Source organism: Enterococcus termitis, from assembly GCF_001730305.1.
Lineage (GTDB): Bacteria > Bacillota > Bacilli > Lactobacillales > Enterococcaceae > Enterococcus_L > Enterococcus_L termitis.
Map to the genome: position 1 here is coordinate 115,343 of NZ_MIJY01000045.1, position 115,343 is coordinate 230,685.

General features: G+C 36.1%; 108 protein-coding genes, 1 pseudogene and 1 other annotated feature (2 of these 110 running past the window's edge). Of the genes and pseudogenes, 84 read left to right on the forward strand and 25 right to left on the reverse strand.

All coding sequences use genetic code 11. The features are described 5' to 3' along the window. From cobA to BCR25_RS17200, 5 genes are all read left to right on the forward strand, one after another. On the forward strand, window positions 1-300 hold the end of the coding sequence (gene cobA / locus BCR25_RS17180; RefSeq protein ID WP_069664838.1) for a uroporphyrinogen-III C-methyltransferase. It extends 681 nt beyond the left edge of the window; only the last 300 of its 981 coding nucleotides appear in the window; its start codon lies beyond the left edge, outside the window; the stop codon is at window positions 298-300. A gap of 157 nt (window positions 301-457) precedes the next feature. Next, window positions 458-1,243: a formate/nitrite transporter family protein gene (locus tag BCR25_RS17185; protein ID WP_069664839.1), complete on the forward strand. Its 786-nt coding sequence runs from the start codon at window positions 458-460 to the stop codon at window positions 1,241-1,243. A 47-nt stretch (window positions 1,244-1,290) separates the two neighbouring features. Then, window positions 1,291-2,199 carry a hydroxymethylbilane synthase gene (gene hemC / locus BCR25_RS17190; protein ID WP_069664840.1) on the forward strand — a complete coding sequence of 303 codons (909 nt, stop codon included), beginning with the start codon at window positions 1,291-1,293 and terminating at the stop codon, window positions 2,197-2,199. After that, window positions 2,196-2,879: a uroporphyrinogen-III synthase gene (locus tag BCR25_RS17195; RefSeq protein ID WP_069664841.1), complete on the forward strand. Its 684-nt coding sequence runs from the start codon at window positions 2,196-2,198 to the stop codon at window positions 2,877-2,879. Before hemC ends, BCR25_RS17195 begins: the two co-directional genes overlap by 4 nt. A gap of 129 nt (window positions 2,880-3,008) precedes the next feature. Further along, entirely contained in the window at window positions 3,009-3,539 is a 531-nt protein-coding gene (locus tag BCR25_RS17200) for a dihydrofolate reductase family protein (RefSeq protein WP_069664842.1), read from the forward strand. Window positions 3,540-3,606: 67 nt separating this feature from the next. Here the strand turns inward: BCR25_RS17200 and BCR25_RS17205 are convergent, their stop codons facing one another. Next, window positions 3,607-4,224, reverse strand: coding sequence for a CPBP family intramembrane glutamic endopeptidase (locus BCR25_RS17205; protein WP_069664843.1), 618 nt, complete (start codon window positions 4,222-4,224; stop codon window positions 3,607-3,609). A gap of 275 nt (window positions 4,225-4,499) precedes the next feature. Here BCR25_RS17205 and BCR25_RS17210 point away from each other — a divergent pair, with 275 nt between their 5' ends. Then, complete coding sequence (locus BCR25_RS17210; protein WP_069664844.1) at window positions 4,500-4,946, forward strand: CopY/TcrY family copper transport repressor; 447 nt, start codon at window positions 4,500-4,502, stop codon at window positions 4,944-4,946. A gap of 35 nt (window positions 4,947-4,981) precedes the next feature. Beyond that, window positions 4,982-5,182: a heavy-metal-associated domain-containing protein gene (locus tag BCR25_RS17215; RefSeq protein ID WP_069664845.1), complete on the forward strand. Its 201-nt coding sequence runs from the start codon at window positions 4,982-4,984 to the stop codon at window positions 5,180-5,182. A 210-nt stretch (window positions 5,183-5,392) separates the two neighbouring features. Here the strand turns inward: BCR25_RS17215 and BCR25_RS17220 are convergent, their stop codons facing one another. The 3 genes from BCR25_RS17220 to BCR25_RS17230 all read right to left on the reverse strand — a co-directional run bounded on the left by BCR25_RS17220 (window position 5,393) and on the right by BCR25_RS17230 (window position 7,916). Then, the gene (locus BCR25_RS17220; RefSeq protein ID WP_069664846.1) at window positions 5,393-5,875 is read right to left on the reverse strand and encodes a GNAT family N-acetyltransferase; all 483 of its coding nucleotides are present in this window, start codon (window positions 5,873-5,875) and stop codon (window positions 5,393-5,395) included. Between the two features lie 270 nt (window positions 5,876-6,145). Continuing rightward, window positions 6,146-7,528, reverse strand: a complete 1,383-nt coding sequence (locus BCR25_RS17225; protein WP_069664847.1) for a PH domain-containing protein — start codon at window positions 7,526-7,528, stop codon at window positions 6,146-6,148. 13 nt (window positions 7,529-7,541) lie between these two features. After that, the gene (locus tag BCR25_RS17230) at window positions 7,542-7,916 is read right to left on the reverse strand and encodes a GntR family transcriptional regulator (protein WP_069664848.1); all 375 of its coding nucleotides are present in this window, start codon (window positions 7,914-7,916) and stop codon (window positions 7,542-7,544) included. Between the two features lie 145 nt (window positions 7,917-8,061). On the opposite strand from BCR25_RS17230, the gene BCR25_RS17235 reads away from it, so the two are divergent. From BCR25_RS17235 to BCR25_RS17245, 3 genes are all read left to right on the forward strand, one after another. Continuing rightward, window positions 8,062-9,390 (forward strand): C1 family peptidase, encoded by a 1,329-nt coding sequence (locus BCR25_RS17235; protein WP_069664849.1) that lies wholly within the window; start codon window positions 8,062-8,064, stop codon window positions 9,388-9,390. A 739-nt stretch (window positions 9,391-10,129) separates the two neighbouring features. After that, window positions 10,130-10,459, forward strand: a complete 330-nt coding sequence (locus BCR25_RS17240; RefSeq protein WP_069664850.1) for a DMT family transporter — start codon at window positions 10,130-10,132, stop codon at window positions 10,457-10,459. Between the two features lies 1 nt (window position 10,460). Further along, entirely contained in the window at window positions 10,461-10,775 is a 315-nt protein-coding gene (locus BCR25_RS17245) for a DMT family transporter (RefSeq protein WP_069664851.1), read from the forward strand. 170 nt (window positions 10,776-10,945) lie between these two features. Here BCR25_RS17245 and BCR25_RS17250 read toward each other — a convergent pair whose 3' ends face one another. Continuing rightward, complete coding sequence (locus tag BCR25_RS17250) at window positions 10,946-11,515, reverse strand: recombinase family protein (protein ID WP_069664852.1); 570 nt, start codon at window positions 11,513-11,515, stop codon at window positions 10,946-10,948. A 600-nt stretch (window positions 11,516-12,115) separates the two neighbouring features. On the opposite strand from BCR25_RS17250, the gene BCR25_RS17255 reads away from it, so the two are divergent. From BCR25_RS17255 to BCR25_RS17280, 6 genes are all read left to right on the forward strand, one after another. Beyond that, complete coding sequence (locus tag BCR25_RS17255) at window positions 12,116-12,859, forward strand: signal peptidase I (protein WP_069664853.1); 744 nt, start codon at window positions 12,116-12,118, stop codon at window positions 12,857-12,859. A gap of 90 nt (window positions 12,860-12,949) precedes the next feature. Beyond that, window positions 12,950-13,996, forward strand: a complete 1,047-nt coding sequence (locus BCR25_RS17260; RefSeq protein ID WP_069664854.1) for a BsaA family SipW-dependent biofilm matrix protein — start codon at window positions 12,950-12,952, stop codon at window positions 13,994-13,996. A gap of 37 nt (window positions 13,997-14,033) precedes the next feature. After that, the gene (locus tag BCR25_RS17265) at window positions 14,034-14,786 is read left to right on the forward strand and encodes a hypothetical protein (protein WP_069664855.1); all 753 of its coding nucleotides are present in this window, start codon (window positions 14,034-14,036) and stop codon (window positions 14,784-14,786) included. Window positions 14,787-14,824: 38 nt separating this feature from the next. Beyond that, complete coding sequence (locus BCR25_RS17270; protein ID WP_069664856.1) at window positions 14,825-15,682, forward strand: BsaA family SipW-dependent biofilm matrix protein; 858 nt, start codon at window positions 14,825-14,827, stop codon at window positions 15,680-15,682. Window positions 15,683-15,697: 15 nt separating this feature from the next. Continuing rightward, window positions 15,698-16,357 (forward strand): hypothetical protein, encoded by a 660-nt coding sequence (locus BCR25_RS17275; protein WP_069664857.1) that lies wholly within the window; start codon window positions 15,698-15,700, stop codon window positions 16,355-16,357. A gap of 32 nt (window positions 16,358-16,389) precedes the next feature. Continuing rightward, on the forward strand, window positions 16,390-18,639 hold the full coding sequence (locus BCR25_RS17280) for a vWA domain-containing protein (protein WP_069664858.1): 2,250 nt from the start codon (window positions 16,390-16,392) through the stop codon (window positions 18,637-18,639). Window positions 18,640-18,665: 26 nt separating this feature from the next. Here BCR25_RS17280 and BCR25_RS17285 read toward each other — a convergent pair whose 3' ends face one another. Further along, entirely contained in the window at window positions 18,666-19,538 is an 873-nt protein-coding gene (locus tag BCR25_RS17285) for a helix-turn-helix domain-containing protein (protein WP_069664859.1), read from the reverse strand. Window positions 19,539-19,777: 239 nt separating this feature from the next. On the opposite strand from BCR25_RS17285, the gene BCR25_RS17290 reads away from it, so the two are divergent. The 5 genes from BCR25_RS17290 (at window position 19,778) to BCR25_RS17305 (ending at window position 28,928) form a co-directional block, all read left to right on the forward strand. Then, a complete protein-coding gene (locus BCR25_RS17290; RefSeq protein ID WP_069664860.1) occupies window positions 19,778-22,510 on the forward strand; it encodes an MSCRAMM family protein in 2,733 nt (910 codons plus the stop codon). Window positions 22,511-22,642: 132 nt separating this feature from the next. Further along, window positions 22,643-22,834: a serine-rich class II lanthipeptide gene (locus BCR25_RS20500; RefSeq protein ID WP_139243109.1), complete on the forward strand. Its 192-nt coding sequence runs from the start codon at window positions 22,643-22,645 to the stop codon at window positions 22,832-22,834. Window positions 22,835-22,955: 121 nt separating this feature from the next. Then, a complete protein-coding gene (gene lanM, locus BCR25_RS17295) occupies window positions 22,956-26,069 on the forward strand; it encodes a type 2 lanthipeptide synthetase LanM (RefSeq protein WP_069664861.1) in 3,114 nt (1,037 codons plus the stop codon). Window positions 26,070-26,086: 17 nt separating this feature from the next. After that, entirely contained in the window at window positions 26,087-28,228 is a 2,142-nt protein-coding gene (locus tag BCR25_RS17300; RefSeq protein ID WP_069664862.1) for a peptidase domain-containing ABC transporter, read from the forward strand. A gap of 70 nt (window positions 28,229-28,298) precedes the next feature. After that, entirely contained in the window at window positions 28,299-28,928 is a 630-nt protein-coding gene (locus BCR25_RS17305; protein WP_069664863.1) for a recombinase family protein, read from the forward strand. Window positions 28,929-29,191: 263 nt separating this feature from the next. Here the strand turns inward: BCR25_RS17305 and BCR25_RS17310 are convergent, their stop codons facing one another. From BCR25_RS17310 to BCR25_RS17320, 3 genes are all read right to left on the reverse strand, one after another. Next, a complete protein-coding gene (locus tag BCR25_RS17310; RefSeq protein WP_069664864.1) occupies window positions 29,192-30,241 on the reverse strand; it encodes a chitinase in 1,050 nt (349 codons plus the stop codon). 32 nt (window positions 30,242-30,273) lie between these two features. Beyond that, a complete protein-coding gene (locus BCR25_RS17315; protein ID WP_069664865.1) occupies window positions 30,274-30,858 on the reverse strand; it encodes a lytic polysaccharide monooxygenase in 585 nt (194 codons plus the stop codon). Window positions 30,859-31,047: 189 nt separating this feature from the next. Next, complete coding sequence (locus BCR25_RS17320; protein ID WP_069664866.1) at window positions 31,048-31,893, reverse strand: helix-turn-helix domain-containing protein; 846 nt, start codon at window positions 31,891-31,893, stop codon at window positions 31,048-31,050. 421 nt (window positions 31,894-32,314) lie between these two features. On the opposite strand from BCR25_RS17320, the gene BCR25_RS17325 reads away from it, so the two are divergent. Both BCR25_RS17325 and BCR25_RS17330 read left to right on the forward strand, forming a co-directional pair. Further along, the gene (locus BCR25_RS17325) at window positions 32,315-33,643 is read left to right on the forward strand and encodes a PTS sugar transporter subunit IIC (protein WP_069664867.1); all 1,329 of its coding nucleotides are present in this window, start codon (window positions 32,315-32,317) and stop codon (window positions 33,641-33,643) included. Continuing rightward, entirely contained in the window at window positions 33,609-35,045 is a 1,437-nt protein-coding gene (locus BCR25_RS17330; RefSeq protein WP_069664868.1) for a glycoside hydrolase family 1 protein, read from the forward strand. Before BCR25_RS17325 ends, BCR25_RS17330 begins: the two co-directional genes overlap by 35 nt. A gap of 153 nt (window positions 35,046-35,198) precedes the next feature. Here BCR25_RS17330 and BCR25_RS17335 read toward each other — a convergent pair whose 3' ends face one another. Beyond that, window positions 35,199-35,999: a MurR/RpiR family transcriptional regulator gene (locus BCR25_RS17335; RefSeq protein WP_069664869.1), complete on the reverse strand. Its 801-nt coding sequence runs from the start codon at window positions 35,997-35,999 to the stop codon at window positions 35,199-35,201. Window positions 36,000-36,152: 153 nt separating this feature from the next. On the opposite strand from BCR25_RS17335, the gene BCR25_RS17340 reads away from it, so the two are divergent. The 4 genes from BCR25_RS17340 (at window position 36,153) to BCR25_RS17355 (ending at window position 39,480) form a co-directional block, all read left to right on the forward strand. Beyond that, a complete protein-coding gene (locus tag BCR25_RS17340) occupies window positions 36,153-36,893 on the forward strand; it encodes an acyl-ACP thioesterase domain-containing protein (protein ID WP_069664870.1) in 741 nt (246 codons plus the stop codon). 183 nt (window positions 36,894-37,076) lie between these two features. Then, window positions 37,077-37,910, forward strand: coding sequence for a DUF72 domain-containing protein (locus BCR25_RS17345; protein WP_069664964.1), 834 nt, complete (start codon window positions 37,077-37,079; stop codon window positions 37,908-37,910). Between the two features lie 35 nt (window positions 37,911-37,945). Further along, window positions 37,946-38,803, forward strand: a complete 858-nt coding sequence (locus tag BCR25_RS17350; RefSeq protein ID WP_069664871.1) for a Cof-type HAD-IIB family hydrolase — start codon at window positions 37,946-37,948, stop codon at window positions 38,801-38,803. A 146-nt stretch (window positions 38,804-38,949) separates the two neighbouring features. Beyond that, entirely contained in the window at window positions 38,950-39,480 is a 531-nt protein-coding gene (locus BCR25_RS17355; protein ID WP_069664872.1) for a pyrophosphohydrolase domain-containing protein, read from the forward strand. A 57-nt stretch (window positions 39,481-39,537) separates the two neighbouring features. On the opposite strand, the gene BCR25_RS17360 is transcribed toward BCR25_RS17355, so the two are convergent. The 3 genes from BCR25_RS17360 to BCR25_RS17370 form a co-directional block, all read right to left on the reverse strand. Beyond that, window positions 39,538-41,121 carry an ABC transporter gene (locus BCR25_RS17360; RefSeq protein WP_069664873.1) on the reverse strand — a complete coding sequence of 528 codons (1,584 nt, stop codon included), beginning with the start codon at window positions 41,119-41,121 and terminating at the stop codon, window positions 39,538-39,540. Further along, entirely contained in the window at window positions 41,114-41,878 is a 765-nt protein-coding gene (locus tag BCR25_RS17365) for an ABC transporter ATP-binding protein (RefSeq protein ID WP_069664874.1), read from the reverse strand. Before BCR25_RS17365 ends, BCR25_RS17360 begins: the two co-directional genes overlap by 8 nt. A gap of 187 nt (window positions 41,879-42,065) precedes the next feature. After that, window positions 42,066-43,427, reverse strand: coding sequence for an aspartate kinase (locus tag BCR25_RS17370; protein WP_069664875.1), 1,362 nt, complete (start codon window positions 43,425-43,427; stop codon window positions 42,066-42,068). Window positions 43,428-43,619: 192 nt separating this feature from the next. Between BCR25_RS17370 and BCR25_RS17375 the strand changes: the two genes are divergently transcribed. The 15 genes from BCR25_RS17375 (at window position 43,620) to BCR25_RS17435 (ending at window position 58,971) form a co-directional block, all read left to right on the forward strand. After that, the gene (locus tag BCR25_RS17375) at window positions 43,620-44,294 is read left to right on the forward strand and encodes an HAD family hydrolase (RefSeq protein ID WP_069664876.1); all 675 of its coding nucleotides are present in this window, start codon (window positions 43,620-43,622) and stop codon (window positions 44,292-44,294) included. A 220-nt stretch (window positions 44,295-44,514) separates the two neighbouring features. After that, on the forward strand, window positions 44,515-46,236 hold the full coding sequence (gene ezrA, locus BCR25_RS17380; protein ID WP_069664877.1) for a septation ring formation regulator EzrA: 1,722 nt from the start codon (window positions 44,515-44,517) through the stop codon (window positions 46,234-46,236). Between the two features lie 157 nt (window positions 46,237-46,393). Further along, window positions 46,394-47,539: a cysteine desulfurase family protein gene (locus tag BCR25_RS17385; protein WP_069664878.1), complete on the forward strand. Its 1,146-nt coding sequence runs from the start codon at window positions 46,394-46,396 to the stop codon at window positions 47,537-47,539. A gap of 217 nt (window positions 47,540-47,756) precedes the next feature. After that, window positions 47,757-47,897, forward strand: coding sequence for a hypothetical protein (locus BCR25_RS20505; RefSeq protein WP_169819036.1), 141 nt, complete (start codon window positions 47,757-47,759; stop codon window positions 47,895-47,897). Window positions 47,898-48,057: 160 nt separating this feature from the next. Then, window positions 48,058-49,263, forward strand: coding sequence for a tRNA uracil 4-sulfurtransferase ThiI (gene thiI, locus BCR25_RS17390; RefSeq protein ID WP_069664879.1), 1,206 nt, complete (start codon window positions 48,058-48,060; stop codon window positions 49,261-49,263). A gap of 154 nt (window positions 49,264-49,417) precedes the next feature. Continuing rightward, window positions 49,418-50,071, forward strand: a complete 654-nt coding sequence (locus BCR25_RS17395; RefSeq protein ID WP_069664880.1) for a redox-sensing transcriptional repressor Rex — start codon at window positions 49,418-49,420, stop codon at window positions 50,069-50,071. Window positions 50,072-50,181: 110 nt separating this feature from the next. Further along, window positions 50,182-50,673, forward strand: a complete 492-nt coding sequence (tpx, locus tag BCR25_RS17400) for a thiol peroxidase (RefSeq protein WP_069664881.1) — start codon at window positions 50,182-50,184, stop codon at window positions 50,671-50,673. A 544-nt stretch (window positions 50,674-51,217) separates the two neighbouring features. Further along, on the forward strand, window positions 51,218-51,721 hold the full coding sequence (locus tag BCR25_RS17405) for a hypothetical protein (protein WP_139124616.1): 504 nt from the start codon (window positions 51,218-51,220) through the stop codon (window positions 51,719-51,721). A 311-nt stretch (window positions 51,722-52,032) separates the two neighbouring features. After that, the gene (locus BCR25_RS17410) at window positions 52,033-52,506 is read left to right on the forward strand and encodes a hypothetical protein (protein WP_139124617.1); all 474 of its coding nucleotides are present in this window, start codon (window positions 52,033-52,035) and stop codon (window positions 52,504-52,506) included. Next, the gene (locus BCR25_RS17415) at window positions 52,488-52,760 is read left to right on the forward strand and encodes a hypothetical protein (protein WP_083242744.1); all 273 of its coding nucleotides are present in this window, start codon (window positions 52,488-52,490) and stop codon (window positions 52,758-52,760) included. The genes BCR25_RS17410 and BCR25_RS17415 overlap by 19 nt, the downstream gene beginning before the upstream one ends. Window positions 52,761-52,763: 3 nt before the next feature. Further along, entirely contained in the window at window positions 52,764-53,309 is a 546-nt protein-coding gene (locus BCR25_RS17420) for a hypothetical protein (RefSeq protein ID WP_069664884.1), read from the forward strand. Window position 53,310: 1 nt separating this feature from the next. After that, complete coding sequence (locus BCR25_RS17425; RefSeq protein WP_083242745.1) at window positions 53,311-54,522, forward strand: hypothetical protein; 1,212 nt, start codon at window positions 53,311-53,313, stop codon at window positions 54,520-54,522. Between the two features lie 129 nt (window positions 54,523-54,651). Continuing rightward, window positions 54,652-55,185: a DUF1307 domain-containing protein gene (locus tag BCR25_RS17430; RefSeq protein WP_069664885.1), complete on the forward strand. Its 534-nt coding sequence runs from the start codon at window positions 54,652-54,654 to the stop codon at window positions 55,183-55,185. Window positions 55,186-55,346: 161 nt separating this feature from the next. Further along, the gene (locus BCR25_RS21015) at window positions 55,347-55,472 is read left to right on the forward strand and encodes a S26 family signal peptidase (protein ID WP_379975169.1); all 126 of its coding nucleotides are present in this window, start codon (window positions 55,347-55,349) and stop codon (window positions 55,470-55,472) included. A gap of 537 nt (window positions 55,473-56,009) precedes the next feature. Further along, window positions 56,010-56,234 (forward strand) — a binding site (T-box leader). A 91-nt stretch (window positions 56,235-56,325) separates the two neighbouring features. Next, window positions 56,326-58,971, forward strand: a complete 2,646-nt coding sequence (locus tag BCR25_RS17435) for a valine--tRNA ligase (RefSeq protein WP_069664886.1) — start codon at window positions 56,326-56,328, stop codon at window positions 58,969-58,971. 87 nt (window positions 58,972-59,058) lie between these two features. Here BCR25_RS17435 and BCR25_RS17440 read toward each other — a convergent pair whose 3' ends face one another. Continuing rightward, a complete protein-coding gene (locus tag BCR25_RS17440; protein WP_069664887.1) occupies window positions 59,059-59,652 on the reverse strand; it encodes a TVP38/TMEM64 family protein in 594 nt (197 codons plus the stop codon). Window positions 59,653-59,672: 20 nt separating this feature from the next. Continuing rightward, complete coding sequence (locus BCR25_RS17445) at window positions 59,673-62,240, reverse strand: YfhO family protein (protein WP_069664888.1); 2,568 nt, start codon at window positions 62,238-62,240, stop codon at window positions 59,673-59,675. A gap of 357 nt (window positions 62,241-62,597) precedes the next feature. Between BCR25_RS17445 and BCR25_RS17450 the strand changes: the two genes are divergently transcribed. The 4 genes from BCR25_RS17450 to BCR25_RS17465 all read left to right on the forward strand — a co-directional run bounded on the left by BCR25_RS17450 (window position 62,598) and on the right by BCR25_RS17465 (window position 65,721). Beyond that, entirely contained in the window at window positions 62,598-63,899 is a 1,302-nt protein-coding gene (locus BCR25_RS17450; RefSeq protein WP_069664889.1) for a bifunctional folylpolyglutamate synthase/dihydrofolate synthase, read from the forward strand. Window positions 63,900-63,955: 56 nt separating this feature from the next. Then, window positions 63,956-64,618: an HAD family hydrolase gene (locus tag BCR25_RS17455; RefSeq protein ID WP_069664890.1), complete on the forward strand. Its 663-nt coding sequence runs from the start codon at window positions 63,956-63,958 to the stop codon at window positions 64,616-64,618. 86 nt (window positions 64,619-64,704) lie between these two features. Continuing rightward, window positions 64,705-65,373 carry a RadC family protein gene (radC, locus tag BCR25_RS17460; RefSeq protein WP_069664967.1) on the forward strand — a complete coding sequence of 223 codons (669 nt, stop codon included), beginning with the start codon at window positions 64,705-64,707 and terminating at the stop codon, window positions 65,371-65,373. Between the two features lie 147 nt (window positions 65,374-65,520). After that, window positions 65,521-65,721 (forward strand): cold-shock protein, encoded by a 201-nt coding sequence (locus tag BCR25_RS17465; RefSeq protein WP_069636133.1) that lies wholly within the window; start codon window positions 65,521-65,523, stop codon window positions 65,719-65,721. Window positions 65,722-66,189: 468 nt separating this feature from the next. Here the strand turns inward: BCR25_RS17465 and BCR25_RS20510 are convergent, their stop codons facing one another. Beyond that, window positions 66,190-66,339, reverse strand: coding sequence for a hypothetical protein (locus BCR25_RS20510; protein WP_169819037.1), 150 nt, complete (start codon window positions 66,337-66,339; stop codon window positions 66,190-66,192). A gap of 166 nt (window positions 66,340-66,505) precedes the next feature. On the opposite strand from BCR25_RS20510, the gene BCR25_RS17470 reads away from it, so the two are divergent. After that, the gene (locus BCR25_RS17470) at window positions 66,506-66,955 is read left to right on the forward strand and encodes a universal stress protein (RefSeq protein ID WP_069664891.1); all 450 of its coding nucleotides are present in this window, start codon (window positions 66,506-66,508) and stop codon (window positions 66,953-66,955) included. 95 nt (window positions 66,956-67,050) lie between these two features. Here BCR25_RS17470 and rnjA read toward each other — a convergent pair whose 3' ends face one another. After that, a complete protein-coding gene (gene rnjA / locus BCR25_RS17475) occupies window positions 67,051-68,721 on the reverse strand; it encodes a ribonuclease J1 (RefSeq protein WP_069664892.1) in 1,671 nt (556 codons plus the stop codon). 1 nt (window position 68,722) lies between these two features. Next, entirely contained in the window at window positions 68,723-68,935 is a 213-nt protein-coding gene (locus BCR25_RS17480; RefSeq protein WP_069664893.1) for a DNA-directed RNA polymerase subunit epsilon, read from the reverse strand. A gap of 570 nt (window positions 68,936-69,505) precedes the next feature. On the opposite strand from BCR25_RS17480, the gene BCR25_RS17485 reads away from it, so the two are divergent. From BCR25_RS17485 to BCR25_RS17505, 5 genes are all read left to right on the forward strand, one after another. Further along, the gene (locus BCR25_RS17485) at window positions 69,506-71,236 is read left to right on the forward strand and encodes an ABC transporter ATP-binding protein (protein WP_069664894.1); all 1,731 of its coding nucleotides are present in this window, start codon (window positions 69,506-69,508) and stop codon (window positions 71,234-71,236) included. Next, window positions 71,233-72,999, forward strand: a complete 1,767-nt coding sequence (efrB, locus tag BCR25_RS17490) for a multidrug efflux ABC transporter subunit EfrB (RefSeq protein WP_069664895.1) — start codon at window positions 71,233-71,235, stop codon at window positions 72,997-72,999. The genes BCR25_RS17485 and efrB overlap by 4 nt, the downstream gene beginning before the upstream one ends. A 115-nt stretch (window positions 73,000-73,114) precedes the next feature. Next, on the forward strand, window positions 73,115-73,606 hold the full coding sequence (locus BCR25_RS17495; protein ID WP_069664896.1) for a gamma carbonic anhydrase family protein: 492 nt from the start codon (window positions 73,115-73,117) through the stop codon (window positions 73,604-73,606). A gap of 15 nt (window positions 73,607-73,621) precedes the next feature. Further along, the gene (gene wecB, locus BCR25_RS17500) at window positions 73,622-74,767 is read left to right on the forward strand and encodes a non-hydrolyzing UDP-N-acetylglucosamine 2-epimerase (protein WP_069664897.1); all 1,146 of its coding nucleotides are present in this window, start codon (window positions 73,622-73,624) and stop codon (window positions 74,765-74,767) included. Window positions 74,768-74,806: 39 nt separating this feature from the next. Further along, window positions 74,807-75,160: an iron-sulfur cluster biosynthesis family protein gene (locus BCR25_RS17505; RefSeq protein ID WP_069664898.1), complete on the forward strand. Its 354-nt coding sequence runs from the start codon at window positions 74,807-74,809 to the stop codon at window positions 75,158-75,160. Window positions 75,161-75,358: 198 nt separating this feature from the next. Here the strand turns inward: BCR25_RS17505 and BCR25_RS17510 are convergent, their stop codons facing one another. Beyond that, the gene (locus BCR25_RS17510) at window positions 75,359-75,979 is read right to left on the reverse strand and encodes a flavin reductase family protein (protein ID WP_069664899.1); all 621 of its coding nucleotides are present in this window, start codon (window positions 75,977-75,979) and stop codon (window positions 75,359-75,361) included. A gap of 22 nt (window positions 75,980-76,001) precedes the next feature. Next, window positions 76,002-76,973, reverse strand: a complete 972-nt coding sequence (locus BCR25_RS17515) for a ring-cleaving dioxygenase (protein ID WP_069664900.1) — start codon at window positions 76,971-76,973, stop codon at window positions 76,002-76,004. A 156-nt stretch (window positions 76,974-77,129) separates the two neighbouring features. Here BCR25_RS17515 and BCR25_RS17520 point away from each other — a divergent pair, with 156 nt between their 5' ends. After that, complete coding sequence (locus tag BCR25_RS17520) at window positions 77,130-77,999, forward strand: SPFH domain-containing protein (protein WP_069664968.1); 870 nt, start codon at window positions 77,130-77,132, stop codon at window positions 77,997-77,999. Between the two features lie 17 nt (window positions 78,000-78,016). Further along, the gene (locus BCR25_RS17525) at window positions 78,017-78,670 is read left to right on the forward strand and encodes an HAD family hydrolase (protein WP_069664901.1); all 654 of its coding nucleotides are present in this window, start codon (window positions 78,017-78,019) and stop codon (window positions 78,668-78,670) included. A gap of 133 nt (window positions 78,671-78,803) precedes the next feature. On the opposite strand, the gene BCR25_RS17530 is transcribed toward BCR25_RS17525, so the two are convergent. Next, window positions 78,804-79,310, reverse strand: coding sequence for a cupin domain-containing protein (locus BCR25_RS17530; protein WP_069664902.1), 507 nt, complete (start codon window positions 79,308-79,310; stop codon window positions 78,804-78,806). 254 nt (window positions 79,311-79,564) lie between these two features. On the opposite strand from BCR25_RS17530, the gene nox reads away from it, so the two are divergent. The 8 genes from nox to BCR25_RS17570 all read left to right on the forward strand — a co-directional run bounded on the left by nox (window position 79,565) and on the right by BCR25_RS17570 (window position 87,189). Further along, window positions 79,565-80,902 (forward strand): H2O-forming NADH oxidase, encoded by a 1,338-nt coding sequence (gene nox / locus BCR25_RS17535; RefSeq protein WP_069664903.1) that lies wholly within the window; start codon window positions 79,565-79,567, stop codon window positions 80,900-80,902. A gap of 477 nt (window positions 80,903-81,379) precedes the next feature. Next, window positions 81,380-82,552 carry an endolytic transglycosylase MltG gene (mltG, locus tag BCR25_RS17540; protein ID WP_379975171.1) on the forward strand — a complete coding sequence of 391 codons (1,173 nt, stop codon included), beginning with the start codon at window positions 81,380-81,382 and terminating at the stop codon, window positions 82,550-82,552. Window positions 82,553-82,787: 235 nt separating this feature from the next. Beyond that, window positions 82,788-83,261 (forward strand): transcription elongation factor GreA, encoded by a 474-nt coding sequence (greA, locus tag BCR25_RS17545; RefSeq protein ID WP_069664905.1) that lies wholly within the window; start codon window positions 82,788-82,790, stop codon window positions 83,259-83,261. Between the two features lie 150 nt (window positions 83,262-83,411). Then, window positions 83,412-84,143 carry a cell wall-active antibiotics response protein LiaF gene (liaF, locus tag BCR25_RS17550; protein WP_069664906.1) on the forward strand — a complete coding sequence of 244 codons (732 nt, stop codon included), beginning with the start codon at window positions 83,412-83,414 and terminating at the stop codon, window positions 84,141-84,143. After that, complete coding sequence (locus tag BCR25_RS17555; RefSeq protein WP_069664907.1) at window positions 84,140-85,204, forward strand: sensor histidine kinase; 1,065 nt, start codon at window positions 84,140-84,142, stop codon at window positions 85,202-85,204. Before liaF ends, BCR25_RS17555 begins: the two co-directional genes overlap by 4 nt. Window positions 85,205-85,336: 132 nt before the next feature. Continuing rightward, entirely contained in the window at window positions 85,337-85,969 is a 633-nt protein-coding gene (locus BCR25_RS17560) for a response regulator (RefSeq protein ID WP_069664908.1), read from the forward strand. Window positions 85,970-86,137: 168 nt separating this feature from the next. Continuing rightward, entirely contained in the window at window positions 86,138-86,803 is a 666-nt protein-coding gene (locus BCR25_RS17565) for a potassium channel family protein (RefSeq protein ID WP_069664909.1), read from the forward strand. Between the two features lie 74 nt (window positions 86,804-86,877). Continuing rightward, window positions 86,878-87,189, forward strand: a complete 312-nt coding sequence (locus tag BCR25_RS17570) for a HesB/YadR/YfhF family protein (protein ID WP_069664910.1) — start codon at window positions 86,878-86,880, stop codon at window positions 87,187-87,189. Between the two features lie 191 nt (window positions 87,190-87,380). On the opposite strand, the gene BCR25_RS17575 is transcribed toward BCR25_RS17570, so the two are convergent. After that, window positions 87,381-88,868, reverse strand: a complete 1,488-nt coding sequence (locus BCR25_RS17575) for a helix-turn-helix domain-containing protein (protein ID WP_069664911.1) — start codon at window positions 88,866-88,868, stop codon at window positions 87,381-87,383. A 408-nt stretch (window positions 88,869-89,276) separates the two neighbouring features. On the opposite strand from BCR25_RS17575, the gene BCR25_RS17580 reads away from it, so the two are divergent. Further along, window positions 89,277-90,215 (forward strand): glycosyltransferase family 2 protein, encoded by a 939-nt coding sequence (locus BCR25_RS17580; protein ID WP_069664912.1) that lies wholly within the window; start codon window positions 89,277-89,279, stop codon window positions 90,213-90,215. An 82-nt stretch (window positions 90,216-90,297) separates the two neighbouring features. On the opposite strand, the gene BCR25_RS17585 is transcribed toward BCR25_RS17580, so the two are convergent. The 3 genes from BCR25_RS17585 to BCR25_RS17595 form a co-directional block, all read right to left on the reverse strand. Beyond that, a complete protein-coding gene (locus BCR25_RS17585; protein ID WP_069664913.1) occupies window positions 90,298-91,260 on the reverse strand; it encodes a phosphoglycerate dehydrogenase in 963 nt (320 codons plus the stop codon). Window positions 91,261-91,363: 103 nt separating this feature from the next. Further along, complete coding sequence (ispG, locus tag BCR25_RS17590) at window positions 91,364-92,455, reverse strand: flavodoxin-dependent (E)-4-hydroxy-3-methylbut-2-enyl-diphosphate synthase (RefSeq protein WP_069664914.1); 1,092 nt, start codon at window positions 92,453-92,455, stop codon at window positions 91,364-91,366. 144 nt (window positions 92,456-92,599) lie between these two features. Beyond that, window positions 92,600-93,412: a DUF1189 domain-containing protein gene (locus BCR25_RS17595; RefSeq protein WP_069664915.1), complete on the reverse strand. Its 813-nt coding sequence runs from the start codon at window positions 93,410-93,412 to the stop codon at window positions 92,600-92,602. Between the two features lie 167 nt (window positions 93,413-93,579). Between BCR25_RS17595 and BCR25_RS17600 the strand changes: the two genes are divergently transcribed. The 21 genes and pseudogenes from BCR25_RS17600 to BCR25_RS17700 all read left to right on the forward strand — a co-directional run. Further along, entirely contained in the window at window positions 93,580-94,188 is a 609-nt protein-coding gene (locus BCR25_RS17600; protein WP_069664916.1) for a superoxide dismutase, read from the forward strand. 118 nt (window positions 94,189-94,306) lie between these two features. Continuing rightward, window positions 94,307-95,287, forward strand: a complete 981-nt coding sequence (gene dapF, locus BCR25_RS17605) for a diaminopimelate epimerase (protein ID WP_069664917.1) — start codon at window positions 94,307-94,309, stop codon at window positions 95,285-95,287. Window positions 95,288-95,355: 68 nt separating this feature from the next. Beyond that, the gene (locus BCR25_RS17610) at window positions 95,356-96,174 is read left to right on the forward strand and encodes a hypothetical protein (protein WP_069664918.1); all 819 of its coding nucleotides are present in this window, start codon (window positions 95,356-95,358) and stop codon (window positions 96,172-96,174) included. 169 nt (window positions 96,175-96,343) lie between these two features. Then, on the forward strand, window positions 96,344-97,171 hold the full coding sequence (locus tag BCR25_RS17615; protein ID WP_069664919.1) for a YveK family protein: 828 nt from the start codon (window positions 96,344-96,346) through the stop codon (window positions 97,169-97,171). A gap of 11 nt (window positions 97,172-97,182) precedes the next feature. Then, the gene (locus tag BCR25_RS17620) at window positions 97,183-97,884 is read left to right on the forward strand and encodes a CpsD/CapB family tyrosine-protein kinase (RefSeq protein WP_069664920.1); all 702 of its coding nucleotides are present in this window, start codon (window positions 97,183-97,185) and stop codon (window positions 97,882-97,884) included. Window positions 97,885-97,908: 24 nt separating this feature from the next. Beyond that, entirely contained in the window at window positions 97,909-98,673 is a 765-nt protein-coding gene (locus tag BCR25_RS17625) for a tyrosine-protein phosphatase (protein ID WP_069664921.1), read from the forward strand. Window positions 98,674-98,852: 179 nt separating this feature from the next. Next, window positions 98,853-99,487 (forward strand): annotated as a pseudogene (locus BCR25_RS17630) (sugar transferase). Beyond that, entirely contained in the window at window positions 99,487-100,680 is a 1,194-nt protein-coding gene (gene cps2T, locus BCR25_RS17635) for a beta 1-4 rhamnosyltransferase Cps2T (protein WP_069664922.1), read from the forward strand. The pseudogene BCR25_RS17630 and the gene cps2T overlap by 1 nt, the downstream one beginning before the upstream one ends. After that, window positions 100,677-101,789 (forward strand): glycosyltransferase family 4 protein, encoded by a 1,113-nt coding sequence (locus BCR25_RS17640; protein WP_069664923.1) that lies wholly within the window; start codon window positions 100,677-100,679, stop codon window positions 101,787-101,789. The genes cps2T and BCR25_RS17640 overlap by 4 nt, the downstream gene beginning before the upstream one ends. 69 nt (window positions 101,790-101,858) lie before the next feature. After that, on the forward strand, window positions 101,859-102,809 hold the full coding sequence (locus BCR25_RS17645) for a glycosyltransferase family A protein (protein WP_069664924.1): 951 nt from the start codon (window positions 101,859-101,861) through the stop codon (window positions 102,807-102,809). A gap of 55 nt (window positions 102,810-102,864) precedes the next feature. Continuing rightward, the gene (locus tag BCR25_RS17650) at window positions 102,865-104,280 is read left to right on the forward strand and encodes an O-antigen ligase family protein (RefSeq protein WP_069664925.1); all 1,416 of its coding nucleotides are present in this window, start codon (window positions 102,865-102,867) and stop codon (window positions 104,278-104,280) included. After that, window positions 104,252-105,271 carry a glycosyltransferase gene (locus BCR25_RS17655; RefSeq protein ID WP_069664926.1) on the forward strand — a complete coding sequence of 340 codons (1,020 nt, stop codon included), beginning with the start codon at window positions 104,252-104,254 and terminating at the stop codon, window positions 105,269-105,271. Before BCR25_RS17650 ends, BCR25_RS17655 begins: the two co-directional genes overlap by 29 nt. A gap of 41 nt (window positions 105,272-105,312) precedes the next feature. Further along, entirely contained in the window at window positions 105,313-106,407 is a 1,095-nt protein-coding gene (locus tag BCR25_RS17660) for a polysaccharide pyruvyl transferase family protein (RefSeq protein ID WP_069664927.1), read from the forward strand. A 19-nt stretch (window positions 106,408-106,426) separates the two neighbouring features. After that, window positions 106,427-107,440, forward strand: a complete 1,014-nt coding sequence (locus BCR25_RS17665; RefSeq protein WP_069664928.1) for a nitroreductase family protein — start codon at window positions 106,427-106,429, stop codon at window positions 107,438-107,440. Beyond that, a complete protein-coding gene (locus BCR25_RS17670; protein ID WP_069664929.1) occupies window positions 107,437-108,852 on the forward strand; it encodes a lipopolysaccharide biosynthesis protein in 1,416 nt (471 codons plus the stop codon). Before BCR25_RS17665 ends, BCR25_RS17670 begins: the two co-directional genes overlap by 4 nt. 31 nt (window positions 108,853-108,883) lie before the next feature. Continuing rightward, a complete protein-coding gene (locus BCR25_RS17675; RefSeq protein ID WP_069664930.1) occupies window positions 108,884-110,143 on the forward strand; it encodes a sugar phosphate nucleotidyltransferase in 1,260 nt (419 codons plus the stop codon). Window positions 110,144-110,166: 23 nt separating this feature from the next. Next, entirely contained in the window at window positions 110,167-111,846 is a 1,680-nt protein-coding gene (locus BCR25_RS17680; protein WP_069664931.1) for a phospho-sugar mutase, read from the forward strand. A 2-nt stretch (window positions 111,847-111,848) separates the two neighbouring features. After that, window positions 111,849-113,015: a nucleotide sugar dehydrogenase gene (locus BCR25_RS17685; protein ID WP_069664932.1), complete on the forward strand. Its 1,167-nt coding sequence runs from the start codon at window positions 111,849-111,851 to the stop codon at window positions 113,013-113,015. A 138-nt stretch (window positions 113,016-113,153) separates the two neighbouring features. Then, window positions 113,154-114,266 carry an LCP family glycopolymer transferase gene (locus tag BCR25_RS17690; protein ID WP_069664933.1) on the forward strand — a complete coding sequence of 371 codons (1,113 nt, stop codon included), beginning with the start codon at window positions 113,154-113,156 and terminating at the stop codon, window positions 114,264-114,266. Between the two features lie 148 nt (window positions 114,267-114,414). Beyond that, window positions 114,415-115,116, forward strand: a complete 702-nt coding sequence (gene nagB, locus BCR25_RS17695; RefSeq protein WP_069664934.1) for a glucosamine-6-phosphate deaminase — start codon at window positions 114,415-114,417, stop codon at window positions 115,114-115,116. 136 nt (window positions 115,117-115,252) lie between these two features. Next, window positions 115,253-115,343, forward strand: partial view of an MgtC/SapB family protein gene (locus BCR25_RS17700; RefSeq protein ID WP_069664935.1) — the beginning only. The gene runs 614 nt beyond the window's last position; only the first 91 of its 705 coding nucleotides appear in the window; it begins with the start codon at window positions 115,253-115,255; its stop codon lies off the right edge, out of view.

Sequence of the window (115,343 nt, forward strand, 5' to 3'; positions counted from 1 at the left end):
CTTGGCGAGGTCGTTTCTTGTCGTAACGGATCTGATTGGTTTGAGCAACTGCCATTATTTGGACGGAAGATTTTATTGATCGATACGGAAAAAATTGATTTTGAAACCATTCTTTCTTATACCCAGCAAGGAGCAGATGTCTACGCGATTCAAGTTGGGGAAAGCCGTGATCGACGTTTTGACATGATTCATCAGCAATATCTGAAGGATCATTATTTTGATGAAGTGGTATATTTGAATGAACGATTGACAACTATGTATAAAAAGCAATGGGATATTTTAAATAAACAGTTTATTTAGTTACATGACTTAGACTTGAAAAAATCAAATAGGATTGTGACATGGAAAGCCGCATAACGTGGCTGAATAAACGGTGGAGGCAGAAGCGACCCCTTTCTCGGAGTTAAGCCCTTCTGTCCCATCGTTGTTACACTTTTATAATAAAGGAGAGAATGATATGGGGGCATTTCAACCGCCAGAAATAGTGGATGTTACAATTGAAAAAGGAGTTCAAAAAGCTCGAGCTAGTTTTTTGACGTTAGCTGTATTAGGATTTTTAGCAGGAATGTTTATTGCTGTTGCAGGTGTTGCGATGATTCGGGCAATGGGGACGATGCCTAAAGAATGGGGAACGCTGGTCAATGTGATCGGTGCAGCAGTTTTTCCGTTTGGCTTGATTTGTTTATTGTTAGCCGGAGGAGAATTAGTTACAGGAAATATGATGGTCGTATCTATGGCTTTGTTTGCTAAAAAAATCAGTGGTAAACAGTGGGTGCGAAATATTGTGATTGTAACGATATTTAATTTACTAGGGTCATTATTTGTTGCCTATTTCTTTGGCTACTTAAGCGGTGCTTTACAAGGTGATTTTGCTGAGCGGGCGATTCAAGTTTCCTTAGGGCGAACGAAAGACACCTTTTTACAAGGCTTTCTTTCTGGAATTGCCTGTAACTTTTTAGTGAGTACAGCTGTTTATTTGAACTTTGCTGCAAAAGATTTTATTGGAAAAATCGTTGGGATCTTTTTACCGATCATGGGATTTGTGATCTGTGGGTATCAGCACGTAGTTGCGAACATGTTTTTGATTCCAATGGGGATTTTGTTAGGTGGGAATACATGGGCTGCTTTTGGGCAAAATATGGTTAGCGTGTACTTGGGAAATATTATCGGCGGCGGCTTTTTCGTTGCGGGACTTTATTTCTTAGCGTATAAAGTCGGCACGCGGCAGTTGCCAAATCAATAAAATTTAGTATGATTATAGGATAAGAAAAAATAAAGGAAGTTAGAAAAATGAAAACCGTCCGGGTCGGTACTAGAAATAGTCCTTTAGCTATGAAGCAAACAATGATCGTATTAGAGTTATTACAAGCAGTTCATGGGGAGTTTGCTTTTGAAATTGTGCCTATGACTACCAAAGGAGACCAATTACTTTCCGTCAGTTTATCTAAAATTGGCGGCAAGGGTTTATTTATCAATGAGGTTGAGCAAGCTTTGTTAGCTGGATCGATCGATTTTGCGGTTCATAGTTTAAAAGACATGCCTGCAAAAATCGCTGATGGTTTGACATTAGCTGCATTGCCTGAAAGAAGTGATCCAACGGATTGTTTGATTTTTCGTGAGGCAACTTCTTTACAAACGTTACCTTATCAAGCAAGAATCGGAACAAGCAGCTTACGAAGAGAATTTCAGATGAAAAATCTGCGTGACGATTTCCAAGTAGAATCAATCCGAGGAAATGTCGGTACTCGTTTGAAACGCATGGAAGAAAAACAGCTAGATGCTATTGTGTTGGCAACAGCTGGATTAAAACGTCTAAACTGGTTTGAAGAGCCAGCGTATCCATATATTCATCTAAGCAGTGAACAGTGCATACCAGCTGTTGGTCAAGGCGCACTGGCAGTGGAATGTCGCAGTGACGATCTAGAGATGAACGAATTTTTGAAACTTGTTGATGATTCGCTGACCCGAAAATTAGTGCTGGAGGAACGGGCGTTTTTAGCTGAATTAAATGGAAATTGTGATATTCCTATCGGGGCATATGCGGCTAAGCTTGACACTGGTTATCAATTTTCTGGTTTCTTGGGAGATAAAGCATTGCAACGATCGTTTACTGAAACAATCAGTGTGCAGGAAATAGAAGGTATAGGTCAAGTTGTTGCCAAAAGACTCTTGAACAGAATGGATCAGGCAGCACTATGAAAAAAATTCTCTTAACACGTATGCTGGAAGACAATGCGGACGATCGAGAATATTTTGAGGGCAAAGGCTTTGAAGTGCTTGAAATCCCATTGATTGGATTAAAGCCAAGACAAAAGAATGTACCATTTGAATTTGAGTTAAATGAGTGTGATTGGCTCTTTTTGACCAGTCAGCATGCGGCAACCTTTTTGCTTGAACAGGCGTTGAATCATGGATTGATCGAGCAATTAGAATCAAAAAAAATAGCGGTCATTGGAACGAAAACAGAGCAGGTCTTGTTAGCGAATCATCTGACAGCAGCATTTTCAGCACCAAGCGCAACTAAAAAAAGTCTGTTTCACTCGTGGTCTCAATGTTATTCAGATCCTGTGGTCATTTTCTATCCTAAAAGTAATCTGGCTGACACTGCTGGTGAATCACTTTTAAAAGCACAAGGACATATTCTTTACACACCGATTCTTTATGACAATTTTTTTCCAAAAGACAGCAAACAAACGCTATATAATTGCTTGAACAAAGAAACGATTGCTGCGGTTTATTTCGCTAGTCCGTCTTTGTGGCGGCGTTTCTACTCTGTTTTTTCTGAACTAAAATTAGCAAAAGTACCCACATTCTATTGTCTTGGGGAAACAACACGACAGGCCATTAGACAAGACGGTTATGACGCTGTCATCAAATAGCGCACTGAATTCTTTGAGGATCGACAAAGAATTCAGTGCGTTTTCGTGTTCAAAACAAACAGATTGACTAATAATCAGAAAACGGTACAATGAATAGACTAAAGTGATTCAAGCAGGGGAGGTATTTTAGTGAGTAGAGAAATTATTTTATATATTGCGGTTAGTTTGGATGGATTTATTGCTGAATTAGACGGCAGTATCGATTTTTTAGGCGGTGGAGAAGAGTTACTTGAAGATGAGACAAGTTATCAAGAATTGATGGAAAAAATCGATACAGTGGTCATGGGAAGAACAACCTACGATCAAGTCATCAATGAGTTGTTGCCAGATCAATATCCTTATGAAGATAAACAATCGTACATCATCACGAGTCATGTAGAGACTGATTCGGAAAACCTTATTTTTACAAGTCAGAATCCAGTTGAATTGATTCGTGGACTGAAAGAAGAAAAAGGGGAAGCAATCTGGATCGTAGGTGGCGGCAGTATCATTGCGCCTTTAGTTGAAGCTAATTTGATCGATACCTATATTATTACAACCATACCGACCATCTTAGGCAAAGGAATTCCTTTGTTCAACGAGCTTGAGGGACCTGTAAAATTAACGGTAGCAGATGTATATGTAAAAAATAATATGGTTTATACTACGTACTCAAAATAACAAAAAAGAAACAAGGTCAACGGAGACGTTACGTTTTGACTTTGTTTCTTTTTTAGTTATCTACTTGTTAAGAGCCAATCGATAAAGCAATCAAATCGATTAATAAGTGAGCAATCCATGAAGCCCAAATGCTTCTTCCGGATTTTAAGTAAACGAGATTTAAAATCAGACGAGCAACACTTTGCAATAATAGAACGTGTAAGAGTGTAGAGAAGAAAGAGCCGTCCCAATAAGCAGGAATATGAAGCAAACCAAAAACAACGGCACTTACTAGTGTACTTGCGGTTAGAGAAAGCCCTTTACTTAAACCACCTTCTAATACGCCAATCCCTAATAATTCTTCTCCCATCAACATAAAAGGAATCATAAAAATAATTGCTCCTAAGTTGCCGGATGCCGGATTGGCAACCCAATTAAATCCCAACGCTTGTGAAAGAAGACCAATCAGTATACCGATCACGAAATAGCTGATAACAGCAGCAGGAATCAACCATAATTTACGTGGTGCTTTAAATGCCTGTTTGCTACTGCTTCCAAAAGCTAAAATCCATGCGAGAGCACCACCAATAAAAAGTCCCCACCATGCCCATGAAAAAGACATCAAGCCGTAAAAGCCAAGCAGCAACAATAATGCTCCTCCAAAAAGTCTGCTGTTGGTACTGTGTAAGGTTTCATTTGTCTCCATATAGCTACCTCTTTTCCGAAAAATGATAAAAAACGTATCATGCCAAATTACACTTAAGTATACCTTTTCTACTAAAATAAGAAAAATGAACTGTTTGATCGTAAGTAAGAATATAGACCGATAAATGAAGCATTCATTGCTTAAACTCTACTAAGGAAAACGTAAACGGATTGAGGAGCAGCCTATTGACAAAGCGAAAGAAAAGAGCTAAAATTAATTCATGTTAAGACTACACACGTAGTTGTTTTGGGATAACCTTAAAAAGGAGACTTTTTATGTCAGAAAAGAAAAAAGCTCTACCGATCACCGATGCTGAATGGGAGATCATGCGCGTTGTTTGGACGACACAAGAAACGACGAGTAAAGAAGTCACAGAAATATTAAATGAAAAGATGGAGTGGAAGAGTACAACAGTCAAGACGCTATTGAGCCGCTTAGTGGAAAAAGGAATGCTTGGTACAAAACGAAATGGCAATAAGTTTACTTACTTCCCATTAGTAGAAGAGAAAAAAAGTATCGAAGCTCTTTCAGAAGATCTGCTAGAAAAAGTCTGTAGTAAAAAAGTAGGAAAAGTACTGGAATCGATTATTACGAATAGTACGTTAAGCTTTAGTGATCTTGATCAGCTGGAAAGTCTTTTGCAGGAAAAAAGAAAAACAGCTGTTGATGTCGTTCCTTGTAATTGTATCCCTGGTCAATGCCAGTGTCACCACGTTCGTTAAGCAACCGAATCATAAAATAGAAGGAGTGTTTATAGATGGAAAAAACAGTAACAATCAATGGCATGAAATGTGACGGCTGTGTAAACATCGTCAAAGAAAATTTTGAATCAATCACAGGCGTTCAACATGCAACAGTCGATCTTGAGAAAAAAGCAGCAATTGTTACAAGTGAGCGGGAAATCTCAAATGATGAGTTACAGGCGTCACTTTCAGAAACAAAATTTACAGTTGCTTAAAACGCCAATGTACTTGAATTAAATTGCTTGAATTTTAGCTGTATAAACGTACATGATATGAAAAAGCAGCTAGAAACACTCAGTTTTAGGTAACATAGCTAGTAAGAACTGAATACTAAAAAAACCACACAAAAATAGTGTGGTTTTTTTGATTCCAATAACACGAAGCATTGGAATGGTTATCCGGTTCCTTCAAAAAAATCGAAGAATCTAGATATACTTTTCTTTTGGATAGACCATTAAGTAATTGAGTAACAAGACACCATTTCGATAGTCATTGTTTTGTTTTACAACACGGAATCCAAGTTTTTCGAAAAACGACTTCGCTGTAAGCGAAGAATGAACAGTAATTTCTTTTGCCCCGGAATCAAATGCGTGATCGATTAAATCGTTTGCCAGTAATTTTCCAGCACCATAACCGATCCATTCTTTACTTACATACAAATGGTCAAGGTAGCCTTCTTTAGAAATATTACCGAAGCCAATGATTTTTGTGCCAACTAATACGATACGTGTGTAAGTCGAAGCTAAAACAGCATCCCATTTGTCGTAGTCAGGTGCAGGCTGCACCAATTGCTCAATTTGTTGTTCTGTGTAATCTTTTTTATTGATTGCTTGAACTGTGGCATTAAATAACGCAACCAATTCCTCTAAGTCAGAACGTTGGTAGTTCCTTAAATTGAATACAGTCATTTGTTCATCACTCCTCTTCGTTAAAACTAGTTTAATCATACAGAGCGCATATGTCAAAAAATAATTAAAGAAAAGAGAGAATTTTTATCAGAAAACTGCAAAATTCTTCTTTAATTAAGGTCGAGAAGATCAAAAAGAAACAAATAGCGAACGATTATGACCGCAAACACAATCAATCAAAAGAAGACAACTAAGTAAAAAAACAGTTGAGAACAGAAGCAGAAGTCTCTTTTAAAAATAACCTCTTTCTGCTTCTGTCTCGAGCTATTCTTATTTCCCGCGAATCGATTGAATATCTTGATAGTATTTTTCTGTTCGTTTACTGTCTTTATTTGTATAGTAGTAAAGTTTATTGGCTGTTTCTATTTTTAGAATCGGTTTTTCGTGACGATATACGAGCAGATAAGCAGGTTCATCAGCGATTTGAAATTCGCCGGTTAGATAATTTTCCGTTGCTGTTCCGTAGACTCGGATCGATTCTTTAGGGACTTCGTTCACTAGCTCTACAGAGGTGATATCTTGCCAATCGATTCTTCTGGTTTTAGAAAAGGGCGCCGATAAGTGAATGCCATTATGAGACGTACTAAGTTGAAAAGGATCCGTTGTAAAGTCGCTGATCATCATGGGTACACTAGCAGCGATCAGTATAACAAAAAGCAAAATTCCAGTAATACCCATAATGATTTTGCCAGCAGGGCGACCCAAGTTCGTGGAAAGATTCATACCAATTCGATCTGGGACAAGAAGCCTTTTGTCATTTGGATTCATATAGATGCCATATTTCCAATACTGATCCTCATCACTATAACGGTATTCTTTCGCTAAAGAAATCAATTGATCCTGCTTTTTCCGTAATGAAAATAAAAAGTAAAACGTAAATAGGACAAAGAGAAGAATCACTAAGAAAAAGGCAAAGCTGACCACCATCATTTGTTCGTAGGGTAATGCAATAGAGAGACCTGCTGCAAAAGGAAGAAAGCTAATGACTAAAGCTGAAACGGCCATTAGAACAGACCAATGATAGCGCATCAAATCATTGACTTTTTGATTAACTTCTTCATCACTCGTTAGTGGCTTGACGGGCATTCGACTGATAGAATAATAAAATAGCAAGAAAAGTCCAAACAACAATAAACCAATCAGTAAAAATAGCCAGAAGCCATTTTTTTCACCAGCGATTCTATATGAATAGGCAGCTCCTAAAATAGTCAACAATAAACTAGGTAAAAACCACCAAATGCTGATCAATTTCCGATTCTTATTAGCGACAAGTTTTGTATCGACTAAAATCGGTTGTGTTGGCAAAAACCAATTATTTTTAACCTTCAAAGCGGTCATCTTGCGAATATAAATAATTTCCAAATAAAAGCCGATGCCAATAAAGCTAAAAAGGATAACGAAAAAATAAAGAAGCGTCAATGAATCATAAGGAATCATAAGGACTGGGAATGCAAGAAATAGAAAAACAAACGCCCATTGCAACAGTCTTTTCTTATATAAGTTACTGATTGCTAGAACGTGAGGATCTTGAAGTTTTTCTTTTGGCAAAGTTGTTTCTAAGATAACATTTTTATGTGGCTTTGCAGGGATTCTGCCTGTGAAAGCTAGTAAGAAACTAGTACTAACGAGAGCCACGTATAGTATAATATTCATTTTCAACACACCTTTAGTATTCAAATTTTTGATAGATTTGCTTCACTTTTTTTTGAACGTCTTCTTCTGAAACTTGATGAATAGCCGCTTCAGCCAATAACAAATCCAATTTATTTGAAAAATACTCTTGGAATTGTGGTGTAGCAGGCTGGTTGTCTGCGACAAGGGTACCGTTACGACGATCTGTCAAAATATAACCATCCACCTTTAATGATGTATAGGCTTTTGAAACAGTCATCATATTAACGCCAATCTCGTCAGCCATTTGACGTACAGATGGCAGCTGTTCGCCAGCTTGGAGTTCATTTGTAGCAATACCCATGATTAATTGGTTACAGATTTGTTGATAAATCGGCATTGGACTATGTGTATCTATTTCTAGTAACATGTTTTCACCTCTTTTGTATCCTTTGTATTATATATGTTAATACAGGTGGTGCAAAAAATCAATCATTTTTTATTAAAAACTTGTGAGAATGAAAAAACAGGCATATAATAAATAGGTATGATGGTAAGTGAAAGGAAGAATGGATATGTCAGCAATCAACCCGGAAGTAACTCAAAAATTCCACGATACATTTGTGGAAAATAACAAACAACAGGCCTTACAACGAAGTGTTGTGAAAAATGGTATTAGTGCGTCGGCGGAAAGTCAGCAAGCACAAATCAATAATGTTCCTGTGTTTTCTATAGACCTTGCTACAGGAAAAGTAGCGAATCAAAAGCAAAGCGGCCGCTGCTGGATGTTTGCAGCGCTCAATACATTTAGACACAAAATGATCAACAGTTTTAAGTTAAAAGATTTTGAACTTTCTCAAAATTATACTTTTTTCTGGGATAAATATGAGAAATCAAACTATTTTTACGAAAATATCATTGCAACTGCTGATCAAGAACTCGATAGCCGCAAAGTCGCTTTTCTTTTAACGACACCTCAACAAGACGGCGGGCAATGGGATATGATTGTTTCGCTTTTCCAAAAATATGGGGTAGTACCTAAAACAGCTATGCCGGAAAGTAGTAATAGCTCTAATTCTCGTGATCTGAATAACTACTTAAATAAAAAACTAAGAAAAGATGCAACGCTTCTTCGTGGATTGATTCATGATGGAAAGACGGCAGCAGAAGTTCAAGCTGCTAAAGAAGCAATGCTGGAAGAAGTTTATACCTTTTTAGCGGTGTCATTAGGAACACCTCCAACCAGCTTTGATTTTGAATACCGTGATGAGGAAAAGAATTATCATTTGGATCAAGCGTTGACGCCACAATCCTTTTACGAAAAATATGTAGGAGTTAATCTTGATGAGTATGTAAGTGTGATCAATGCACCAACGGCAGATAAGCCCTACAATCAAACATATACTGTTGAAATGTTGGGAAATGTTGTTGGAGGTAAAGAGGTTAAGTATATTAATGTCGATATGACGACATTTAAAAAATTGGCAATCGCTCAGTTAGAACAAGGTGAATCAGTTTGGTTTGGCTGTGATGTGGGGCAATCTTCTACGCGAGACAGTGGGATCATGTCTTTAGATGCCTATGATGTGAACGACCTCTTTGACATCGATTTTACTATGACCAAAGCAGAACGCTTGGATTTTGGAGAAAGCTTGATGACCCACGCAATGGTTTTAACTGGAGTTGATTTGATCGAAGGCGTTTCTACAAAATGGAAAGTTGAAAATAGCTGGGGCGAGAAAGTCGGAGAGAAAGGCTTCTTCGTCATGAGTGATGCTTGGATGGATGAATATACCTACCAAATCGTGATTCGTAAAGAATTACTATCGACAGAATTACAAGAAGCGTGGAAAAAAGAGCCCGTCGTTTTAGCTCCTTGGGATCCAATGGGGGCATTAGCCTAATAAAATAGGGCTAAATCCACCTTTAAGACAAGAAAAAATCCAAATTATTAACAATTTGGATTTTTTTGTTACCAAAGGTCTATGTATATTTTCAAAAAGCTTTTGGTGTGTTATAATTTGTAGAGACAAAGAAAGACGTTGATATTACTACCGCCTAAAGTAAGTAATATCAACGTTAACCGATTCACTTAGAATCTTTTTTTGATGTGATAAGTGTATCATATGTTCTTTGTATTTACAAAATCGTAATCTATAATTTTTAAGAATTTTTAATGTTAAAATGAGCTTTTTTACAGAACGAAAAGATTTTCATCATAATAGTAAAATAGGTATTATGAATGATTTGGTTGTATTTTTTCCAAGAATTCTAACCTGTGAAAATAGTTTCACAGAAAATCGATGATTCGTTTCATTAGAAATTAATCTAACAAAAGAAAATGTCTATTGTCAAAAGTACAAATGTAGCGTAAAATGAGAATCAGTTTTAAACAATTGAATAAAAACTTTACATACACTGCGCCGGCAGTGTGTGAGTCAAAGTGTGGATCGACAATTCTTAGGCCGTAGATAGAATTGTTGATTGACGCTTTTTTATTTGTTTAAAAAAATCAAAAGCCGGATATATAATAATCGGCTGAAAACAGTCTCTTAGAAAAAATACAATGATTGAATGAGTATAGCAAGCGTTCAATCGAGACTGAACAAAATCCATTATGTCTACAAATTGAGGAGGATTTACATGAGTAAGGATTGGTTAAAATTAATGATTGGCGCTTTCTTTGAGGTATTGTGGGTCATCGGTATGAAACACAGTTCGACGTGGTGGCACTTTTTGCTGACAGGATTGTTTATATTGATCAGCTTTTATGCCTTGATCAAAGCAGGAGAAACGTTACCTGTCGGAACGGCTTATGCCGTATTTGTTGGGTTAGGTACAGCAGGAACAGTGATTGCGGGAATTTTATTTTTCGGAGAAGCATTCAATGTGAGTAAAATTCTGTTGATTATTGTTTTACTAGCTGGTGTAATGGGATTGAAATTTGTAACAGGTGACAAGGGAGTGAAATAAGATGAGTTGGATTTTTTTGATTATTGCAGGAATTTTTGAAATGCTAGGCGTTGGCTCGATCAACCGATTTAATCAAATGAAGGATAAAAAATCTTTAGCGTTATTGATTTTAGCGTTTGCAGGAAGCTTTTTGTTTTTATATTTAGCAATGAAGCAGCTACCTATGGGAGTTTCTTATGCAATTTGGACAGGGATCGGCGCTGCCGGCGGTGCGATTTTAGGCATGATTTTTTATGGTGAATCGAGAGATTGGCGGAGAATTTTATTTATTGGAGTCATCTTATTATCCGTCATCGGGTTAAAATTGATTGGTTAGTGCTCAGCGTTAAATATGAAAAAAGTCAGCTTAGACTATTTGAGAGAAACGATCAAGTAGGGATAAGCTGACTTTTTTATGCCGAATATTTTTACGCTTTTGGTGGCGTATGTATATATTTTTTATTCTGAAAGACTGAAGCTTTTTAGGGTTTATTGGTTGTAAAAAGCTTAGTGGACTTTTCTGCGTAGATTCTGCTTTCTTATGTGGTTATAAATAGTTGGGACAGAAATATCACATTTTTCAGCAATTTCAGGAACAGTTAGTTCTGATTCCGTATACAACTTTAATGCTTTTTGTACTTCTCTTGTGCGGGGAGGACGTCCGAGTTGTTTTCCATTTTCACGGGCGGCATCTAGGCCAGCGATCACTCGTTCTCGAATCAATTCAGCTTCCATTTCTGCAAAAGCGCCCATAATCGTAAAAAAGAAACGCCCCATTGGTGTGGAAGTATCAATATTATTTTGAATACTCACAAAGTGGATGTTTTTCCGATCAAACTCTTCCAACAAATTCAATAATTGTTTGGTTCCTCTTGATAAACGATCCAGCTTGAAAATAACTAAGGTATCTCCAGATTTTAATCGATCAAGTGCCTTATTCAATTCACTTCTAGAAGTTTTTCGACCACTTTCTCTTTCTTTATAGATCAGATCAACACCATATCTTTCAAGAGCTTGTTGTTGGGAATCGAATTTCTGCTGTTGTGTACTGACGCGCATATAGCCGATAACCGTCATTTCTAAACACCCCTATTTAATTATAATGAAATATACTATAAATCTAATTTTTTTAATCGAAGGTCAAGATATTATGTTATATAAAATTATAAAAAGAAAAATTGATTTATCGCTTGGGTTCTTCAGACATACCTATTAAAATGCTCTTTTAGAGTAGTACGTATCATGGAAATAACATTGGATAGTCACCACCTGCTTCTTTGAAATATTTCTGTTATTTAAAATTGTAAAGATAAAAAAAGTGAAAAAAGGTTTAAAATAATATTGACTTTCGATTTCCTCTATAATAAACTAATGTTTTTTATAAAAATGAAATGCCAACATCTTCTTTCAGAGGAAACACTCGAGAAATACAGTTTGACGGGCTTTGTGTCCGTGACTGTATTTCTTTTTTGCGTTTTAGTTGATTTTCTCAATATCATTAGTTTTTTGGAGGCTTTCTTTAGTAAAAAAACTGCTTAAAGAAAGTTCTTCTTCTTTTGAAAATGAAAAGCTGGTATGATTCTGATTTTCTTAACATGTAGTGTGAGCGTCCGATAAGCATGAATGGAACTATACAAAAGAAGCAAGATGATCTTGGATAAAGTGAGGGTTTGGTAGATGGAGGATAGGCAACGAAAAAAAAAGAAAACACAAACACAAGAAACACGCATAAAATCATCAAAACAAGCAACAAAGAAAAAAAGACCTAGAAATCAAAAGCCAAACATGAACAATAAAGCCCAAAAAACATCCTTTGAAGGTAAGAAAAGAGAACATAAAGGGTCGCACAAAGAAAGAAAACCGATTCCAACAAAAAAAAGAAACCCTGTGTATACCTATATATTTAATCTTTTTTTCTACAGCTTCATTTCATTCATGGTTATAGGATCGATTTTATTTGCTACAAGTAAAAGTTCAGATAGAAGTCTTTTAGGCTATCGTTTCTTTGGCGTTTTGACTGATTCGATGGTTGCAAGAGACCCTAAGACACAAAAAGGCGGATTTCGCTCAGGAGATATCATCATCGTGAAAAATATCGCTGGAGATAAAGCGGAAGTTGGAGATATTATCACATTTAAACCTAGCGTCAATAGCTCAGCTTACTTGACTCATAGAGTGAAGAAAAAAATGGATCATTTAGGTGAGACCAAAGGAACCTACTATATTACGCAAGGAGATGCAAACAAGGCAGAAGATGTTCCAGTAAGTGAAAAGCAAGTAATTGGTAAAAAAGTTTTTGCTATTCCGAAAATTGGCAGCATTTTGAACTTTGTAAGTGATAATTTGATTGTTTCGATTGTCTTCTTAGTTTCAGTTTTTGGGTTTATCACGATTATACGGTATTACATTTTAAACAAGTAACGGTAGTTTCTTTTTGATTAAGGCGAAAGAGCAGTTGATTTGACTTAATCAAAAGGTGAATTATATAAAAATTGGGGAGGAAGTAAAAAGATGCAAAAAAACAAGAAGAAAAAAATATTGGCTTTAGCAAGTGGTTTTGCGCTTGTTGCTGTATTAGCGGCAACATTTGCCTGGTTCACGAGTGAGGACAACAAAACCAACCACTTTGAAGGTCAAATCGCTACAGGAAAAGATATTGAAGTAGTGGAAACATTTGAGCCGCCGACCGATTGGGAACCAGGTTCAGAAGTAAACAAGGATGTGGCGATTGCCAATATCGGTAAATTCGATTCCTTGATTCGGGTATCCTTATCAGAAACGCTGAAATTGTTGAAAGACCACAATCCAAAGCAAACAACAGGTGCCGAGCTTGAAAATCAAACAAGCGCTACTGTTTATGTTTTGCCAGGAACAGATGCTCCAGCTGGTTTCACAGATTCATCATTTGATGGTGCCGCACCGTCATTGACTATTGATGCAGGTGAGTTTAAAGGAACATACAAGTTAAAAGTAAAAGAAAAAGCTGAAACTGTGGGTTCTAAAACAACGTATACGTACCGCTATTTCTTTGAAAAAGATGGTGTTCTTTACCATGCTAGCGGTGTTGATGGGTTTGAGCGTAATGCATCAAATGCAATCAAAGTTAAATCTGGTACGCCTTCATTAAGTTATGTGTCATTAGAATATGCTACTCCGGCAGAGGAAAAGGATTGGACAAATCCGATTTATGCACCAATATTCACTGCAGATGGCACATTGATTTGGACAGCACCTGCGGCAGCTGGCGCTAATAATATCCAAATTTCATTCAACAATCTTACAACAGATCCAAAAGTAGCAGACAAATGGTATTTCAATACGGCTGATGGTTATTTCTACTACACAAGCGTTGTAAAACCAGGAGTGAACACGACTCAATTGATCGATGCCGTGAAATTACTTGGTACAGCTGATAATAAATACAGCAAATTGAGCTATGACTTAAATGTTAAAGGTCAAGGAATCTCAGCGTATAAAGATGCTGTAGATGCATGGGTACCATCTGGTCTTAACGATGAGTTAGCAACAGCACTAAAAGCTTTAGTACCAGCTAAATAATGAAAAAAGCTATCTATTTTGAGAAGGGGGAGGAAGGATGAACATTCGAAGCAGGAGAAACCGAAAGCTTTTAGTGGCATTCATTTTAATGATTAGCCTATTGATTGCTTTCAAACCTGTTGAAGTCAGAGGTGAGTCCGCTCTTCCTTCTGGAATGATAGTTGGAGATGACCAAGGGATCAAAGTGAAAAGTGATGGAAACTATTTAGTAGACATCCGTGATGTTGCTCCCGGGAAAAAATGGTCTATCAACATTACGATCATCAACATAGAAAGAGATATCCCTTATCAATTAACGATGGTCAGTAGTAAACCAACATTGATCGAAGGAAGTTTGGACTTATCCAAAGCTATTCAAATGAGCCTGCTTTTTGATGGAAAAGAAATATACAGCGGTCCACTGTCAGGTATAAGTAAGACCGTGAATCTGCAAGACAAAACCAATCCTTTAGATTTAGGAATTTTTAAGGGTGGAGATACTCATCAACTAGAAGCAAAATTTGAACTGGACGGCCAAACGTACACAAACAAAGACTTTTTCAAAAAAAATATTGTGGAAAATATCTGGCATTTTAAAGCGGTAAAAACAGAACTGCCTGTTACAAAGGATCCAGATAAACCTCAAAAAATTAGTGATGTGCTGAAAGAGAAACTGTCATTTCCCAGAACCGGGGAGCAATGGCGTGAAGCATTATTATTTACTTGTATAGGGCTATTTTTGATATTAATTATTTTATTGATTTTAAAATACAAAAAGAATGAAAAGAGTAAAAAAAGCAAGAAAAATTGAATTTCTTAGAACGATCAAGGAATAGGGGGAAAACGCGTGTGAAGAAGAATGCAGTGAAACAGAAAAACAGCACTCGCAGAAAAAAAGTAAAGATACCTGCCAAATTGATCATCACAGTTTGCGCGTTTCTTTTTTCTAGTTTGATGGTTCTAGGAAGTACATATGCCTGGTTTGTTTCTGAAGATGAAGAAACAAATCATTTTGTCGGAGCAAGATTGGCAGCTGAAATTGTTGAGGAGTTTGAGCCAAACTTTGAATGGCAGTCAGGTGCGACTGTCAAAAAAGTCGTTCAAGTAAAAAACACTGGAAATGTACCAGCATTTGTTCGAATCAGCTTATATGAATATTTATTGATGTTCAAAATAGATGTTTCAGATCAAACCGGTAACGGCAATTTAGCTGTAGCGCCAAATGCAGTTCAACCAGTCGTTGATCGAGAAAATCCAGCAGGCTGGTCAAGTGCAGCACAAAGCGGCGGAACCTATTTTTATGATGGACGGTATTATATTGCTAAAAATACAGTGGTGCCCAGCAGCCAGGCGGATATGTACAAATTTAAAGATAGTCAGCGTGACCAAACCGACTTAGGTTGGTTTCAATTAAATTTTCCTCTATCTGTCTATGATTATTTGCCTGCAAAGGGAACAAAAAATTTCTGGTTGTATCAAGAAGGATATTTTTATTATTCTGAATTGCTTCAGCCAAATGAATTGACAGATCCAGTCATAAGCAGTGTTTCATTGAATCAAAGTGCACCAAACAAAGTCAAAGGAGCTCTTTATAAATTAGAACCAGTGATGGATGCGCATGATGCAACGCAAATGTTATTAAGTAATTGGGCGATCGATCCTTCCAGCAGTGCATATAATTTGTATCGAGATAAGCTGAGTGATTAAAAAGGAGGGGCAATTTTGAAGCAAAGAAAATCTAAAAAGAAAATCAAAATAGCGAAACATCTCTTCCTGTTTACCAGCTCAGTAATTATTTTAGTGATGGTATCACTAGGTATATATCAAACGTATGCGGCACTGACAGATCGTGATAAGGTACAAAATGATTTTAGGGTAGGAAATATTCAAACCGAAATCGAGGAAGAGTTTACTCCGCCAAATACGTTTGTACCCGATAAAGTATACGAAAAAAAAGTTGTGGTGAAAAATACAGGTGAGCAAGATATTTTTGTTAGAGTCTTAGCGCTGCCAAGTATTATCAAAAAGCAGGACAATGGATCAGTTCTCTTATTGCCTGCAACCTCAGAAGGAACAAACCCCATTCTATCGATCGATTACAACTTGACTGATTGGATAGATGGCAAAGACGGTTACTTTTATTATAAAAAGAAAGTGGCTAAAGCCGGTCAGACTACGGTTCTATTTACAAAAGTTCAAATGAATCAAGCGAATATCACAGAAGATTATACAGATGCTTCATTAACATTTGAAATCAAAGCTGAAGCGATCGGCATTACTAAATTTGCGTACCGAGATGCTTGGTGGAATGCACAAATCCCTAGCAAAGTACCGCTTTTAGATGTCGATAATCTATTAAAAGGACAAACAAGTAATTCATAGCAGTGAAAAATTCAAGGAAAGAAGGTGCGCTCGTGAAAAAAAAGAGGAACATACAGTTACGATTGTTTCGTTGGCTGGCACTTATTGTTAGTTTAGTCGGAACACTCTATTTTACCCAATCTGCCCTTTTATACACAAATGCGCCTATAAAAGCTGCGTTGAAAACAGAACTCGGACCAGGTGGCGTAAAGACGATTAAAACAGCAAAACCGGTTGAAGGAATGGTAAATCAATGGGATATCACCGTCAGAGTCGAAGGGCGGAATCAATTTCCACCGCCAGCGACGGATATTGTACTGATTATTGATACATCAGGAAGTATGGAAGAAAATGATCGGATGATCAAAGCGAAAAGCGCAGCTGAAAAATTCGTGAATATGATTTTACATAAAGATTATGTCAATCGAATCGCTTTAGTAACCTATAATTCAGACGTTACCAACTATACCTTTCAAGAGGCTGGCTGGACAGGGCAATTTGTTGATTATGCGCATAAAAATTTATTGATCGATAAAATCAAGGAACTAGAACCCGTTTATAATGGCGGTACTTTTACACAGGCAGGGATCAAATCGGCCACAGAAGTGATGGAAAAAGCAACAGGTGTAAAAAGGAATATTGTACTGATTTCTGATGGTGTTCCTACCTATAGCTATCCGCCAACCGCACCGTACAATCAATTGAAGCAGATGACGCGTTTTGATTATCCAGATGGGGCTGCCGGATATAACTACTATGAAACAGTCAAAACAATTCCAGAGGCAAATTTTGATTATAGCAAGACCTATGGAAATGGAGCAAGATATCGAATCGGTGCATTTGCACCTGAGTATGAACAGATGCCGCCAGGCTCGAAAAATCGCTTGATGGCCAATCATGCCCATAGCTCGATTGCTCAAGCAACTATTACAAAAAATCAAAAGATGTCGAATGGTGAAAAGCTGGTTTCGGATTTTTATACGATTGGTGTAGATTTAGATTTAACCTCGCAAGATGATGAAATAATGACAGGAAACCAGACATTAAAAGAAATCGCTTCATCAGAGGATAAATGTCTTGCTGCAACTGCTGATAATTTAGAGGATATTTTGAGCGGAATTGCTGGAGAAATTGTCGGTGCGATAAAATCCGCCCACATTGTCGATCCCATGGGAACAGGATTTTCCATGGAAGGCGGTGTAACTGAAAGTCAAGGGACTTTAGATGTGAAAGATATCTTGGGGGTGCGCACGATCAATTGGAATATCGGAGCACTTAAGAATCCTGTTTCAAATGATCCAGATGAAGACGTGATGTATGCCGAAATGACCTATCGGGTCAGTGCCACAAATGATGTGCTGAAGCCAAAAGTAATCGATGCTAATGGATTTGCATTGACAAATGGAAAAACAACTATCGTGTATAAAGACTACAACGATGTTGTTCAACCACCGGAAACCTTTGATGTGCCTAAAGTAAAACCGATCATCGTCAGCCTTCAAAAGAAGTTGTTTGATGAAGTGGGAACAGAAGTAACGGATAAATCAGAGTCCTTTGATTTTAAATACGGGAATGATCAATATACAAGCAATGATAATTTCACACTGTATCCAACAGAGGTGAAAAAAATCGTTCACCCCTGGAAAGCAAATCAAGCGTACAGCGTAGAAGAGGTACTAAAAGAACCAGAAGACTATGAAACACAGATTGAAATCAATGGTCAAGTAACAGCTGGAACGAAAGAAAATTTCAAGTTTACCTTGACGAACGATCAGTATACACATCAGCAAATTATTGTGACGAACAAAAAGATCGCTAAAATAAAAAATGTCTTTTTAAATATCCGCCAAGCCGTAATTGATCCCAATGAAGGGTTAGTCATACCTTCAAAAGGCTATTTTACATCGACGATTGACGCTTCAGGACAAATCAGTAATATTGTTTCCCAAAGTTCAACCAAAGATACGGCTGCCGAGATAACACAATCCTTATTTTCAAACTATCAAATCCATCTAAAGCGGGAAGAAACGAAGGTAGCGATTAGTGATTTGATTCCTGAATATTATACTTTTTTAGGGTACATCGTCACTTCGACAAACGAAGATTTAGGGAAAAAACATATTTCTAGCAACAGTAGTGAATTAGTCGATCAAAATAAAGTAGAGCTGGACTACCAAGTGAATGAAGAATATTGGGTAACGATGTTCATAAAACCAAAACTTGGTACTAAAACAAACGGCGTTCCAGAAGAATCTCCAAGACCGTACAGTTGGTCATATAAAGTAAATCAGTTTGGTAAATAAAATGAACCAACGATAAAAGAGTGAATCTAAGTGATGTTGTTTGCACGTAAAATTTTCTGGTAATCTTCTACAATTTTGCAATAGCCCAGTGTCTCTAAAATATCTAGGTATTTTAGAATGTTAGTGCTCTTTTCTTTAGCTGTAATAGCAGATTGTGCGATAGCGAAATTCAACTGAGCAATAAGCTGTTCAAAAATCCGATAGTCAGATTTAGCATGGTCTATAGCTTGCTGGGAAAAACGCATGACGTGTGTATAATCTTTATTGTTTAAACACAAAGAGGATAGGTTTAAGTAGATTCTTAATTTCGCATCTTGGAGTTCTTCCTTCTGATTTAAAGGATCTATCTTTTGTGTCACTAATGTTCCTAAAGCGATTGCTTCAGAGGGAGTAAAACAATAAAGTGAGTTATTTAGTAATTTTAGTTCATATAAATACCATTTCTCGACGCCTAGTAAATACTGCTTGATCGGCAACATCAATTGATCTAATGGAGCAGATTCGTTCAATACATGTTCTTCGAAAGTAATGTGAAGCATCGCCCGGGTGATCAAGGACAAATGATAATATTTTTCATTTTTGGTCGTCTCATAGCGATGATTGGTGAGTTGTAGCAGTAGTTCAAGCTGTTTACGGTCTTTTTTAAAGACCGCATGACTCAATTCGTAATATAGCTGATTTTCAGCGGGAAAATACTCAGGATCAAGTAAGTTTAGAAACTCTTCCGCAGATAAGAAAAGTTTCTCCAGAATCAATAAAAATTTATCAAATGAAGGCATGCTAACATTTGATTCGATTAAGTAATACGTTTGCCTAGTCATGATCCCTGAGTAGACATTTTTTTGACTTAGCCCTTTTTCAATTCTGATTTTTTTTAGTAATGTTCCATAATTATTCAAAAAAAATCTCCTTCCTCGGTATAAATTACTTTACCAGTTGAAAAAATTTACTTCCTGTGTGTTATTATAACAAAAAAATAAATAATAAATAAATCAAAATTTGAGTTCATATTTTGTGAAGTGAGGAGTTGACAAGAAGATGGTGTTATTGTTGGTATGGTTCATTACATTCTAGTCATTTAGAGTATTTTTTTATTGTAATTTTTATTAAATAATAGTTAGGAGCGTTTATTAAGGATATGAAGCAGAAATTTAGTTATTTACTCATACCGTTCATCATGTTTTTGATTGCAATGGGTTTGTTCAATGGACAAGCAGCAGAAGCAGCCAGCACCAATTCAACATGGGCAACCTCAACAAGTGCTAATGGTGGAGGGATTCAGAGCCTAGACGAAATACAAAACAATATTTTAACAACAAACCAGCCGACTGCCAGATTTTTAGGCATTTCAGGTCGTGCGGGGATACAAGTAATCAAATATGATTCAAAAACAAATGCAAGACTGGCAGGAGCCCAATTCACGATTTATGACTCGTATGGACGTGCAGTCCAAGTCATTCAATCCAATACCTATGGCGTTGCTCAAACAACGACATTGCCTTTAGGTAATTACTCAATTAAAGAAACAAAAGCACCAAGCGGCTATCAGTTAGAATCAAGCCCGATGTATTTCTCTTTGATGCGAAATGGTCAACTGGTTTGTTTAACGAAATGCAATGTAGCACTTCCAAATGAAAAAGGTGGATTGCAGGTAGTCAAGACAAATGAAAACAATCAAGCATTAGCAGGAGCGGTTTTCGATGTTTATAACTCAAATAATCAGCTTGTAGGAAGAATCGTAACAGGAATGAACGGTGTAGCTTCACTAAGTAATCTGCCTTATGGGACGTATAAATTAGTAGAAGTTCAAGCACCAAATGGATATGAGCTAGATAGTACGCCAAGATATGTAACGATTTCATCAATTAATAAAACAGTTACGATTTATGTTACAAACAAAAAATCGGCAGGCAGCTTACAAGTAATCAAGAAAGACCAAGATGGAAAATTACTGGCTAACGCCTATTTCCAAGTCTACAATTCAAGCAACCAATTAGTTGGAACGATCGTAACGAATGCCAATGGAATTGCGACAATGAACAATTTACCTTATGGCACATATAAGATTTTGGAAATTCAAGCACCAAACGGATATGAATTGGACTTCACACCGCATTATGTGACCATCTCCAAAGATAATCCAAATGGTGTAGCTAGTATTACTATAATTAATAAGAAAAAAGTAACGACAGGTGATCTTGAGGTTATTAAAAAAGACGAAGCAGGCAAGCTATTAGCAGGTGCAGAGTTTAATGTATATAACGCAAGCAATCAATTAGTTGGAACGGTTACCACAGATGCGAATGGAATCGCAACATTGAAAGACCTACCATATGGCACATACAAATTAATCGAAACAAAAGCACCGTCAGGACATGAATTAGATCAAACGCCGCACTATGTGACCGTATCGAAAAATGATCCGAATGGAAAAGTTAGTATTACAGTAATAAACAAAAAAGAACAAACAACGGGTGATCTTGAGATCATCAAAAAAGATGAAGCAGGCACACTTTTAGCAGGTGCAGAGTTTGATGTCTACAATAGTACAAATCAATTGGTCGGTAAGGTTACGACAGATGCCAATGGAGTAGCAACATTGACTAACCTACCATATGGCGTATACAAATTGATTGAAACAAAAGCACCGGCAGGACATGAATTAGATCAAACACCACATTATGTGACCGTATCGAAAAATGATCCGAATGGAAAAGTTAGTATTACAGTAATAAACAAAAAAGAACAAACAACGGGTGATCTTGAGGTCATCAAAAAAGATGAAGCAGGCACACGTTTAGCAGGTGCGGAATTTGAAGTTTATGACAGTACAGATCAATTAGTCGGTAAAGTTACGACGGATGCGAATGGAGTAGCAACATTGACTGATTTGCCATACGGCACCTACAAATTGATTGAAACAAAAGCACCAGAAGGCTATGAACTGGATACAACACCAAAATATGTCACACTATCTAAAACCGATCCGAATGGTAAAGCAACAATAGAAGTTTTAAATAAAAAAGAAGTGGTACCTGAAACAGGCTCATTAAAAATAGTGAAGTATGTCAAAGGTTCGGACCCAATCGAATATTTAGCTGATGCAGTTTTTGAAGTTTATGACAGCGATGCTCAGTTATTAGGCACATATACAACCGATCAAAACGGAGAAATCCTGTTAAATGATTTGGCGCCTGGTAAATATTACGCAGTTGAGGTCAAAGCACCTCCTGGATTTGAAGAGGATACAACCTTCTACGAAATCAATGTTGAAGCGGGCAAAGTAACTGAAATCAGACATGCCAATGTGAAAAAAGAAAATCTTGGCGGATTGAAAATCACAAAATACGCTAAAGATAAAGATGGCTACGAAACAGACAATGTTTTAGCAAATGCTGAATTTACTGTGACTGACGCTAATGGAAATACCCATACTGGCACAACAGATGCTAATGGAGAACTCTTCTTCCCAGCTTTACCAGCAGGAGAAGTCGTGATTACTGAAACAAATGCGCCAGACGGATATGAAATAGATACCGCAGAGCAAAAACAGACGATCGAAGTTGGAAAGATTGCAGAAAGTATCTTTTACAATAAACCAAAACAAACGCCTGGTCGTGCATTGATCTATGTTTCAAGTACCGATGCTAAGCAAGTGATCAATGGCTTAGAATATACGATCACCTGTACAAAAGGTGCAGCGTTAGAAACGACTGTTATGACAAATAGCTTTGGTCAAATCAGTGTTTACTTACCACCAGGTGAATATGAAATCGCACCGTTAATCAAAGGTAAGACAACAGCTACAACTAAATCGGCGAACTTTAAAATCGAAGCCAGCAAATTTACGATTGTAAAATTATCAATCTGATTGAACGATCGTAAACCAGCAAATTTGTTTTAAGTTGGACGATTTGCTATAAGCAAACGTCCAGTTTAAATAGATCAATAATAAATGTGCACACTTTATTATTAGTAAAACTTAAAAGGGAGGAAACACACTATGAACAAAACAGCAGAAAAAAAAGTTGGAAAATCTTTTGAGGAATTAACAACAGAAGAAATGAACAAAGTACAAGGGAGCTTCGGCGGATGGAGCTGGTCTTCATCATCTTCGTCATCATCATCATCTAGAAGCTGTTACTCTTCAAGATGTAGCTATAGCTGCTACTCTTCAAGATGTTGCGGTTGGTAATATGAAATAATTCGATTGCTAGATAGATTGCTTCTTACGAAGTAATCTATCTAGCACTTATTTTATAGGAAAACTATTCAGGAGAATTTACATAAATAAATGATTTAAAGGAGGCTGAAATATGAGTCTTAATAATTTAGCTAAAGCAACATCTATTCGTCAACGATATGATCTTTTAAAAGAATATTATACAAAAAAAGAAAACCAAACGAACGAGTCACCAATAGAAAACTATAAAAAGTGGCGCAGTCGGCCGACGACTGTGACCGATGAACGATTTGAAGAGATTCTTCAAGCTGCGCAATTAACCAAAGAAGAGTTTGGTTTAGCGATCAAAGAACTCGATGAAGCAGAAAAAGACTACATTTTCTCTGCGATCCAAACAGATGATTGGTTTAAAGTGACACAAGCAATCTTTGCGCAGGAGGATCATTTAGTCGCGGATATTTTTGATGAAAGTAAAGCTAATTTCACTTATGCCTTACGTCTGCACATCGATTATTTTGAAAATCGGTTGAAAGAATTGCGAAATGAGTTCCCAGCACTAAAAGTACAGGACAGTGCCATGATGGATTACGTCGGTGAAGTGATCAATCGCTTTATGGATATCGGGCTTAGAACCTTTGTTTATGATTTGCATGTGACAAAAGAAAAACTGGAGTTAGAAGCAGATCTTGATGAAAAAGCAGCGTTTCAGAATTATTTGATGATCCGTTTTGATTCGCGGGAGAAAGTAGCAGATTTTTTTGCTCAATATCCTGTATTAACACGATTATATGCTGAAATGATTGGGTTTCAACTTGTCAATTTTGAAGAGCTTTTGCAGGCACTTGATGAAAGCCAGCAGGAATTAAATGAGGTGTTCAAAGTAGCGTTGCCATTATCTTTAACTGGCTTGAAAATGGGTGCAGGTGATTCTCATGACCGCGGTAAATCAGTCGCGATATTGACTTTTAATGAGCAAACTGAGCTTGTCTACAAACCTAAAAATTTAATGATCAGTGAGCGCTTTGATCAATTTGTACGAGAAATTCAAAAGCTGGATGCCTCATTTGATTTCTACTTAACAACAAAAATCGTCAAAGAAAACTATTCATTTGAAGAACGCCTGCTTTATTTGGAATGTCCGACAGAAGAAGATGTCCGTCATTATTATCGTCAGTTCGGTCAAACGATCGCTTTAGTTTATTTACTTAATGGAAATGACTTTCATTTGGAAAATGTGTTGGCTTTTGAAAAATATCCTGTGTTGATCGATTTAGAGACGATCATTCAAAATCATTTTCCAATGCCTGATAATCAAAATGCCATCGTCAAAGTGATGCAGGAAAATGGTGAGTCTGTTGTGATGAGTGGCTTAGTACCAATCTATCTGTTTGAAGAACGAGCAGAAGAAGATGTTGAAGGTGCTTCTAAAGGAATCCAGCTGAGTGCCTTAAGCGGCGGAGAACAAAAGCTGCCTTATAAAGTGCTGAAACTTGTGAATTTTGATTCTGTCAATATGCAGTTTTTATATCAGGAACATATTACGGATGCAGCGGAAAATATTCCAATGTACAACGGAGAAAAAGTTGATTTTGTCCCTTATATCGATACGATTATTGAAGGTCTGCAGGAATTTTCAACCTTTGCATTGAATAATAAAGAGACGCTGGCAGCATTGGTTGAAACCATTTTTTCTAACTGTCTTGTGCGTAATGTTATCAAGACAACTCAAAGCTATGGGGACCTACTTGATTATTCAACTCATCCAAGTTGTATGGTCGATTATATCGAGCGGGAAAAATTATTCGAAAATCTTTGGATGCATGGTTATTCAAATGCCAAACCGGTACCTTACGAGGTGAGAGACATGCTTCAACACGATGTGCCGATTTTCTTTAATCCTACGAATAGTAAAGATCTTGTGGCTAGTCAAGGAGAAGTCATTAAGGACATGTACCTAGATAAAGCAATTGATTTGGAAGTTGCGAAAATCAAAGAGTATTCCAAACAGGAAGAAACAGAACAATTAGATTATTTAAAAACTTCTTTTGGTTTATATCATTCAACAGATTTACAAGAAAAAAGAGTTCCTTTAAATGAACGTGCAGGTCAGTCTTTATTGAAAAATGGCGCCAGCGGAATCGGAGAAGCGATTCTGGAAGCAGCATTTTTAGGAGAAGATTCAATTGCCTGGAAAGATATTGAAGAGTCTTCACCAGACAATTATGTGGTAAATGTCATGAATGAGAACTTTTATGATGGAATTACGGGTATGTATTTTTATTTTAGTGAATTGTATCACACGTTAAAAGAACCGAAATTCAAGGAAGCTTATGACTTATCTGAGAAATTAGTATTGAAGTTGGAAGAAGATTATGTGGATAGTATCTCCGCTTTTTATGGCTCATTTGCTGCTGTCTATCCATTGCTTTATACGTATAAACAAACACAAAATACGGACTTATTAAAAACAGCGGAATCACTGGCAGAGAAATATATAGCTAATTATGATCCTGCGACTATTGAAAGTTATGATTGGAATGGCGGTACGGCTTCGATCATCAAGATCTTTGTTCTTTTATATCATGAAACGAATCAGACACGTTATTATGAATTTGCGAAGCAGCTATTATTCGATTTAGATCTTACTCAAATTACGCAAGGCGGCTTTGCTCACGGGTATTCAGGTGTTATTCATGCAGCCAATAGCCTGTTGAAAATAACTTATGATGCGGAAATTGAATTGCTCATTAAGCAATGTTTGATGAAAGAACGGACGACCTACGATCCAATTCAAAAGGGTTGGCTGGACCTAAGACCTACTCCGCCTATGGTCAATGATCTTTGGTGCTACGGCTCTACTGGTATTGGTTTGGCTTATTTAGATCTTTTAGATAGCGGATTTAATGATCCTAAGCTACAAGAGGAAGTTCAAATTGCTGCTGAGCGTCTGCTAGCCCAAGAAAAAAGAGATGATTGCCTTTGCCACGGAAATCTAAGTGATTTAGCTTTTCTGTCTGCGTATGGCAAAACGGAGTTTGCAACGTGTGAACAAAAAGAGCAAATCGAAGAGAAGCATCGTAAGATCGAGGAAAAAATCATGCATCAAACTTATACATTTGAAGGCTTACCAACGATCCCTAAATATGGTCTATTCACTGGTTTATCGGGCATTGGACATCAAATTTTACGTTTCCATGATCCTAAAAATACAGCGGATGTATTAACGTTATCATTACCGAGTAAATAAGAGAGGGGGGAGCTGTATTGGTAAAAAAAATTCCGTTTATTGAACAAAGTGAGCATAGCGAGTGTGGCTTGGCTTGTACTACGATGGTCTTGAATTATTATGATGACCAAGTCACATTAAGTCATTTACGCGATGTCTATGGCGTACCTAAAGGCGGCAATACCTTAACAAATCTGTACCAAATTTTATTGGATCGAGGCATTGAAACGAAAGCGATTCGCGTATTAGAAATGGATATTTTAGAAGAGCAGACAACGCCTACGATTTGCTTTTGGGAAGAACGACACTATGTTGTTTTGGAAAAGCTAACGGAAAAAGAGGCAACTATACTTGATCCGTCCACTGGGCGAAAAAAAATCAAGCGTGAAGAATTTTTGGCAAGCTTTTCAAATATAGCCTTGATTTTAGAAGATGTGGATGTCACCATTTCGCAAAGAAAAAAAGCTGAGAATGCTACATGGAGTGTTTTAAAAGGGATTTTAAAGAGTAAAAAAGCGCGTGTCGGATTTTTTATTGCCTTAACGCTGTTGATCCAAGTCGTAACGATCATCATTCCTAGAATCACACAAATGATTATTGATGGTGCAGCTGTAGCAGCTGGAAACGGACTTCAAATCGGACTAACGATTGTTGTACTCTTTGTCGCCTATTACTTTTTACAGGTGGCTAGGGGCTTAGTGCTGATCGTGTTAGAAAATCTTTTTGATTTAACCTTAATGAAGCAGTTCATGCAAAAAATCATTCGTTTACCGTTGCGTTTTTTTATTAATCGTTCAACTGGAGATTTGATCTTTAGAGCAAACTTAAGTGTGATTATTCAACAGATCATGAGCCAGCGGATGCTAACGATATTTGTGGATTTCTTATTTGTGTTTATTTATTTGATTCTGATGATCAATATGTCTGTTCAGTTAACATTGATCGCTATCTTCGGTGCATTGCTGATGGGTTTGATTTCTGTTGTTAATTCAAGACGTGTTCAAAGCATCACCAACAAAGAATTGATTGCACAATCAAAGGTTCAACGTATTTTAGTTGAACTATTCGAAGGAATGGAAACAATTAAGTCATCTGGGTCTGAGAATGAGTTTTATACAAAATGGCGTAATGAGTTTAAAAATCAAATTAGCTTGCGGGCTGAAAAAAGCCGCTTTTCTACTTGGGTCAGAACCATTCAAACTTCGATTCAATTTATCCTGCCGATTACATTGATTTATATTGGCTTGATGCAAGTAGTCAACGGTCAAGTAACCTTAGGTGAGCTAATCAGTTTCAATGCATTAGCAGGCGCCTTCATCACGCCGATCGTCACAGTGTTTGATTCATACACCGAAGTACTTTTACTACGTTCTTATTTTGGCAAGTTAAATGAAATTTTAGATGCAAAAGATAATTCCCGCTTGACTACGGCTGACGAAAAAATCGAGCAGATTGATGAAATTACGGCAAAAGATATTTCTTTTAAATACAGCCATTTTGAAGAAGAGATTTTAAGTGGTATCTCTTTTAACATTGCTGCAGGAGAGAAAGTAGCCATTGTCGGGAAAAGCGGTTCAGGGAAAAGTACTTTATTGAAGCTACTTGCTGGACTATATGATGTTAGTACTGGTGAGATTCGTTTCAACGATGTTGATATAAGTAAAATCGATGATGTTTCTTTAAAAAACTGTGTTAGTATCGTTAATCAAAAACCAACGATTTTTAACTCCTCTCTTTATGAGAATATTGTTTTAAATCAGAATGATATTGCTCCTGACCGAGTAGAACAGGCGATTTTCGATTCTAAGGTAGATGAAATTATTATGAATTTGCCATTAGGCTTAGAAACACAAATTTCTGAAGGTGGGATGAATCTGTCTGGTGGTCAAATGCAGCGGATTTCGATTGCTCGTGCGTTAGTGAAAGAAACCAGCTTGTTGCTGATGGATGAACCGACTAGTTCATTAGACAATATTTCAGAGAACTTTATCATGAACAGGCTGAAAACCTATGAGTTTACTTGTGTCATTGTGGCACATCGTTTAAATACGATTCGGCATTTCGATCGTATCCTAGTCATGGATCAAGGTAGGATCGTAGAAGAAGGGACCCATGAAGCCTTGTTAGCGCAGAAAGGATATTACTATTCTATTTATGTTGAACCACAAGGCACCAGCTAATCTAGTGAAAAGCTAAAGGTCTCAAAAAAAGGTAGTAGAGCACTCATTGAAAGTAAGGGAGGAAAGAAATATGGCAGTTATTGGTTATATGCGTGTTAGTACTCATTTTCAAAAATTCGATTCACAGCAACAGGCATTGGAAGATTACGGAGTCGATATGATTTTTAAAGAGCATGAGAGTGGTCGGAAAAGTTTTCGCAGTGAGCTGAATAAAGCGCTGAATGTTCTTGAACCAGGAGATACATTTGTTATTTTCAAATTGGATCGTTTGGCGAGAGGCACAAAACAGTTGCTGGTTTTACTGGAAAAATTTAATGAACAAAATATCAATTTTGTTAGTATTGAAAATAATATTGACACTTCCACACCAATGGGGCGTTTCTTTTTTACGATCATGAGTGCCTTTGCAGAAATGGAAGCAGAACTGATTCGAGAACGTGTACTGGCGGGGTTAGATGCTGCGAGAAAAAAGGGCGTCGTTTTAGGCCGTCCACCTCTTGTAGAGCAAGTCAGTGAAGCACTAGATTTGTATCACAATACAAAAATGTCTGCAGAACAAATCTCAAAACATTGTGGGATAGCTACTTCAACATTGTATCATCATTTAAGAAAAGAAGGTGTCTATCGAACGAAGACAACACTCGACTTCATTGAAATGAGTGAACGTTTGGTAAGCAGTGGAGAAAAGAAGTTTAAATGAATTGTTGAAATAAGGGGTTAAGGCAAACGGGTCTTTTTAAAAGAGTATTTCTGTTTTTGAACAGAGACTATGATAGCCTGCTCCTTAAAAAATAGGGACAAAAAAAGTAGCTCCTTCGGAAAAAGCCGAAGGAGCTAAATGCTTTTATCCCAACCTTATCAATGGGATCGGAATAAAAGGCAGTAGTTGTTTTTTTACACCACTGTTTTGAAGACTTGCAACATAGAACTACTGTCACTTTAATCTTAAGCTGTCGATCACTATTATTGTAGGATTCGAGCATATCTTGTGGCGAATTCATTGTTGTAGGAGACGCCATTGACATTTGTACCCACATCCCAATTAGCTGACCAAGTCATCAAGCCTTTGATTGGATTACCGTCTTTTGCTAATTGGTCTAACGCTTTATAAACAGCGTTTGGATCAATGACATAGCCGCTTCCTGCACCGTCAACGTTTGCTGGTAAGCCTAACACTAATTTGTCATTTGGAATCTTCAAGAATGTTCGAGTTCCGTGGATCATTGAATCGGACATATAATAAAGGAATTCATATTTCAGCGCATCATTACTTTGCGGGATCCAGGTCATAATTTCATCTACCCACACACCATCGCCGCCTTGATTGTATAATTGTGGAGCAATGTAGTCATAGTAACCATCTAAAGAGGTGATATATTTCTCATAGGCACCGCCTGGTTTTAGATATGGAAATTCTGGCGCCATAGTAATGATAAAGTTCTTTCCTTGTGCTTTGTAATAGTTTTTGACCGTTTTTAGTGCGGCTGGAATGACGGTTTGATTCGCACCAGCAGTGATAGCTGATTGCTCTAGATCAATGTCTAAACCATCGAAGCCATAAGTTTCCACCTGACGAATGATTTCATTAGCAAAGGCTTGCTCGTCGCCAGCTTGTAGTTGAATATGGGCATCAGCCCCTCCTAAAGCAAGTAAAACTGCTCGTCCTTGACTATTTAAGGTGGCTACTTCTTGACGAAAAGCCGCATCAGTTTTGTTATAAGGCGCAAAAGTTGGAATTCGATTGACGCCGTCACTTTTCATGAATGAAACTGGTACGACATTATAGGCTTTGTTTACCTCGGATAAGGAGATATTGGCTGAAGTTCCTTGTTTGTAGCCGTCTTTCCCTTTAGAGGCCCAGTTATGCCAATATCCAACAAGAACTTTTTTATTCGTCACGCTGACCATCTCGCTTGCCGCATCAGCTGCCTCGACAGGTGATCCTGTGAAAAGACTTCCAGCGAAGACGCTTGAAATCAATAAGAATGCAGGGATAAGTTGTTTGAGTTTCATCTATTTTCTCCTTTGCCTATCAGTGTGTTAGACTATTTTACATTTACATCAATTGCTTGATAGAAAGCATTGGTTGTGTCATAAACATTCCAGACAGCGTAAATCACATGATAGCCTTTACGGTCACTTGGAACAGTTACTGTGTGTTTTACACTCGCTTCTGGGATTGCTGCATTGTCATCGACTGTTGCGATCAAATCAAAATTCTTGATGTCTAAAGGTTGATTAGGATTCCAGCCTTGTTTTGTCATATAGTAATTCCAAGTAGAAGTTCTATGACGTGCAGTCAACGTCCAGTTGATTGCAAGAGGGCCAGTTGTAATATCTGATTTAAACCAGCGGTCAGCAGTTTGTTCATCCAGTGGATCGAAACCACTAACGCCTGCGCTAGCTAATTTTCCTGTAATAAATGTATTTTTTGTCGCTTCAATACTTTGAGGTTCCCATTCGGCACGACCAACATTTTTATTGACTTTTCCGCCTGCAGCACTACCAAAGTAGGCCCGGCTTCCAGGTGAAGAAACATATCCATGAGCGTGAGTGACAGTAGACGAAAAGAACAATCCACCCGCTAACAAACTAAGAGACAATACTGCTTTTAATACTGTTTTTTTCATTCCAATTCCTCCTAAAAATGTTTTTTGTAGCGCTTACAAGAAAGATCATAACATTCTTATCTATATTATACAAATGATATATATAATATTTTTTAAATATTATTAATGAAGTAAATAAACACCAAAAAAAGGTCGATAGATAAAGGAAATCTCCCTTTATTCTATCGACCTTTTTCCCATATTATACTGTTAACGAGCTAATTTTTCTTCATCATTAGCGATCACGCTTAAAAGACTTTGGTTGTCATTAAATGCAGCGAAAGCTTTAGCACTGCTGTAATCTGGTATCTTCTGATCAGCCGACCGCATAAAATCATTAAAGGCTGTTTCATAAGCTAAAAGATCTAGCATGTAAAGAGATTGGTAACGCTTGTTTAGTTCCATTCCTTTTGTAGCCAGCTCAAAAGCTGTATCATAATCTTTGATTAGCGAATAGAATTTCGCTGTATTGAAATATATTTTTGTTGCTTTGATCGGCATGTCAACGGTCATTTTTTTCAACAGCTCAATCGATTTTTCGTAATAAACGTTTGCTTTGTCTAACTCATCAGCCATTTCGTAGACAATACCTAGACTATTAACAGAGAGAATCGCATAAATAGAATTTGCATCCCCAAGCTCATCGGCACGGTAAAAATAAAACAGACTGTCTGTAGTATTGTTGTATCCTAAGAGGTTTGTGATCCCCATGTAGTAGAGCCAACGAATTTCAAGTTCCTTATTTTGAAAATCAGCAACATCGACCGTTAATTCTTTCAAAAGTGTATAGGCTTCTTTATGTTTAAATGTGTTACACAAGTCTTCGACCGTGTTAAGTAAATTGGTTACTTTCTTTTCATCGTTGTCATCTAGTACGCTTTCTAAACTAAGGTTCAATCGCTTGCAGATCGCATCGAGGATTTCGAGGCTATCACAGACATTCTTCTTTTCTATATTACTGATTGTACCTTGCGTACAGATCCCAGCAGCCAAAGTGACTTGTGACAATTTTTTTTGCTTTCTTACGGAACGGATAATGTCTCCTTTGATTCTCATAAAATTCCCCTCTATGTTATGCATTATAGTTCTAGTTTTATATTATATTATGGTATTATTCTTTTGGAATCAACTAATTTTTTGGAGGGATAGAGATGGAAACACTGTTCGAGTTACTGACATTAGTGTCCCCGTACGGTAATACAGGGCACGTATAGTGTGAAAAAATTAGTTAATAGGGGTTTTTATGTGACAAATAGATAAGGGTGGAAGCTTTTCGAAACGAGGATATTTATTCCTTGTTTTGAAAAGTTTTTTTATTTAAAAATGAAAAAATTCTAATATATTTTATTTATTCTATTTTCAATAAATGTAAAAGATACAATATGTGTAAATCATACAAATATTGTGAGCGTGGATACCGTTTAATCATGGTAAACTATTTCGTGTAATCGGTTACAAAAAAAGAAGGAGAAAAATGATGAATAAAATTGAAAAAATAATCAATCTTCACTTAATGCCTTTAGCAATGAAAATTCAAAATAATCGGTACATGAGCGCTATTTCTGATGGCTTTTCAATGATTCTACCTATTACGATGCTAGGAGCGATTTTTACGTTACTATCGAGTATGCAGATTGAACTTTATCAAAAATTTCTTGAAATCACACGTTTAGCGACTATTTTAAGTTATGCATCAAAAGTTACAACGGATATGATTGCTATCTATGTTGTTTGTGCGATCGCCTATAATTTGACGATCCGCTTAGAATTTAAAAAAGATGCCTTTTTTGCAGCGCTGATATCCTTGGTTTCATTTTTACTTTTATTGCCAAATGGTGTAGAGCATCAATTGGAATCAGGTGAAGTTATCGCAGTGCCAAATGTGTTAGCAACAGAGTACCTTGGCGCTAAAGGAATGTTTATGGGCATTATTTTAGGAATCATCATTCCCATCATTTATTGCGGAATCATCAAACGAGGAATCATCATTAAAATGCCGGAAAGTGTTCCGCCAACGATTGCTAAATCCTTTGCCTCTATCGCTCCTGCGTTTATTTTAACAGGACTATTTTCTCTTGTGCGGTTTGGTTTTGAAATGACTGCGTATGGCGATGCGAATAATTTCATTTATTCTATTTTAGGAGGACCTTTGCAAAAGCTGGGCAACAATCCTCTCTCATTTATCGTATTGATTATCGTCGCACAATTGCTTTGGTTCTTTGGTATTCATGGTTATATGATCATCCGACCAGTCTTGCAAACAGTTTTTATTCCGTTGAGTTTAATGAATCTAACTGCCTTTGAGGCTGGTAAGCCCTTGCCTAATGCAATTACTTATCAACATTATGGGACGTATGCAAGTTTAGGTGGTTCAGGTGCTTTACTAGGATTAGCGTTGCTGATGGCTTTCACTGCTAAGAGTGATCAATATAAAAAATTAGGTAAAATGGCTTTGCCAGCAACGATTTTTGGTATCAATGAACCAGTGATATTTGGTGTCCCTATGGTTCTAAATACAGTGTTTTTTATTCCTTTCTTAGTGGGGCCGATCCTTATGTTTGTTATTCCTTATCTGCTTCAAGTTTTTCATGTGATTGATACTTTAAGAGGGATTCAGCTGCCGCTCGGAACGCCAGCTTTGGTTTACGGTTGGCTGGAAGGCGGCTTGCCTATTTTGCTTGTTCAATTTTTGCTGATCATTGTTCAAATACTGCTTTGGTTGCCATTTTTTAAAGCCGCTGATAAACAAGCAACTTTTGAGGAAAAATTGAATGAAGAAAAGGAGAATTCAATTGCAGAAATTTAAAGCAGATTTTTTATGGGGCGGAGCCCTTGCAGCCAACCAGGCAGAAGGTGCGTATCTAGCAGACGGAAAAGGACAATCGATCATCGACATTTTACCTGTTGGACAGAAACGAAAACGTAGTTTGAAAGATCCGCAATATGCTTTCGAACAAACCTTTGATTATTATCCTAGCCATCAGGCAATCGACTTTTATCATCGATATAAAGAGGATATTCAGTTATTGGCAGAGCTGGGATTAAAATGTTTACGCCTTTCTATTAGTTGGGCGAGAATTTTCCCGAAAGGTGATGAACAAGAACCGAATGAAGCAGGGTTAAAGTTTTATGATGCTCTTTTTGATGAACTATTGTTATACGATATTGAACCAATTGTCACCATTAATCATTTTGATACGCCTTTGCATTTAGCCGAAGCCTATGGCGGCTGGCAAGATAAAAAGCTGATTGAATGTTATCAAAGATATTGTGAAGTCATTTTTCTAAGATATCATACGAAGGTAACCCACTGGATCACTTTCAATGAAATCAATATGATTTTACGGAATCCGTTTCTGGCGGGTGGACTACCAAAAACAGACACAGATAGATCCACTATTTTTCAAGCTGCCCACCATCAATTAGTGGCTTCTGCTTTAGCAACGAAAGCGGCTAGAAAGATCGATCCAACGATGAAAATCGGCTGTATGCTGGCGGCTGGAAGTGTTTATCCGTATACTTGTAATCCTAAAGACATTCAGGCTGCTTTGGAAAAAAGTCGAGAACAATATTTTTTCATTGATGTCCAGGTAAAGGGAACGTATCCTTATTTTGCTGAGCGTTATTTTGAAGAGCAAGATATTCATTTGACGATCACTGATGAAGAGGCGGCGATCTTAGCTGAAAATACCGTTGATTTTGTGGCTTTTAGCTATTATACTAGTCGTTTGGAGACGGTGGATCATGAGTTGAAAAAAAATCTAATTGAAGGAAATGCGATGGCAAGCGTCCGAAATCCTTACTTAAAAGATGCTGGTTGGGGCAGACAAATCGATCCATTAGGCTTCAGAATCACGATCAATGAAATATATCAACGCTATCAATTACCGCTTTTTATCGTTGAAAATGGATTAGGTGCTGAGGATGAATTTACAGCTGGACAGATCCATGATGAGTATCGAATCGCTTACTTCCGTCAACACATCGAGCAAATGGCAGAGGCAGTAAAAGATGGAGTGGATTTGATTGGATATACGACCTGGGGCTGTATCGATTTGATCAGTGCTGGAACAGGCGAGATGGCCAAACGTTATGGATTTGTTTACGTAGACCTCGATAATGATGGGCGAGGAAGTATGGAACGCTATAAAAAAGATAGTTTTGCGTGGTATCAAAAAGTCATTGAAACGAATGGAAAAGAGATCTGACTGGAGTGAAACGTGAAGTATGATGTTCCCCGGTCGCACAATCCAGCGCTCCTTTCCAAAAGGATCAGGAGTTCACAATAGTTCATAGAAAAAGCACTTATTAGGGAATGGGTCTGAGGTATCACTTTTGTTATATCCTAGACCCAGCCCTTTTTAAGCATAGAGCTGGTAATACCTTGAATATAGAATATCGATTAAAAGCTGTGCCTGATAAGGCGCTGCTTTTTTGATTGGACTATTTCCAAGAAGTAACACTTCATCAAAAATGTTGGCTATTTTTAGTTCCTCGTTTTGAGTAATCAGTAAGGTATAGCTTGCGTTTGAGGATAGGTCGAATAAAAGATCACTAAACTTTAAAAAGTAATTTCCTTCAGTAGAAAGTATGATAACCAAGCTATTTTGCGGGATTTGTCGAAAGGCTTTACGCTGGTTCATTCGACCATTAAAATATGTAACATATTTTCCACAAGAAAAAAGAAGATATTGAAGTTGCTCTAAAAGCAAACCTGAGCTATGTGTACCAAAAAAATAAACATTTTCAGTATCATGGATTCGTTGACATAACTGATCGATTTGCGCTAAATCGAGCCTTTTTTGGACGGATTGAAAAGCAAGCGTAATATGATGGATATATTTTTCTAAGGCTTGATCGACGGTGGCTTCGCTGATCGCTAACTCAAAATTATTTTTATTGATAAATTTTTTTGTCTCAGACTGATACTCAATAAACGCCTGTTTCATATCTGAAAACTTCGAATAACCAAGCTTTTTTGAGAACCGACTCACACTGGCAGTCGAGGTGAAACATTCTTCAGCTAAGGATTCAATAGTGATTTCAGCAGCATTATGTCCTACTTTTTTTAAGAGTATTTGTGCAATGGTGGTGTTGATGCTCTCATCAGTCGTAGAAATAACAAGGTCCTGAAGTTTACCTACAATGCTCGTTTTTTCCATAGTTCCCTCCTAAAAGATATGATAAATCAAGTATAACAGAAAAGAATCTAAGGAAGAGGCTGGATCAAAGAAAAATCAGTTTAATAGTAATTTTTTATTATCAGCTGCTATGATATACTTTAAATAGAAAATGAGAAAAAGGAGCGTAATTAGATGGCAAAAAAATTTACAACGCCATATGAAGTAGCCTATTATGACGGAGATATCACAAGAAAAATGACGATTCCTGCCATGCTGGCAGTAGTGATCAAAACATCAGAAGAACAAAGTGACGCATTGGCTAGAGGAGCGGATTTTGTAGCGTCATTTGGATTAGGCTGGGTCATTACGAATTATGAAATCCACATCACGCGGTTGCCTAAAGTCGGTGAAAAATTAGCGGTGACGACCCAAGCGATGGCTTATAATAAATATTTTTGCTATAGAAACTTTTGGATTCACGATGAACAAGGCAATGAATGTGTCTTGATCAAGTCGACGTTTGTCTTGATGGACAAAGAAAACCGTAAGATGAGTAGTGTTTTACCTGAGATTATTGAACCTTATGAAAGCGAGAAAATCACAAAAATCTATCGCGGAGAAAAAATCGAAAAAGTCGAAGCGGGTGAGTTTCTGCCCTATCGTGTCCGTTATTTTGATATCGACGGCAATCAGCATGTGAATAATGCCATCTACTTTAACTGGTTGCTTGATGTTTTAGGATATGATTTTTTGAGTACCTATGAACCGACCTTTATCAATGTCAAATTCGATAAGGAAGTCGAGTATGGTCAAGAGGTGGAAAGTCATTATGAAATACTTGATGACGCAGATGGTAAACGGACACGTCACGAAATCCAAATTGCAGGTCAAGTCTATTGTGAAGCAAATATGACGTGGAAAAAAAGTAAATAAGTGTTTTTTCTACCCTTTTGAATGAATGTTTATTAAGTGAGTGGGACATAACTCTTCGAGACATCTCCAACTCACGTGGAATCCTTATAAATGGTGGAAACAGAAGTACCCCCTTCGAAAATAGGCACTTCTGTTCCATCCTCTGTTTATAATAATTTAAAAGTAGAAAGGATAGATGTTTTTTTGATTCGATTAGGTTTGACTTCCTTTAATGAGCATGTTAAATTAACCGGGAAAAAGCGCTCTACACTTTATGAATACGCTGGCTGCTTACCTTTAGTTGAGATGGATACAGCTTATTACGGCATTCCAAAACAGGAATCAGTCAGAGAATGGACAAAATCAGTTCCAGAGAGATTTCGTTTCATTATGAAAGTGTATAGTGGCATCAGTTGCCAGGGCGAATGGACACAATATTATCAAGATGAACAAGAAATGGTAACGGCATTTTTAACCAGTATGCAGCCAATGATCGAAAGCGGGAAATTATATGCTTTTTTGATCCAATTTTCAGGTACATTCAGTTGCACAAAGGAAAATGTTCAATATCTAGAAAAAATCCGTCAGTGGTTTACTGGCTATCCAATCGCAATCGAATTGCGGAATGGGTCATGGTATGTGGAGAAGTATATTAAACAAACCTTATCCTTTATGAAAAGCCATGAGTTTTCGCTGGTAATCGTTGATGAGCCGCAGATCCCAACTAATCCAGTGCCGTTTTATCCATTTGTTACGAATGAGCAGTTTTCCTTATTTCGATTTCATGGGCGTAATGCAGCAGGCTGGATGGCCAACGATAAGGACTGGCGAAAAAAAAGAACACTGTATCGATATAACGCAGAGGAGCTTGCAGATTTAAGTGCAGCCGTAAAGAAAATTGCCAGTGAGACAAAAGAAGTCGGCGTGATTTTTAATAATAATTCCGGCGGAGATGCCGCAGGTAATTTACTGGAAATGAAAGCAATGCTGGGCTTAGAGTATGAGCAGCTGAATCCAAAGCAAATAGATTTATTTTAGCAGTAAAAATGAGTGGAATGAGGAAAGGGAATCCTATGATAAAAGCTATTTTCTTCGATATCGACGGCACGCTTGTAAACAAGCAGGGAAAGGCATTAGAATCGACCAAACGAGCAATCGCTTTAGCGCAAGAACAGGGAATCATTTGCGGGATCGCAACTGGAAGAGGACCGATCCACTTAAGCCAGAAGATCGATGAGTTAAATTTGGATGTGTTTGTTACATACAATGGCCAATTGGTGTTTAGTGAGGAAAAAACGATCCGCTCGGCACATTTTCCAGAAGAGACCTTAAAGAGAATTGTTGCTTTTTCTGACCGATACCACCGCCAGATCATGTTTGGTAGTAGACGAAGCATGGAAGGCAGTTCTTTGATGCGTTTTGGTCAAAATAAATGGGCGAAGAGGCTTTCATATTTTATTCCCAAACGTCTACCGATGACTGTGACTAAAAATCTGATTAGTCGTCTTTCGATCCATCGAAAAGAGCAGCGCTATTTTGAACTTGATATATTAAAAGAGCCGATTTATCAATGTGTACTTTTAAGTCCGCCGTCTGAGCTGGACACGCTAAAGGAGCAATTACCAGATTGTCATTTGACTCGTTCTAATCCTTATACAATAGATATTATTCCAGCTGGCGGCTCAAAAATGATCGGCATTCAAAAATGCGTGGAGTTCTTTGGCATTAGCACGGAAGAGATAATGGCTTTTGGCGATAGCTGGAATGACTTGGAAATGCTGACAGGAGTAGGAATCGGTGTTGCTATGGGCAATGCAGAGGAGGACGTGAAGAAGGTTGCAGATTTTGTCACACAATCAAATGAAGCAGATGGGATTTATCAGGCTTTACGTCATTATGGGATTATTTCCGAGGATACACTAGAAAAGTAATGGATCAACTATGCGGACTAGTTTTTCTAGAAGCGTGATAGCACCATAAGCTTTCGAAAAAAAGGAGATCAAACTATTTCAGTCAAGTTTGTCCGATTCGCTCAAGTTAAAATGATTTATTCCGCTTATTTTATAGGAGGTAAAGTATGAAAATTGATGATCCATTTGAAAAAACAGAAGCGTTTCATCAACAATTTGATAATAGAAGACCTAAAGTACCGACGGCGTTTTCAGCTGATAGAGCGTTGGCACGTGCAGGCTTCAAGGTAGAGGAGCTTGTAGAATTTTTGTATGGGGCAGCGGACAATGATCCAAAGCTATTCAAACAATTACTCAATCAATTAAAAGAGTCTGTCGATCAGGCAGAAGCGAAGGTACTAAGTAAAGAAAAAATAGTTAGTGATCCTTTGGTAGAACAGGTGGATGCATTGATTGACTTGCTGTATTTTACCTACGGTTCTTTTTCATTACTTGGAGTAAACCCAACAGAAATTTTTTCGATCGTTCATGAAGCAAACATGGGAAAATTATTTCCAGACGGTAAACCACGTTATCATCCAGTTACCCATAAAGTACTGAAACCAGAGAATTGGGAAACGGATTTTGCTCCAGAACCAAAAATCAAAGCAGAATTAGAGAGACAACGACACGCAAGAGAAAATGAAAGATCGTCCTAATATAAAAGCTGGATTAGAAGCTCTTTTTTGAAGAAGCAGCTCCTAGTCCAGCTTTTTTTAATCGAATCGATTCCAGAAAGTTTTTTGATAATGATGAATACTCAGCGCACTAATCAGTATAACAATCATCAGTACAGTGATATTTAATGGCAAAAACGGCAAAGAGACAGCTGCAAAGCCATAAAGAAGTAAAAGGATAATACTTCCAAAAATACCAAGCATCATCGTTAAAACCAGACCGCTATTACCATTTCCGCGACTAAAAAGCTGAGTGATATTTGTCCAATCTAATAATAACAAGCGATGATCTCTGGCAAAATATCGTAAACAAAGTAAGTAGCTTCCTAAACTAGCTCCGATAAGGAGACTAATCAGAAAAGGAATAGGAAGATGAAATAAAAGTCCGCCGATCAATGCGATTGCATCAGTCAGAATCGCTTGGGTTATAAGTCCGACAATAAATTTTTGTTTCATGTAATTACGCATCGAAACAGGTAATGTGCGCATAAAATGGAAGTTCTCTTGATCTAATGAAATCAGATTACTAATAAAAGAAGTTTGATTCGTTGTCAAAACCGCCAGCGCTACCCCAGCCAAAAAGACCACTCCGATAAAGCGCATGTCCAATCGACTTAAATCCAAGGCTCCGCTAAAAGCAAACGTTACGATGAAAATCACCGGCATTAGCAATGAACTGGAGAGAACCTGCATAATCAAATTTGGTTCTTTTAGCAGTTGTTTATTATAATTGATAAGTAATTGGTTCAAGGTTTGATTCTTTTTATGCTTACGACGGCTGATACCAGTGGCAGCAGAAGCATCCGCTAACTGTTCATAAAGTTTTGGTAAAATCAATACTTTGATGATGCCTAATAATAAGGCAAGTAGTAGTAGTAATCCAGCAAAACTAATGAGACCAGCAGTTGAAAAGGGCTTGGAAGCAATAGTGAAAATCGGCAGTAGCAGGCGAATCGGCTGGCGATCAATCTGACCACTCTCAATTGAGGGAGATTGGGCATTCATTGCCAAAATCCCGATGATAGCAATAGCCATTGAAATACCCAACAATAGACTGGTTACGACCTTCTTATGTTTTTTAAAAAAGGCCGTTCTAGTCAAACCAAAGACGATCAAACAACAAATCGAAAACGTAACTGCTATGATCAAAGTAAAAAGAATAACCGAAAGAATCAACGTCACAGGCGGGAAAATTCCAGAACGCCAGCCTGTCAATAAAAAGACGACAAACATCGGAAAGACAAACGGAATGACTGTTAAAACCACGACTAGAATTTTAGCAGAAAAAATAGTACTTTGACGAAAAGGTAAAGGTAAATAAGCGGGTAAGTCCTGACTTTCAAAAAAAACATTATAAATCACTGAAATCCCTTGAGAAAAAGCTAAGATACCAAACAAAGCCACATAATAGGTAAAAAGACCAGGCATTGTTGAAAAATCAATGATAAACATCGACATACCGTAAATGAACAAAAATAAAACACCTGAGAGCAAGTATTGATTGATCAACGATCGGGTCAGCGCTTTTCCGCTTTTTCCCTTTTTACGCGCACGGTCTGTCACTTGAGGATTGGCATACCTCAAATTGACTCTCGTTAATTCAAACAGCTGTTTCTTATTCATACATTTCACCTGCACTATCGCTATCCACTTGTGCATCAGATTGACGTCCAACCATTTTTAAATAGATGGCTTCCAAAGATTCATTAGGAGATTCTTCCAGTAAATTTGCTACAGAGCCATTGTAAATCAACTCACCTTTTTTTAAGATTGCCAGCTCATCACACAACTGTTCTGCGGTATCTAGAGCATGAGTAGAAAAGATAACTGTCTTTCCCTTAGCGGCATGGGCTTTCATCATTTCTTTTAAGTCAAAAGCGGCTTGCGGATCTAACCCTTGTAGGGGTTCATCCAAGATCCAAATATCCGGATCAGGTAACAACGCACCAATAATAATTGTTTTTTGACGCATACCATGAGAAAAGCTGGCTAGTGTTTCCTCTTGATGACTGGCCATATCAAATAACGCGATCAACTCATTTAAACGCTGTTGTTGTTTTGAAGAGTCAAGCTCATATGCTGCACCAATCAAGTCCCAGTATTCACCAGCGGTTAATTGCAAAAAGATATCTGGTGTATCTGGTACGTAGGCAATTTTTTTCTTGATCGCTTCTCGATGTTCCGCTAAAAGTAAGCCATCAACTGTGATTGAACCGCTGGACGGCTGGATGATGCTCACAAGACTTTTGATCGTTGTTGATTTTCCTGCACCATTATGTCCTAAAAAACCAAAAATTTCTCCCTGTTTAATGGTTAAATTTAATTCTTTTAATGCCTGCTTTGTTCCATAATTTTTAGTAACGTTAACCAATTCAATCATAAATCTCCCACCTTTTCTTAATCATTTCATTGTTATTATTGTACTCCTATCGTTCTTCGAATAAAACATGATTTGTAGAAAAAAGCATACTGATTGGGCTTAACGAGATAAAACTTGCCAGCTTTCAGTACGCTTTTTATAGGTAATCTAACGGATTATGTTGTAGCTTATTTTTAGACAGCCTTCATCAAGAATGAACATCTGCAAAGAAAGTCTGATACAATGCTTGGATCGCTTTTTTCTCCTGATCTTCACGAATACCAAACATGATACTGACCTCTGAAGAACCTTGGTTGATCATTTCCAAGTTGATTCTATTTTGTGCTAAGGCCGCTGTACTGTCAGCCATGACCCCGATCCGCTGACGCATTCCTTCACCCACGATCATCAACATTGACAGACCATGTGTGATGCGCAACTCATCTGGCTCAAGTTCAAGCTCTAAACGTTTCATCAACTGTTCCTCGATCTCGATCGACAGTTGTCGTTCTCTTAAAATGATAGAAATATCATCGATCCCAGACGGCATATGCTCATAACTTAGTCCTAATTCCTCTAAAATCTGTAATAGACGGCGCCCAAATCCTAACTCTCTATTCATTAAATATTTACTAATATAAATGCTGGCAAAACCTTGATCGCTGGCGATTCCAACGACCGGATCATGTTTGACCATCCGAGAAGTGGTAATCAAAGTACCTGGGTGTGTTGGATTATTGGTATTTTTGATTACTACTGGAATATTAGCACGGTATGCGGGCATCAGAGCTTCATCGTGAAGGACTGCAAATCCTGCATAAGCTAATTCACGCATTTCCCGATAGGTCAATTCATTGATGGTTTTCGGCTCACGAACGATACCTGGGTGTGCGACAAAAATCCCATCAACATCGGTAAAGTTTTCATAGATATTCGCCTCGACACCAGCAGCCACAATTGATCCAGTAATGTCTGACCCGCCTCTGGAAAATGTACAAATGTCACCTGTCTCAGTAAAGCCGAAAAATCCTGGGATAACTAAGATTTCTTCGGTTGCTTTAAACGCGTTGATTTTGTTTAAAGAAGAAGGTAAAATTCGAGCATTTCCCGGTTCGTCTGTTACAATTAGCCCAAGCTCTAAAGGACTTATGTAACGAGCATTCAAGCCGCGTTGTTGGAAGAAGGCAGCGACTAATTTTGCATTATTATCTTCACCACTCGCTAAAAAGGCATCTGCAAGATGCGGGTTATTTTCTTTGGGCAACGTTGCTAATTGCTGAATTGCCTGTGTGATATCTGATAAAATTTCTTTACTTAGGTTTAGTTCATCTAAAATTGCTTCGTAACGGGCAACTATTTTTTCGACAAGCTCTGTCGTAGATTCACTGTTTAAATAAGCATTATAGTAAGCGATCAATAGATCTGTTACTTTAATATCTTCCGAAGAACGCTTGCCAGGAGCTGAAACAACAACGAGCTTTCGTGAAGCGTCTTCTTTTACAATAGTTAAGACTTTTTCTAGCTGAGTAGCAGAAGCAAGAGAGCTGCCACCGAATTTTATGACTTTCACTTTTTTCACTCCTAATTTTAATAAATTTTTCATTAATAGTAAAAGAATACCGAAATATCTATGGAAAAGCAACTACTAAAAGACTAAAAAATGTTAGTTTTCTGTTATTTTTCAACAAATTTCTTCATTTTTGTTCAATCTTTTGTTAGACTAGTAAAGTTGGACAAGAATGGAAGTAGAGGGAGCGCAAAAATGACGCAGAAATATGAAGGAATCATTTTCGATATGGATGGTGTATTAGTCGACAGTGAAACATTTTACTATCAGCGTCGCAAAGCTTTTCTTGAAGAATATGACTTATCTATAGAAGGGTTACCGATTCAGCAATTTGTTGGCGCAGACATGCGCAGCTTATGGCGACCGATCCTCGAGGTAAATGAGACTCATTATGACGAAGCCTTTTTGACGGAAAAATATCATCACTATAAAATCAAACATCCGATCGACTACAGCGATTCGATTGAACCAAATGCAAAACGTGTTTTACAGTTTTTGAAAAGAAAAGGGTACAAGATCGGTTTAGCCTCATCTTCAAAAATGGATGTGATTCAAGAAGTCTTGAAACTTGGACAATTAACGAGCTTTTTTGATGTAATTGTGACAGGATCCGAATTAGAGAAAAGTAAACCTGATCCCAAGATTTACGAATTTACAGCACAAGAACTAGGGCTAGCGCCAGAAAAATGTTTAGCAATCGAAGATTCCGAAAAAGGTATTCGATCCGCACATGATGCAGGTGCAACTGTTTGGGCTTTGAAAGATACCCAATTTGGCATGGATCAGACATTAGCAGATGAGCGGTTGGACTCTTTAAGTGATGTGTGTAAAAAGTTGCAAGAGATGGAGCAAATAGGTTACACTTGCTAATAGTTGATCAAAAAACGAATGAATATTACAAACTAAAAACATTTCTTAAAAAAATAGAATTAATTAGTGCTTGAAAGAACGGTTTGTGATATAATTTTCTGTAGGTGTTTTTAAGGAAATTTTAGTAGATAAGAGAATTGTATGGTCATAGAAATCAGAAGATTTCCTTTTTGATGATGAGCATATATCATATATGGACTAATAAACGGAGGTTCCCTGAATGAAGAATAATCTGATCATTATCGTAGTTTTAGCTATAATAATTATCGCAGCTGTTTTGTATTTAGTTGGTTTTTTTATGAGAAAGAAAAATCAAATGAAACTCGATAATCTGGAAAAGAGGAAAGAAGAACTATTTGACTTACCGGTTATTGAAGAAGTAGACGATGTCAAAAAGATGCACATGGTCGGTCAAAGTCAAAATACGTTTAGAGAATGGAATCAACGTTGGACAGAGATTTCTACTCGCTCTTTTGCAGAATTAGAAAGTCAGATATTTGAAGTTGAAAATCTAAACGAAACCTTCCGTTTTATGAAAGCAAAAAAAGCAGTTGCTGAAGCTGAAGAAACGATGAATGAGATGGAATCAGAAGTTGAGATCATTCGTAACGGACTGAAAGAATTACGTGAAAGTGAAGAGCGTAATTCACTTGAAGTTCAAAAAGCTTTGGATGTTTACGAAGAATTAAGCAAACTGCTTCATGATGAAAAAGCTGAATTCGGTTCTGCTTATCCAGAACTGCAAAAACAAATCAAAAATATCGAGATTGAATTTACTCAGTTTGTTACTTTAAATACATCTGGAGATCCGATCGAAGCGCGTGAAGTTTTAGAAAATGCAGAACGTCATACGTATGAGTTAGATGATGTCATGAAACGCATTCCGCCACTTTATGATGAGCTTACGAGAACCTTCCCAGATCAGTTGAAAGAAATTGAAGAAGGCTACAAACGTCTGCTTGCAGATCATTATGTCTTCCCAGAAAAGAACTTTACTGAAGAATTGAGACGCGTTCAAAAACGTGTGAAAAATTCAACAGTCGATCTAGAAAAAACTGAAGTTGACGCAGTAGAAGTTGCTAACCGTGACACAGCCAATGCCATCGATGCATTATATGAAATCATGGAACGTGAGATCAATGCGAAAAAATACGTGGTTACAAATCACAAAGTTGTGGGAGATTATATCGCTCATGCATTGAAAAACAATCGCCAGTTGATGATCGAATTGGATCATACGTCTCAAAGCTATACATTGAATCATAATGAATTAGGACGATCAAGAGGATTCCAATCAGAGATCGAAGAATTGATTCGCCGCTATGAAGATTTTGAACCAAAACTAAACGAACACACGATTCCTTATTCAGAAGTTCAAGCATTCTTTAAAGATTGCTATAAAATTCTTGATGATATCGAAAATCAACAAGTTGAGATCGATGATTCATTAAAAGAACTACGTAAAGGTGAAAAAATCGCACAAGAAAAAGTGGATCAATATGATTTCCGTTTACGCAACATCAAACGTTATGTTGAAAAACAACGTTTACCAGGCTTACCAGCTGATTATTTAGAATTTTTCTTTGTAGCGACAGATCGTATCGAAGAGCTAAGTAAAGCACTGAATCGAATCCGTATCAATATGGAAGAGATCAAGAAGCTTTCTGATCTTTGTAATGAAGATTTGGAGTTATTAGACAAAAAAACCAACGATTTGGTCAATTCAGCAGCCTTGACAGAACAAATGATGCAGTATGCTAATCGTTATCGTCACACACATGAAGCAATTCGTGTGGCAATGGAAAATAGCTTAGAATTATTCTCAAAAGAATACAGATATCAAGATGCATTGGATGAAATTGGAACAGCTCTTGAAAGAGTAGAACCAGGTGCATTTAGAAGAATTGAAGATTTCTATTTCAATAATCTTGACGCAATATAAAAAACGAGATTAAAAAAGCGTTTATTCGGATTTTAGGAGGCTAAGATGTAACTCGCAGAGTTATGTCATAGCCCCTTTTCTTTTGATGATTTAGTTGAACTGCTAAATTGAAAAGTATATAATGGGAAAGAATTTCAAAGAGAAGAAGGTTAATAAAATGATCTATTTTGATAATAGTGCAACAACTCCAATTTATCCACAAGCATTAGATACCTATATAAAAACTAGTCAACGCATCATCGGCAATCCTTCAAGTCTTCATGATTTAGGCACACAAGCTGGACGATTGTTGGAACAGGCACGTAAGCAAATTGCAGAATTGATGCAAGTAAAAACAAATGAAATCTTCTTCACTAGCAGCGGTACTGAAGGAGACAACTGGGTATTGAAAGGAACGGCTTTAGAGAAGAAAAAGTTCGGTCGGCATATTATTATTTCAGGAGTAGAACATCCTGCTGTAGCAGAAACTGCTGCACAATTAGCGGAAAATGGGTTTGACTTGTCGATCGCACCAGTCGATGACAATGGACGTGTTCAGGTAGATGAGTTAAACAAACTGATTCGCAAAGATACAATACTTGTTTCGATCATGGCAGTGAATAATGAGGTTGGCACTATTCAACCAATTCAAGAAATCAGTCACTGTTTAGCAGCGTATCCAACAATTCATTTTCATGTGGATGCGGTTCAGGCAATTGGAAAAGTACCAAAAGAACAATGGTTGACAGATAGAGTCGATTTTGCAACTTTTTCAGCACACAAATTTCATGGTCCCAGAGGTGTAGGCTTTATCTATTGGAAGCATGGTCGCAAGTTAGCGCCTCTTTTGAATGGCGGCGGACAAGAAAATAATCAGCGTAGTGGAACAGAAAATGTTGCCGGCATCGTTTCAATGGCAAAAGCGCTTCGCTTGTACATGGATAAAAAGCAGGAAAAACCAGAACACACAGCGATTATTCGCCGTTATCTGATCGAAGCTCTACAGGAATATAAGAATGTCACAGTCTTTTCAAAAGCAACGGCTGATTTTGCTCCTCATATTTTATGCTTTGCACTAAAAGGAGTTCGTGGGGAAGTCCTTGTTCATGCCTTGGAAGAAAAACAAATCTATACATCAACAACCAGTGCCTGCTCTAGTCGAAAAAAAATGGCAAGCAGCACCTTGCATGCAATGAAGGTACCAGATTCACTAGCAACCTCTGCTATTCGTGTGAGCTTAGATGAGAGCAATACGATTGCAGAAGCTGAACAGTTCATGGTCATCTTTAACCAGCTATATATAAAATTTGCAGTATTAAATTAGAGAAACGCAAAGACAATGATTGTTAGGTAAGACTGATAATCATTGTTTTTCCATTACTTGACTTATTACAGAAAATTGCGCACTCGTTTCGAAGGAAGAATAGGGATAGGTAAAAATGCAGTGTTCTGATGCTGCTAAAGGACATGTACACGATTTAGGTTGATAAGCTTGGCAAAGTGATGCTTACTATATTGAAATTGTTGGAGAAAGTAAACTTATGGGACAAGAAGAGTACAATCAACTCATAAACGCATTATCCGACGGCGCTACACTTGTCAGTCATGCTGACGTACTAGCGGATGTAGTCAGAGACAAAGGTCATGATCCCAAAGCTCCGAATTTCAAAGATTCTAAATAAGGATAGGGTACTAGTGTTTTGGAATTAGATATTTAAAAATGTAAAACTCTATGTTATAGTAATTCAAGCAAACATCTATTGTTAGTATTTTAAGATAATTAAAGATAGTTGCTTTAGAAACGTTGATAAATCAAGCTTTATAAAGAAGGAATGAATAATTTTGAACTATACAGAAGTCATGGTTCGTTACGGCGAACTTTCAACAAAGGGTAAAAATAGAAAAACCTTTATCTCTCAACTTGCGCAAAATGTGAAGCGTACGCTAGGCGATTTTCCTGCAGTTAAAATCCATGCTGATCGTGATCGAATGCACCTATTGCTCAATGGAGAAGACAGTAGCTTAATTATTCCGAAGCTGGAAAAAGTCTTTGGCATTCAAAACTTTTCCCCAAGTATTCGTGTGGAGAAAACATTACCTGCTATTCGAGAGATGGTACAAACAATCATTAAGGAAGTTTATCAGCCAGGACAATCTTTTAAAATCACTTCAAAACGTTCAGACCATGATTTTGAATTAGACTCAAATGAACTGAATCGTGAACTTGGCGGCGCCGTTTTTGAGGTTTTTCCTGAGATTGCTGTACAGATGAAAAAGCCAGATATCAATATTCGAATCGAGATTCGCAAGGAGGGTGCTTACCTTTCCTATGAAACCATTCGAGGGGCTGGCGGTTTACCAGTAGGTACAGGCGGTCGCGGTATGTTGATGCTATCAGGTGGCATTGATTCTCCTGTCGCAGGCTACTTAGCAATGAAGCGTGGTGTGGAAGTTGAAGCGGTCCATTTTGCCAGCCCGCCATACACTAGTGAACAAGCTTTGCAAAAAGCCAAGGACTTAGCTGCAAAAATCGCTCCATATGGTGGCAGTATGCAATTTATTGAGGTGCCTTTTACAGAGATCCAAGAAGAGATCAAACGAGTAGTACCAGAAGGCTATCTAATGACGGTTACACGTCGAATGATGCTGCGCCTGACAGATGCGATTCGAGAAGAACGAAAAGGATTAGTGATTATCAATGGCGAATCTTTAGGTCAAGTAGCCTCTCAAACACTCCAAAGTATGGTAGCAATCAATGAGGTAACGACAACCCCGATCATTAGACCTGTAGTTTCAATGGACAAAGGTGAGATCATTGAGATTGCTGAAAAGATTGATACATTTGAATTGGCCATCCAGCCATTTGAAGATTGTTGTACGATTTTCGCACCACCACAGCCAAAAACGAGACCAAAATTAGAAAAAGCCCAATCTTTTGAAGCACGTTTAGATATAGAAGGATTGATGGCTCGAGCAATGGCTGGGTTAAAAGTTAGTGAAATTACAGAAATTAGTGAGCAGGAAGAAGAATTTTCTGACTTATTATAAAAGTTGAAAGAATGGACTTGATAACGCTATCGAGTCTATTCTTTTTGTTTATTAAGTTTTTCTCATATCTGCTCTCTTTTTCACAAACAAGTTGCTCCATTCTTGGAAGCATGCTAAACTATATATGTGAAATAAGTAACAAGGAGAGCTGAAAATGAAAGAATTACATAAAGAAAAAAAGATGCCAAAAGCAACAGCAAAGCGACTGCCGCTTTATTTGCGCTACTTAAAAATGCTGGGAGATTCAGGAGTTACTAGAATAAAATCAAAAGAATTCAGTGATGTGATTCAAGTTCCGCCAGCAACGATCCGTCGTGACTTTTCTCACTTAGGTGAGCTGGGACGAAGTGGCTATGGATATGACGTACCGTATTTGATCGATGTATTTAGTCATATCTTAAACACACAGGAAGAAAAAAGAATTGCTCTGATCGGTTGCGGGAATTTAGGAAAGGCCCTAGTCAAAAATAATTTCCGCCGCAACGAGAATTTGAATATTGTCTGTGCATTTGATACCTCTGAGGCAATTATTGGCTTATCGATCGATGATATTGTGATTCAACCAATGGAAAAATTAAAAGAAGAAGTTGAAAAAACAGGAGTGACTGTTGCGATTTCAACCGTACCAAGTCAGTATGCCCAAGAAGCGATCGACAAAATTGTTGAAGCAGGAATCACAGCTGTTTTAAATTTTGCCCCCGATCGAGTGATTGTGCCTCATAATGTGAATGTTCAATATATTGATTTGACTACAGAGCTGCAAACCTTGATTTATTTTGATGAAACGTTCACCAGCAACAAGGTTTAAAAGCAAGAACATTGTTATCTGCATTTCCTTCCACTATACTGAATAGAGAGAATAGAATGTATTTTGTCGAGTATTACAAGCTCAAATGACTTTAAGGGAGGAAATAGTTAATGAAAGTAACAAAAAAAGGTGAAGAAGTAGAAATCATAGGTGTACAACCAGAAGTAGGAACTAAGGCGCCAAATTTTTCGTTAAAAAATTTAACAGATGAAGTCGTCAATCTATCCGACTTTTCAGGTACGCCAGTTTTGATCAGTGTTGTACCAGATATCGATACTAGAGTATGCTCATTACAAACAAAGCGTTTTAATGAGGAAGCAGCTAAGATCGAGGGCGTAAAATTTATTACGATTTCTAATAACACGAAAGAGGAACAAGCAAATTGGTGTGCTGCTGAAGGTGTAGATATGGAAATCTTACATGACACAGACGGAACATTTGGTGAAGCTTATGGACTATTTATTCCAGCAATGGGTCGCCTAGCCCGCGTGATTTTCGTGATTGATAAAGAGGGAAAAATCATTTATGAAGCAATTTCGACTGAAATTTCAGAAGAACCAGACTACAATGCTGCTTTAGAAAAAGCAAAAAATGCTCGTTGATTCCAACTTGAATTAAATGGATACAAAAGGTTTCGAGAAGGGACAGAAGTGTTTGATCCCAAGAAGCTGTATGCGTTAGCTGATGTGATTGACGTGAAGCATAGTGATTGCTTCGGCTATCTTTTATCCTGATACCACATGAGTGGGATATGACCTAAAAAGTCATGTCCTACTCATTTTTTGTTGTCACCATTACTAAATAATCAAAGACTTTTCAATTATAGATATCGTACTTCGGAGAAAATAAAAGAAAGGATGAAAGTAATAAGTATGGTTTTAGTAAGATAGAAGCTTAAGCAGAATTTTAATCGATTTTATGCGTTAGCTCGAAAAGATTTATATGAGAAAAATTATACGTTTTTTCATTTAAACAAGATTAAAAAAAAAATTACGTTAGGATAAAAAATAAAAATAGCATTTTTATATAAAAAAGTTAAATAAATCCTTAAGACTAGAGAGATAATAGATAATTATTTTAAGTAATTAGCTATAATTACTTCTGTTTGAACACGACAAATAATTAAGGGAAAGGGAGTATGTGAATTTGAAAAGAATAATTAAGATGTTGATGGTGGTGTTTCTTTTGATGCTCACTGGTTGCTCAAATAACAGTGTCAGTACCTCAAAAAAAGAAGTGATGAAAACTGATAATGGTAATTTTGAAATAGAAGTTGCCAAAGGGTTTAAGGCCGGAACAGACGATGCAGACTTGAGTTTTTATGCGGAAAGTAAAGACAGTTACTTGGCTGTACAAAGTGAAGACAAGGCAGATTTTGAGTCATGGGAAACATATTACGAGCAAAGAAAAAGTAATATTATTGAAAGTTACAATGATCCTGACATGAAAGAAAGTTCCTTAAAAGATAGTAAAGGTAGTCGTTTTCAATTTCCCTATTCAGAAGACGGAGTAAATTTAGAACTTATTTGTGAGATTGTAGAATCTGATAATTATTATGTAACAAAAATTGGAACGGTACCAAAAAGCAAAAAACAAAAAGAAGAACAAAGAGTGATCCAAATGATGGAAAGTATCAAAGAAGTTGACTAGATGGTAAAAATAGGTCAAAAATCCAGAGGATATAAATGTGTGGGTGTTCAGTAAGTAGCTCTTCAAAATTGAAACGTGAAGTAAGTGATAGTTACACGAATAGTAGCGATTTCTGTTTCACATAAATGAAGAAGCTCTGCTTGTCTGTATTGATTTGGAGTATTTTTTTGTATACGTAAAAAAGAGCGTTTTCTATTTGCGTGTTCTTCGAGACTTATTTTTAAAGATAAAAATTTGAGTACAAACGATTACTAAAGGAGAAAAATGGGAAAGAAAGGACTTTATTTGTGGGAATTATTTGGGGATGTGTGATGTTTGTAGTGGCTTTGTTGCTATTCATAGTGTCTAAAGAAGGGGCAAATCAAAATAAAATCAATCAATTAGTATTGAAAAAGAGCAAAAAAATAGCCTATATTCGAGCGAAACCAACCGTGATTATTCATGAAATCAATGGTAAAAATTGGATAAATAAACTAGCTGAATATACTCACAATGTTGGACAAGAGGCTGTTGTAAAAACGGGGAAAGTAAACTTTGTGTTATCCTATCGTAAGACAAGCGGTATTCCAGGGATGATAAAGATCCATAAATATGCAAAAGCGGTTCCTTTAACTGTACAAGTAAGAATAGCACAAATGTATGAAATTTATTTCAATCGCAAAAAGAAGGAATTTTGTGTAAAAGAAGTAAAAAAAATGATATGGACAACTCCTTTGTACAAACGATTTAAGAAAAAAATGGAGGTCACAAATAAGGAGAATGAAACATGGAACAAAAGGAATTGAATGAAGAAATAACTGAAATTCAGACAAAGAGAACAGTGAGATTAGCACAATTATTTATTTCTACGATTTGGTTTTGTCTAACGGGATTCATTTTAATATCCTACCTGACAAATTCGTTGGATGAATTCTATGTGCCGCAAATTATTGGCTGGCTTTATGATTTAGTTGGAATTTTGCCAGCTTCAATTATTCAATTGACCATAACGTTGGTAGGAATTTGTACTAGTTTCCCTAAAAAGAAAGTAGAGAACTAGCCAATGGTTTTTTTTTATGAAAAAACAGATATGCTAAGAAAAAATCGATCTCGTATTGTGATGGCAATACTATTAGTGATAATAGCGCTTCTGGGGAAATTTAATTCTATGATTAACAGCTTTTTGAAAAAATATTTGGTAGAACAAGGTTATCATTTTTTCAATGATTTCTTTTGGTTGATTCTCATTGTACTAGGACTGGGTATATTAGTCAGCCTAGTTGTTTTAAGAGGTAAGTATAAGTCATTTAAAATAGGTGTACATGCTTTGCGTGTCGAGACAAGTAAGCAAGAAAAGTTACAATGGCCTTATAGCGAAATGAGACTAGAAATTGACAAAAGAGCTGGGGCATTACACATAGGTTTAAAAACAACAAAAGAGATTACATTGTACCCCAATGATATCAAAGAGCTATCTCTAATGAGCCATCTGTTGATAAAAAAGGTGATGGAAGCTGGAGGAGTATTAGAATATAATGCTTTGGATTATGTCAAAGCACGTAAAATAAGACAAAAAGAAAAAGGTATAGGTAATAAAAAGGAGAAATAACGTGAAAAAAATTGGTTTGTATATTTCAATGGGGATCTTGCTGTTTTTAGTAACTGCTTGTGGATCAGATCCAAGAGAACAGTTTATAAATGAACTTTCAAATGTGTGGAGTAAAGAATATAATGCTGCTGCTTTTGAGATCAAAATAAAAGAGTTGAGTTACGAGGGGAATAAAGATGACTTACGTATGAAGATGCTTATGAATCAGTTAAAAATGCTAAGTATTGAAGGAAAATATGCAATCGATGCAGTAGATGATACCTTCGAAATGGAAGTAACCGCTAATATACTTGATGAGAAGTTACCGCTAAAATATATAGGGAATAAGAATGACTATTACGTATCAACAAGCTTTGTTTCTGGTGCGATCAATCTTGCCAAATCCTTTGATTATCCGCTGGAACTTAGAGAAAACCAAGCGAAAAAAATAGAAGGAAAGTATATTGAAATTGGAAAAGTGGAAGAAGCTTTGGGTTTTGAAGACTCAAATGAAACAGTCAATCCATTTAAAGACGCTGCTTCGCTTAAGAAAAAAGAAGAGAAAATAGCAAGAGAAATGAAAAAAGTAATAGAAAACTTTGATCAAAAGACTTTTAAAAAAGAGAACGATATGCTGAAACATACATTTACAAAAGCAGAAATAATTAAGCTTTTAGAAAAAATAAATGCAATTGCAGCGCAAGAAGATAATTATAAAGAATCAGAGTATAAAAAAGACAGCGACGAGTTTATAAAGGAATTAAAAAGCAATTCGCAAAAGCTGGACGTAGCAGTCAAAATCAATCAAAAAACAAAAAAAATGGACATGGAGATCACTGTTCCGCTAAGCGTAGAAGAGAATAATAAATCTATTCTTACGGTTATGTATTCAATCACACCACAAAAAAAGACAAAGAAAATCAAAATGCCAAGCGAGAAAGAAATACTTTCTAAGGAAGAGTTACAGGAAATTTTGTTTACGGCAACTTTAGATGATGATAGCTATTTAGATGAAGCAGTAGAATCAGGAGAATATGAAAATGATCCAGAAGTTCAGCAGTTACTGAATGAAAAAATCGATGAAATAATTCAAGATATCGAAGAAAATCCAGAAATGATTACCGAAGAATCAGCAAAAGAAATTAAAGAAAGTGTTGCAGAGATTTTTACTGAAGAACAAATGGATAAATTAAATACAGCACTGGATAACACATTAGCTTCAAAACTGCTCTGATTTGAGGTAGTCAATGCTTACATTTACATGATGAAGACGATAAACTAATCGATCACTGGTATTAAAAATGAATCTTTTGATTGATAGAATAAAAGAGCAGATTTTAATAAAGATAAGGAGAGTTTTAAGATGAAAAAATATTTATTTGGCACATCACTGGTTATTTTGGCAACGATTTTAGCTGCTTGTGGAGGTAATGAGTCAGCTACATCTACCTCACAATCGACTTCTACAAAAGGTACTGTAGTAGAGTCAAGCAAAGATACTTCAGTCGAAGAAAAGTCAGATGAAACAATAAAAAAATATGAAATGACGAAAGATGAAAAAACATCTTTCGTTGAATTAACGATAAAAGGTGATGGGCTTCTTAAAGAAAAGGTCACAATTGAAGGACCATTTTCTCTTGTTGATGCAGAAACAGTAGAAGAAGCGCAAGCAGCTGTAGATGAAATGGAAGAAGAGCAGGATTCAACTGAAGGTGTAACAGTTAGGTTTAGTGTCAACAATGATTCAGTTCGTTTAATAACTGAAACTGACTATCAAAAGGTTGATATAGATAGCTTAGGAATTACAGAAGATATGCTGACGAGTGATGGAAAACTTCCTTTAGCAGAAGTACGTATCCAAGATTATGAAGCAATGGGGTATGAAGAAGTGGAATAGGTAAAAAGAGAGTTTACAGAGACTATTATTCAGCAACTACAAAATTTTTTAAGTGATGAAGAATGGCGAAGTGCTTTGAGAGTACTAAACATTAATAAAGAACTATTTGATTATTATACAGAGATGATTCAATCAGATTATTTAATGAATAATTTTTGATTGTGAAATCAGAAAAAATAAATCGGTTTGATATCATTGTATACAAACATGAAAGTGAAAATTATGTTCACAGAGTAATTGGTGTGCCGGGGAATGTATTGAGTATAAAGATGATCAACTATATGTAAATGGCAGGGAAATTGAGGAACTATATTTAGACAGTAACGATGGTATAGAAAGTGCACTATCAGTATTATTATTTGGTCTAATCGAGCCCATATATATATTATGTATTATAGGGCTTAAGCTAACAACAACAGAAGAAGAGATTATTTGTGGAAATCAAAAATTTAATAAACAGGCTCACTATATCATCTTAAATGATTCTGTATACAAAAGCATAAGTAAAGATTTCTGGTGTGAATTGTTGGTCATGGATATGAATCATAAAGAAGTGTTAAAAATAAAATGTAGGTGTACAAGAAAGCAGTTTGACCGAATAATTGATGATCTAAAAGTATTGGAAGTGAAAAATCAGATAGTGCTAGTAGATCCATTTTTGGATTAGTAGCAAACAAGAATCAGCTCTTAAAATTGTTTATTGAAAAATGGAGAAAATGTGATTTAAGTTTATAGATAATTCGATTGATCAATGATAGAGCTTTTTATACATGATATAGAAATTAGGCAAATTGACGAATCACTCACTTCAATGTTAAAATGAATCAAAGACGTTGAACAAGAGGAGTATTACTGGCATCGTTTTAGAGAGAAAATCATTTGGTGGAAGATTTTCACATAACCAGTAAGAAGGTAGCTTGGGAGTCAATGATTTGAAATTTAGTAAAATGATTCGAGTCGTGATCGTTATCTCACCAATGAAGTGGTGTTTGCATAGACAGACACAATTTAGGTGGTACCACGTATAAAAGAGATTATACGCCCTAAAATGCGCAAGTATTTTAGGGCGTATTTATTTGTCTTTTATTGAATCGATCGTTGCTGAAAGAATAAATCAAAAAATAGAAAGAAGGAAATGGCATGACTGAAGAAAAAAATTTACCAACCAAATATCAGCCGACTGAAATTGAACAAGGACGTTATCAAAAATGGCTGGATCAAGACTTGTTTAAACCAAGTGGGAATAAAGAAGCAAAACCTTATTCGATCGTTATTCCACCGCCCAATGTCACTGGCAAACTTCATTTAGGTCATGCATGGGATACAACTTTACAAGACATGATCATCCGGCAAAAGCGAATGCAGGGATTTGATACGTTGTGGTTGCCAGGAATGGATCACGCAGGGATAGCCACACAAGCAAAGGTTGAAGAAAAATTAGCAGAGCAAGGAATTTCCCGTTATGATTTAGGTCGTGAAAAATTTGTCGGACAGGTTTGGGATTGGAAAGAAGAGTACGCCTCTCATATCCGCGAACAATGGGCAAAAATGGGCTTGTCTTTAGATTACAGTCGTGAACGTTTTACATTAGATGAAGGCTTGTCTGAAGCTGTTCGCAAGGTTTTCGTTTCTCTTTACGAAAAAGATCTGATTTATCGTGGAGAATATATCATCAACTGGGATCCTAAAGCGAAAACAGCCCTATCAGATATTGAAGTTATCCACAAAGATATCGAAGGCGCATTTTATCATATGAGTTATCCATTAACTGATGGAACAGGCGTTGTAGAAATTGCAACAACACGTCCAGAGACTATGTTGGGGGATACAGCCATAGCAGTTCATCCAGAAGATGAGCGCTATCAAGCGTTGATTGGTAAGACCGTTACGTTGCCATTAGTTGACAAGGAAATACCGATTATTGCGGATGAATATGTAGACATGGAATTTGGAACAGGCGTCGTAAAAATTACGCCAGCACATGATCCGAATGACTTTGAGGTTGGTAATCGTCATGATCTACCTCGGGTAAATGTAATGAATGAAGATGGTTCTATGAACGAACTTGCTGGGAAATATGAAGGAATGGATCGTTTTGCAGCTCGTAAGATGATTGTTTCTGATTTAAAAGAATTAGGTCGTTTGATCAAAATCGAAACGATGAATCACAGCGTTGGGCATTCAGAGCGGACAGGTGTCGTAGTTGAGCCGAGATTATCTACACAATGGTTCGTTAAAATGGCGCCATTAGCTGAAAAAGCAATCGAAAATCAAAAAACAGACAATGCAGTTGAATTTTTCCCGCCGCGCTTTGACCAAACGTTCTTGCGCTGGATGGACAATGTTCATGATTGGGTTATTTCACGTCAATTATGGTGGGGTCATCAAATTCCTGCATGGTACCATAAGGAAACTGGTGAAATGTATGTTGGGATGGAAGCACCAGAAGATGCTGAAAACTGGATTCAAGATGCTGATGTGTTGGATACATGGTTTAGTTCGGCATTATGGCCGTTTTCAACAATGGGTTGGCCGGATACAGATGCAGAAGATTATCAACGCTATTTCCCAACAAGCACACTGATTACAGGGTATGACATCATTTTCTTCTGGGTAAGCCGCATGATCTTCCAAAGCTTGGAATTCACAGAACAGCGTCCATTTAAAAATGTCTTGATGCATGGGCTGATTCGTGCGGAAGATGGTCGCAAGATGAGTAAATCTTTAGGCAATGGGATCGATCCGATGGAAGTGATCGAAAAATATGGTGCTGATGCATTACGCTGGTTCTTATCAAACGGTTCTGCACCTGGTCAAGATATGCGTTTCAGCTATGAAAAAATGGATGCAGCTTGGAATTTCATCAATAAAATCTGGAATGCCAGCCGTTTTGTAATCATGAATATTGAAGGTATGGACTATGAAGATATCGACTTTAGCGGAGAAAAAACAGTTGCTGACCGCTGGATCTTAACTCGCTTAAATGAAACTGTTGAAAAAGTTACAGATTTGTTTGATCGTTTTGAATTTGGTGAAGCCGGTCGTCAATTATACAATTTCATCTGGGATGACTTCTGTGATTGGTATATTGAAATGAGTAAAGAAATTTTATACGGTGAAAATGAAGCAGCTAAACAAACCACACGTAGCATTTTAGTCTATACATTAGATCAAATTCTACGTTTATTACACCCAATCATGCCGTTTGTGACAGAAGAAATCTGGGAAAATATTCCTCATCAAGGAGAGTCTTTAGTAATTGCTGAATATCCAGTGGTCCATGAAGAGTTTTCAGATGAAACTGCTGCACGTGGAATGGAAGTATTAAAAGAGCTGATTCGTGCGGTACGAAATATCCGAGCAGAAGTAAATACACCTTTATCTAAACCAATTACGTTACTAATCAAAACGAATGATGAAGCAATCGATAAATTCTTGATCGAAAATACTAATTATATCGAACGTTTCTGTAATCCAGAAGAACTAACGATTGCAAGTAATATCACTGCACCAGAATTAGCAATGTCTGCTGTCTTAACAGGAGCAGAGCTATATTTACCGCTGGCTGGTCTGATCAATATTGAAGAAGAAATCGCTAGATTAGAAAAAGAATTAGATAAGTGGACACAAGAAGTAAAACGGGTACAAGGCAAATTAGCGAATGAACGATTTGTTGCCAATGCGCCAGAGGATGTTGTTCAAGCTGAGAAAGAAAAAGAGAAAGATTATTTAGAAAAACAAGTTGTGGTAAAAGAAAGAATTGCCCAATTACGAACAGTAGAATAAAGTAAAATATACTAAGATAAACGTTTAGCTCCAAGAAATAAGCTGGAATTGCGGCTTATTTCTTGGAGCTGCTTTTTTGCACCGTTTTTAACTGATCAAAAAGCGGTTGAAGAGAAATAATAGTACATAGCCATATGTTGCAACTGACCAGAATTTAAAAATCAATAAAATTTTCATATATTCTTTAAATGGTAACTCTGTTAAACCAGCAACTAGGCAGACTAAATCATCCGGAGCAAACGGAATCAACAATGTAACAATCATAAGTTTTTTGATGCCGTTTTTAGGACGGTCAACCATCTGTTCAAATTTCAAATAGCGTTTTTTAGATAAGATCAAGCGAACAAACGATTTTCCATAATAACGAGCTAACCAGTAAACAATCATTTCTCCAATGATTAACCCAATATAACTGTAAAACAAACCATGAAGACTTCCAAACATCAGCATACCAACAACTGTAGAAATTCCACCAGGCAAAATTGGTACAATGACTTGGAGAATCTGTAAAATAATGAAAATAACGATAGCATATTCACCAAATTGATCGATAAAAGCCTGCAGTGAATGAACCGAATGGAAAATCCCTTTGGAATAACCATAAATGATCAAACCTGTAAAACAAAGAACGCCTAAAATTGGCAATAGATAAATGATACGCTTTAAAATCGTTCCTTCCATGGATGGAAATGCCTCCTGTATTAAGCTAACTTACGTTTCAAAACTTTTTTGAATAGTTGATAAAAGAATACGCTAATCAACACAGAAAAGCTAATCAAAGCCCCTATAAATAAGTTTTTTTGCTGATACTTCATACGTATATGATGCTCACCAGGTGCCAATTTGATTCCTGTAAAGTTGCCTAATATGCGGTTAGTTTTAACTTTTTTGCCATCGATGATTACTTGCCAATTTTTATCATAAGGGACAGATAAATATAATAAGGAAGGTCCGGCTTCGTTAACAGTGAGTGAACCAGTCAATACGCCAGAGGTTTGTCTAGTCATTTGGAGTGCTTGATTTTTTTTATACTTAATTAACGAGTCGAAGCGATGCTGCTCTAATGTTTTTAAATCGATCGTCTCTTTGGTCAACCTTTTTTTAGTTTCAATCTGTAATTGAACGACTTCATTCTTTTTGAAATAGCCTAAATTAAAAATTTGATTGGTCGCAATGTAGATAGATGGCTGAATTTCTTCACCATTGACCTTAAAAGAATTGACTTTTTCCCAGTTAAAGTCTGGAATGTATAAATGCAAGTCACCGCTAGACGTTGTTTTTGCGGTCAATGTGTAATTATTTTTCCCTTGAACCGACCAGGCCATTTTTTCAGTTTCTTGGAAATAGTTTTGTTGATTCGGTTGAATGGATTGCAAAATTGTTTCTTGATTATTTAAGGGCTGTTCTTTAGCCAAATCGATCGAGCTGAACGTTTCTGGAACTAAAAAGCCCAGTCCAATTGCTTCAGAATTTTTATAGACATGAGTAGATGGCTCTGTCGATATATTGTTTTGTCGAGCTTTTTCATCAGGTGTGATCTGGTATGCTACATTCAATAGTAAATTGATGACACTTGATTCGTCGACATAGGCGATACGTCGATCATTTTTTTGATAAAGCCCTAGTTCCTGCAGCGTTTCTTGTGTTTTTGCTTCTAAGGTAGAGGTATAACTCGAAACGCCAGCATAACCATAGAAGAGCGGATTATTATAGCCGTTATGTTTTTCTCGGTAGCCGGCAGTTTTAGAATTAACTGACTGTTTTATCCGGAACAAATCAGGCTGCTCATTTTTTAAACCAGAGATAATATCGTTTTGGATTTTGGCTGTTTTAGCAAAGGCTTCTTGATTACCAAATGGAATATCTTTAAAACTAATCCAAAAATTGAAAACTAATTCTAGGCTGACAAGCAGACACATAGTTATGAAAAGGACATTTTTCTTTAGACCGTTCGTTTGTTGAAGTAAAATGATCAGTCCGTATAGTAGCCAAATACCAACCAAACTAATCAGGTAATAATGATCTGCAAGTAAAAAGGCTTTAGCCTCTGAAAATTTCAAAGAAATATATCCCATTATCAATAAGAAAGAGAAGATGCAAGGAACGACGAGCCTCAACTTGCTCCCTTGCTTCAATTCAAGAAAAGCTTCATATGCAAATTTTATGATCAAAAAACTAAAAATAAAGGTATTTCGATAAGGAAATCCTGCTGGACTTTGAAACATATGCCAGATCGTATTGACGACTTCCAACCAAAAACTCAGAAATATAAAACCGATCAAAGCTGCTGCTCCCAGCTTTTCCCTTTTCGGTATGCTACTAAGTTGGAAATAAGCGATGAAAAGCAAAACCATCAATAATCCTGAAAAGACTGTTGGTAAATGATCCAGCCGAGTAGCAAAATTAACATTACCTAATCCGAATTGAGAAAGTACTTCTAGTCCAAATTTTGGTTCAGGTAAAAAAGTTTGCCAGTCAAAATTAGTCTTATTGGTTAAAAGCATTCCTTCCACTGCTGGAATCAAGATAAAGCTCGTACTGATCCCAGTTAAAAAGGAAGTAAGGAAAAACAAACGTCCTTCTTTAATAAAATGCCAAAACGATTTTTTTTCAGCTACAACGACTTTTTGATAATACCAATAAAGGCTATAACAAACCGCAAAAATACAAATCATGTAGCCCATATAATAATTAGTTACAATAGAAATAAAAAGGGTAATAGAGTAGAGCCAATACTTTTTCTCACTCCATAAACGTTGTATTCCCAATAGAATCAGCGGAAGCAGAATCAGTGCATCAAGCCACATGAAATTCAAACTATAAACAGTAACAAAGCCGCATAAACTATAAGACGTTGAAAACAGCAGGGTAGCTAAGGATGGCTGTCGGTACGTCTCTTTAAGATAATAAAACATAGAAGTTCCCATCAAAGAGATCTTCAATGTGATGATCAATAAAATGGCGATTGGAAGCTGATCATAAGAAAATAACAAGACTAAAAAATTAAAAGGACTCAATAAATAATATGCGGTCAGTGGTAAAATCGTTCCACCGAGTGCATCAGAAAACGAATAAAGGGAATAAGAATCTCCTTGGAAAAATTGTTTAAAGGCACTTAAAAATGGCATATACTGGGTACCTAAATCACTGACCAATAAGTTGTTGTTTCCAAAGGGGGCCAGACCTAGAATAGACCAAAGAATGATCAGCAATAAAAATGGAAGGAAAAAACTTCCGCAGATTAAAAAACTTTTTTTCATTTTCGACATGGGTTATACTGCTCCTCTATACTAATGATTTGTCGTTACTATAGGATAAAGGTTCAATCAATCTAAAAAAATCAAACGAACTACCAGCAACAAGAAATGATTCTGTGACAAGACTATAAAGAATAAGTCTAGCATGAAAAACAATAACGATGCAACGTATTACTGTTTACTTCATACATATAGTCTTGCTTATTTTATCATAGCTGACGCTTTTTTGATGGTAAGAGCCATTTTTTTACTCTTTCTTTATTAAATGTCTGTTGATTTGGACAGATTTGACCATTTCTATGATAAAAAACATTAATTAGTGAAAAGAACGAAAGCTTTCGTTATAATAGATAGTGAGGAGCTGATAACATGTCACTAACGATAGATGAGGCAATCGAATGGATCCACAGTAGACTGCCTTTTGGTTCTCGACCAGGGCTTGATCGAGTAGAAGCATTATTAAAACGAGTTGAAAACCCAGAAGAGAAAGTCCCGACGATTCACATTGCCGGTACTAATGGAAAAGGATCGACCGTTACGTACCTACGTTGTATGCTAGAAGAGCTAGGATTAAAGGTAGGCACGTTTACTTCTCCGTATATTGAGCATTTCAATGAACGAATCGCAATCAATGGTCATGGGATTGCCGATCATCGAATCATTCAATATGTTGAAAAATACCAGCCGATTATCAAGGAGATGGATCAAGAATCTTCCATCGCAGGAATCACGGAATTTGAAACATTGACAGCGATGGCGCTTGATTATTTTTTAGATGAACAAGTGGATATTGCGATCGTAGAAGTCGGACTTGGCGGCTTATTAGATAGTACGAATGTTGTAAAACCAATGTTAACAGCGATTACGACAATTGGAAAAGACCACACTGAAATTTTAGGTGATACACTTGAAAAGATTGCTTTTCAAAAAGCAGGAATCATAAAAGAAAAGATTCCGGTGGTTACAGGAAATATTGAAGAAGAGGCTTTTGTTGTGATCGAAGCAGAAGCACGTAAAAAACACAGTCGGATTTATCGATACAATCAAGAGTACAAGGCTGAGTATCTTCACCCAGATAAAAAATGGGGCGAGATATTTCATTTTTATGGCGATGCGGGGAAATTACCAAACCTAAAAATTCCTTTATTGGGCCGACATCAAGTGGAAAATGCAGCAGTTGCGATTCAGCTATTTTATCTCTATTGTCAGTCACAGCAGATCAATTTTAAAGACCGTGATGTTTATCAGGGACTTACTCAAGCGCAATGGCCTGCCCGAATGGAAAAAATAAGTGATGAACCATTAATCATTTTAGATGGGGCACATAATGATCATGCTGTGCGGCGTTTGGCCGAAAATTTAAAAAAAGAATTTGCGGGTCAACAGATCCACATTCTATTTTCTTCGCTTTCTACTAAAAACGTAGACCAGATGATCGGATTATTGAAAAAAGTACCGAATGTCCATTTATATTTGACTACGTTCGATTATCCTAGAGCAATAGATCTAACAAAAATGGAACACTTTGAAGACGAAAATACTGAGATCGTTTCATTATGGCAATTTGGTCTAGGAGAAATTTTAGAAAAAATGTCGTCAGATGATCTAATGCTTGTCACAGGTTCGCTGTATTTTGTTTCCCAAGTTCGTGAACTACTATTAAACATATAAATTAACGATGTGGAGTAGTAAAAGCTACATCCGCTGGACTTTCAAATTAGGAGGAAATGATGAAAAAAACAGATGGTGTAATTTTTGATATGGACGGTTTGCTGTTTGATACTGAGCTGATTTATTATCAATCCACACAAAAAATTGCAGACGTAATGGATTTTCCATACACAAAAGAGCTTTACTTAAAATTTTTAGGGGTATCGGATGAAGAGGTCCAGGCTAATTATCATCAAATCTTCAAAGAATTTGGTAAAGAACGAGTAGATGAATTTATCCAGCGTTCCTATGCTGATACTATTGAAGTATTTGAGTCAGGTGAAGTCCCTTTAAAAGAAGGTGTTATAGAACTGCTTGATTATCTTGATGAACAGGAGATACCAAGAGTAGTTGCTTCAAGTAATGTCCGTCCAGCAATTGAGCTTCTACTTGATGGGGCTGGAATTAAAAACCGTTTTTCCGGTATAGTTTCAGCAGAAGACGTTACTCGGGCTAAACCAGATCCCGAAATTTTCCAAAAGGCGTTAACTTTCCTAGGAACTGCAGCTGAAAGTACACTAATTTTTGAAGATTCATTTCATGGTGTAACAGCTGCAAAAGCAGCTGGAATACCAGTCATTATGGTTCCTGATCTGTTACAGCCAACCGAAGAAATTAGAGAAAAAACAATTGAAATATTTGATAGTTTAACTCAAGTTCCGGCTTATTTGAAAAAATAAAATTATCACTTCTTTGCGTATCTTTTAATTAGGAACGTAAAAGGAGTGATTTTTTGATCAGAGAAGAAAAATTATTTATTAGAGAGATGCCGGAAGATTGTCTTCCACGAGAACGTTTAGAAATAGTCGGAGAAAAGGCACTATCAAATCAAGAATTGCTGGCGATCTTATTAAGGACAGGTTCAAAAAGTACGAATGTGATGGAAGTTGCTTCAAAATTTTTGAATTATTTCCATCATCTTTATGAATTAAAGAATGCAACAGTAACAGAAATGATGGAGATCAAAGGCATCGGAAGAATCAAAGCCATTGAATTAAGAGCTGCGATTGAATTTGGCTATCGAATCCAACAAAGCACACAAATGAAACTAGGAAGAGTATCCTCCAGCTATCAGATTGCACAAAATTTGATGTATGAATTACAAGACCTTCAACAAGAGCATCTTATTTGTTTATATCTAAATACCAAAAATGAAGTTATTAAACAAGAAACAGTTTTCAAAGGATCTTTAAATCAATCTGTTGCTCACCCGAGAGAAATCTTCCGTTGTGCTGTAAAGTATTCTGCCGCACGATTGATACTCGCACACAACCATCCATCTGGTAATCCAACACCGTCGGAAAGTGATGTACATTTTACTCAAAGAATGCAAGAATGTGGAAAAATGATGGGAATCGAAGTGCTTGATCACATCATCATCGGCGAACAAACTTACGTCAGTATGAGAGAAGAAAATTTTTTCGCTTCAGAGTAATTAGAATTCTTGCAAAAATAAGGCTTCGCATGTACAATGTATGTGTAATCTTGTTTGGGACAATATAGAAGTTTTAATTTTAAAACCCTCTATCGTACACGGGCAATGTTACAATATTTAGTGCTTAAGCACGAGGAGGAACAAAGAATGGAACAAGGAACAGTAAAATGGTTTAATGCAGAAAAAGGGTTTGGATTTATCTCTCGCGAAGATGGAAGCGATGTATTCGTACATTTCTCAGCTATCCAAGGAGACGGATTCAAAACTTTAGAAGAAGGTCAATCAGTAAGCTTCGACGTTGAAGATTCAGATCGTGGACCTCAAGCAGTTAACGTAGAAAAAAACTAATTCATCCATTCCAAAACATCTGACAACAGTCGGATGTTTTTTTGCTGTGAAACACTGCGATTGCTACGCAGAGCAGATGTTGAACAGTACTAGGCGAGCGAAGAGAGCGTAGTCACCATACTAGTGAAACACAAACATGGATAAGAAGAAGAATCAGACAGGCGATGAAAAATAGGAAGAAAATAGAAGTACGGAGCAGATGTTGAACAGTACTAGGCGAGCGAAGAGAGCGTAGTCACCATACTAGTGAAACACAAATATGGATAAGAAGAAGAATGAGACAGACGATGAAAAATAGAAAGAAAATAGAAGTACAGAGCAGATGTTAAATAGTACTAGGCGAGCGGAAAATCCATCAAATCAATTTAAAGATTTCTGAACAACAAAAAAGGCATCTGTGATTTAATATTCACTAGATACCTTTAGATCGTATTAGAACTTGAATCGCTCATTTAGGTTGATAACTCCTTAAATAGATTTTTTCAATTCTTTTACTGCTTGTGTAATTGTGATACCATAAGCGACGTTTGCTTGGTTATTAGCATCGATAGCCATAAACAAATTTCTCTTTGTATCAAGTGCTACACGGTATTTTAATACTTTATTACCAAATGTCATAGTTGATTCTCCTCTCGTATTTCTTTGAAAGGCAACGATATCTGATAACGAAATTCCACGATTACTATATCATGTTCGATCGAAAGTGTAAAGGGGAAAATATTATTTTTTGTTGAAAGCGCTTTTTAATAGTATACTATAGGTACAACCAAAGGAGGTTTTTATCATGGGTGAGTCGTATAAGAACATTTTAGTTGCTGTAGACGGGTCTGATCAGGCGGAAAAAGCGTTTGAAGAAGCAATCAAAATTGCTAAACGAAATAATGCTGCGTTGCATGTTTTGTATGTCATCGAAGAAATGGGTAATTATTTTGGCGAATTAACGATGTCAATGGGAACGATGATGGAAGAACTTCGAGCACGAGAAGAAGAGGAAATGAAAAAAAGAAAAGCGCATGCTGTAGAATCTGGGCTAACTGAGGTATTTACTTATGTTATGTACGGATATCCTAAAACATTGATTGCTGATTTTTCTGAATCGGAGGAAGCAATTGACTTAATTGTCATTGGACGAACTGGATTGAATGGTTTCCAACGAATGATGGTAGGCTCGACAACTTCTTATGTAGTCAATCATACAAAGGCAAACGTTCTGGTTGTTAATAAAGAAGTGTGATAGGTAAAAAACGTTCCGCTAAGAGCTGATCTTTTATCACTCTTTACTTAAATACAAAAAAGCCGATACAACATTGTATCGGTCTTTTTCTATTTTCATGATGTCATGATCATTGGTAAAATCATTGGATGACGTTCTGTTTTTTCAAATAAGAATGGTTGTAATGCAGCAGAAATTGCATCACATAGTTTTGCTTCGGTGCAGTTCTCATCACGAAGCGCTTCGCGAATTGCGTTGAATAATAGACGCTGACCTTCATGGATCATTTCTCCAGATTCTCTCATGTAAACAAATCCGCGTGAAAGAATATCCGGACCAGCTAAAATTTCTTTATTTTTGATGTCAACAGTGGCAACAGCAAGGACAAGTCCTTCTTCAGATAGAATTCTACGGTCACGTAAAACAACATTTCCGATATCACCCACACCATTTCCGTCCACATAAACATCATTGGCGTTGAAGTGTCCGGCGATATGTGCGTCATCAGCTGTTAGTGCGAGAACATCACCATTCTCCATAATAAAGCAGTTTTCCGCAGGTACACCGACATCTTGTGCAAGTGATGCATGGATTTTCAACATTCTAAACTCTCCATGTACGGGAACAAAGTATTTAGGTTTCATCAAACGTAACATCAATTTTTGTTCTTCTTGTCCACCGTGACCAGAAGTGTGGATATTATTGATTTTCCCATGAATGACTTCCGCACCTGCTTCTGAAAGCAAGTTGATCAAACGGTTAACACTTGTGGTATTCCCAGGAATCGGAGAACTTGAAAAGATGACAGTATCTCCAGGCTGAACAGAAATTTGACGGTGGGTTCCATTAGCGATTCGACTCAAAGCCGCCATAGGTTCGCCTTGTGATCCTGTACATAGAATCATTGTTTCTCCAGCGGGCAGTTGATTTAGCTCCGAAGCATCGACAAAGGTCCCTTTAGGAACATTTATATAGCCAAGTTGTTCGCCATTAACGATTGCGTTTTCCATACTACGGCCGAAAACAGCAATCTTACGTCCAGTCTTAACGGCAGCATCTGCTGCTTGTTGCAGCCGGAAAATATTCGATGCAAAACTGGCGAATATGATTCGACCTTCAATTTTTTCAAAAATCTTCAAAATAGAAGAACCAATCGTTTTTTCTGATTTTGTAAAAGTTGGTATTTCAGCATTAGTACTGTCTGATAAGAGGCATAGAACGCCTTCTTCACCCAATTTTGCCATACGATGCAGGTTTGCTGGTTCACCTACTGGCGTGAAGTCAAACTTGAAATCGCCTGTTGCAACAATATTACCGGAAGGCGTTTTAACAACGACTCCTAAAGCATCTGGAATACTATGAGTGGTACGGAAAAAGCTGATCGAGGTTTTACGAAAACGAATGACAGTATCTTCATTGATTTCATGTAATTCTGCATCCCGCAGCAATCCATGCTCATCCAGTTTGTTTGTGATCAATGCTAATGCTAAAGGTCCAGCATAAATCGGAATATTTGCTTGGCGTAAAAGAAACGGTACGCCGCCGATATGATCCTCGTGTCCATGTGTAATGACCAAAGCTTTGACTTTATGCAGATTTTGAACGATATAACTATAATCAGGAATCACATAGTCGATCCCAAGTAAATCATCTTCTGGAAATTTGATTCCAGCATCGATAATAATGATTTCATCTTGAAATTGAACCCCATAAGTGTTCTTTCCGATCTCGCCCAAACCGCCTATTGCAAAAACGCCGGTTTCATTATTTTTAATATTGACTTTCATATTAAAACTCCGTTAAAGAGAATTCCGCGTGTTCTTGTTCATAAGCTAAATGATTTTCATCAAGTGCTTGGATATATTCAATATTATATGGGGTATTTTCTTCTACTTGTTGACGCACGATAACATCGCTTTCAGCTTCAACATAAAGTGATTTTGTATCTTCTCTTTTTGGGTTTCTTGTCTTTGTTTCTTGGTAATAAACTTTATAAATCATAGTCTTTTCTCCTTTATCTGCTATAGCAGTTAATTATTTATTTTATTTTTTTACTGTAATTTTGAACACAACAAAACGAGGTGGCTGACCACCTTAAAAACAATCGTCATCAAAAACAGGAGTTAATGATGAAATGAAGCCTCGACTTTGCTTCACTGTACTTGTTTTGTAGAAAACCTATCTCTTTCAACCGTCCGCTGTGTTGTGTAGAACAACAATTATAAAGTATTTTATCATAGAATAATAAATAAGTATAGAAACAGACTTGATACTTTTAAGAAATCATTACTATTGTTTGAACTTTTACTCTTTCTTATTGAAGAATGGATTTAAGCGGATCCGTTGGAGGCAATAAATAAAAAAACTGAGTAGCATCAAAAAATAGCAAAATAAGAGAATCCGTAATGCAACGACAAAACGAATCATTTTACTCTATTTTTTTGCTTGGTGAACGCTATTTTTTCGTCAGCTAAATCCAGTGAAAGTTTCGCTCAAATATAATTTACCTACCCCTTATGTTTATGCTATAGTGGGAGTACTGGATTAAAAAAAGGAACAGGAGATGATTGATTGAAATTGATGTGGCGTTACACGATGAGATACAAAAAATTATTGTTTTTAGATTTCATTTGTGTTTTTGGATTTATATTAATAGAACTAGGGTTACCAACGATTTTAGCTCGTATGATCGATGTTGGAATCAAAAACAATGATTACAATTATGTGAAGCAGCAAGGTTTATTGATGATCGTGATCACCGTTATTGGAGTAGCTATGAATATCATGCTAGGATATTTTGGTGCAAGGATAACGACAAATATCGTTCGGGATATTCGAGATGACTTATTTGAAAAGGTACAGACTTTTTCCCATCGCGAATATGAAACGATCGGTGTTTCCTCGTTGATTACAAGAACAACAAATGATGCCTATCAAATCATGTTGTTTATGGGGAATATATTACGTATTGGTTTTATGACACCAATGATGTTTTTTGTTAGTTTATTTATGGTTGTGCGGACAAGTCCGTCTTTAGGCTGGTTTGTATTGGGGGCATTGCCATTTCTTTTGATCGCTGTTGTATTGATTGCCAAAGTATCCGAACCTTTATCCAATAAACAGCAGAAAAATCTAGATGGTATTAATGGAATTCTGCGGGAAAATCTTTCCGGTTTGAGAGTTATTCGCGCTTTTGTCAATGAAAAATTTGAAGAAAGTCGTTTTAGTAAAGTGAATGAAGAGTATACTAAAAGCTCTAAAAGTCTCTTTCGTTTGATGGCGGCAGCCCAACCAGGGTTCTTTTTCCTATTTAATATCGTCATGGTTTTAATTATATGGAATGGTGCCCTTCAAATCGATCACGGCAGCTTATTAGTTGGTGATTTGATCGCATTTATCGAGTATATTTTCCATGCTTTGTTTTCGTTTATGCTGTTTGCCAGTGTCTTCATGATGTATCCTCGTGCAGCGGTTTCTGCCCGTCGGATTCAAGAAGCATTTGATATGGAGCCGGTGATTCGTGAAAATGAGGCTGGTGTGACTGAAACAAAAACGAAAGGTTACTTAGAATTTAAAAATGTCACATTCGCATACCCAGGACATTCTGAAAGCCCTGTGATCCGTAATGTTAGTTTTAAAGCTTCACCAGGTGAAACGGTTGCCTTCATTGGAAGTACAGGAAGCGGAAAATCGACCTTGATCCAGCTGATCCCGCGTTTTTACGATGTATCAGAAGGTCAAGTGCTATTGGATGGTGTGGATGTTCGTGACTATCAATTAAGTGCATTACGTAATAAAATCGGTTATATTCCGCAAAAAGCTCTCCTGTTTACAGGAACGATCGCTGAAAATCTGCGCTACGGTAAAGAAGATGCGACAATCGAAGAAATGGAGCAGGCGGCAGATATCGCGCAGGCTTCAGAGTTTATTTCACAAAAGCCTGATGGCTATGATGAACTTCTTTCAGAGGGCGGAGCAAACTTTTCGGGTGGTCAAAAACAACGTCTGGCAATTGCCAGAGCAGTGATTCGTCGCCCAGAAGTATATATTTTTGATGACAGCTTTTCGGCTTTAGATTACCAAACAGATGCGAATTTAAGAGCACGTTTGAAAAAAGAAACAACAGAATCAACTGTGTTGATCGTCGCACAACGTGTAGGAACGATCATGAATGCAGATAAAATCGTCGTCTTGAATGAAGGCGATGTTGTCGGTATCGGTACCCACCGAGAATTACTTGAGAATTGCCCTATCTACTATGATATTGCTGCTTCTCAATTGTCAGAGGAGGAATTAGCATGAAAAACGCATTCTCTTCCATTAAACGTTTAGGTAGATACATTAATCCTTACAAAGGAACATTTATTTTAGTGATTATTTTTACTGTTTTAACGGTAGCCTTTAATGCAGCGATGCCGTATGTCTCTGGTTTGCCGATTACTGAAATCAGTAAAAATGTCGCAGCAGGTGAAGGGCTGAATTATCCTTACATCATTCAATGTCTGATTTGGATTTTGATTGTTGGCGTAGGTTATTGCGGCGCACAATTTTTGTCAGGTTTTTTGATGGCAACAGTCGTTCAACATTCCATGCGTGATTTACGGAAAGACATTGATGAAAAAATCAATCGTTTGCCAGTTTCTTATTTTGATAAAAATCAACAGGGAAACATTTTGTCTCGTGTCACAAATGATGTTGATGCAGTCAGTAATGCAATGCAGCAAAGTTTTATCAATATCGTTTCAGCTGTCTTAGGTATTGTGATGGCAGTAGCGATGATGTTTTATATCAATTGGCTGATGGCATTGATTTCACTCATCATGATTCCGTTATCTCTGTTCATTTCAAAAACGATCGTTGGTATTTCACAAAAATACTTTCAAGGAATGCAAAATGCTCTTGGAGATCTAAATGGATACGTTCAAGAGAATATGACTGGATTCAGCGTGTTGAAACTTTACGGACGTGAGAGCGAAACACTCAAAGGTTTTAAGAAAGTAAACCACAACTTAAACAATTTTGGATTTAAAGCCTCCTTTATTTCAGGATTGATGTTGCCGCTTGTACAGATGACTGCTTATGGAACCTATATTGGAATGGCCGTTTTAGGGAGTTACTATGTCATTACTGGTGTAATCGTTGTAGGTCAGTTGCAAGCATTCATTCAATACATCTGGCAAGTCAGTCAGCCAATGGGAAATATCACCCAATTATCTGCTGCGTTACAGAGTGCATCGGCAGCGACAACACGCGTTTTTGAAATTTTAGATGAGCAAGAAGAAGAATTGAACGAACAAGATGTACCCTTACCAAAAGAACTTCATGGTTCTGTTCAGTTTGAAAATGTCAGCTTTAGTTATGACCCTAAAAAACCGTTGATCAGAAACCTAAACTTTGAGGTAAAAGCAGGACAAACTGTGGCGATCGTTGGACCAACAGGTGCAGGGAAAACTACCTTGATCAACTTATTGATGCGTTTTTATGACGTGAATGAAGGGGCAATCAAAGTTGACGGTATCGACACGAAAAAGATGGATCGAAGCGATGTTCGTTCCGTATTTGGTATGGTCCTACAGGACGCATGGCTCTATGAAGGAACGATTGCTGATAATATTCGTTTTGGTAAACTGGATGCAACGGATTATGAAATTGTTGATGCGGCGAAAACAGCCAATGTCGATCACTTTATCCGTACAATGCCAGACGGCTATGAAATGGAGATCAATTCCGAAGGAGACAATGTTTCGCTAGGGCAAAAACAATTATTGACGATTGCTAGAGCGGTAATCTCAGATCCAAAAATTTTGATTTTAGATGAAGCGACAAGCTCAGTCGATACACGTCTGGAAGCATTGATCCAAAAAGCAATGGATCGAGTGATGGAAGGGCGGACAAGTTTTGTGATCGCTCACCGACTGTCTACGATTCGAGAAGCTGATTTGATACTGGTTATGAATCAGGGTGAAATCATTGAAAAAGGAACACATAATGAACTATTAGAACAAGGCGGTTTTTATGAAAAACTGTATAATAGTCAATTCGCTGAAGATGGCGACTATGATTAAATGAATGAAAAAAGACACTCTTTCGGGTGTCTTTTTTCTATTAGCTAATGGAACATATTGATCTCAATATTTACCTATATTTGTTATACTTAGGATATCAAAAGAGGTGGAGCAAATGACAAAAGAATACTACATTGCGCCAAGTGCTGATGTTTATGGACGTGTGGAGCTGGCGAAAGATACAAGTGTTTGGTTTCAAGCAGTAATCAGAGGAGATAATAATGTAGTCAGGATTGGTACCGGAAGTAATGTGCAGGATGGAACGATCATTCATGTCGATTCAGATGCACCAGTCAGCATCGGTGAAAACGTAACGATCGGTCATCAATGCATACTTCATGGCTGTACAGTCGAAGATGGCGCATTGATCGGCATGGGTTCAACGATTTTAAATCATGCAAAAATTGGCAAAAACAGTTTGATTGGAGCAGGTTCCTTAGTGACTGAAGGAGTAGAAATCCCCGAAAATGTTTTAGCATTTGGACGTCCGGCAAAAGTGATTCGGCCATTAACGAGAGAAGAAATCCGTAAAAACAAAGAAAATGCTCAACAGTATGTAGAACGTTCAAAAGAATTCCTTACAGAGAACTATCCAAGATTATCTTAAAATGAGGTGAGATCAATGAAAAAGATAAAAGTAATGACTGTGTTTGGCACACGACCAGAAGCGATTAAAATGGCACCACTGATTAAAGAATTAGAAAAGCATCCAGATCGATTCGACTCAGTTGTAACGGTGTCTGCACAACATCGACAAATGCTTGATCAAGTATTGACGGATTTTAAAATCAGCCCAAATCATGACTTGGATATCATGAAAGCAGGTCAAACATTGGCGGATATTACTAGTCAGGTTTTAACCCATTTACCACCTGTTTTAGAACTGGAGCAACCAGATATCGTTCTCGTTCACGGTGATACGACTACGTCTTTCGCAGCTGCATTATCCGCTTTTTACCAGCAGATTCCTATTGGTCATGTCGAAGCAGGATTGCGCACATGGGAGAAATATTCACCATTTCCAGAGGAACTGAATCGTCAACTTGTTGATGATTTGACAGATATCTATTTTGCGCCAACAGTGGAAAGTAAAGAGAATTTATTGAAAGAGAATCATCCTGAAAAACAAATCTACATCACAGGAAATACTGCGATTGACGCAATGGCTTATACGATCGATGAAGACTACCATAATGAAGTCTTGGATAAGATTGCCAAGGAACAGCGCTTGATTTTAATGACGATGCATCGAAGAGAAAATTTAGGAACACCAATGGCACAAGTTTTTAAAGCTGTTCGCCGTTTCGTTGAAGAAAATGCTGATGTCGAAGTCGTTTTTCCCATGCACAAAAATCCTAAAGTTCGAATGATTGCTGAAACGTATTTAGCTGGATTCGACCGTATTCACTTGATCGAGCCATTAGATGTGAGAGATTTTCAAAACTTTGCTGCACGAAGTTACTTGATTTTGACTGATTCAGGCGGGGTTCAAGAAGAAGCGCCATCTTTAGGTGTGCCAGTACTTGTTTTAAGAGAGACAACGGAACGTCCAGAAGGTGTGGAAGCCGGGACACTAAAATTAGTAGGAACAGATGAAACAATCGTCTATGAAGCGGTTAAAGAATTGTTGACAGACAAGAAGGCTTATAAAAAAATGTCGCATGCAGCGAATCCTTATGGAGATGGAAAAGCTAGCGGGCGGATCCTAGCAGCGATCGCTTATGCCTTCAATCAATCAGAAGAATTACCGTCGTCCTTTGAAGGCTAAAGTCGACGAGTCAAAATAATAGAAGGAGTGAAGAACAACATGTACTTGAATATAAGTGAAGAAGCAAAAGCAAAACTGATGCCTTACGTAGAAAGCCAAGCAGTTATTATTTTGGACCTAGATGATGGCGTCGGGAAATATTCAAAAATGGGTGTGTGTTCTCTGGATACAAGTTTCCGTATTTTGTTATTGGATCAGTCACAGGATAGATCTGATTTTACTGCAACGATACGTTCAGAACTTGGAACAATCTATATCAAGGATTATTCTCCTCGGTACTTGGATAAGGAGATGACATTGGATATCGACCCTCGATTACAAGTTTTGAAACTAAGCAGTTCTAGTGGTATTTTAGATGGGAATGTACCTATTGTAGATTTAAGAGGAAAATAAAGGATAAACGTATCTTGTTCTAAGAAATAAGCCGATATTCACAAAATTGATCAAACAATTTTCGTGAGTATCGGCTTATTTTTTTATTTTTTCAGATGTCAAAACTTAGTAGGAATTTGATGTGAGCAGCGTAAAACAATCATCGCTGTTGTTTATGCAGTTTTTAACCATGAACGAGTTATTTTCACCCGAACCTTTCTATTTCGGTCTTTTTAATTCGAATAGATCGCCGATATGAGCAAAGGTTGCACCAGCCAATCGAGCCAAAGGATTAAATTTTTCTGGTAAAATATATTCTTTCTCCCTGTCAAAAATCTCTTCTGCAAAATAGAAATCAGTTATTTCAACAATGAATAAATCTGTGATGATCTGCTCATCCCGATTTTTTATCGGAACATATTGATGCAGGCGAGCTTCCATTCGAATTGGCGCATCTTTAATTCCTGGTACTGCAACAGATTGACTGGCTACTGTTTCGATTTGATTCATGGTTATTTCACTTTGTTCAGACGGTAAAGAGGCTGCCGTCTGATTCATTGCTTTCACCTGTGGATCAGACACTAAGTGGATAACCAATTCGTGTGTATCGAGAATGTTTTTAGCGGTATCCTTCATTTCTTTGCCTTTTCTTAAAATCGATAACGTCGCTAATGGAATCTCAGAGGCTGCGGCATTAAAAAAACTAAAAGGGGCAGCGTTGATTCCTTGTGTAGCAGTATTCAACGAGGTTACCCAAGCAATCGGTCGAGGAATGATACTGCCGGATAAAAATTTGTAGCTTTGTTGTTCTGTCAGTTTGTTTGTTGGATAATGTAGCATTTGTTTTCTCCAATTCTTAAGTTTAGCGTTGAACGTTAGCATCAGAAGTATCAAATGGTCTAACATACGCTTCTATTTCTGCTCGTTTGCTTTCTAAAAATGGTGGTAATGACAATTTTTCTCCTGCCGCTTCATACGTTTCATCTTCTAAAAAGCCAGGACCGTCTGTAGCTAGTTCAAATAATACATGAGGCGCTGCTCTAAAATAATCTGATTTAAAATAAAAACGTTCAACAAAACCAGAATTCGGGAAACGCAGCTGATTGATTTTATCAATCCAAAAACGTAATGCTTCTTCATCTTCAACTCGTAGAGCTAAATGGTGTACATTTCCAAAACCTTCTTGTGCTTCTGGAAGATCTTCACGGTGTTCGACGATAATGCTGGCACCATTGCCGCCTTCGCCCACTTCAAACAAATGGAAGCTTCCCTCAGCATCTACTAGCTTAAACCCTAATACTTCAGACAAGACTAACTGCATATGTTCAAAATTTGTAACAGTTACAAAGACAGGTCCCAAACCGACCAACGCATGTTCAGCAGGAACATTTGTCTTTTTCCAGGGAACACCAGCAGCAACTCCAACATTTTTTTCATCAGAAATCAATTGATAACGTTGATGATCGAAGTCCTCAAATTCAAGATATTTTTTCCCGAAACGCTCTTGGATTTCTCCATGATCGATTTGATGTTCATTAAAACGGTCGACCCAATAATCTAAAGAGGCATCGCTTTTTACTCGGAAAGAGGTACGAGAAATCGTATTTGTTCCCTTCGTACCTTTTGGAAGACCTGGAAAATCAAAAAAAGTCATGTCCGTACCAGCTGATCCTTGATCATCTGCAAAAAATAGATGATAGGTTTGAATGTCATCTTGATTGACTGTCTTTTTGATTAGTCGTAAACCTAAGGTATCAGTAAAGAATTGATAAATTTTTTCTGCACTAGAAGTCATTGCAGTGACGTGATGGATTCCTTTAATTGTTTTATTCATGTTATAAACCTCCAAATGTTTTAGATATTTAACTTACTAAAAGTAAGTATATGCTAATTTGTTCTTTTTAGCAACTACTTTGACTAACTATTGATAGAAAAGTTAAAGAAGAGTAAGATAATGATTAACAGTGTAGTAAAGAAAGTAGGGAGAAAGATGGAAGAGAAAAAAACGTTTCATATCAATGGTTACCTTGCATTGATTGTATTGATCATTTTGATCGTCATCGGCGGCTATAGTTTTTATTTTGGGGTAATTGATGAAAGTCTCGTTATGATTACGATCAGTATTATTTTGTGGGTTATTTCGGGTTTATTTTTAAGTTCTCTAACGATCGTCAGTCCTAATCAAGCCAAAGCTATTTTATTTTTTGGACAATATCTAGGAACGATTAAAGATAATGGTTTATTTGTAACAACGCCATTGACGCAAAAGATCAATGTCTCTTTAAAAGTCCGAAATTTCAATAGCTCTTTGTTGAAGGTAAATGATTCTGACGGCAATCCAATTGAAATTTCTGCGGTGATCGTTTTTAAGGTAGTTGATACTGCTAAAGCATTATTTGATGTTGACCGTTATCAAGACTTTGTAGAGATCCAAAGTGAAACGGCTATTCGTCATATTGCGACTCAATACCCTTACGATACCTTCAATGAAGATGATCTTACCTTAAGAGGAAACACAAACGAAGTGTCAGAAGAATTAGCCAAAGAATTACAGGAGCGTTTATCCGTTGCAGGAGTTGAAGTCATCGAAACACGCTTGAATCACTTGGCATATGCTACTGAAATTGCTAGTGCGATGCTTCAAAGACAACAAGCTAAAGCCATTTTATCTGCTCGTCAAATTATTGTAGAAGGCGCAGTTTCAATGACTCAGATGGCTTTAGAACAAATTGAAGATGGTCAGGAAATCAATTTTACAGATGATCGTAAAGTTCAATTGATCAATAATTTGCTAGTATCGATCATTACTGATAAAGGGACACAGCCTGTAATCAATACAGGAGATGTGACTGAACGCTAGAGAAAGTGAGACTTTTTATGCACTATAAAACGATTTTATTTGATTTAGACGGGACAATTACAGACTCAGGTGAAGGAATCATAAATTCTGTCAGCTATGCGTTGAAAAAAATGAATTTACCTATCACAGACAAAAAGAAATTATATTCGTTTATCGGACCGCCATTAAATGATTCTTTCAGAACCTTTTATCAACTGGATGAAGGTTCTGTGGAGCAGGCAGTCAACTATTACCGAGAAAACTACCAGCTTAAAGGAATGTATGAAAATCATATCTATGCGGGGATTGTAGAGCTGTTGACCACATTAAAAAACGCAGGTTGTCACATGTATATCGCTACGTCTAAACCAGAAGTCTATGCAAAGCAAATTTTGGATCATTTTGATTTAAGCGGTTATTTTACTGGAATCTATGGAGCTAGTCTTGATAGCAAACGCTCTAAAAAAAGCGATGTCATCCGTTATGCATTGACCTCTGCAAATATAGTTGAGTTGAAAGAAGTAGTGATGATCGGTGATCGCAGTCATGATATTCTCGGTGCAAAAGAGAATCATCTAGCCAGTATTGGTGTGTTGTACGGCTTCGGTGATCAAGCCGAATTAGAAACGGCTGACGCTGATTATCTCGCTAAGACACCAGCAGAAATAGCAACAATTATTTTAGAAGAATAGAAAAAGGACGCAATCGACTCTTGGCTACCGTCTATTACGTTTTAGAGTGCGAAACAAAACTGATTTTTCGTTTTGTTTCGCACTTTCTTCAGGTTTCAAGTGACTAAGGTAGGGTGTTAGCTTAGTCACTATTTTATTGATCAGGTAATCGATCATAAGCGAGACGATCGATAATGTCTCTATGAGCAGGATAAGCTGAGTATAGCTGTTCTTTAGTGAATAATTCGAAATCTTGATAATCAAATCCCGGCGAAACCATACAGCTGACCAAAGCAAAGTCATTCGCCTTATCAACTGTTGACCCAAAAATCGTATTTTTTGGAACAACTGCCTGTAATACTTCTCCTCTCTCGATATCATTTCCTAAACGAATGGTTTCATAATGACCATTCGGATGAAGCAAATGAACACACAAAGAAGAGCCAGTGTGATAATACCAAACCTCATCTGATTTCAACCGATGAAAGTGTGAGGGGCTTTCATCTGTCAACAAAAAATGAATGCTTGTATAATAAGGTCTTTTTTCATTCGGAGCTGTCTGAATGATTTCTTCTGAACACAATAGTTGCTTAAAATAACCGCCTTCTGGGTGAGGCTCCAGTCCAAGTTGCTCAATCCAGTAATTTTGACTTTTTTCCATGAAATACCTCCAAAATAATTTTTTTATCTAGATGATCATAACGATTGTACAGCACTTTTTATCTATTTAAATGTAAACGAAGCCTTTAACAATAGTATATCTGTCTTTTCCTATAAAACCAATCGCATATCCTTTGATTTAGTAGAAAAAAGAGAAATTCTCAAATTTTTTAATCAAATTCGGAGAAATTGATAAAAGAAAGCCTTTTCTTCGGTTATAATTAAGTTCAATAAATCACATTAAAGGAGAGTCTTATGAGCAAAATAAAAACAGTTATTGTCGGTGCCAATCATGCAGGAATCGCTGCAGCAAACACGTTGTTGGATACGTATAAAGATCAAGAAGTTGTTATGATCGATCGAAATACGAATTTAAGTTACCTTGGTTGCGGAACTGCGCTATGGGTAGGTCGCCAAATTGAATCTTATGAAAATCTTTTTTATACGAATAAAGAAGCGTTTGAAGCAAAAGGCGCTAAAATTTATATGGAAACAACCGTTGAGCGAATCGACTTTGCCCAAAAAGTTGTTTATTGCAAAAAGCATGATGGAACTGAAATCACAGAAACCTATGACAAATTAATTTTGGCGACAGGATCAGCTCCGATCAATCCAGAAATACCTGGCCGAGAGTTAAAAAATGTTGAATTCTTAAAACTATTTCAAGATGGACAGACTGTTGATGCGGCAATGGCAAAGGCTGAAGTAAAAACTGTTGCAGTCATCGGTGCTGGTTATATCGGTGTGGAAATTGCTGAAGCTGCGAAACGTCGTGGAAAAAATGTTCTTTTATTTGATGCAGCTGAAAGATGTTTGCCGAATTACTACGACAAATGGTTTACTGATGACATGGATAACGTATTGGCAGAAAATGGAATCGAGCTTCACTATAACGAACTTGCGAAAGAATACAAAGGCAGCGAAAAAGTTGAAACACTTGTCACTGATAAAGGCGAATACGCGGTGGATTTAGTAATCAATGCAATCGGATTTAGACCAAATAATGGTTTAGGAAAAGACCATCTGGAATTATTTGCAAACGGTGCTTATCTAGTTGACCTTCATCAACAAACAAGTGATCCTGATGTTTATGCTGTAGGTGATTGTTCAACGATCTTCTCGAATGCTGTGCAGCAAACAACCTATATCGCACTAGCAACAAACGCGGTTCGTTCAGGAATTGTAGCCGCTCATAATGTTGGCGGTACGCCGTTGGAATCGATTGGTGTGCAAGGCTCTAATGGGATTTCTATTTTTGGGTATCATATGGTTTCAACAGGATTGACTGTACAAGAATCTGAAAAATTAGGTCTAAAGGTCAAACATACTGAATTTGAAGACTTACAAAAACCTGGTTTCATGAAAGAGAATAACTCAGTAAAAATCAGAATCGTTTATGAAGAAGAATCTCGTAGAATCGTGGGCGCACAAATGGCTTCTTATGAAGATATCTCAATGGGGATTCATATGTTCTCACTTGCAATCGAAGAAAAAGTAACAATCGATAAATTAAAATTATTAGATATCTTTTTCTTACCGCATTTTAATCAACCATATAATTACATTACTATGGCAGCACTCAGCGCTGAATAATAGTTGATTTAAATAAACAAATGATGTGTGTATCAGTGTTTAAAGAGGCTAAGGGGCAACTTGACGAGTTGTGTCTTAGTCTTGTTTTTTAAAGGGGAAAATTGAAGAAAATCTTACAAGTTGGTGACTTTTCTCTAAAAAAGTTTAAATTTAAAAAGCTTTCATGTATAATGGTTAAAGTTAAAGAAGATACATAGAAAGTAAGGAGGATTTGTTTTGGCAGAAGATAACCAAAATAATCAAGATCATTCCAGCTCTTCATTTAAAGATCAAGTTCTACGTTCTTTGCGCGGAGAAGAGATCGGTAATGATGATTCAGCTTCCTTTGACCCTAACGCTCAAAATGGACCACAGCATACTGAAGCAGAATATCATAAAACTGAACATACCGAGTACCAAAGACCAACAGAAGAACCTAAAGTCGCGCTTGAAAACGAAACGGTAGGTTCAAGAAGCTCAGAGCATCAGGCAAAAAAGGTGGAACAGTCAGAGACTGAAGATTCAGTAACGCCTCAAAAAGATGGGGATAAGACTAAAAAAAGAACTAGAAAAAAAGAAGATCGAATCGTCGGCCGGATTGTATTGATTGTGGCTTCTGTATTGCTGCTTGTGATTGCAATTTTCGGTTTTACTTTCTATAAATATGTCACAGACGGCTTAGAACCTTTAAATAAAAAAGATTCAAAACTTGTCCAAGTGCATATTCCTGAAGATTCATCAAACAAGAGAATCTCAAATATTTTAGAAGAAAGCAAAGTGATTAAAAGCGGATTGGTTTTCAACTACTATGCAAAATTCAAAAACCTAACGGATTTTCAAGCAGGTTATTATCAAATGTCACCAGATATGACACTAGATGAAATTGGTGCACTGTTAAGAGAAGGTGGAACAGCAGAACCGACTCAGCTTGCCGATGGTAAAGTAACGATTCCAGAAGGCTTTGATATTGATAAAATCGGCGACGCGATCGAAAAAAATACAAATTTCAAAAAAGATCAGTTTATTGAATTGATGAAAAATCAAGAATTTTTTGATACAATGAATCAAAAATATCCAGAGCTACTAGGCAGTGCGGGTGAAGCAGAAGGTGTCCGTTACCGCTTAGAGGGGTACTTGTTCCCAGCAACTTATGATTACTATAAAGATGCTAAAATAGAAGATTTTGTCGAACAAATGATTGCTAAAACCAGCAGTGTGATCGAACCATTTATTCCAATGGCTCATGCAAAAGGGATGACGATTCAACAAGTCTTGACCTTAGCCTCTTTAGTCGAAAAAGAAGGTGTAAAAGAAGAAGATCGCAAAAAGATTGCCCAAGTTTTCTTTAATAGAATCTCAGCGAACATGCCGTTGCAGTCAGATATTTCTATTCTATACGCTTTAGGTGAGCATAAAGAATTAGTGACCTACCAAGATTTAGAAGTAGATTCACCATACAATCTATATAAGAATACTGGGTATGGACCAGGACCTCTGGACAGTCCTAGTGAACAGGCAATCAATGCAGTCTTGAATCCAACAGATAACAATTACCTGTACTTTGTTGCTGATATTTCAACCGGCAATGTCTATTTTGCTGAGACATATGAACAGCATCAAGAGTACGTAGAAAAATATGTAAACAACACAGAAACTGAAAAAAGTGAATAATGTATAAAATGACGTATCTTAGTTACGAGCCAACCTATACCATAGGCGGGGCTCGTTTCGCTTTCCTGTAAAATGACACAAAATACCTGTAAAATTGAGTAAATTCTCTATAAAAAAATAAGGGAATATTATTTACAATTTGCTTAAAGCGTGGTACTCTTTTGTGGATTGAATACAGAATATCGAAAAAATGAATAAAAAAAACATAGTAGTACGTTAAGAAGGAGAAATTAACATGGCAGAAAAAGTATTTCCTATGACACTTGAAGGAAAAGAAAAATTAGAACAAGAACTAGAAGAATTAAAAACAGTTAAACGAAAAGAAATTGTTGAACGTATAAAGATTGCAAGAAGTTTTGGTGATCTATCTGAAAACTCAGAATATGAATCAGCAAAAGATGAACAAGCTTTCGTAGAAGGTCGAATCACGACCTTAGAAAATATGATTCGTTTTGCACAGATCATTGATAATGATGGTGTAGATTCAGATGAAGTTTCTATCGGAAAAACAGTGACGTTTATTGAATTACCAGATGGTGAAGAAGAAGAATACACTATCGTGGGAAGTGCGGAGGCAGATCCTTTTTCAGGTAAAATTTCTAATGATTCGCCGATTGCTCAAGCGTTGATCGGTAAACGTTTAGAGGATCAAGTGGCTATTGCTACTCCTGGTGGAGATATGCAGGTAAAAATCATTAAAGTGAACTAATTTTGATCATGCTGCGAGGATAGGACATTGCGTCCCATCCTCGTTTTGTTCGAAAATTAGGGCTAAAGTCCTATAGCCAAATAAGGCTTTAGCAACTAACATTAATACGGGTATTAAGCTATACTAGATACAACAGAAGGGGGGATCATCATGAATAATCCTTGGCGCTTTTTTATCGTAGTTGAATCATTATTGTTCATATTAGCTTTATGGCAAATTATACATAACCCGGGATTGGCAGTATTGATGGTTTTGGGTATTTTGAGTGTTGTTTATGCAATGAAAAAAGTTCATCGTAGTAATTTCAATAATTTTCAACTAGTCTTAGGAATCATTTTGATTTTGATCGGTGTGATGAATAGCCCGGCATTTTGGCTGATGTTGGTGATAGCGGTTGTATTCATTGGGTTGAAAGGCGTAGAGGTTGCAGGAGTGGATATTACTCAACGAGCACCTTGGCGTAAGAAACAGATGATCATGGTAGAGACAACAAATATCGAGCCGAAAAGCGGTCGTCGGTTCAAACGTCCTTGGTTTGCCAATGAGCGTATCGGCAGCAACGTTTACGAATGGGATGATATCAATATAGATATTCTTTCCGGAGACACGATCGTTGATTTAGGGAACACGCTACTTCCTAAAGATGACAGTATCATTATTATCCGCAAAGGCTTTGGTAGAACGAGAATTTTGGTTCCGTTAGGTGTTGCAGTAACATTGGAACACTCGACTTTCTATGGTAACGTTAGCTTTGAAGAAGAAAAATATCATTTGAAAAATGAATCGCTAAAAGTCTATAGCAATGATTTTGATTCAAATAACCGTCGTTTGAAAATCATCACAAATACCTTAGTTGGGGATGTTGAGGTGATTCGTGTATGATCGGTAGGATGTCTCGACAGATGCTTTCGCTATATGCTGCGTTTAGTACCTTTATTGTCGTACTACTTACACTGTTCTCCTATTTTTACTCAATCAAACAAAAAAATTGGATGTTGGAATTAATTCAAAGGAAAGTATTTTACATTCCTTTGATTTTCCACATGCTTTTGATTTCGTTATTAGTCGGTTTATCGACTTTTTTACTCGTTTCTATTGTTCAGAAAGCTCAATATGGTAGAATTGAAGAAAAGCTTCGTCTATTAGCAAGAGGCAGCTACGAAAATCCAGTGATTGAAAAGCCTGTTCCTCATGCCAATAATGATCAGTACATTGATGAAGTTGATCTTGATATTTTAAAAATCAGAAAAAAATTGATAGAGATGTCAAAAGAACTGCAATTATTGAATAGTCAGCCGCAGATGGTCGATGGCGAAACCAAAGAAGAAATTTTGGAAGAAGAGCGTCATCGTTTAGCTAGAGAATTACATGATTCAGTGAGTCAGCAGTTGTTTGCCGCAATGATGATGATGTCAGCATTGAATGAGCAAGCGCAAAGAAGCGAAACACCAGAAATGTTCCGTAAACAATTAGTAACAGTGACGGATATCATCAATGCTTCTCAATCTGAAATGCGGGCTTTACTGCTTCACTTGCGTCCAGTAAGCTTGGAAGGCAAAAGCTTACGTAAAGGAATCGAGCAATTATTAAAAGAACTACAGACCAAAATCAAAATCGAATTGACTTGGGATGTTGAAGATGTTCATCTGAATAGCAGTATTGAGGACCATCTTTTCAGAATCGTTCAAGAGCTATTGTCCAATACACTTCGTCATGCAAAAGCCAAAGAGCTTGAAGTATATCTGCATCAAGTGGATAAAAATGTTCTTTTACGTCTAGTTGATGATGGTGTTGGGTTTGATATGGCTGAAAATGAAAACAAAGCAGGCAGTTATGGCTTGAAAAATATCCGTGAACGCGTAGCTGGTATGGGCGGTACGGTAAAAATCATTAGTTTTAAAGGACAGGGAACCAGTGTAGAGATCAAAGTACCTGTGATTTAGTCAGCTGCACAGGCTAACTCTTCGGAAAAAAGATAAATGATGAGTGAGGTGTTTTTACCTCCTGCATCATTTCTTATTCTCCAGTCAAGGCTAAACGAGCCTATTATGTGTTTAAACGAAGGAGGAAAAAAAGTGATCAAAGTAATGTTAGTGGATGACCACGAAATGGTACGACTAGGTGTCTCCTCTTATTTATCGATTCAAGAAGATATTGAAGTTGTTGGAGAAGCTGAGAATGGCCGAATTGGCTATGAAAAAGCGTTGGAGCTAAGACCAGATGTTATTTTGATGGATTTGGTCATGGATGAGATGGATGGTATTGAGTCGACAAAAGCGATCTTAAAAGATTGGCCGGAGGCTCGAATCATTATCGTAACGAGCTTTATTGATGATGAAAAAGTTTATCCAGCCATCGAGGCAGGAGCAGCGGGCTATTTACTAAAAACGTCAACTGCGCATGAAATAGCTGATGCCATTCGAGCGATTTTTAGAGGCGAACGTGTATTAGAACCAGAAGTGACCACTAAAATGATGGAACGTTTGACGAAAAAACAAGAGCCTGTTTTGCATGAAGATTTAACGAATCGTGAGCATGAAATCTTGATGTTGATTGCTAAAGGACGTAGTAATCAGGAAATAGCAGATGAATTGTTTATTACCTTAAAAACTGTAAAAACACATGTCTCAAACATTTTAGCTAAATTAGATGTTGAGGATCGTACACAAGCTGCAATCTACGCTTTTCAGCATGGATTAGCAAAATAAAAACATTCAGACTAATTTCAATGGAACGTGGATAAAGTACCCTTTTTTGAGGTTGCTGTATTCACTTTTTTTGTAGAAAAATAGTCATAGAAGATTGATCGCTGTTCCTGTTCAATTGTCTATGGGTTTGATATACTTAAACTAAATTTAGAACTAGGAGAAATAAACATGAAGCAAAATTTTGCAATTATCGGGCTTGGAAGATTCGGTGGAAGTATTTGTCAAACCTTGATTGAATCCGGTCAGGAAGTTTTAGCCATTGATAGCAATGAAGATCGCGTAAATGAATATATGAATATCGCCACACATGCTGTAGTCGCAAACGCTCAAGATGAAACAACGTTACGTTCTTTAGGAATCCGCAACTTTGATCATGTAGTCGTAGCGATTGGAGAAGATATCCAAGCAAGTATTTTAGTCACTTTGATGGTCAAAGAAATGGGTGTACCCAATGTTTTAGCAAAGGCAGTCAATGAGTATCATGCAAGGGTTTTGGATAAAATTGGTGCAGATTTAGTTGTCCATCCAGAGCGTGATATGGGGATCAGAGTGGCGCATAAATTAGTATCTAGAAATATTTTAGACTACATTGAATTGTCCAATGAAGTCTCTTTAGCAGAAGTTCGAGTGTCGAATCCTAAATTTTATGGGAAAACCTTAGGCGATTTGAATTTCCGTCAGCGCTTTGGGTTGACTGTAGTAGCAATTCGACGCTCTAAATCAGAAGTCATTGCGTCGCCAGCAGCGGAAGAGATCGTTCGAGAAAATGACAATCTATTAGTGGTTGGAGAAACTGCAGACGTTGATTTACTTGATGACAAGATGAATCAATAAGACCAAGCACTTTATTCTATGAAGCTGTAACTTTGTGCTAAAATGACAAGTGAGGGCAAGGAGGAGACAGAAAAATGAAATTAACAATTACACCAGAAGCACAGCAATGGTTTAAAGATGAAGTAGGCGTCACTCCAGACAATGGCATCCGTTTTTTTGGTAAAATCTATGGAAAAACAGATGTCCATGATGGTTTTTCGATTGCGATGTCTGTTGAAGCACCCGACCAACCAATGGTCAAAGAAGTGATCGATGATATCACTTATTTTATTGAAGAAACGGATGACTGGTTTTTCAAAGGCTATGATCTGTTAGTAGATTATGATACCAAAAAAGATGAACCTAAATATGTATTCACTAAGAATGAAGAGGATTTACAGCAATAGTTTAAAAGACCAAAACAGGAACTTAAGCTTTTGCAAAATAACTGTTCGAATGTTATAGTGGTTGCTTATTCAGGGAAAATACTAACAAAAGAGCGTAAAGTCCTTAATGGCTTTACGCTCTCTTTTTATAGTAAGTGAGGTGAGCAAACGTATTTAACGCTAGATTCTTTTTTGTTAACATTAACAGCTAATCAAGCAACAAACATAGACAACTTTTCTGTAAACTTTTTATGTAGAGTATCAATAATAGACACTTGATAGTCCAACGCAGGAGTTAGCGGAATGATTTGGTAATTCTCTTCCTGACTAACTTTTTCGGGTAACAGAAGTTTTGAGGTTGCTATGTAAAAGTCAAAATTATCTTCCGATGTCGAAGTGACAAACGAAACAGAGATAAACGATACTTTATCAAGAAAATCAAACAGTGATTGCAGAAAAATCGCATTGGGAGACAAAATAATGCCTACCTTTAAACGATACTTTTTATTGCTTCTTTCATAGAAAGGAAACAGATAAAAAGAGCAAATATAGACTAAATCATCCAAATTATTTTTGATCCAAGAAAATTCTGGTTCCAATATAAGATTTTCTAAAAAGCCTCTGACTTTTTTTGAAAGATGAACAAATACAGGTTGTTGATCTTTGATAAACTCTTCCATAAAATTGATAGCTAATGGTAAAGAGCCTTTCACAACAGAATGATTGAGGCAAGTATTAAAAATATTGATATTCAGTAGGTCTTTTTCATTAGGTGAAAGTTTTTTTTCTGAGAATAACGGAAGGTAGAAAGCCTCAAACCGCTCGATCAAGTTGCCAAAGGGTTGTTGTTCGCTAACCATATATTCCTGTACATAACGAATTCTAGGATCATCTGCGTAAAAATAAATACTCCAATAAAACATCATAAATGATAAAAATGTTTTTTCTCTTTCTATGTAGTGAGCAGGTGTATTCAGTTGTTTTAACTCATTAACAAATGAGCTATTTACTTCTGGAAAAACCAATCCTTGGAAAGGTGGTTCTATTATGTAATGTTTTTTCTTAATTCGTAACTTAGAAATAGTTTTTAGTAAATACCATTCGCGCGGCTCTGTATATGTCATCCATTGTTGATCCTCAGGTGCAAATAAGTCCATTCCTCTCTTTGATTCACCTAACGCAATGAATAAATCTTCTCCATACGAAGCAAGCCAAAAGAGATTTAAGTACACGATGCGAATCAAATTTTCTTCTCCACTTAACTGCAATTGTGAGCAATTTAATTGGACATCAAAACTCTTTAAATAACCGATCAAGGGCTGGAGTTTTCTAATAATTGACGCTCTACTTATAAAATGATCTTTACAAAAATTATCGATCGTATAGTTACGTTCTAAAATCGTTGCTAATAAAAATTGATAGGATAAACTCTTTCGAAATAGAAATTGATGGTAAGGGATATCTCGTAAAATCGACACATCGACCTGAACTTTTCCTTGCTTATTTAATAATTCAACGTCTTGCTTTTCTAAAAGATCCTCATGAATATCAGCAAAAATTGAATTTAGACGTGCATAGGAAAAATCAGTAACCTGTTCAAAGTAATGAACACTATAAGTACCGTTAGCGGTTGCTAACAATTGATTAAAAACGATGAGCTTTCGTTGTGCATTATCATCTAATAAAATGTCTTCTAACATATTTAGTCTCCCTACTATATAAATTGATAGAACATTCACAAATTGAAATTATTTTATTTAAAAACTAGTATATATAAACATCATACCTACTTTTTGATAAAAATTCAATTATATAATAATATAGAAATGAAATTGTAATGATTAATTAAAAAATATTTCATTTCCTTGTAATGGTATTAAGCCTCATGTTATAAGGCTTATATTTAAAGTTTTTTCTTATTATAATTAAAGAAAATTCGTTATTTATTTCTGAAATATTACTTTTAAAATGGAAGGTTTTTTAATATAAGAGTTATTTTTTATAAATAGTTGTTCAAAAAGTGAATAATTAACCTATGTCTATTTTTTTGTAACTCATAGTTAGATGTGTGTTATAATCAAAAAAGAATAGTTTTTGGAGGAAATTTTATGTTGTCGATTATTGTTCCTTGTTACAACGAAGAGGATTCAATTCCATTATTTTTTGAAGAAGTGGAAAAAGTAAGTGCACAAATTGAATATAACATTGAATACATATTTATCAATGATGGTTCAAAAGATGGAACGTTGGAAGCATTGAGAAATCTATATAAAGCACATCCGGATAAAGTCCGTTATCTTTCTTTTTCTAGAAATTTCGGAAAAGAAGCTGGTTTATATGCAGGTCTTAAAGAAGCGCGCGGCAGTCTTGTCACTGTGATGGACGTTGATTTACAAGATCCACCTGAATTGCTGCCTAAAATGATACAAATGCTGGAAGCAAACAAAGAGCTGGATTGTATTGGTACAAGGCGTGGTGATCGTGAAGGAGAGCCGCCGATTCGCAGCTTTTTCGCGAGAATGTTTTATCGCTTAGTCAATAAAATTGGTGAAACAGAAATGGTCGATGGCGCAAGAGATTTCCGTTTAATGACAAGGCAGATGGTTGATGGGATTTTAGAGCTGACAGAATACAACCGTTTTTCAAAAGGGATTTTCAGCTGGGTTGGTTTCAATACTGAATATCTGTCTTACGAGAATCGTGAACGTGTAGCTGGATCTACTTCCTGGTCTTTTTGGAGCTTGTTAAGTTATTCGATCGATGGGATCGTCAACTTCTCTGAAGTGCCGTTGAATCTGGCTTCCTATGTTGGAGCACTCTCATGTGTGGGCTCCGTGATTTCTATGCTTATCATTTTCTTTAGAACGATCATTATTGGTGATCCTACTAGTGGTTGGCCGTCCATGGTTTGTATTATTCTATTTGTAGGCGGATTACAGCTTCTTTGTCTGGGAATCATTGGTAAATATATTGGAAAAATCTTTTTAGAAACAAAAAAACGCCCGATTTATCTTGTGAAGGAAACAGAACAAGATCAGAAAAATTAACTAAATTAATTCTAAAAACGACTCGCTCTGATTGTTTACACTTTCAGCGCCAGCCGTTTTTTTTTCATTGATATTTTTTTAATCAATAGCCATGCTGCAGCATGATTTGATTTTTGGCTAATGTACCATCTTTTAGAAATTGAGTAAGGTTTTGAGTAAATATAGCTAACAGCTTTGCCTTAAAGCCAGGAGTCAAACCAGAAATATGCGGAGTAATCAAGACATTGTCCATGTTCCATAGAGGACTTTCTTTAGGCAGTGGCTCTTCCTCAAAAACATCCAGCGCAGCAAAACTCACTTGGCCATCATTCAAAGCTGTAATAAGATCGTTTGTATTAACGGATGGACCACGACCGACATTCACGAAGACGGCCCCCGGTTTCATTGCTTTAAACATAGTCTCATCATACAGTTGATATGTTTCATCTGTTAAGGGAAGAATATTTACGACAATATCCATTTCTTTAATGATGCGCTGCATGTTTTTTTGCGAATAACACTCGATAAATCCTTTAGTGACGTGACCAGATGTATTGATACCATAAGTTTGAATATCTAGCCCTTGAGCAAATGCAGCAAGTTGCTGACCAATATGGCCTGTACCGACGATCAACATTTTTTGCATGGATAATTGTTTGTAAGAAATATTTTCTCTTGTCCAGATGTTAGTTGTTTGATTATTGATACTCGTCTGAATACCGCGAAATGCTGCCAATAAAACACCTAGAACATGTTCCGAAATAGAGATACTGTGTATACCGCTTGCGTTAGATAATAAGATGCCCTTTTCAGAGAAGCGATTCAAATCATATGAATCGACACCCGCTGAGATAGACTGCACCCATTTCAAACGGCTGGATTCAGAGTTTAACAAGCGCTGCCCTAGCTCTTTATCCCAGCCCAGCATGATTTCAATCGCTTCTTCATTTATCTGAGCGGTGTCTCTGCTTGCATCAACGATAATATAATCGACAGCAGTTTTCCGGATAGCTTCTACTTGTTCTTCTTTCATTGGTTCGTGAAGATAGATAATTGGTTGGCTCATTTTGATTCCCCCTTGCAAACTTCATTGTAACAAAAAAAGAGGACAAACCAAAAAAGATTGAACTATGGAACATTCAATCTTTTTGGAATAATCAATGTCTGTATTATATTTCTTCTCCGCGAGCATAAGCTTCTGCAAGAAGATCTACTTCTTTTTTTAGTTCTTCAACCATAATTTCTTCTGGTACAGTGCGGATGATTTTGCCCTTTTTGAAAAGCATTCCTTTACCGTTTCCTCCAGCGATGCCAATATCGGCTTCTCTGGCTTCACCAGGTCCATTAACAGCACAGCCTAATACAGCTACTTTGATTGGTGCTTTAATTTTTTCGATGTATTCTTCGATCTCGTTTGCAATAGGGATCAAATCGATTTCGATACGTCCGCATGTGGGACAAGAAATTAAGGTCGCAGCATTACTCGCTAAGCCAAATGCTTTTAGGACTTCTTTTGCTACTTTGATTTCTTCTACAGGATCTGCTGATAAGGATACTCGACAAGTATTTCCGATTCCACGAGAAAGCAGTGCACCGAGACCCGCTGCAGATTTCATTCCGCCTGAAAACTTCGTTCCAGCTTCAGTGATTCCTAAGTGTAAAGGATAATCAAACGTTTGAGCCGCTAATGTATAGGCTTCGATCGCTAAATTAACATCACTTGCTTTCAGTGAAACGATGATATCGTAGAACTCCAAATCTTCCAAAATCTTGATGTGTTCTACAGCGCTAGCGACCATCGCTTCTGCAGTCGGGTAGCCATATTGCTGTAAGAATTTCTTTTCTAAGGAACCAGCGTTTACACCGATTCTGATAGGTATTCCTTTGGCTTTACAAGCAGTGACCACTTTTTCTACACGATCTTTTCTACCAATATTTCCTGGATTGATCCGAATTTTATCAACCCCTTGTTCAATGGCTTTTAGTGCTAAACGATAGTCAAAGTGAATATCAGCAACTAAAGGAATTGAAATTTGGCTTTTGATAGCACCTAAAGCATCTGCGGCTGCTTCATCTGGAACTGCTACACGTACGATCTGACAGCCTGCTTCTTCTAAACGCTTGATTTGATCAACAGTTGCTTCAACATCGTGCGTTTTTGTTGTACACATACTTTGAATAAATAATTCATCGCTTCCGCCAATCGTTAAATCTCCAATTTTTACTTGGCGCGTATTCTTACGATGGGTCAATTCTCCCATAATCTATTCTCTCCTTATTTGCATTACGGTTTTTTTATCTTTGAATCCTCAATAAGTATAATTCAACGTCTATCTTAACACATAATGATAAATCTGAGAATGTAAGAAAAGTTTAAGATTTACGACAACGTTTTTTTATAAAGCTTAAATCACAGGTGGTTCTTGCCGCTGCTCATTTCGAGTCGCAAAGAAAAAGATCAGTAAGGTAACAAAAATAATCAAGAAACTATCATCAAAAGGCCGACTAAAAAATTGCAGAAAGCTACTGATGATTACAGGTAGTGTTGCAGAATAAACAACGATTTTTAAGCAATCCATGAAGCGCAATTTGTATAAACGTACTTTGCTGTAAAGATTGGCGCCGACTGTGATTAACAATAGATTGATGATTAAATTGATAAAAGCAGGGTAGAGCGTGACTAGGAAGACAACTGCTTTAAGCCAAAACGGCACGTTTGATTCATCCAGTGTTCGTTTAAGTTCTTGACTACTTAATCCGTCAAGAGTCCCTTTATTGTATGGAAATTCAAATTGACTGGTTCCGAATAACGCATCAGCAGTCCCAGAGCTTGGTAAAACGACCACAAATTCGTCATCTAAAAAGCCAACACTGACGGCATCTCCTACAGAATCAGCTTCGATATCAGTAAGCGAACGCTTTCCTTCTGGATCAAAGGTGAAAATGATTGAGTTTGTTTGATAAATAAAACCTTCCGTATCTGCAGCAGTTTCCAATTTTCCATCATTGATCTTGAAATCAGGTAACTTTTCTGCAATTTTTTGACCATCACTCTTAATATCTTGAACAATAGAAAAGACTTGTTTAGTAATCGGTAAAGCGAGGATAACACTCAAAAAAATCACATATAAAATGACTTTGCCAAAGGACATCTTTTTTGCCTGATAAAGTTCAGAAAATTGAAAAATAGCGTGTTTAAACAGTGTAAATGTATTCATAGGTTTTCTCCTAACTAGAATTTAAGTACAATCGTCATTGTAAAGGAGATATTGAGTAAAAACAAGTTAAGAACCATTTTTGTAAGCAATTACTTTGAAGGTTACCATAAAATCTGTTATGCTATAAATGTATGAAAATTTATACTTACTTAATGGAGGGATTTTTTATGACTTACACTTTACCAGATTTACCTTATGCTTATGATGCATTGGAACCATACATCGATGTAGAGACAATGCACTTACACCATGACAAACACCATAACACGTATGTGACAAACTTAAATGCTGCAATTGAAAAACATCCTGAACTTGGTTCAAAATCAGTAGAAGAATTGATTGCTGATATGGATGCGATTCCTGAAGATATTCGTACAGCTGTACGTAATAACGGTGGCGGACATGCCAATCACTCATTCTTCTGGGAAATTATGGCACCGAATGCTGGCGGCGAGCCAACAGGTGATATCAAAGCAGCCATCGATGATGCATTTGGCAGTTTTGATAAATTAAAAGAAGAATTTAAAACAGCAGCAACTGGACGCTTCGGTTCTGGTTGGGCATGGTTAGTCTTAAACAATGGCAAATTAGAAGTAACATCAACTGCTAACCAAGATTCTCCATTAATGGAAGGTAAAACACCAGTCTTAGGCTTAGATGTTTGGGAACATGCATATTATTTAAACTACAAAAACGTACGTCCAGAATACATTGATGCATTTTGGAATGTTGTTAATTGGGATGAAGTAAACAAACGTTTTGCAGCAGCAAAATAACCCCATAAAATAGAAAATTTATTTTTTTAGAGGAAAACAGTAAAATACACTGTTTTCCTCTTTTTATTTGTGGCATACTTAATAGTATAAAAACGAAAATTGAGGGAGCTTACCTATAATGAATCTAAACATACAAAAAGTTCATGGCTCAGAAAATGATTTTTTCTTAATTGATCAATTGCAATTAGAGCGCCCTTTTACAGAAAAAGAGCTCGATGATCTACGTATTCGTTTGTGTGATAGAGAAGCAGGCTTACTTGGCGGAGCAGATGGATTACTGCTCATTGAAGAAAACAGACAGGGAGATTCAATAGCTAAGATGCGTGTCATCAATTCAGACGGTAGTGAAGCGAGTATGTGTGGAAACGGATTGCGGACTGTTGCCAGATATTTGTCAGAGAAATACGACAAACAATTTTTTACAGTCGAAACGATGTTTGCCGATCTTAAAGTACGACGGGCAGGAGCGTTTGCTGAAGGAGTAGCAGCATACCAAGTAGAGATTTCGCCAGTTCGTTTTGAAGCAGAAGCCATTCCGATGGTGACTAATAGAAATCGAATCATCGACGAATCTATTCCGGAATTATCTGATACGCTAAAATTTTCAGTTGTTGCAGTGCCTAATCCGCATTTAATTGCTTTTGTAGAGCATCAAATGCTTGATAGTCAAGAATTTGAACGAATTGCCACCTATGTCAATGGAGATAATCCGATGTTTCCTGATGGGATCAATGTTAGTTTTGTAGAGATCTTAGCGGATAATCAGTTATTTGTTCGCACGTATGAACGTGGGGTTGGTTTTACCAGTGCGTGTGGAACAGCTATGTGTGCAAGTAGTTTAATGTATGTACTATTGAACAATGGAGAGTTTGGTAAAACCATTACAGTCAGAAACGTTGGCGGTTTGGTAAAAACAGTGGTTCATGAAGACGATGCTGAAGGATATTGGATGGAGTTGATCGGTAACGCCAGCGTAACACATGTCTTATCAGGAGAATTGGTTGATTTTACAGATGGACATTTTGACAATTTAATAATCGATGAGACGACAGAGCAAGCAGATTATCTCGCCTTTCTGGAAACGATCAAATTGACTTAGAGTTGCTAGGGAGAGCACGCAATAGTTGAAGTAGCAGATAGTTTTGGGAGACTTAAAGGAGTGTCAGAGTGAATAAATTTAGTTGGGTAAATATGAATATTGTTAAATTGGTTGGTTTTTTAGTTGTTGTTGCCGGTGCCCTCTTTGTCTGTCTTTATGGGATGAATTTTAATGCCAAAGAAGAGGAGCAACGGAAAATCGAATATGCTGAAGCAACATTAAAAAGTGAAACGGCAAAAATTCAACAACTTAATGTTCAGGTTAGCGGTTTTTACAAAGATGAAACAGAGGAATTTTTGATTAGTCAGATCGAAGAAGACCAAATCAAACAACTGGAAAGTAAAATCAACCAGTTAAAAATAGAAGCCTCAGATTTTGGGTTAGAAGCCGCGCAGTTTTCAGTAGATATCTCAGAAGTATCAAAGGAGAAAGAAGAACTAGTTTTTAAGATAACGGATATAAAAGAGAAGTATATGATTCAAAATCAGTTGACCAAGATGCTTTTACAAGCTCCTCAGACTTGGGAAGTGTCCAGTGAAACAGCTGTGATAAATAAAGAGGCAAGTGCCGACAAGTTACTTAAAATCCAAAATGACGTATTGAAAAAAGGCGGATCATGGGGAAGTGCGATGACAGCATATATAACTGAGATGGATGCTCAGGTCAAATTATACACTGAAATTAAACAAGGGATCAATAAAATGCTTGCTGGTGATAGCTTAACGAGTGAAGCCACTGTTGAGAATTTGATTTATAGAGTAGAGCAGCTTCCTCAGGTGAAAAACGAACAGCTTAGAAAAGAGTTGTCTGACCAATTAGACGTAATTGAAGAACTGCTAAATACTCAGGCACTTGGAGAAGAAGCAACAGCAGAAGAACCAGTCTAATATAGAAATCTTAAATAATAATACAATATTCAAGATTGTTTTTAAATAAATTATCAATTATTTGGAAAAATATCTAAAAAGTTGATAGCACTATATTGGGTAAATGGTCTTGTGTTTGATACATCTTAAAACTATAATTATTAGAGTAGCAGCAGTAATGGAGGAAAAAATGGAAGAAACAATTAGTTTACAAGAACTCATCGGAGTATTAAAGAAACGTATAGGTCTAATTATTGTCAGTATGTTTTTAGGGTTAGGTGTTGCTGGCGTATTAACTTATTTTGTTATCACCCCTAAATATAGCTCACAAGCACAATTGATCGTTCGCTTACCACAAAATGAAACGACTAACGTGAACGATATTAATGGAAATCTTCAAATGATCAATACATATAAAGATTTGATCAAAAGTGACACAGTAATGACAGAAGTCCAACGAAGAATGAAAGCTCAACACCAAAATGATTTATCAGTTGAAGCTCTTAAGGATAGCGTATCGGTCAATCAATCGCAAAATTCTCAAATGTTTTCGATCGTATCGAAATTGACTGATCCACTAGTGGCACAAAATATAGCAAATCAAACTGCACTGGTTTTCCAAGAGCAAGCGAAAGATATGTTGAATGTTGATAAAATCACGATTATATCGGAAGCAACTGCAAATCTAAAGCCAGTTTCTCCTAATGACAAAATAAACTTAATCATTGGTCTGGCATTAGGTATATTGCTAGGCGTAATGGCTTCCTTTGTTTTAGAATTGTTCGATAAAACGATCAAGGATGATAGCTTTGTTGAAGAAGAACTAGGTTTTACCATTTTAGGGGTTGTTCCGAATATGACTGCTAAAGAATTGAATGCAAAAATTGTCCGAAACTCTTCTTCTATGGGAGCGAGCCAAACCAATAGCTTTGCTAAAGAAGAAGCAAGAACTATCCAAAATGAAGAGAACAACTCAAACAATTCTACCCCGGCGCGCAGAAGCCGACCGCGAGTTTAAAGGAGTATAGAATGTCAAATAAAATCAGAAATCAAAAAAAACAAAAAACAAAAGCAGTCAGTCTAATCACTCTAGCAGATAAATCGTCTCCGATATCAGAGCAATATCGAACGATTCGAACGAATATTCAGTATGCAATGGTCGATAGAGCCTTAAAAACATTAGTTATTACCTCTTCAGGCCCTAGTGAAGGAAAATCAACGACTTCAGCCAATTTAGCGATCGTCTTCGCTAATTCCGGTAAAAGAGTCTTATTAGTCGATGCAGATATGCGCAAACCAACTGTTTCAAAAACCTTCTCTATAGATAATGTTCGAGGCTTGAGTACCTTGTTGGGTAGTCGAGAAGTGGTCTTGCATCAAGTGGTTCAATCATCTGGTGTGGATAACTTATTTCTTATGACGAGTGGTCCTAAACCACCTAATCCATCCGAATTATTAGATTCAAGAAGAATGGAAGAATTGATTCGTGAGTTAAAGCAGCAATATGACTTGATCATCTTTGATATGCCTCCTGTAGTGGCTGTGACCGATGCTCAAATTGTTTCATCAAAATCTGACGGTACGATTTTAGTCGTTCGTGAGAATGTTTCAAAAAGAGATTCTTTATTAAAGGCCAAAAGTCTGTTAGAGCTTGTAGATGCTAATATTTTAGGCGTTGTTTATAACGGCTCAAAAAATGTAACTGATCAAGGCTATTATTACGGTTCATAAGAACGTGCAGGAAGGATAAATACGATGATTGATTTGCATTGCCATATATTACCTGGCATTGATGATGGGGCAAAAACGATTGATGATGCTCTTGATATGGCTAGAATGGCTGTAAAACAAGGAATCACTCACATCTTATGTACACCTCATCATAATAATGGAAAATATGATAATCCTGCAGGTCAAGTAATTTCCTGTGTTGCAGTGTTACAAGAAGAATTAGACCAGCGCAATATTCCTCTTTCCTTATTCGAAGGACAAGAGGTTCGAATTGCAGGCAATATCATGGAGCAAATAAGAGAAAATAAACTTTTATTTGCTGATTTGGATAATCGCTATCTATTAATTGAATTTCCTACAAATGATATCCCAGCATATGCAGAACAGTTATTTTTTGAACTACTAGAAACAGGGCATATACCGATTATTGTTCATCCGGAAAGAAATAGTAAGTTTATTGAAGATCCAAATAGACTCATTCCATTTTTAGAAATGGGTGTATTAACACAATTGACAGCACCAAGTTATGTGGGCGTGTTTGGCAAAGAAATTGAACGAACGGCCAAGCAAATGGTGTCTCATAATATGGTTTATATGATGGCTTCTGATGCTCATAACATAAATAGACGTGGTTTTTTTATGGAAAAGGCTTATAGAGCGATTGCAAAAGATATGGGAAAAGAATATGTTGAAGCGATGCAACAAATGGCTAAAGACATCTTAAATGGTGATGATGTACAGATACCACAGTTTAGAGAAGTAACAAAGAAAAAATTCGGATTGTTTTAAGTAAATAGTGATTGTTGGGTAAAGGTTAAATCTATTTTTTGTATAATACTAAAAATATTGTTGGGAGATTGGCCTAAGGTGCCATTATAAAAGGAGTGTTGAAATTGGAGGGAAAGTTTGTAGATGTTGGGAGAGAAGTGCAGCAGAAATCAATTACTGCACAAGAAACAGAAAAGCAAATCTTTACATCAGCTGCTAAAACACAAACCATGCGCTTTAGATTTTTTAAACGGACGGTTGATATTTTAGGCAGTTTATTTGGCTTAATCTTACTGAGTCCGTTATTTTTGATTGTCGCTTTCTTGATAAGAAGAGAAGACGCTAATGGCCCGGTTATCTTTTCGCAAGAACGGATCGGAAAAAACGGTCGGCGCTTTACTATGTATAAGTTTCGTTCCATGTGTACAGATGCCGAAGAAAAGTTTCATGAATTGGTTGAGCTGAATGAAATTGAAGGTGCGATGTTCAAAATAAAGGACGATCCAAGAGTCACAAAAATTGGGAAAAAATTCGTAAAACAAGCGTTGATGAATTGCCTCAACTGGTGAATGTTTTAAAAGGAGACATGTCATTAGTTGGCCCGCGACCACCTTTGGAAAGAGAAGTTTCTCAATATACAGAACGTGATTTACAGCGTTTAAATGTCAAACCTGGTTGCACAGGTCTATGGCAGGTTAGAGGAAGAAACGATGTTCATTTTGATGAAATGGTTGAATTTGACTTAGAATACATTGAGAATCAATCGATTTGGAACGACTTGAAAATTATGTTTCAAACAGTTAAGGTCATGTTTTTTTCTAGAGGAGCTTATTAATGGATAAAAAGATACAACATGTTTATATTATCGGTTCTAAAGGGATTCCAGCAAAATATGGAGGATTCGAAACCTTTGTCGAGAAATTAACGCAATATAAAAAATCTGAACACATTCAGTATCATGTTGCTTGTATGAATACAGGAAATAATCTTTATGGAGAGGGGAAAAAGCATTTTCAACATAATCAAGCAGATTGTTTTAACATAGATGTACCCAACATTGGTCCAGCTAGAGCGATTTATTATGATATGAAGGCATTGGACTATGCTATTAAACTAGCTCAAAGTAATAATGATGTAAAACCGATTTTTTATATCTTAGCCTGTCGAATTGGTCCATTCATCAATTATTACAAGAAAAAAATCCAAAAGATTAACGGGAAATTATACATAAATCCAGATGGTCATGAGTGGTTACGAGCAAAATGGAGCTATCCTGTACGAAGATATTGGAAATTTTCTGAGCGTTTAATGGTGAAACATTCAGATCTAATGATTTGTGATAGTCTGAATATAGAAAAATATATAAAAACTGATTACAAAAAATACAATCCAACAACGACTTATATAGCTTATGGAACGGACGTCGAAAAGTCATCATTGACTAAAGAGAGTTTAAATGTGAAAGAATGGTTTTCAAAAAACGATGTAAAAGAAAATAATTATTATCTAGTGGTTGGGAGATTTGTACCAGAAAATAATTATGAAACGATGATTCGAGAATTTATGAAGTCGAACACACAAAAAGATTTTGTGTTAGTCACAAATATTGAAAAAAATAAATTTTATACTAAGCTGAAAAAGGAAACTGGCTTTGACAAAGATCCTAGAATAAAATTTGTTGGAACGGTATATGATCAAGAACTTTTAAAGTACATACGCGAAAATGCTTTTGCTTATTTACATGGTCATGAAGTTGGTGGGACGAATCCCTCACTTTTAGAAGCATTAGCTAGTACAAAATTAAATTTGTTGTTAGATGTGAGTTTTAATCGAGAAGTAGCAGAAGATGGGGCAACTTACTGGAAAAAAGACAATTTGTCGAAGGTTATATACGATGCTGAGCTAATGACAGCATCGATGATTGAAAATATAACTATTTTAGCTAAGAAAAGAGTTTACGAACATTTTAACTGGAGAAAAATTGTGATGGAATACGAATACATTTTTAAGGAGAGTGTAAATAAGTGACGAAATCCATTCTATTTATACACTCTAGTGCGGAATTATATGGCTCAGACAGGTCATTATTAAATATGATAAAACATCTAGACAAAAGTAAATACACATGCTTTGTTGTATTACCAACAGATGGAAAGTTAAGAGAAGAACTGGAAAAAATTGATGGTTGTTCAGTTAGTATATACTCATATGCAGTTTTGAGAAGAAAGAACTTATCTTTTCTTGGTATGTTAGATTATTTAAAACAGACGATAACCTCTCTTTATTTTTTTTCAAAGTATATAAAGCAAATGAAAATAGATATCGTATATACAAATACTTCAGTGGTGTTTTCTGGAGCGATTGCTGCCAAATTAAAAAGGAAAAAATCAGTTTGGCATATTAGAGAAATAATCTCAAATTCAGTTGAAAGAAAAATTATTTCCACTATTGTTAACTTGTTTTCTAACAAAATCATTTGTAATAGTAGTGCTACATTGAAATCTATTACTAATAAAGAAAAGGGAGACGTTATTCATAATGTCATTGATACAGATAGTATTCAAATACCGTCTGTGAAAAGCGAAAATCAAATTACTATTGGAATGGCTGGTAGGATAAATCGATGGAAAGGGCAAAAATTATTTATAGATGCAGCAAACCACATTTTAAACGACTATCCAGACGTGAGATTTTTGATAGCGGGGGATGCTTTTTCCGGAGAAGAGTATATAAAAACAGAATTAATAGAGTATGTAAAAAAAATAAATAGAACTGAACAAATTTTATTTTTAGGATTAATAGATGATATGAATGAGTTTTATAACTCAATTGATATTTTTGTTTTGCCATCAATTAAGCCAGAGCCATTTGGATTGGTTATTTTGGAAGCTATGGCAAGAAAAATCCCTGTAATAGCTACTAAACATGGTGGACCGTTAGAGATAATTCAAGATAATAAAAATGGCTTTTTAGTAGATTATAAAGATAGTGATGAGTTAGTCACTAGAATGAGTGATTTGATAATCGATGAAACTAAAAGAAAGTTTATAGGAGAGCAAGGATACTTAAATCAACAAGCTAAATTTTCATTAAGTCATTATATGGAGTGTTTAGAAAAAGTATTAGATGAATTATAACTATAGAAAGACAAGTCTTTTGATATTTAAAAAGTAGATCAAGGTGTTCATTGCTTAAGGAGAGAATACATGAAAAGAATTACTATAGTTATCCCTCATTACAATTCAAGTAAAAAACTTGATCGACTACTTAAAAGTATTTTTTATCAGAACTATATGGAAAATATTGAAGTAGTTGTGATTGATGATAATAGTTCAGAGGATGAAAAAATACTACTTAAGAATATAATCAAAAACTATCAGTGTAGGTTTAAGTTACGTTTCTTTGAGAATCTGTATGGTAAAAAAGGTGCAGGCGCGTGTAGGAATATCGGGATTGCAAATACAACTACAGAGTGGCTACTTTTTGCGGATGCTGATGATTTTTTTTTACCTGACTCTCTCAAATATGTTGATAAATATATTAATAAAGAGTTTGAAGTCGTTTTTTTTAGACCAACGAGTATTTATGAGTCAACACAGGAGCTTTCTGATAGACATATGATATATTCAGATCTTGTTGACTCAGTAATAAAAAAAGATAGTTATTCAAATCGCTTAAAACTTAAAACGCATTTTTTAGTTCCTTGGTCAAAATTGATAAGTACTAAACTTCTAAAAGAAAATAACCTTTTGTTTGAAGAAGTGATGTATTCAAATGATATTATGTTTTCTTCTCAAATTGCAGCTAAAATAGAGTGTTTTACTGTCTCTCCAGAGTGCTTTTACTGTGTGACTAGTGATAAAAATTCTTTGACAACCACTATGAGCAAGGAAATATTGGAATCTAGATTAGATGTTTCTTTACGTCAAGATCGATTTTACAAAGAGTGTTTTACAAAAAGTGATTATAAGTTAATTCAATTTCAATTTATTTCTTGGATTAGAAAATCAGTAAAATATAAATTTGGTTTCCATTACACGCTAACTATCCTAACTAAAATTTTAAAAAACCGAAGTAAAATAATTGTTTTTAAGCGCGTTTTAGGGAAGAGATTCAAGAAAAAACATGATGCACTAATTGATATAAAATCAGATTAGTTTAACTGATATAGATTATGGCGAATATAGGGTAGTTTACGTTGAAGGAGAAATTATGAGAATAACCAAAGGAGTTTTATTATCTTATTTAGTAACAATATTTATATTTGCAGTTAGTCTATTAGATGGTGGGAGTATTGTCAAAGCAGGAGTAATATCAGTGATAGGCTATATTATGTTTCAAGTAGCATTTATTGTGTGTAAAGGTAACTTTAAATATGCACTTTTTTATTTATTAGCTTTTAATATCCCTTTACAGCTGTATATTTGGCTTCCTCAAACGTCACTGTATTCGGTTGAGACAGCTGATACGTTTTCACTTATATTTTTAGATATTATTGTTCTGTTGATTTTTACTTATAGTATAGCGACAAAAAAAATGATTAAAGTACCTAAATACTTATTGTTTTTAAGTTGCTCCCTGTTATTGGTATATCTGTATGCTACAATCATATCTATTAATAAAGTGGCTTCTATATACGCAGATATAAGATTATTCAAAGCAATTGTATTGTGTTTTTCACTTATCAATATTTATGAAGATAAAGCTTTTGATTTTTTTATAAAAGGTTTAAAAGCAAGTGTATTTTTCCAAATGTTAATAGGAATGTTGCAGTTTATAAAGGGCGATGTTCTAGGATTATCTTTTTTAGGTGAAGGTGTTTTAAGAAGCGCAAATGGTTATGAAAAAGGCCTGAGTGGAACCGTAGGCCATCCAGGTGATTTTTCTTTATTCCTATTATTTTGTTTAGTTATGTTTTTGTTTAATTCGAAAAGAAATTCACTGTATATCATATTATGTATATTAGGGTTGATTCTTGGACAGTCAAGAACTGCATTAGTGATTATGCTTGTTGTGTTTATCTTATATTGGTTCAGTTCTAAGGGAAAACGTATTACTTATAAAAGTATAAGCGTCCTTTTTCTGACGATGCTATCAACCCCTTTTGTAGTTGATTTATTTGGCATTATTATGGTTCGCTTTTTCAATTCTGATTTGAGTGTTCAAGAAGAGAATAGAAGATTCCATTATGAACTAGCCCTTAAATTATTTTCTTTAAAAGAACACTTTGCATTTGGACCTAATGCGTCTTTGACAGCAACATCCATATACTTTCCATATGAGTTTCAAAGAGGGGTATTCTATTATGTACATCCCATACACAATGCTTTTTTAGTCTATTTTATCGAGACAGGAATTATTGGTGGGGGATTATACATTTTATTGAATTGTGTTTGTTTAGGCAATGCAGCTCTCGTTTTTAGAGAGAAGCCTAGTATTAATAGAAGTAGAATTATTTCATTTGGTATTTGGATTCTTGTGATTAGTGCCTATAGTATGACAGGTTGGGCAGGGATAAAAGACAAATTTTTCTATCTTTTATGGATATCAATTGCCTTTAGTGTAGCCAATTATAAAAAAAACAAGAAAAGGGGTGAGGATGTTGCGCCTGAGCATACTACCATTTGAAATTAAAAGTAACAAGTATATAGATTTGATGAAAATATGTTATGAAATGTGCGGCGTTTCGGTGATTGAAGACACTCATAAAAGTGAAATAATCTCATTAAATTGGTTTGAAAATATCGATTCTAAATATTTTATTAAGATACTTTTTATCTATTTGAAAAAGACTTTACAGTTATTTTTCTGGCGAAAAAAAAGAATTATTTGGACTATGCATAATAAGCAGCCCCATGATAGAAAAAAGGGCTTCTTCTCTAACAAACTAATAAAGAATATAATAAAAAAATCTGACAAAATTATTATACATTCTAAAGATTCTATAGATACATTGATTGAAATATATGGTTTAACGAAATTAGAAAAAGTGGTTTATGTACCTCATCCTAATTATATAGACCAGTATGGAGAGCTATCTTTAAATAGAAATGTAGATAACAAAAAATTAAAGCTTTTGTTTGTGGGAGCGATAAAAGAATATAAAAATATTGAATTATTAATTGAAGTATTTAATGAATTGGATTTCCAAAATATGGAGTTAATGATTTGTGGAAAAGTTTCAAGTGATATTTATAAAAATCAACTTGAAAATTTAATCAATAAAAATCCGAAAATACATACTGATTTCAGATTCATAGATGATGAAGAACTTCCATCATTGTTAGAAGAATATCATGTATTGGTAACTCCATATGAATTAAAAAGTAGTTTGAACTCTGGGACGATACTATTATCATTCTCATATGCAAGAACAATTTTGTCACCAAATATTGGCACATTAAAAACTATTGATGATAAATCAATTTTTTTTACATATGAATATGAGAATAAAAAAGAGCATTATGAACGCTTGAAAGAAAGCATTTCTTTTATATATGAGGAATATTCTGAAAGATATGATGATCTTCTTATTCTTGGAGAAAAATGCAGGAATTATGTACAGAAAAATAATAGTTTAGAAAACACTGCTAAGGAATTAATGAAAATCATCAATTAAGTAAGTTGAGCTAAATGATACGGTTAAGAAAGGATTTGAAAATGAAAAAAGTTGGTATATTGACAATGAATGGTAATCATAATTACGGTAATAGATTACAAAATTATGCGTTACAAGAAGTTCTAAACAAAAGAGGATATCAGACTGAAACTATCGTTATTCCGAGATTGAAACATGTGAATGAAAGAAAATTATATAAAAGAGTTTTTCGCATTGTAAAAAATCCAATTAGGTATATAAATAGGCAAACAAAAAATACACAATCTGTGAAGACTTTGAAAGAAAAGAAAATTACACCGTTTACAGATAAATATTTAAATACTAAGACTATAAAACTTTCGCAAAAAAAGCAACTGAATTCTAATTATGATTTTTTTATAGTTGGCAGTGATCAAGTTTGGAATCCTAATTTTTATGGAAAAGATAGCACCAACTTTTTAGATTTTGCTGATCAAAGAAAACGAGTGGCTTATGCTGCAAGTTTTGGTGTATCTTCGATTGAAGAGGAATTTAAAGATTTTTATAAAAGAAATCTATCGAAAATAGACAAAATTTCTGTTAGAGAAAACTCCGGACAGAACATAATTAAAGATTTATTAGGTCAAAATGTACCGGTAGTTTTAGATCCAACTATGCTGTTAAGCAAAGAAGAATGGTTAGATCTTGCAAGTAGTGAGGTTAGCCAAACAGAATTTGAAGATGCATACATACTAGTTTATACATTAAGAGGAGTATCAAAGGAAATCGATGAAAAGATTAAAGAATACGCACAAAATAATAACCTTAAAATTGTATGTATAATGGGAGATATTTATCAAGAAAATGCTTTGATCCCTACAGTTTTAGAATTTATTGATTTAATAAATAAAGCACGCTTTGTTTTTACAGATTCATTTCATGGTACAGTCTTTTCCATTTTGTTGGAAACTGCATTCGTCACTTTACAAAGGGATGGAGGTAACATGGAATCTAGATTATTAACCTTGCTAAACAAATTTGAATTTACTGATAATTATTTTTATAACGATATAGATATTGAAAAACTTTTTAATCAGATGAGCTTTGAACATGTACTTCCTATATTGAATCAAGAAAAAGATCAGGCATTTCAGTTTTTAAATGACAGTTTAAGCTAGCGATGAGAGAAGGATTGTAATGAACTATTTAAAAAATGCAGTAAAAAAAGTTGTTCCTCAAAAGATGAAAACTAAGTATAGAGTGATGCGAGAAAAAAAAGTGTTGAAAACTTCATACAATTATGATTATAAAAAATTTATTGGCGCGATTTCTAGCAATACTGAAGCTCAAATAGAGTCTCAATTGATGTTTGCAGCCCATTCAATTGAAAAAGGGTTGAGTCATGAGAACTTTCGACCAAATTTTGGAGAAAATGCGTTATTAAAACTATCAAAAGCGCTTGAAACATTTAATAGCTATGGCTTTTCTAAATCTAATATTCGTTATAAGATCGCACTTTCATCGTTGAAAAATTATAAAAAGTATCATGAAGAGCAGGAGATAGAGCCTGTTCATTTGAATCACATTTTTTCGGTTGATATTTTAAATGAAGTTAAACTATCGGATGAACATTTATCAGGCACGATTTTTCTTGAAAAGGAGGATAAAAAAGATTCGAAGAAAAAGAATTTTTATGAGATAAGTCAAGAAAGAACAAGTATTAGAGAATTTTCTGATGTTGAAGTTGACATGAAGAGCATTGAAAGTGCAATAAATATTTCGATGAAAACACCGACAGTTTGTAACCGTCAGCCAAATAGAGTTTATATTATAAAGAATAAGCAGGTTATGGAAACAATACTCAATATACAAGGAGGATATAAAGGTTATAAGCTTCCAGCTATTCTGTTATTAGTCAGTACCGATAATAGAGCCTTTGTATCAGTAAATGAACGAAATGAAGGTTTTATAGATGGTGGTCTGTTCTCAATGAGTCTACTTTATGCTTTAGAGTATGAAGGACTAGGAGCGTGTGCATTGAATGCTATGATGAATCATACTAAAGAGCAAGAAATCAAACGCATATTGAATGTCTCAGAGTTTGAGAATTTGATAATGTTTATTGTGGTAGGGCAGATACCAGATGAAGGTGTTAAATGTCCCAAATCACAAAGAGATGACTATCAAAAGATAATGAGAGTGATACAATGAGTCAGAATGGAAAGTATAAAAAATTATTGGGAAATTCGGTGATTTTTGCTATAGGAAATCTTGGAAGCAAATTGATTTCTTTTATCATGCTACCATTATATACGTATAAATTGACAACCGAGCAGTATGGAACTGCAGATTTAATAAGCACTACTGTAACATTATTATTACCAGTAGTGACATTAAGTGTTTTTGAAAGCGTACTCCGCTTTGCAATGGATTCTGAGAGTAATAAAAATAAAATTTTTTCTAATTCACTTGCTGTTACTTTTTTTGGTAATATATTCTTATTTGTACTTTTATTAATAAGTATTTTTTTAGATAACCGTAATTTGTTTTTTCTTCTATTACTTTTAATGTTACAGTCCGTACAATCATTACTCTCACAATATGCTAAAGCGATAGGCTTATTAAAAGAATATGCATTTAATGGTATTTTAATGACCATAGTGACATCCTTGATGAATATATTATTGTTGCTCATCTTTGATTATGGAATAACTGGTTATTTAATATCAATTGTAATTACGTACGTAGTAAGTATACTGTTTTTTTCATTCAAACTTGATTTAAGAACTATATTTAATAAAAACTATATTGATTATCATTATATGAAAAAAATGTTGGTATATAGTATACCTTTGATTCCTAATTCTATTGCAATATGGTTCACCAACATGGTAAGTCGTTACTTCATACTATTTTTTTTAGGTGCATCGGCTAACGGTATTTTTGCAGTTGCTAATAAAATCCCGGTCTTACTAACTACACTACATTCGCTTTTTTATCAATCGTGGCAATTATCTGCTATAGAAGAGTATGAGCAAGAAGGGAAGTCTCAGTTCTATACAAATGTATTTAGTTTATATTCTCAATTATTATTTTTGGGAATCACATCGATTTTGGTAATCGTAAAACCAATTATAGAATTTACTATGAGCGGTGATTTTTCAATTGCCTGGCGATATGTTCCTTTCTTATTGCTTACAGTTGCTTATTCCAGTTTTTCAAGTTTCTTAGGAACGAATTATATAGCTGCTAAAGCCACAAAAGGAGCCTTATATACAACGAGTATTGGGGCTGTAATGAATATATGTTTGAATTTGTTTCTGATTCCAAAGTTAGGATTATACGGAGCTGGTTTGAGTTCATCAATTAGTTTTTTTGTTTTATGGTTAATAAGAGTTAAACATACTAAAAAGTATATTCATATTCAGTTAAATATAAAAAATTTAATTTTAAATAATCTATTAATCTTCATACAGATTATCATATTATTTATGTTAAGTGGATGGACGTTACTGGTTGGAGAAATTTTAATGTTCATAATATCTGTTTTTGTGAATAAAAACTTAGTTTTATCTATTTTTAATTTAGTAAAAGAAATGATTTTAAAAAAGCGAGTAAAGTAGAATTACCGTTTAATAGAATAGGAGTCAAAAAATGAAGTTAATACTACTTTCAGGTGGATCAGGTAAACGATTATGGCCGCTATCAAACGATCAAAGATCGAAGCAATTTATTAAATTACTCCAAAATGGATCTGAATACGAGTCGATGGTACAGAGAGTTTGGAGGCAAATTGAAAGTATCAATCTTCACGATGATACATTCATTGCAACAAGTAGCAATCAAGAAGCAATCCTAAAGAAACAGCTAGAAATTGGAGATAATCAAATTATTGTTGAACCATCTAAAAGAGATACGTTTGCTGCAATTGCCTTGGCAAGCTCGTATCTTTACAGTAAGTTAGGCGTTTCTAAAGATGAAGTTGTGATTATTTCTCCTGTAGATCCTTATGTTACTGAAACTTTTTTTAGTGCGTTTTTAAAACTTGAGCAGTTACTTTTGGAATCTGATTTTACGATTGGATTAATTGGAATAGAGCCAACACTTCCATCAGAAAAGTATGGATATATTGTTCCACTTAAAGAGAATTCATGTGAGATTTCTGAATTTGTAGAGAAACCTAATAAAGATTATGCAAAAAAATTGATTGATAAAGGTGCTATGTGGAATGCGGGAGTGTTTGCTTTTAAGATTTCAACAATACTAAATATTTTAGTTGAAAAGAATATTACAGTGGATTATGATGAATTATTGTTAAATTATGAACAATTACCTAAAAATAGTTTTGATTATGAAGTTGTGGAAAAACAAGAAAACATTGGCTATTTAAAATATAGTGAGTATTGGAAAGACTTAGGTACTTGGAATACATTGACGGATGAAATGAGTGTGAATAAAGTAGGTAATATGATCGAAATGATTGATAGTCCTAATACTCATGTTCTAAATGAGTTAGACATTCCTGTGGCAGTTCTGGATATTCCAAATGCAGTCGTATCTGTTAGTTCTGATGGAATTTTAGTATCATCTAAAGAAGAGAGTCCTAGAGTTAAAGAAATACCAAAGACTTTTTTTCAAAAAAAAGCTTATTCTGAGGAATTATGGGGTACTAAGAAACAACTGACCTTTACAGATGATATAGAAGTCATTTTATATGAAATGGAAAATGAAAAAGAACTTGAAATTACTATGTGTGAAAATAGCAAGTTGTTAAAATTAAGTGGAACAGGACATATTTTTTATAATGATTCAAACAAAATAATAGATGAGCAATTAGTTGTTGGTAGCAATAATAAAAAAGTATTAGTTCAATCAGTATCGAAATTTAAGTTTTTGATTATAGTAGAAAAATAAAGGGAAAAAGGGAGTCCAGTTTAATGGAAGCATATCAAAATAGATACAATGAATGGCTAGCATCACCCTATTTTGATGATCAGACTAAAAAGGAGCTATCATCTATTCGATTTGATTCGAAAGAAATAGAAGAACGATTTTATAAAAATTTAGAGTTTGGTACTGGCGGATTAAGGGCGATTATTGGTGCGGGAACAAACAGATTGAATAAGTATACAGTTCGAAGAATCACACAAGGTTATGCTAATTTTTTACTAAACAAGTATGGTGAGGAAGCAAAAGAAAAAGGTATAGTAATTGCTTATGATACTAGATATTTATCGGATGTATTTAGTCTGGAGATAGCTCAAACACTGGCCTTCAATGGTATAAAATCATATCTTTTCAAAAAAGTTACCCCAACTCCAGAATTATCATTTGCAATACCATATTTGAATGCAATCGGTGGAATTGTCGTAACTGCAAGTCACAATCCATCAAATTATAATGGGTATAAGATATATGATGAGACTGGTTGTCAAGCAGGACCTCAATTGGCTAAAATGATCATAAATGAAATAAATCAGATTGTTGATTATTCTAAAATTGGTATATCATATTCAAAGGATCCATTAATTCAACGAGTGGATGAATCAGTTGATACGGCGTTTATAGAATCGGAAAAGACGCTTTTATGCTTTCCTGATCTAGTTAAAAATTTTGGAGAGAAATTCAAAATTTTATATACTCCGTTACATGGTACTGGAAGAGATGCAATTTTTCGACTATTAAAAGAAGTCGGATTCAAGAAACTTTATACAGTTACAGAGCAATTAACAGAAGATGGTAATTTTTCTACAGTTGAATCACCTAATCCAGAAAAACAATCTGCATTTAATATGTCAATAGAGGTCGGAAAGGAAAACGATGTTGATTTAATTATAGGAACTGATCCAGACTGCGATAGAGTAGGTGTTTTGGCAAAAGTATCTTCAGGCATTTATAAAGCTTTAGATGGAAATCAACTTGGTGCACTATTGATTTATTACCTATTATCAAACGATAAAGATCTATCAAAGAAGAAAAATCCTTATATAGCTAAAACTATTGTCACAAGTGAGCTAGGCTCTAAAATTGCAGAAAGATTTGCTGTTGAAACTGTTAACACATTAACAGGGTTTAAGTACATCGGGGAACAAATCAACAAAAGAAAATCCACAGCCTCTTTTATTGCAGGTTATGAAGAAAGCTATGGTTACTTGATTGGCACTGTTCTAAGAGATAAAGATGGAGTAGGTTCCACGTTAATGATTGCTGAAATGGCAGCATATTATGCTAATGAAGGACTTACATTATTTGATGTTTTAAATAGTCTTTACGAAGATTATGGTTATTATAAAGAAAAACAACTTTCTATTCACCTAACTGGACAAGAAGGGATAGAAAAAATGAAGAAGTTAATGAATCGATTTAGAGATCTATCAGAAGAATTTAAATTAGAAAATGATATACAAAAAATTTTAGATTATTCTATAGGGGACTGTGGTTTACCTAAATCCAATGTCATCAAAATTTTTTTTAAAGATGAATCATGGATCGCAGTACGGCCTTCTGGCACAGAGCCGAAAATGAAATTTTATATGGGGGTTATAGGAGAATCAGAAATAGACTCTAAAGAGAAGTTGAAAAAACTTGAAAAAATGATAGGAAAGGTTGGAGGATAAATATGAAGATATCTGTTGTAGGTTTAGGCTATGTTGGATTAGCGAATGCCCTATTATTAGCGCAGAGAGAAAATGTTAAAGCATATGATTTATTGGATGAGAAAATTGAAAATTTAAAAAATCGAGTATCACCAATAGAAGATGAGCAAATCAGCGCTTTTTTGGAAAGATCAGATTTACACGTTACATTTACAAATGACTTTGAAGAGACTGTCAAATTCGCTAACTACCTGATCATTGCAACACCGACAGATTATGATGAGAAGAAAAACTATTTTGACACTTCTACAGTTGAAACGGTGATAGAAAAAGCTTTAGCGATTAAACCAGAGACTTGCTTCATTATCAAATCAACAATTCCTGTAGGCTATACAGATTCTTTAAAGAAAAAGTACAATACTGATAACATCATCTTTTCTCCAGAGTTTCTTCGAGAGGGTAAAGCTCTTTATGATAATTTATATCCTTCTAGAATAATTGTCGGCGAATGTTCTGAGCGAGCACAAGAAATTGCAGATATGTTTTTTAAAAATACTGTGGAACAAAACTGTGAAGTTCTTTTAACGCATTCAGCAGAAGCAGAAGCAGTTAAATTATTTTCAAATACCTACTTAGCTTTAAGAGTAGCTTACTTCAACGAACTTGACACCTATGCAGAAGTGCGTGGTTTAGATGCAAAACAAATCATTGAAGGCGTGGGCTTAGATCCGAGAATCGGTTCTCACTATAACAATCCTTCTTTTGGCTATGGTGGTTACTGTTTACCTAAAGATACCAAACAACTACGGGCAAACTATGATCAAGTACCTAATAATATTATTGGGGCAATCGTTGATGCAAATACAACAAGAAAAGATTTTATAGCCGAACAGATTTTAGCAAAACAACCGGATATTGTTGGAATATACAGACTTACAATGAAAGCAAATTCTGATAACTTCAGATACTCATCTATTCAAGGGATCATGAAGAGATTGAAGGCAAAAGGGATAGAGGTAGTGGTTTTTGAACCTACGTTGAAAGAAGACTCCTTCTATAATTCAAAGGTGATCAAAGAGTTGGAAGAGTTTAAGACGATGTCAGATGTAATTGTATCGAATCGTTTTGAGGATGAATTAGAGGACGTGAAAGAGAAAGTTTATACAAGGGATTTATTTGGAAGGGACTAACTTCTCTTTTTTCTATGATTATTATCTTACATTTACATTAAGTTATCATGCCAATTCTTCAAAAATGTTGCGACATGATTGAAATTGTGAGAAAATAGATTTCATGAATTATTCTTGCAAAAAATGAGGAAGTGTCTTATGAACCTATGGAAAAAAGTAATACTAACTGCTCTAGGATTAGTACTTGTTTCAGTTGCTGGTATTTGTGCCTACGGAATCAAAATGTACTCTGATGCATCTGGTACAGTAGAGGGCGTGTATGAATCGATTGATCGGACCTCTAAACGAAGAGAAACAGCCGTGAACATTGATGCACAAGAGCCTTTTTCTGTTTTATTGATGGGTATCGATACAGGAGATTTGGGTCGAACTGAACAAGGTCGTTCCGATACTACAATGGTGGTTACTATTAATCCAAAAGAAAAAAAATCAACGATGATCAGCTTGGACCGAGATATTTTAACAGATATTGTTGGCTATGGTACAGAGGATAAATTGAACCATGCTTATGCGTTTGGTGGAGCGAAGATGGCGATTGACACAGTAGAGAACTTACTGGATATTCCAATCGATAACTACGTATCGATCAATATGAAAGGTCTGAAAGATTTAATTGATGCTGTTGGTGGGATCGAAGTAGATAATCCTTTTGAGTTTACCTTAGATGGCATTACAGTTCCAAAAGGACATATCAAGCTTGACAGTGAAACTGGTTTAGCTTATGCACGTATGCGTGAAGAGGATCCAGAAGGGGATATAGGACGTCAAAGACGTCAACGAGAAGTCGTTGAAAAAATCGTAAACAAAGTCATCAGTTTGGATGGTCTGACAAAATATAGACAGATTTTAGATGCTGTAAAAGATAATGTCAAAACAGATTTGACTTGGGATAATATGGTAGACATTCAGAAAAAATATATGCCTGCATTTAAAGATATTGATTCTTTACAATTAGAAGGTGAAGGGCAGGAAATTGGTGGCATTTATTACCAAATACTTGATCCGGAAAAACTATATAAAACGCAAACAGACCTACGTGCACAATTAGGTCTTCCTGAAAATACCGAGATGCAAGCGAAAGATACTGCTAACTATAATAACTATGTTGGCGGCACTGGGGCGTATGGTTCTGGTACAAGCGATGCATCAGGAACTTATGGTTATGGACAGGACGTTGCAGCTAATGATGTGACTGGCACCTATACAGATCCAAATTCAGCTGAAAATGTGCAATATACTGGTAATTATTGATTTAATCGCTAACTAGTAACAGATTCAAAACTATTTTTTAGTTGCGAATCTGTTTTTTTATTTTCTATTGATATTTTACTAGAAATCTTTTATCTAGGGTGTTATAATTGGACTATACCAAATAAAATGAGACAAGGGAGCAATTTCAATGGAAATTATTAAAGTAGCAAACGCTGAAGAAGGCGGCAAAAAGGCATTTGAATTGATTAAAGCTGGTATGGACAATGGAGCAAAGGTTTTAGGTCTTGCAACAGGAAGTACACCAGAAACATTATATAAAGAAATGACAGCAAGTGATTTAGATTTTTCAAACATGGTTTCTGTCAACTTAGATGAATATGTTGGCTTAGGCGGAGAAGACGATCAAAGCTATCGCTACTTTATGAATGATCAATTATTCAATAAAAAACCTTTTAAAGCAACGTATGTACCGAATGGTAAGGCAGCTGACTTAGAAGCAGAGTGTGTTCACTATGAGAGCATCATTGATAGCAATCCAATCGATATTCAAATTTTAGGGATCGGTCAAAATGGTCATATTGGTTTTAATGAGCCTGGAACTCCTTTAGATAGCCTAACTCATGTAGTAGAGTTAACAGAATCTACAATTAATGCGAATAAACGTAATTTTGAAAAAGTAGAAGATGTACCTACAAGAGCTGTTTCTATGGGGATCGGTTCAATCATGAAAGGTAAGAAAATGATTTTGATTGCTTATGGAGAAGCAAAAGCCGATGCAGTCAAAGGCATGATCGATGGACCAGTTTCAGTAGACTTGCCAGCAAGTGCATTACAAAACCATTCAGATGTGGTTGTCATTATCGACGAAGCAGCAGCAAGTAAATTATAGACTATAAAGTAAAAGTCGTGACAGTAAGAGCTATTCTTGCTGTCAGGCTTTTTTTTCTTTATCCAGGTTTGAACGAAAAACACGACATGAAAATAGTGCTATAATGAATGTGAAGAGCTAGAGGAGGAATGATCAAATGGATGTACATTTAACAATACAAGAGATTATTGTAAGATTGAGCTTGGCGATGCTGATCGGTGGAGTTATTGGCTTTGAAAGACAGTATA

Bases quoted from the DNA above. Each gene is read 5' to 3' on its own strand.
- BCR25_RS17185 (WP_069664839.1), top strand. From the start codon at position 458: ATGGGGGCATTTCAACCGCCAGAAATAGTGGATGTTACAATTGAAAAA.
- hemC (WP_069664840.1), top strand. From the start codon at position 1,291: ATGAAAACCGTCCGGGTCGGTACTAGAAATAGTCCTTTAGCTATGAAG.
- BCR25_RS17195 (WP_069664841.1), top strand. From the start codon at position 2,196: ATGAAAAAAATTCTCTTAACACGTATGCTGGAAGACAATGCGGACGAT.
- BCR25_RS17205 (WP_069664843.1), bottom strand. From the start codon at position 4,224: ATGGAGACAAATGAAACCTTACACAGTACCAACAGCAGACTTTTTGGA.
- BCR25_RS17210 (WP_069664844.1), top strand. From the start codon at position 4,500: ATGTCAGAAAAGAAAAAAGCTCTACCGATCACCGATGCTGAATGGGAG.
- BCR25_RS17215 (WP_069664845.1), top strand. From the start codon at position 4,982: ATGGAAAAAACAGTAACAATCAATGGCATGAAATGTGACGGCTGTGTA.
- BCR25_RS17220 (WP_069664846.1), bottom strand. From the start codon at position 5,875: ATGACTGTATTCAATTTAAGGAACTACCAACGTTCTGACTTAGAGGAA.
- BCR25_RS17225 (WP_069664847.1), bottom strand. From the start codon at position 7,528: ATGAATATTATACTATACGTGGCTCTCGTTAGTACTAGTTTCTTACTA.
- BCR25_RS17230 (WP_069664848.1), bottom strand. From the start codon at position 7,916: ATGTTACTAGAAATAGATACACATAGTCCAATGCCGATTTATCAACAA.
- BCR25_RS17235 (WP_069664849.1), top strand. From the start codon at position 8,062: ATGTCAGCAATCAACCCGGAAGTAACTCAAAAATTCCACGATACATTT.
- BCR25_RS17240 (WP_069664850.1), top strand. From the start codon at position 10,130: ATGAGTAAGGATTGGTTAAAATTAATGATTGGCGCTTTCTTTGAGGTA.
- BCR25_RS17245 (WP_069664851.1), top strand. From the start codon at position 10,461: ATGAGTTGGATTTTTTTGATTATTGCAGGAATTTTTGAAATGCTAGGC.
- BCR25_RS17250 (WP_069664852.1), bottom strand. From the start codon at position 11,515: ATGACGGTTATCGGCTATATGCGCGTCAGTACACAACAGCAGAAATTC.
- BCR25_RS17255 (WP_069664853.1), top strand. From the start codon at position 12,116: ATGGAGGATAGGCAACGAAAAAAAAAGAAAACACAAACACAAGAAACA.
- BCR25_RS17260 (WP_069664854.1), top strand. From the start codon at position 12,950: ATGCAAAAAAACAAGAAGAAAAAAATATTGGCTTTAGCAAGTGGTTTT.
- BCR25_RS17265 (WP_069664855.1), top strand. From the start codon at position 14,034: ATGAACATTCGAAGCAGGAGAAACCGAAAGCTTTTAGTGGCATTCATT.
- BCR25_RS17290 (WP_069664860.1), top strand. From the start codon at position 19,778: ATGAAGCAGAAATTTAGTTATTTACTCATACCGTTCATCATGTTTTTG.
- BCR25_RS20500 (WP_139243109.1), top strand. From the start codon at position 22,643: ATGAACAAAACAGCAGAAAAAAAAGTTGGAAAATCTTTTGAGGAATTA.
- lanM (WP_069664861.1), top strand. From the start codon at position 22,956: ATGAGTCTTAATAATTTAGCTAAAGCAACATCTATTCGTCAACGATAT.
- BCR25_RS17305 (WP_069664863.1), top strand. From the start codon at position 28,299: ATGGCAGTTATTGGTTATATGCGTGTTAGTACTCATTTTCAAAAATTC.
- BCR25_RS17310 (WP_069664864.1), bottom strand. From the start codon at position 30,241: ATGAAACTCAAACAACTTATCCCTGCATTCTTATTGATTTCAAGCGTC.
- BCR25_RS17315 (WP_069664865.1), bottom strand. From the start codon at position 30,858: ATGAAAAAAACAGTATTAAAAGCAGTATTGTCTCTTAGTTTGTTAGCG.
- BCR25_RS17320 (WP_069664866.1), bottom strand. From the start codon at position 31,893: ATGAGAATCAAAGGAGACATTATCCGTTCCGTAAGAAAGCAAAAAAAA.
- BCR25_RS17325 (WP_069664867.1), top strand. From the start codon at position 32,315: ATGAATAAAATTGAAAAAATAATCAATCTTCACTTAATGCCTTTAGCA.
- BCR25_RS17330 (WP_069664868.1), top strand. From the start codon at position 33,609: ATGAAGAAAAGGAGAATTCAATTGCAGAAATTTAAAGCAGATTTTTTA.
- BCR25_RS17335 (WP_069664869.1), bottom strand. From the start codon at position 35,999: ATGGAAAAAACGAGCATTGTAGGTAAACTTCAGGACCTTGTTATTTCT.
- BCR25_RS17340 (WP_069664870.1), top strand. From the start codon at position 36,153: ATGGCAAAAAAATTTACAACGCCATATGAAGTAGCCTATTATGACGGA.
- BCR25_RS17350 (WP_069664871.1), top strand. From the start codon at position 37,946: ATGATAAAAGCTATTTTCTTCGATATCGACGGCACGCTTGTAAACAAG.
- BCR25_RS17355 (WP_069664872.1), top strand. From the start codon at position 38,950: ATGAAAATTGATGATCCATTTGAAAAAACAGAAGCGTTTCATCAACAA.
- BCR25_RS17360 (WP_069664873.1), bottom strand. From the start codon at position 41,121: ATGAATAAGAAACAGCTGTTTGAATTAACGAGAGTCAATTTGAGGTAT.
- BCR25_RS17365 (WP_069664874.1), bottom strand. From the start codon at position 41,878: ATGATTGAATTGGTTAACGTTACTAAAAATTATGGAACAAAGCAGGCA.
- BCR25_RS17375 (WP_069664876.1), top strand. From the start codon at position 43,620: ATGACGCAGAAATATGAAGGAATCATTTTCGATATGGATGGTGTATTA.
- ezrA (WP_069664877.1), top strand. From the start codon at position 44,515: ATGAAGAATAATCTGATCATTATCGTAGTTTTAGCTATAATAATTATC.
- BCR25_RS17385 (WP_069664878.1), top strand. From the start codon at position 46,394: ATGATCTATTTTGATAATAGTGCAACAACTCCAATTTATCCACAAGCA.
- BCR25_RS20505 (WP_169819036.1), top strand. From the start codon at position 47,757: ATGGGACAAGAAGAGTACAATCAACTCATAAACGCATTATCCGACGGC.
- BCR25_RS17395 (WP_069664880.1), top strand. From the start codon at position 49,418: ATGAAAGAATTACATAAAGAAAAAAAGATGCCAAAAGCAACAGCAAAG.
- tpx (WP_069664881.1), top strand. From the start codon at position 50,182: ATGAAAGTAACAAAAAAAGGTGAAGAAGTAGAAATCATAGGTGTACAA.
- BCR25_RS17410 (WP_139124617.1), top strand. From the start codon at position 52,033: ATGTTTGTAGTGGCTTTGTTGCTATTCATAGTGTCTAAAGAAGGGGCA.
- BCR25_RS17415 (WP_083242744.1), top strand. From the start codon at position 52,488: ATGGAACAAAAGGAATTGAATGAAGAAATAACTGAAATTCAGACAAAG.
- BCR25_RS17420 (WP_069664884.1), top strand. From the start codon at position 52,764: ATGGTTTTTTTTTATGAAAAAACAGATATGCTAAGAAAAAATCGATCT.
- BCR25_RS17430 (WP_069664885.1), top strand. From the start codon at position 54,652: ATGAAAAAATATTTATTTGGCACATCACTGGTTATTTTGGCAACGATT.
- BCR25_RS17435 (WP_069664886.1), top strand. From the start codon at position 56,326: ATGACTGAAGAAAAAAATTTACCAACCAAATATCAGCCGACTGAAATT.
- BCR25_RS17440 (WP_069664887.1), bottom strand. From the start codon at position 59,652: ATGGAAGGAACGATTTTAAAGCGTATCATTTATCTATTGCCAATTTTA.
- BCR25_RS17445 (WP_069664888.1), bottom strand. From the start codon at position 62,240: ATGTCGAAAATGAAAAAAAGTTTTTTAATCTGCGGAAGTTTTTTCCTT.
- BCR25_RS17450 (WP_069664889.1), top strand. From the start codon at position 62,598: ATGTCACTAACGATAGATGAGGCAATCGAATGGATCCACAGTAGACTG.
- BCR25_RS17455 (WP_069664890.1), top strand. From the start codon at position 63,956: ATGATGAAAAAAACAGATGGTGTAATTTTTGATATGGACGGTTTGCTG.
- radC (WP_069664967.1), top strand. From the start codon at position 64,705: ATGCCGGAAGATTGTCTTCCACGAGAACGTTTAGAAATAGTCGGAGAA.
- BCR25_RS17465 (WP_069636133.1), top strand. From the start codon at position 65,521: ATGGAACAAGGAACAGTAAAATGGTTTAATGCAGAAAAAGGGTTTGGA.
- BCR25_RS20510 (WP_169819037.1), bottom strand. From the start codon at position 66,339: ATGACATTTGGTAATAAAGTATTAAAATACCGTGTAGCACTTGATACA.
- BCR25_RS17470 (WP_069664891.1), top strand. From the start codon at position 66,506: ATGGGTGAGTCGTATAAGAACATTTTAGTTGCTGTAGACGGGTCTGAT.
- rnjA (WP_069664892.1), bottom strand. From the start codon at position 68,721: ATGAAAGTCAATATTAAAAATAATGAAACCGGCGTTTTTGCAATAGGC.
- BCR25_RS17480 (WP_069664893.1), bottom strand. From the start codon at position 68,935: ATGATTTATAAAGTTTATTACCAAGAAACAAAGACAAGAAACCCAAAA.
- efrB (WP_069664895.1), top strand. From the start codon at position 71,233: ATGAAAAACGCATTCTCTTCCATTAAACGTTTAGGTAGATACATTAAT.
- BCR25_RS17495 (WP_069664896.1), top strand. From the start codon at position 73,115: ATGACAAAAGAATACTACATTGCGCCAAGTGCTGATGTTTATGGACGT.
- wecB (WP_069664897.1), top strand. From the start codon at position 73,622: ATGAAAAAGATAAAAGTAATGACTGTGTTTGGCACACGACCAGAAGCG.
- BCR25_RS17505 (WP_069664898.1), top strand. From the start codon at position 74,807: ATGTACTTGAATATAAGTGAAGAAGCAAAAGCAAAACTGATGCCTTAC.
- BCR25_RS17510 (WP_069664899.1), bottom strand. From the start codon at position 75,979: ATGCTACATTATCCAACAAACAAACTGACAGAACAACAAAGCTACAAA.
- BCR25_RS17515 (WP_069664900.1), bottom strand. From the start codon at position 76,973: ATGAATAAAACAATTAAAGGAATCCATCACGTCACTGCAATGACTTCT.
- BCR25_RS17520 (WP_069664968.1), top strand. From the start codon at position 77,130: ATGGAAGAGAAAAAAACGTTTCATATCAATGGTTACCTTGCATTGATT.
- BCR25_RS17525 (WP_069664901.1), top strand. From the start codon at position 78,017: ATGCACTATAAAACGATTTTATTTGATTTAGACGGGACAATTACAGAC.
- BCR25_RS17530 (WP_069664902.1), bottom strand. From the start codon at position 79,310: ATGGAAAAAAGTCAAAATTACTGGATTGAGCAACTTGGACTGGAGCCT.
- nox (WP_069664903.1), top strand. From the start codon at position 79,565: ATGAGCAAAATAAAAACAGTTATTGTCGGTGCCAATCATGCAGGAATC.
- greA (WP_069664905.1), top strand. From the start codon at position 82,788: ATGGCAGAAAAAGTATTTCCTATGACACTTGAAGGAAAAGAAAAATTA.
- liaF (WP_069664906.1), top strand. From the start codon at position 83,412: ATGAATAATCCTTGGCGCTTTTTTATCGTAGTTGAATCATTATTGTTC.
- BCR25_RS17555 (WP_069664907.1), top strand. From the start codon at position 84,140: ATGATCGGTAGGATGTCTCGACAGATGCTTTCGCTATATGCTGCGTTT.
- BCR25_RS17565 (WP_069664909.1), top strand. From the start codon at position 86,138: ATGAAGCAAAATTTTGCAATTATCGGGCTTGGAAGATTCGGTGGAAGT.
- BCR25_RS17570 (WP_069664910.1), top strand. From the start codon at position 86,878: ATGAAATTAACAATTACACCAGAAGCACAGCAATGGTTTAAAGATGAA.
- BCR25_RS17575 (WP_069664911.1), bottom strand. From the start codon at position 88,868: ATGTTAGAAGACATTTTATTAGATGATAATGCACAACGAAAGCTCATC.
- BCR25_RS17580 (WP_069664912.1), top strand. From the start codon at position 89,277: ATGTTGTCGATTATTGTTCCTTGTTACAACGAAGAGGATTCAATTCCA.
- BCR25_RS17585 (WP_069664913.1), bottom strand. From the start codon at position 91,260: ATGAGCCAACCAATTATCTATCTTCACGAACCAATGAAAGAAGAACAA.
- ispG (WP_069664914.1), bottom strand. From the start codon at position 92,455: ATGGGAGAATTGACCCATCGTAAGAATACGCGCCAAGTAAAAATTGGA.
- BCR25_RS17595 (WP_069664915.1), bottom strand. From the start codon at position 93,412: ATGAATACATTTACACTGTTTAAACACGCTATTTTTCAATTTTCTGAA.
- BCR25_RS17600 (WP_069664916.1), top strand. From the start codon at position 93,580: ATGACTTACACTTTACCAGATTTACCTTATGCTTATGATGCATTGGAA.
- dapF (WP_069664917.1), top strand. From the start codon at position 94,307: ATGAATCTAAACATACAAAAAGTTCATGGCTCAGAAAATGATTTTTTC.
- BCR25_RS17615 (WP_069664919.1), top strand. From the start codon at position 96,344: ATGGAAGAAACAATTAGTTTACAAGAACTCATCGGAGTATTAAAGAAA.
- BCR25_RS17620 (WP_069664920.1), top strand. From the start codon at position 97,183: ATGTCAAATAAAATCAGAAATCAAAAAAAACAAAAAACAAAAGCAGTC.
- BCR25_RS17625 (WP_069664921.1), top strand. From the start codon at position 97,909: ATGATTGATTTGCATTGCCATATATTACCTGGCATTGATGATGGGGCA.
- cps2T (WP_069664922.1), top strand. From the start codon at position 99,487: ATGGATAAAAAGATACAACATGTTTATATTATCGGTTCTAAAGGGATT.
- BCR25_RS17645 (WP_069664924.1), top strand. From the start codon at position 101,859: ATGAAAAGAATTACTATAGTTATCCCTCATTACAATTCAAGTAAAAAA.
- BCR25_RS17650 (WP_069664925.1), top strand. From the start codon at position 102,865: ATGAGAATAACCAAAGGAGTTTTATTATCTTATTTAGTAACAATATTT.
- BCR25_RS17655 (WP_069664926.1), top strand. From the start codon at position 104,252: ATGTTGCGCCTGAGCATACTACCATTTGAAATTAAAAGTAACAAGTAT.
- BCR25_RS17660 (WP_069664927.1), top strand. From the start codon at position 105,313: ATGAAAAAAGTTGGTATATTGACAATGAATGGTAATCATAATTACGGT.
- BCR25_RS17665 (WP_069664928.1), top strand. From the start codon at position 106,427: ATGAACTATTTAAAAAATGCAGTAAAAAAAGTTGTTCCTCAAAAGATG.
- BCR25_RS17670 (WP_069664929.1), top strand. From the start codon at position 107,437: ATGAGTCAGAATGGAAAGTATAAAAAATTATTGGGAAATTCGGTGATT.
- BCR25_RS17675 (WP_069664930.1), top strand. From the start codon at position 108,884: ATGAAGTTAATACTACTTTCAGGTGGATCAGGTAAACGATTATGGCCG.
- BCR25_RS17680 (WP_069664931.1), top strand. From the start codon at position 110,167: ATGGAAGCATATCAAAATAGATACAATGAATGGCTAGCATCACCCTAT.
- BCR25_RS17685 (WP_069664932.1), top strand. From the start codon at position 111,849: ATGAAGATATCTGTTGTAGGTTTAGGCTATGTTGGATTAGCGAATGCC.
- BCR25_RS17690 (WP_069664933.1), top strand. From the start codon at position 113,154: ATGAACCTATGGAAAAAAGTAATACTAACTGCTCTAGGATTAGTACTT.
- nagB (WP_069664934.1), top strand. From the start codon at position 114,415: ATGGAAATTATTAAAGTAGCAAACGCTGAAGAAGGCGGCAAAAAGGCA.